Here is a 114,250-nt window from a genome sequence, read left to right on the forward strand (position 1 = left end):
GCTGAAAGAGGATTACTGCGCGGCAGGCTGGATATCGTGAATGCGGATGAAACCTAACTGATCCGGCGTAAGTCCGTTCAGCTGGATCGGAATGTCAACATCGCTCGGGGCCAGCACGCTGGCGGGAGCGGTGAACAGCTGGCTCTTCACGTTCACTTCCTGATAGTTCTCGGTGGTGCCCTGAATCTGCCCCCACTCGACGGTGCCGCTAAAGGCTGGCAGAGGATCGTTGGATTCCCCCTGAATGCGTAATGTTGCGCGAGTACCATCCGCATTGGCCGCCACGTTAACCAGTAACATTTTCAGCGTGCCAATCTGGCTGTTGAGGCGCGCCGGGGTGTTTGACCCGGGCAGCAGATAAACCCCGCTGCTGGATTTGGCATTCAGCGCGTTTTGCTGGGTGATCTTCACGGTTTCTTTGTTCAGTTTGTCCATCGCGGTATTGAGCGTATTCACGCTTTGTTTCATTTGACGGACTTCGGTTTGCTGTGCACAGGCGCTAAGGGTAAACAGACTCCCCACCAGCAATATTTTCAGGTAACGTCTTGTCATTGCGTTTATTTCCTTGAAATAACGGATCTCCGTAATGGTAGCCAGCATCGCATTAACAGGCATAGATCCTTTGTCTCAAAAAGCTCTTCCTTTGTTGTCAGGCCAGATCAGGGTAAAATGAAAATCAGTTAACCACATAACAGGGATACCGTATGCATTGCCCATTCTGCTCCGCTGTGGATACCAAAGTTATCGACTCTCGCCTTGTGGGCGAAGGGTCTTCCGTACGCCGCCGCCGGCAATGTCTGGTGTGCAACGAGCGTTTCACGACCTTTGAGGTTGCAGAGCTGGTAATGCCGCGCGTGGTAAAAAGTAACGACGTGCGTGAGCCGTTTAACGAAGAGAAACTGCGCAGCGGGATGCTCAAGGCGCTGGAAAAACGCCCTGTCAGTGCAGATGACGTCGAAATGGCGTTAAACCACATAAAATCTTACCTTCGTGGTTTGGGTGAGCGCGAGGTGCCAAGCAAGATGATTGGCAACCTGGTGATGGAGCAACTGAAAAAGCTCGATAAGGTCGCCTATATCCGCTTCGCCTCTGTGTACCGCAGTTTCGAAGATATCAAAGAGTTTGGCGAAGAGATCGCCCGCTTACAGGATTAAGCTCATGCAGGATGAGATTTACATGGCGCGAGCCATGAAGCTGGCGCAGCGCGGTCGTTTTACCACCCATCCCAACCCTAACGTCGGGTGCGTCATTGTCAACGATGGCGAGATCGTGGGCGAAGGGTTTCACTACCGTGCCGGTGAGCCCCATGCCGAAGTTCATGCCCTGCGCATGGCCGGCGAAAAGGCGCGCGGTGCAACGGCCTACGTGACGCTGGAACCCTGCAGCCACCACGGCCGTACCCCGCCGTGCTGTGAAGCACTGATTGCGGCGGGTGTCGCGCGCGTTGTCGCGGCGATGCAGGATCCCAATCCGCAGGTTGCCGGACGCGGCCTGTATCGACTGCAGCAGGAAGGAGTTGATGTCAGTCACGGTCTGATGATGCAGGATGCAGAAGCGATCAACAAAGGCTTCCTGAAGCGCATGCGCACCGGGTTCCCGTACATTCAGCTTAAGCTTGGGGCCTCACTGGATGGTCGTACGGCGATGGCGAACGGCGAGAGCCAGTGGATCACCTCTGCGCAGGCAAGGCGCGATGTGCAACGTCTGCGCGCGCAAAGCCATGCTATCCTCACCAGCAGTGAAACGGTTCTGGCTGATAATCCTGCCATGACCGTGCGCTGGGATGAACTGAATGCCGATACCCAGGCGTGCTACCCGCAGGAAAACCTGCGTCAGCCGCTGCGTATTGTCATCGATAGCCAGAATCGCATCACGCCTGCGCACCGCATCGTGCAACAGCCGGGCGAAACCTGGATTGCACGCACGCAGGACGATGCGCGTGAATGGCCGCAAGGCGTACGCAGCATCATGGTGCCAGAGCATAACGGGCACCTCGACTTAGTGGTGCTGATGATGCTGCTTGGTAAGCAACAGGTGAACAGTATCTGGGTAGAAGCGGGGCCGACGCTGGCCGGCGCGCTGCTGCAGGCCGGGCTGGTGGATGAGCTGATTGTCTACGTAGCACCTAAACTGTTGGGTAACGATGCGCGTGGTCTGTTTGTGCTGCCGGGTCTTGAAAAACTTGGCGATGCACCACAACTCAAATTTAGCGAGATTCGTCCGGTGGGCCCGGATGTCTGCCTCCATTTAACGCCAGCGTAATTGCTCCTGAAATAGGGAAGCAGTGCGCAAAGTATTATGATAAAATCCGCCCCCCTGCGGGGCCAAATGAACCCGTAAAGGAAGAGTATGAACATTATTGAAGCTGCTGTAGCTACCCCGGACGCTCGCGTCGCCATCACCATTGCGCGTTTCAACAACTTCATCAACGACAGCCTGCTGGAAGGTGCCATTGACGCCCTGAAACGTATCGGCCAGGTTAAAGATGACAACATTACCGTTGTTTGGGTTCCAGGTGCTTATGAACTGCCACTGGCAGCGGGCGCGCTGGCGAAAACCGGTAAATACGACGCGGTGATTGCGCTGGGTACCGTTATTCGTGGCGGCACTGCACACTTCGAGTACGTTGCAGGCGGTGCAAGCAATGGTCTGGCACACGTTGCGCAGGATGCAGAAATTCCTGTCGCGTTTGGCGTGCTGACTACCGAAAGTATTGAACAAGCCATTGAGCGCGCTGGTACCAAAGCCGGTAACAAAGGTGCAGAAGCTGCACTGACCGCGCTTGAAATGATCAATGTGTTGAAAGCCATTAAGGCCTGATTTTTTTGTAAGGGGAATTCCGTGAAACCTGCTGCTCGTCGCCGCGCCCGTGAATGTGCCGTCCAGGCACTTTACTCCTGGCAGTTGTCCCAGAACGACATCGCTGATGTTGAATACCAGTTCCTGTCAGAACAGGACGTGAAAGACGTTGACGTTCTGTACTTCCGTGAACTGCTGTCGGGAGTGGCGACTAATAGCGCGTATCTCGATGGTCTGATGAAGCCATACCTGTCCCGTCTGCTCGAAGAGCTGGGTCAGGTTGAGAAAGCAGTGTTGCGTATCGCGCTGTTTGAGTTGTCTAAACGTGATGATGTGCCGTACAAAGTGGCCATCAACGAAGCGATCGAACTGGCGAAAACCTTCGGCGCTGAAGACAGCCATAAATTTGTAAACGGCGTGCTGGATAAAGCCGCACCTGCGATCCGTCCCCACAAAAAGTGATCCGCAAACCGGAGTTTTGCATTGCCTGCCGGGCAGTGCGGCTCCGGTTTTTTTATTTAATTTGCTGAGGCATAACGTATGGCATGCGGCGAATTCTCCCTGATTGCCCGTTATTTCGACCGTGTCAGAACCTCTCGTCTTGATGTTGAAACCGGCATTGGCGATGACTGCGCACTTCTCAATATTCCCGAAAAACAGACGCTGGCAATCAGCACCGACACCTTAGTGTGCGGACGTCATTTTTTACCTGATATCGATCCCGCCGATCTGGCGTATAAAGCGCTGGCGGTCAACGTAAGCGATTTAGCGGCCATGGGCGCCGATCCCGCGTGGCTGACGCTGGCGTTGACGCTGCCCGAGGTGGATGAAGACTGGCTTGAAGCCTTTAGCGATGCGCTGTTTGATCAGCTCAACTACTACGATATGCAGCTGATCGGCGGTGACACCACTGCCGGGCCGCTGTCGATGACGCTTGCGATCCACGGCTATGTCCCGCTGGGCCGGGCGCTTAAACGCTCGGGCGCAAAGCCGGGTGACTGGATCTACGTGACCGGCACGCCGGGCGACAGCGCCGCAGGGCTGGCGATCCTCCAGGACCGCTTACGCGTCAAGGATACCGACGATGCGGCATATCTGGTGAAACGCCATCTGCGCCCAACGCCGCGTATTTTGCACGGCCAGGCGCTGCGCGAGCGGGCAAGCTCGGCTATCGATCTCTCTGACGGGCTTATCTCCGATCTCGGCCATATTCTGAAGGCCAGCGGTGTGGGCGCGCGCGTAGATCTGGATCTGTTCCCACTGTCAGAGCCATTGCTTCGCCATGTGGAACCTGAGCAGGCTCTGCGCTGGGCGCTCTCCGGCGGCGAAGATTATGAGCTGTGCTTTACCGTACCGGAGCTGAACCGGGGAACGCTGGACGTGGCGCTAGCTCACCTTGGGGCGAAGTTTACCTGTATCGGACAGATTATGCCGGAAAGCGAAGGGCTGAAATTTGTGCGTGATGGCGCGCCGGTTACGCTTGACTGGAAGGGTTACGACCACTTTGCGTGATTCGTCTGCCGGGTAGCGCTGCGCTTACCCGGCCGAGGGGTTTTGTTCCCTCTCCTTTTGGGAGACGGGCAGGGCGAGGGCTTACTTAAACCCTACCACCGGATGCTGCTGGTACGGCGTTTCCAGCTCGGCGACTTGCTCAGGCGTCAGCGTTAAATCAACGGCACTCAACAACTCATCCAGCTGTTCTTCCCGCGATGTACCGATAATCGGTGCCGCGACTCCGCGTTTGCTCAGCAACCACGCCAGCGCTACCTGCGCACGCGTGGCACCGGTATCATCGGCAATCCCCGCTAAACGCTCGGCGATCAACGCATCGCTGGCTTCCGTACCTTCGTATAAGGTTTTACCGAACGCATCCGACACCGAGCGGGCAGTGGTCTCTCCCCATGGTCGGGTGAGGCGTCCGCGCGCCAGGGGACTCCATGGGATCACCGCTACACCTTCCTGATAGCAGAGCGGCAGCATCTCGCGCTCTTCTTCGCGATAGATAAGGTTGTAGTGATCCTGCATGGTGACAAACCGTGCCCAGCCATGCTGCGCCTGAAGGTCAAGCGCTGAGGCAAACTGCGAAGCGTGCATAGACGATGCGCCGATGTAACGTGCCTTCCCGGCCTTAACCACATCGTTAAGGGCTTCCAGCGTCTCTTCAATCGGCGTGTTGTAATCCCAGCGGTGGATCTGCAGCAGGTCGACATAATCCATATTCAGGCGCCGGAGGCTGTCATCAATGGATCGCAGGATTTGCGCACGGGAAAGGCCTTCAGGCAAATCACCCACCTGGTGATATACCTTGGTGGCGACGACCACATCGTCACGGCGGGCAAAATCGCGCAGGGCGCGGCCGACAATCTCTTCGCTGCTGCCGTCGGAGTAACTGTTGGCAGTATCAAAAAAGTTAATCCCGCCGTCGAGTGCGCGTTTGATGATAAGGCGGCTGCTCTCTTCCGGCAGCGTCCAGGCGTGATTTCCCCGGTCTGGCTCGCCAAAGGTCATGCATCCCAGGCAAAGTCGGGAAACCTGAAGGTCTGTTGTTCCTAATGTCGTGTATTGCATGGTTCCGCTCCTGCTTTTTTAAACAATACGTTTAAGCATAGCAGGAGCGGAAAAGGGGAGGGATCAGGCAAGCCAGGAACGGATTTTCGACTCAATGCCGGCCGCATCCAGGCCAATCGCCGCACGGGCTTCGTCCTGGGTGCCTTGTGGAATGAAATGATCCGGCAGACCAAGGTTCAGTACCGGCACGGCTTTACGGTTAGCCATCAGCACTTCGTTTACGCCGCTGCCCGCACCGCCCATGATGGCGTTTTCTTCCAGCGTGACCAGCACGTCATGAGATTCCGCCATGCTCAGGATCAGGGTCTCGTCGAGCGGCTTCACAAAGCGCATATCCACGAGGGTCGCATTCAGCGCTTCAGCCACTTTCGCGGCCTCCGGCATCAGCGTACCAAAGTTCAGGATCGCCACTTTCTCACCGCGACGCTTCACCAGACCTTTACCTATCGGCAGTTTTTCCAGCGGCTGCAGTTCAACGCCGACGGCATTGCCGCGCGGGTAGCGCACCGCACTAGGGCCATCCTGATAGTGGTAGCCGGTAAACAGCATCTGACGACATTCGTTCTCATCGCTTGGCGTCATGATGACCATATCCGGGACGCAGCGCAGGAACGACAGATCAAATGCCCCCTGGTGCGTCTGGCCGTCAGCACCCACAATGCCTGCGCGGTCGATAGCAAACAGGACCGGCAGCTTCTGGATGGCAACGTCATGGATCACCTGGTCGTAGGCGCGTTGCAGGAAGGTGGAATAAATGGCGACAACCGGGTTATAACCGCCAATCGCCAGGCCTGCCGCAAAGGTCACCGCGTGCTGCTCGGCAATGGCAACGTCAAAATACTGGTCCGGGTATTTTTTGGAGAACTCCACCATGCCAGAACCTTCACGCATGGCCGGGGTGATCGCCATGAGCTTATTGTCTTTAGCGGCGGTTTCACACAGCCAGTCGCCAAAGATTTTTGAATAGCTCGGCATGCCGCCGCTGCTTTTGGGCAGGCAACCGCTGCTCGGGTCGAATTTCGGTACCGCGTGGAAGGTGATGGGATCTTTTTCCGCCGGTTCGTATCCACGGCCTTTTTTGGTCATGATATGCAGGAACTGCGGGCCTTTCAGGTCACGCATGTTTTTCAGCGTGGTGACAAGCCCCAGAACGTCATGCCCGTCCACCGGACCAATATAATTAAAGCCCAGCTCTTCAAACAGCGTACCCGGTACGACCATGCCTTTGATGTGTTCTTCGGTGCGTTTAAGCAGTTCTTTGATTGGCGGTACGCCGGAGAAGACTTTTTTGCCGCCTTCGCGCAGCGAGGAGTAAAGCTTGCCGGAGAGCAGCTGCGCCAGATGGTTGTTCAGCGCGCCCACGTTTTCGGAAATCGACATTTCGTTATCATTAAGGATAACCAGCATGTCTGGCTTGATATCGCCCGCATGGTTCATGGCCTCAAAGGCCATACCGGCAGTGATCGCCCCGTCGCCAATGACGCAGACGGTACGACGCTGTTTATTCTCTTTTTCGGCTGCCACCGCAATACCGATACCCGCAGAGATCGAGGTGGAGGAGTGCCCAACGCTTAATACGTCGTACTCGCTCTCGCCACGCCATGGGAACGGGTGCAGGCCGCCTTTCTGACGAATGGTGCCAATTTTATCGCGACGTCCGGTCAGAATTTTATGCGGATAGGCCTGGTGGCCGACATCCCAGATGAGCTGATCGAACGGCGTGTTATAGACATAGTGCAGCGCCACGGTCAGCTCTACCGTGCCAAGCCCGGAGGCGAAATGGCCGCTGGAGCGGCTTACGCTGTCGAGCAGGTAGCGACGCAGCTCATCGCACAGCTTCGGCAGGCTCTCTTTCGGCAACAGGCGTAACTCCTGGGTGGAGTCAACTAACGCCAGTGTCGGGTATTTGGCAATATCAAAACTCATCAAAGGCTCATCGAGATAGTGTGTTTATTTATCACGCTGGATTATATAGTCCGCTAGCGCTTCCAGTGCCGAAGTATCCAGTGATTGCGCGGCCAGTTGATTCAGCGACTGGCGGGCATCCTCTATCAGATCCCGGGCTTTACGTTGGGCTTGCTCAAGACCCAGCAGGGCGGGGTAGGTACTTTTGCCAAGCTGCTGATCCGCACCCTGACGTTTACCCAATGTTGCAGTATCGCCCACCACATCCAGAATGTCATCCTGAACCTGGAATGCCAGACCGATACTTTCTGCGTATCTGTCCAGTATCGGCAGGGCTTTGCGCCCCTGTTCACCCGCGCTCAGGGCGCCCAGACGAACGGCTGCACGAATCAATGCGCCCGTTTTATGGCGATGAATACGCTCCAGCTGTTCCAGATTAACCTGACGTCCTTCCGCTTCCAGATCCAGTGCCTGACCGCCACACATACCGGCGACGCCGCTGGCCATTGCCAGTTCAGAGATCATCGACAGACGGTCACGGTCGGCCACTTCGGCCATCGGCGCATCGCTCAGAATCGAGAACGCCAGGGTTTGCAGGGCATCCCCCGCCAGAATGGCATTCGCTTCGCCAAACTTGATGTGGCAGGTAGGCTGGCCACGACGCAGATCGTCGTCGTCCATGGCCGGCAAATCATCATGGATCAGCGAATAGGCATGGATGCACTCAACGGCGGCTGCCGGGGCATCCAGCGTGTTAGCGCTGATACCAAACATGTTGCCCGTGGCGTAGACCAGAAACGGACGCAGGCGCTTTCCACCCAAGAGTGCGCCATAGTGCATGGCTTCAACCAGTGGAGTGTTCTGAAAAGGCTGTGGCTCAATAAAACGGCGCAGCGCATCGTTGGCACGCGCGACGCATGCCTGAAGCTCGTTGGCGAAATCCATTTACTCGGCGTCCGGTGTGAATGGCGTAGTTTTAGCGTCTTCGCTGTCGGACAGCAGGATCTGCACGCGCTGCTCGGCCTGCTGCAGTTTGACCTGCCCCTGGCGCGCCAGCTGCACGCCGCGCTCGAATTCATTGAGCGCCTCTTCCAGCGGTAAATCGCCGCTCTCAAGGCGGGTGACAATCTGCTCCAGCTCACTCAGCGCAGTTTCAAAACTGGCCGGTGCGTCGTTCTTCTTCGGCATAGTGAATTGACTCTTATATTCTCAGCCCCGACATGGTAACGGACTCGGGGCAATTATCAAATAACGCGCAATGTGCACAGGAGCGGCGTGAAGATGATATACTTGCGCGCCTGGATGCAGCCACGGGTGTGGGCTGCTATACACGTCATCCTTCAGGTTGTCTCTGTTTGGGCTACGTTTGCGCCTTTCCGTTACTTACTCGCGTAAGCTTGCGGGGGGCTGTGACTCGCCGCGTTGATGCCACCTGAATGATTTTGTGTATATTTCATTTTCCATTACAAGCCTTAAGCTTGCCTAAGAAACATTGCCGCCATGAAGTTTATCATTAAATTGTTCCCTGAAATCACCATCAAAAGCCAATCTGTGCGTTTGCGCTTTATTAAAATTCTCACCGGGAACATTCGTAACGTATTAAAACACTACGACGAAACGCTCGCCGTGGTGCGTCACTGGGACCACGTTGAGGTTCGCGCGAAAGATGAAAACAAACGTCAGGATATTCGCGACGCGCTGACCCGTATTCCGGGCATTCACCATATTCTGGAAGTGGAAGACGTTCCTTACACCTCCCTGCATGACATTTTTGAAAAAGCGCTGGTGCAGTACCGCGATCAGATTGAAGGCAAAACCTTCTGCGTGCGCGTGAAGCGTCGTGGTAAGCATGAGTTTAGCTCCATTGAAGTGGAGCGCTATGTGGGTGGCGGCCTCAATCAGCACGTTGAGAGCGCCCGCGTGCGCCTGACTAACCCGGATGTGACCGTAAACCTGGAGATCGAAAACGATCGCCTGCTGCTGGTGAAAGGCCGTTATGAAGGTATCGGCGGTTTCCCAATCGGCACGCAGGAAGATGTCCTGTCGCTGATCTCCGGCGGTTTCGACTCCGGTGTTTCCAGCTATATGCTGATGCGCCGCGGCTGCCGCGTACACTACTGCTTCTTTAACCTGGGCGGTGCGGCGCATGAAATCGGCGTGCGTCAGGTCGCGCATTATCTGTGGAACCGCTTCGGCAGCTCCCACCGCGTGCGTTTTGTGGCGATCAACTTTGAGCCAGTGGTCGGCGAAATCCTTGAAAAAGTGGACGACGGTCAGATGGGCGTGGTGCTGAAGCGCATGATGGTGCGTGCAGCGTCCAAAGTGGCGGAGCGCTACGGCGTGCAGGCGCTGGTCACCGGTGAAGCGCTGGGCCAGGTCTCCAGCCAGACTCTGACCAACCTGCGTCTTATCGACAACGTATCGGATACCCTGATCCTGCGTCCGCTGATCTCCTACGATAAAGAGCACATCATCGATCTGGCGCGCAAAATCGGTACCGAAGATTTTGCCCGCACCATGCCGGAATACTGCGGTGTGATCTCAAAAAGCCCGACCGTCAAAGCGGTGAAGGCGAAAATCGAAGCCGAAGAAGAGAACTTCGATTTCGGCATTCTGGAGAAGGTGGTGGCGGAAGCGACCAACATCGATATCCGCGAGATCGCCCAGCAGACCGAGCAGGAAGTGGTTGAAGTTGAAACCGTCAGCGGTTTCGGTGCCAACGACGCGATTCTGGATATCCGTTCCATTGATGAACAGGATGACAAACCGCTGCAGGTTGAAGGCGTGGACGTGGTTTCCCTGCCGTTCTACAAGCTGAGCACCAAATTCGGCGATCTCGACCAGAGCAAAACGTATCTGCTGTGGTGCGAGCGCGGGGTGATGAGCCGTTTGCAGGCGCTGTATCTGCGCGAGCAGGGCTTTGCAAATGTGAAGGTCTATCGTCCTTAACCGTTTGCCGGGTGGCGGCTTCGCTTACCCGGCTTTCTTTACACGCTACGCTTCGTAAAAATTATAAATCCCCGCCGCCATCACTAACGACGACGCCACCTCGTAGGCTTTCTCACGCCCGACCAGCAGGTCGATAATCTTCAGTCCAAAATCGATCGCGGTACCCGGCCCCTGGCTGGTGAGCAGATTGATGCGCGGATCCCAGACCACACGTTTATCCACCCATTGTTCTTCAGGAATGGTCTCTTTCAGTCCCGGGAAACCGGTCATATTCCCGATCGGGAAAATGTTATGCGGCACCAGAACCGTGCCGGCTGCGGCACAAATTGCCGCAACGATGCGCCCCGACAGATGGAATTGCCTGACGGTTTCGACCAGGAGCGGGCTATCGCGAAAATACTCCGCGCCCTTCAGGCCGCCCGGCAGTACGATGATGTCGTAATCCCCGTCGGCCACCTGCACAAGCGGTGCATCGGCGAGGATTTTTACGCCGCGTGAACAGGTGATGGTCAGATTACCGTCGCTGGCGACGCTGGCGGTGGTCACGTTAATGCCGCCGCGCACCATCAAATCAATGGTGGTGACGGCTTCTGTCTCTTCGCTACCAGGGGCGAGGCAGATCAGTGCTGACGCGCTCATATTCACTCTCCTTACGTTTAACCAGGTCATACAGACGGGCATTTTCCGGCACGGCAATGCCGTGGGCGCGGGCGCGTTTAAGCAAATAGCCCGTGATGTAATCAATCTCTGTGTGGCGTAATGCCCGAATGTCCTGCAACATCGAGGAGATGTTTTCTGCAGTACTTTCAATTACCTGCTCAACATAATAGCGTAAATCCTCCGCCGAGGTATGCAGGCCTTCACGTTCGATAACCGAGGCGACCTCCGCGCACAGGGTGGCAATTTCCTGCGGATGATTTTTCAGTTCCCCGTTCGGGCAGTTCCACAGCGCCGTCAGCGGATTGATCACGCAGTTAACCGCCAGCTTGCGCCACAGCTGCGGGCGGATAGTGTCATGCCAGGCCACGTCCGGCAGGACCTTCTGCAGAACATCCGCCAGATAGCTGTAGTCGCCATCCTGCGTACGGGCGGGGCCCATGTGCGTTACGCCGCTGGCGACATGCACGATAATGTTGCCATCGCGGCGTGCAGCGTGCGTGGTGGTCGCCATCAACAAGGGATGCGGGATGCTTTTCAGCTCATCAATGGTTCCCATGCCGTTATGCAGCAGCAGGATGGGGGAGTCTGGGGGAAGTTGCGCGGCCAGCGTCTTTACCGCATCTGATACCTGCCATGCTTTGAGCGTGACCAGCAGCAGATCGCTTTGCGCCAGAAAATCCGGATCGTTCGCGGTGAGTGATTCGTTGAATATACTTCCGTCTTCGTCAATCAGGTTCACACTGCAATAGGGCTGGGGCACGCGCAGCCAGCCCTGTACCTCATGTCCGTGCTTGCAAAGCGCGGTCAGCCATAGCTGTCCAAGGGCTCCGCATCCGAGCACTGTAATTTTCATTGTTCCTCCTCACCTGCAACTGCGCCAGGTGTTACGGCCTAAGTATAGCGCCGTCAGCTAAGCTTCTGTTGAGTAAACCCTGTGACATCTGTGCGGTGTTTCCTCACGTGAGCGGCCAGGGATAGCTGCAACTCGAATTATTTGGGGTATCTGCCTTGTAGCGGGTATTATGCAACGCAACAAAAATGAAGGGAGAAGAAAAGATGCCATCTTTCGATATTGTTTCCGAAGTTGATATCCAGGAAGTCCGCAACGGCGTTGAAAACGCAAGCCGTGAAGTTGAGTCACGTTTCGACTTTCGTGGCGTTGAGGCCACTTTCGAGCTGAACGATGCGAATAAGACCATTAAGGTCCTGAGCGAATCTGATTTCCAGGTTAACCAACTGCTGGATATTCTGCGCGCCAAGCTGCTTAAACGCGGCATTGAAGGCACCTCACTGGATGTACCAGACGAGTTTGTACATAGCGGTAAAAACTGGTTTGTCGAAGCCAAACTGAAGCAGGGTATTGAGAGCGCGGTTCAGAAGAAGATCGTTAAGCTCATCAAGGACAGCAAGCTGAAGGTTCAGGCGCAAATCCAGGGTGAAGAAATTCGTGTGACCGGTAAATCCCGCGATGACCTGCAGGCCGTTATGGCGCTGGTTCGTGGCGGCGATCTGGGGCAGCCGTTCCAGTTCAAGAACTTCCGCGATTAAGACAAAAATGCCCGGTTTTACCGGGCATTTTTTCAGGCTTTGAGAGCCTGCTCGATTTCGAAGCGGTTAGTCACTTTACTGTCTATTTTGACGTAAGCGCTGCGCTCTTGTGGGGCAATAAGCACTTCACTTACCCCCTCTGTTGCTTCAAGACGCTGTTTTAGCGCGTCGGTAATCTCAACATCCTCAGGAATTTCGACCCGCAGACTGCTGACGTAGCGCGGCTCTTTCATGCTGCTGGCGACCAGCAGCCAGACCATCGCCAGCAGTGCGCCCGCGAGGAACACGGTTTGCGAATCAAACAGGCCGTCCACCCAGCCGCCGAGCGAGCCCCCGATAGCCACGCCGATAAACTGGCTGGTGGAGTAGATCCCCATTGCTGTGCCTTTATAGCCGGCCGGGGACTCCTTGCTAATCAGCGACGGCAGCAGGGCTTCCATCAGGTTAAAGGCCAGGAAGAAGAGCTGCACGCCGGCCACCAGTTCCCAGAAGTGCGGGCCGGATCCCCAGAGCACAATCTCGGCAATCAGCAGCACCGCCACGCAGCCAATGAAGACGCGCTTCATCTTGCGTTTCACTTCGGCGTAGATGATGAACGGCACGACCGAGACGAACGAAATCAGCATGGTCACCAGATAGATTTTCCAGTGCTCCGCGGCAGGGAAGCCCGCGGCGGCAAGCTGACCGGGAAGGGCGACAAAGGTCGACATCAGCAGGATGTGCAGACACATAATGCCGAAGTTAAGTTTAAGCATGCGCGGTTCCACCAGCACTTTGCTGAAGCAGCCTTTCACCATCCCGGATTCACGGTTAAGGACGTGGTTTTTGCTGTCCGGCACCACCCAAAGGGTCAGCGCAATACCGACGGTCGCCAGCACGGCAATCATCCAGAACAGGGCATGCAGACCGAGTTTATGGGTGATGATAGGCCCGAGCACCATCGCAATCGCGAAAGTGACGCCAAAGCTCACGCCGATAAACGCCATCGCTTTGGTGCGATTCTGCTCACGGGTTAAGTCTGACAGCAGCGCCATCACGGCGGCGGCAATCGCGCCAGAGCCCTGCAGGGCGCGACCAAGAATAATTCCCCAGATGGAGTGGGAGAGGGCGGCTATCACGCTGCCGAGCACAAAAATAAGCAGGCCGCCGACAATCAGCGGTTTACGACCAACCCGATCCGAGAGCAGGCCAAATGGGATCTGAAATACCGCCTGAGCCAGGCCGTAGATGCCAATCGCCAGGCCAATCAGCGCTTCGCTGGCACCCTGTAGCGCCATGCCGTACGTGGTCAGAACAGGCAGGACCATAAACATGCCAAGCATCCGTAGCGAGAAAACAGTCCCTAAACCCCAGGTCGCGCGCAATTCGCCTGGCGTCATTTTATAATCGTTCATTACCACCTCAATTCAAAAGCAGGCCATAGTGTAGTGCGGGGAAGGGGCGGGGTAAATAAAGGGTTATTTAACAAATATTACATGCGTTATTAATGGATTCGATGAATAAAAAAGGGTGCCGAAGCACCCTTTTATTCACCTGGTGTGACTTACCAGACGTAAGTCAGCAGGTTGTGTGAATCAGGCACCATGAAATCCACAGACATCATCACCGACAGCGAAGTGATAGCGACAATGGAGAACACGAACAGCTTACGTGCCCAGACCTTGTCATCTTCCACTTTGTAGCCGCGCAGGGCCATGCCGAGCCACCAGACGCTCACCGCAGCCGCTACCGCCAGGTATTTGTACCCGGCGTAACCGCCCAGAGAGAGCATCAGCGTTGCCACGGCAAAGGCGATGATGTACAGCGTGATGTGGTTTTTAGCCACGGAAATGCCCTTCACGACCGGCAGAACCGGGATGTTCGCTGCCTGATAATCCTTAAAGCGGAAAATCGCGATGGCATAGGAGTGCGGCATCTGCCACAGGCTAAAGATAGCCAGCAGGATCAGCGCACCGCTGTCGAACTCGTTCGTGACGGCGCAGTAGCCAATCACCGGCGGCGCAGCGCCGGAGAGAGAACCAATCAGCGTTCCGTAGACGGAGTGGCGTTTCATATACAGGCTGTAAACGCCCACATAGACGACGAACCCCATCACCCCCAGCCAACAGGCCAGAGGATTAGCGCCAAACCACAGCAGCATAAAGCCAGCAATACCCAGCAAGGTGGCGTACACCAGCGAGACGGAAGGGGCGATCAGGCCTTTAACCAGCACCCGATTTTTAGTCCTTTCCATCTTCTTGTCGATATCCATGTCGATGTAGTTGTTAAATACACAACCGGATGCAACAACCAGCGACACACCGACCAGCGTAGCGATAAAGAGGGTGTAATCGATGCTGCCTTTAGAGGCCAGCAGGAACCCCCCAATTACGGAGATCAGGTTGCCAAAGATGATGCCTGGTTTCGTGACTTGCAGGTATTGCTTAAACATACTCGCCGCTCTTAGTGAACCATCATGTTGTAGTTAAGGTTCCACATAATCCAGATGGAACCGACTACCAGGATAGCGATGATAATCACGGTAAAGATGAAAGCCGTCATGTTCCAGCCTTCATCGGACTTGGTGTTCATGTGCAGGAAGCAAACCAGATGCACCAGAATCTGTATCACCGCGGTTACCAGGATTGCACCCAGAATAACCGGCTTAGACGCAGAACCGCTCATCACCATCCAGAACGGGATCACCGTCAGAATGATCGACAGGATGAAACCTGTCATATAGGTTTTTACGCTACCGTGGGAAGCGCCATGATCGTTTGAATGACTCATTACATCGCCCCCATCAGATATACAACAGAGAACACACAGATCCACACAACGTCCAGGAAGTGCCAGAACAGGCTCAGGCACAGGATACGCGTGCGGTTAGTGCTGGTCAGGCCACGACGGGAGATCTGGAACATCAGTACTGCCATCCAGATCAGACCAGACGTTACGTGCAGACCGTGGGTCCCTACCAGTGCGAAGAACGCAGACAGGAAGCCACTACGATCCGGCCCGAAGCCTTCCATAATCAGGTGATGGAATTCATAGATTTCCATCCCGATAAAGCCAGCACCAAACAGCCAGGTCAACGCCAGCCAGGAGACAACCTGGCTCTTGTTGTTTTTGTACATGGCGATAGCCGCCATGCCGTAGGTGATGGAGCTGAACAGCAGCAGCGCGGTTTCTACCAGAACGAACGGCAGTTCAAAGATGTCCTTGCCAGCCGGGCCGCCCGCAGTGCCGTTCACCAGAACGGCATACGTTGCGAACAGACAGCAGAACAGAATGCAGTCGCTCATCAGGTAGATCCAGAAACCGAAGACTTTTGTCGGTCCTGTATCGTGGTGCGCATGTTCATGCGCGTGGGCAGTAGAGTGCGCCAAAGTATCAGTTGCCATTTTTCAGCCCCGCTTTAGAAATCTCATCGAAATGCTGGTTTTCCAGTTTTTCGACTTCACGGACTGGTACGTAGTAGTCTACGTCCTCGTCAAAGCTCTTCACAATCCAGCTGATTACGATGCCGGCGAAGCCAACAATCGCCATCCACCAGATGTGCCAGATCATTGCGAAGCCAAATACCGTTGCGAAGGCGGCAATAACAATGCCCGCACCGCTGTTTTTCGGCATGTGGATCTCTTCGTAATGAGCAGGTTGCTTGTACGCTTCACCTTTTTCTTTCATTTCCCAGAATGCGTCGCGTTCATGGACCTGCGGCACAATAGCGAAGTTATAGAACGGTGGTGGAGAAGAGGTTGCCCACTCCAGCGTACGGCCACCCCATGGGTCACCGGTCAGGTCACGGTTCTGATCGCGGTCGCGAATAGAAACGTAGAACTGAATCAGCTGAGACGCGATACCACAAGCAATCAGCACGGCACCGCCCGCTGCAACCATCAGCATTGGGTGGAACTGTGGATCAATCTGCTGGCTCAGACGACGGGTCATACCCATGAAGCCCAGCACGTACAGCGGCATAAATGCAACGAAGAAGCCGATGATCCAGAACCAGAATGCGCGTTTACCCCATTTTTCGTTCAGGGTGAAACCGAACGCTTTTGGCCACCAGTAGGTTACGCCAGCGAAGCAGCCGAAGACCACACCACCGATGATAACGTTATGGAAGTGCGCAATCAGGAACAGACTGTTGTGCAGAACGAAGTCAGCACCCGGTACCGCCAGCAGTACACCGGTCATCCCACCCACGGAGAAGGTGACGATGAAGCCGATAGTCCACAGCATTGCTGAGTGGAACACGATACGGCCCTGGTACATGGTGAACAGCCAGTTGAAGATCTTAACCCCGGTAGGGATTGCGATAATCATGGTTGTAATACCGAAGAAGGCGTTTACGTTCGCGCCAGCACCCATGGTGAAGAAGTGGTGCAGCCAAACGATGAACGACAGAACGGTAATACACACGGTTGCCCACACCAGAGAGGTGTAACCAAACAGACGTTTACGCGAGAAGGTTGCTGCGATTTCGGAGAACACACCGAAGACCGGCAGAACCAGGATGTACACTTCCGGGTGACCCCAGGCCCAAATCAGGTTGATGTACATCATCATGTTGCCACCCATATCGTTGGTAAAGAAATGGGTGCCCAGGTAGCGGTCCAGGGTCAGCAGCGCGATGGTGACGGTCAGAATTGGGAATGATGCAATAATCAGGATGTTGGCGCACAGAGATGCCCAGGTAAATACCGGCATCTTGAACATGGTCATGCCAGGGGCACGCATCTTGATAATGGTCACGAAGAAGTTGATACCGGTCAGGGTTGTACCGACACCGGAGAGCTGAAGTGCCCAAATCCAGTAATCGACGCCAACGCCCGGACTGTACTCAATTCCCGAAAGCGGCGGGTAAGCCAGCCAGCCGGTCTGAGCAAATTCGCCCACACCCAGTGACAGGTTAACCAGGATAATGCCGACAACCGTGAACCAGAAGCTCAGGTTGTTCAGGAACGGGAACGCTACGTCGCGCGCGCCGATTTGCAGCGGAACGACAACGTTCATCAGACCGATAACCAGCGGCATCGCCACGAAGAAGATCATGATAACGCCGTGGGCGGTAAAGATCTGGTCGTAGTGATGCGGTGGCAGGAAGCCGGCTTCACCCGCAGACGCGAGTGCCTGCTGGCTACGCATCATGATCGCATCCGCAAAGCCACGAATTAACATGACGATACCGACGATGCAGTACATGATACCCAGTTTTTTGTGGTCAACCGAAGTCAGCCACTCGTTCCACAGGTAGCTCCACTTACCGAAGTAAGTGATCAAGGCCAGTAAGGCTGCGCCACCGATGATAATTGCAGCAACCGTAACCACGATAATGGGTTCATGGTAGGGCACTGCATCCAGTGTCAATTTTCCGAACATTTTCTTCCTCGGCCCCTTAGTGAGCGGTTTCCGCGTGGCTCATGTCCATGCCTTCCATACCTTCGTGTGCGCTATGCTCACCTTCAGGCTGGGTCATGTCCATGCTCTTGCCGTGATCCATAAATTTGCCAATAACGTCTTTGAACAAATCTGGTTTCACGTTAGAGAAGTACTCCACCTTGTTATATTCGCTAGGTGCTGCCACTTTTTCGAACGCCGCCATGTCAGACATGGTGTTTGGAGACTGCTTCGCTTTTTCAACCCACTGGTCGAAAGCGGCACGGTCTGGCGTCGCGATAGCTTTGAACTTCATACCTGAGAAGCCCGGGCCGCTATAGCTGGCGGAGATACCATCGTAGGTGCCTGCTTCATTCGCGATCAGGTGCAGGTTAGTCTGCATACCGGCCATCGCGTAAATCTGGCTACCCAGACGTGGGATGAAGAAGGAGTTCATTACGGAGTTGGAGGTCACTTTGAACTGAACCGGAGTGTTCGCCGGGAAGGCGATTTCATTCACGGTGGCAATGCCCTGTTCCGGATAGATGAAGAACCATTTCCAGTCCATGGAGACCACTTCAATGGTAATCGGTTTTTCATCGTGAACCAGCGGCTTGCTTGGCTCAAGTGCGTGAGTGGTTTTCCATGTCAGTACGGCAAGGAACAGGATGATCAGGATAGGTACCGTCCAGACCACAGCTTCCACTTTATTGGAGTGTGACCAGTTAGGGCTATACTTCGCATCTTTATTGCTCGCACGATACTTCCAGGCGAAACCAACAGCCATCAAAATGGCTGGAATAACCACAATCAACATCAGGCCAAAAGCCGTCAATATCAGTGAACGTTGTTCCAGTCCAATCTGTCCTTTGGGGTCAAGTAGTGCAGAATCGCAGCCACTGAGTAATACAGTGCCTGCGAATAATGACAACCATCCCAAACTTTTATTGTATTTCCTGAGTCTCATTTAACGACCTCAATTCCACGGGAGTCTGGTGGCGTTTAAAGTGTGGGGGCATTTTACGGGAAGGTTACATTACTGTAAACATCATTAGACCTGTGTCAGGAAGGTGTTACCGGGTTCTGCCGCACATGTCACAAGTGTTGCAAATTATGTCGCTTTTTAAGACGTAAGCCGCATGGCATGGGCTTTATAACGAAAGGACCCCCAAGCATACCCTAAAAGGGGCAATTGGTATAACCATTGTGAAAAATAAACAAAAAATTAACAATTAATTATCAATAAAAAGACAACTAAAAAACGAAAAATCAAACTCTCTGATGCTGAATCGTTTAATGAAAAATAGCGTTCTGCAATTGACTCCAATAATTTCCGAATCCTATCCCGCACAAAACAACAAATATTTTTTTTAGCGGCTGGCGGCTATTTCACCGTTATAATTTCGGCTCGTGATTACAACGGGAAATAACCTTTCGGATTTTACTTCAGGTTAACTGCGTTTTACGCAGCGCCATGAAATCGAGCAGCCCGCCAGTCAGGATGCCGACAACCGCCAGCAGCGCGCCGGCATCCAGCAGAAGCGCTTCGAGAGGCAGTACCAGAGAGGTGGTGGCATTAATAATGAGCACCACGAGCCACAGCACCAGGGCAAAGCAACCCGCCATTAACAGTCGTAACGCAAAACGGTAAGCGCGATGATATTCCGTGCGTGGCATAAAGTGTTCTGTTCGCTGGGTATATTCCAGCGTCTGGCGACAGACCAGTAACAATAAGAGCCCGGGCACTGCCGCTACCACGGAGAAGAGGTAGAACGTTGGCCAGCCATGGGCTTCAACAAACCAGCCGGCAATCGGCCCGACATACACGCGACCAACGGCGGAAAGCGCCGAGAGCAGAGCGAACTGCGTCGCGGAAAACGATTTGTTGCACAGGGTCATCAGCAGGGCAACAAACGCCGCTGTCCCCATACCGCCGCACAGGTTTTCAAAAAACACCGCGGCGCCCATGCTGATCATATGCTTATCCGTCACCGACAGCAGCCAGTAACCGGCGTTCGATGCCCCCTGCAGGATGCCGAAGATCAGCAGTGCGCGAAAGAGCGTCAGACGCTGCATTAATACGCCGCCGTACAGGGCCCCGACAATAGTCGCAAACAACCCGAGCGTTTTGTTCACTACGCCGACTTCGCCGGCATCAAACCCGACCCCGCGAATAAGGAAGGTGGTGGTCAGGCTCATCGCGAAGGCATCGCCGAGCTTATAAAGGACGATTAACAGCAGGATAAGCCATGCGTTGTTGCGGCCAAAGAAGTCGCGAAGAGGTTCGGCAACGGCCTGCTCCAGAGAACGTGGAACCGGGATCACATCGCTCGGTTCGGGGGCGAGCAGGGTGGCAATAATACAGGGGATCAACAGGGCGGCCATCAGCCAGTACATGCCCTGCCAGCCGAGATAACGGTCGGCCACCCACAGCGCCAGACCACCGGATACCAGCATCCCCAGACGATAGCCCAGCACGCTAATGGCTGCGCCGGCTCCCCGCTCTTCTGCAGGCAACACGTCCGTCTTCCAGGCATCAAAAACGATATCCTGCGAGGCAGAACAGAAGGCGATTACCACCGCAAGGGCGGCCATCCAGCGAAGCTGCGTCGTGGGTTCAAGAAAGCCCATCGCCGCGATTGCGATCAGCAACAGGACCTGGGTCATCACTAACCAGCCGCGACGACGGCCCAGGAACGGCGGGGTATAACGGTCCATCACCGGCGACCACAGGAACTTAAAGACGTAAGCCTGGCCGACGAGGGAGAAGAAACCAATGGTTTTGAGATCGATATTCTCGACGGTCATCCAGGCCTGCAGCGTGCCGGAGGTGAGGGCGAGAGGTAAACCGGAGGCGAAACCAAGGATCAGCAGGATGGCTGATTTGGGTTGCTGGAAAATACGTAAGTAATGACTCGACATGTTCATATAAAGCTGACCCGGTGAAACACCGGGTCAGGAAGCGGGATTAACGCGCGTTTTGCTTGATGAAGTCGTGGATGCTGGTGTCCTGCGCCATATCGGAAATGGTGTCAGTCAACACGCTGTTAACCGCGTTAGCAATATTTTTGTTGGACGCCTGGAACGCGCCTTCAACAGAGTAGCTCGCACGGTAGTTTTTGGTCATCTTGTTGCCGTTCTTCGCGGTCGCGATGATGGCGATATCCGCTTTGGTGGAGATGTTGTAGCGAACGTTACCCTGGGACACGTCAGCGTACAGGTTGTTCACGATGATCTGCAGATCAACCGCACCGCTTGGGCCAATCATATAGCCGCGGGAAGTCATCTGTTTCTCGAGCACTTCCTGCAGCAGGAAGCGCAGGTCGCGTGAGGCGGTCAACGTCACCTGCTGGTTGTCGCGGGTCACTTTAGCCAGGGCTTGATCCTGACGCTGATCGGCACCGTTAATGCTTACGGTTACGCCCATCAGGCTAGGATCCTGCTGAGGCAGGGTAATCTTAGGGGAGACATCAATGGTTGTAGGCGGGGTAGCGCAGCCTGCCAGCATAAAAAGTGCTACCAACGGAAAGAAGAGTTTTTTTAACATTTTCAGGTTCTCAACGAATCGTAAGCATTACAGAGAAAAATTGCCGCCATCATAACATCGCTAACGGCCAGGGGAAGTGGTCAACGCATGTAAATTCATCGCCTTGTCCGAAAACTGACCAGCCCCGCCTTTTTCTCCACGCGCGAAGGTCAAAAGGTATGAGTCTCACAGTGAACTTCATTCGTCTGAATGAGAAAATAAGACGAAAGCTAAATATTTGTTGTCTTGTTGTAATGGAAACGGTAAAAGCGGCTAATATTTAAAGGGATGGGTGACATCCTGGCGTTGTCGGAGGAGTGATTTCATGATGATACGTGAACAGATAGAAGATAAATTAAGGGCAGCGTTCAACCCTGTGTTCCTCGAAGTCGTCGACGAAAGCTATCGTCATAACGTGCCGGCAGGTTCTGAAAGCCACTTTAAAGTGGTTCTGGTCAGCGATCGCTTCACGGGAGAACGTTTCCTGAACCGACATCGCTTGATCTACAGCACCTTGACGGAAGAACTCTCCACAACCGTACATGCGCTGGCATTGCACACCTATACCATTAAGGAATGGGAAGGCTTGCAGGATACGGTATTTGCATCGCCGCCGTGTCGCGGCGCAGGCACCATCGCCTGATAAATCGGATTTGCAACGGCTGGAGCTTTTCCAGTATGTTGCATACAGATTTCCTCAAAACGGCCTCCGGGCCGTTTTGTTTTGTCTGAGTTTTGAGCGGATGGTGCGTTTTTAAGGCTAAAAATAGCCTTAAAGTGTGAAAAAAGCCGCAGCAACATGCCCCAACCGTTCTCGACTCACCTAAGTGATGCCGCTATAATGCCGCGTCTTAATGAATGTCTTCGGGATGATTCTGGCGACAGGGAATGTGAATCTGCACTAAGAGAGCATCCCGGTATAACAGACAGATTCAGAGTTGACCGAGCACTGTGTTTTTTTTGAGGTAACAAGATGCAAGTTTCAGTTGAAACCACTCAAGGCCTTGGCCGCCGTGTAACGATTACTATCGCTGCTGACAGCATCGAAACTGCTGTGAAAAGCGAGCTGGTCAACGTAGCAAAAAAAGTACGTATTGACGGCTTCCGTAAGGGCAAAGTACCGATGAATGTTGTTGCTCAGCGTTATGGCGCTTCCGTGCGTCAGGATGTGCTGGGTGAACTGATGAGCCGCAACTTTATTGATGCGATCATCAAAGAAAAAATTAATCCGGCCGGTGCGCCGAATTACGTTCCAGGCGAATACAAACAGGGCGAAGACTTCACCTACTCCGTAGAGTTCGAAGTGTACCCGGAAGTTGAGCTGAAAGGTCTGGAATCTATCGAAGTTGAAAAACCTGTTGTTTCCGTGACTGACGAAGACGTTGACGGCATGCTGGACACTCTGCGTAAGCAGCAGGCGAACTGGAAAGAGAAAGAAGGTGCTGTTGACGCGGAAGACCGTGTGACCATCGACTTCACCGGTTCTGTAGACGGCGAAGAGTTCGAAGGCGGTAAAGCATCTGACTTCGTACTGGCAATGGGCCAGGGTCGTATGATCCCAGGCTTCGAAGACGGTATCAAAGGTCACAAAGCGGGCGAAGAGTTCACCATCGACGTGACCTTCCCGGAAGAGTACCACGCTGAAAACCTGAAAGGTAAAGCAGCGAAGTTCGTTATCAACCTGAAGAAAGTTGAAGAGCGCGAACTGCCTGAACTGACTGAAGAATTCATCAAGCGTTTCGGCGTGGAAGATGGTTCTGTAGCCGGTCTGCGTACCGAAGTGCGTAAAAACATGGAACGTGAGCTGAACGGCGCTGTACGTAACCGTGTGAAATCTCAGGCGATTGACGGTCTGGTAAAAGCGAACGAAATCGACGTTCCGGCTGCCCTGATTGACAGCGAAATCGACGTTCTGCGCCGTCAGGCTGCACAGCGTTTCGGTGGCAACCAGCAGCAAGCGATGGAACTGCCACGCGAGCTGTTCGAAGAGCAAGCTAAACGCCGCGTTGTTGTTGGCCTGCTGCTGGGCGAAGTGATTCGTACCCACGAGCTGAAAGCTGACGAAGAGCGTGTGAAAGGCCTGATCGAAGAGATGGCTTCTGCATACGAAGATCCATCAGAAGTGATCGAGTTCTACGGTAAGAACAAAGAGCTGATGGACAACATGCGCAATGTTGCCCTGGAAGAGCAGGCTGTTGAAGCGGTACTGGCGAAAGCGAAAGTGACCGAAAAAGCGACCTCTTTCAACGAACTGATGAACCAGCAGGCGTAATTTCGCCCCCAGGGTTTAAAGTTTGAACAAAAAACCCGTTGCCTTCCGGCGACGGGTTTTTTTTATCACGGCTTTACCCCAGGAAGAGTGCTAAAACGCCCTTTCAGTGTTAGCGTAACAACAAAAGGTTGTTATGCTTGAAATAGGGCAGTATGAACCCCATAAGTGTGTAATCACGATGATTGAGACTGGCTGATAATCCGTCCGTAAGGTTACAATCAGTACAGCAGGTGTTTTCAATTTTGATCCAGGAGACGGAAATGTCATACAGTGGCGAACGAGATAACTTTGCACCCCATATGGCTCTGGTGCCAATGGTTATTGAACAGACCTCACGTGGTGAGCGTTCTTTTGATATCTATTCCCGTCTGCTCAAGGAGCGCGTTATCTTTTTGACCGGCCAGGTGGAAGACCACATGGCTAACCTGATCGTGGCGCAGATGCTGTTTCTGGAAGCGGAAAACCCGGAAAAAGACATTTACCTGTACATTAACTCCCCGGGCGGCGTGATCACGGCAGGTATGTCCATTTATGACACCATGCAATTCATCAAGCCAGATGTCAGCACTATCTGTATGGGTCAGGCTGCATCTATGGGTGCGTTCCTGTTAACCGCAGGGGCTAAAGGTAAGCGTTTCTGCCTGCCAAATTCCCGCGTGATGATTCACCAGCCGCTGGGGGGTTATCAGGGGCAGGCGACGGATATTGAAATCCACGCCCGCGAAATTCTGAAAGTAAAAGCGCGCATGAATGAACTTATGGCGCAGCATACGGGTCAATCTCTTGAGCAGATCGAGCGCGATACCGAGCGCGATCGTTTCCTCTCTGCCTCTGAGGCTGTTGAGTACGGCTTAGTCGACTCCGTTTTGACCCATCGTAATTGATGCCCGTGACGCGAGTGTGCCGCTATACTCAGGTAGGGCGGCATGTTGCTAAAAGCAGCTTGCGTCTGAAAATGGCATTTGCGTCGTCATGTGCGGCACAAAGAACTTAAAAAGAGGTTTGGACTCATGACAGATAAACGCAAAGATGGTTCGGGCAAACTGCTGTACTGCTCTTTTTGCGGCAAAAGCCAGCATGAAGTGCGTAAACTGATTGCCGGGCCGTCCGTGTATATCTGCGACGAATGTGTTGACTTATGTAACGACATTATTCGCGAAGAGATTAAAGAAGTAGCACCTCACCGCGAGCGCAGCGCGCTGCCAACGCCGCATGAAATTCGTCATCATCTTGACGACTATGTCATCGGTCAGGAGCAGGCGAAAAAAGTGCTCGCCGTGGCGGTATACAACCACTACAAACGCCTGCGTAACGGTGATACCAGCAATGGCGTAGAACTGGGTAAAAGTAATATTCTGCTGATCGGTCCAACCGGTTCCGGTAAAACGCTGCTGGCTGAAACGCTGGCGCGTCTGCTGGATGTTCCGTTCACAATGGCCGATGCCACCACCCTGACCGAAGCCGGTTATGTGGGTGAGGACGTAGAAAACATCATCCAGAAACTGCTGCAGAAATGCGATTACGATGTACAGAAAGCGCAGCGCGGGATTGTTTACATCGATGAGATCGACAAGATCTCCCGTAAATCTGACAACCCGTCCATTACCCGTGACGTATCGGGTGAGGGCGTGCAGCAGGCGTTGCTGAAGCTGATCGAAGGTACGGTTGCAGCCGTTCCACCGCAGGGTGGCCGTAAACATCCTCAGCAGGAGTTCCTGCAGGTTGATACGTCCAAGATCCTGTTCATCTGTGGTGGTGCGTTTGCCGGTCTGGATAAAGTGATCTCTCACCGTGTTGAAACCGGCTCCGGCATTGGTTTTGGCGCGACGGTGAAAGCCTCGTCCGAAAAGCCGAACGAAGGCGAGCTGCTGTCACAGGTTGAGCCAGAAGACTTGATCAAGTTTGGTCTGATTCCTGAGTTCATTGGCCGTCTGCCTGTTGTGGCAACGCTGAACGAACTGAGTGAAGACGCGCTGATCCAGATCCTGAAAGAGCCGAAAAATGCGCTGACCAAGCAGTATCAGGCGCTGTTCAATCTGGAAGGCGTTGAGCTGGAATTCCGTGACGAAGCGCTGGACGCGATTGCCAAGAAAGCGATGATCCGTAAAACCGGTGCGCGTGGCCTGCGTTCTATCGTGGAAGCGGCGCTGCTTGACACCATGTACGATCTGCCGTCGATGGAAGATGTTGAGAAAGTGGTGATTGATGAGTCGGTCATTAGCGGCCAGACCAAGCCATTGCTGATTTATGGCAAGCCGGAAGCGCAACAGGCATCTGGCGAATAATTCACCAAATCATACAAGCAGTTAATCAAAAAGGGGGGATTTTATCTCCCCTTTTATTTTTCCGTATACGCGGCGTTGAATGTGTGGGAAACATCCCCATATACTGGATACATGTTAATGGTTATGTGAAGCACAGTGACATGACCAGTTTACCTGGCGGACACTAAACTAAGAGAGAGCTCTATGAATCCTGAGCGTTCTGAACGCATTGAAATCCCCGTATTGCCGTTGCGCGATGTGGTGGTTTATCCGCACATGGTCATACCCTTATTTGTAGGGCGGGAAAAATCTATCCGTTGCCTCGAAGCCGCCATGGATCATGATAAAAAAATCATGCTGGTGGCGCAGAAAGAAGCATCAACGGATGAGCCGGGTGTAAACGATCTTTTCACCGTCGGGACCGTGGCCTCTATTTTGCAGATGCTGAAGCTGCCTGACGGCACCGTTAAGGTGCTGGTAGAAGGCTTGCAGCGTGCGCGTATTACCACCCTGTCTGACGATGGCGAGCATTTCTCTGCCAAGGCAGAGTACCTTGAATCACCTCAGCTGGATGAGCGCGAGCAGGAAGTGCTGGTGCGCACCGCGATTAGCCAGTTCGAAGGCTATATCAAGCTGAACAAGAAAATCCCACCAGAAGTGCTGACGTCGCTGAACAGCATCGACGATCCTGCGCGTCTGGCGGACACCATCGCTGCACACATGCCGCTGAAGCTGGCTGACAAACAGTCCGTGCTGGAGATGTCCGACGTTAACGAACGTCTGGAATATCTGATGGCGATGATGGAGTCTGAAATCGATCTGCTGCAGGTTGAGAAGCGTATTCGTAACCGCGTTAAAAAGCAGATGGAGAAATCTCAGCGTGAGTACTATCTGAATGAGCAAATGAAAGCCATTCAGAAAGAGCTCGGCGAGATGGATGACGCGCCGGACGAAAACGAAGCGCTGAAGCGTAAGATCGACGCGGCGAAAATGCCGAAAGAGGCCAAAGAGAAAGCCGAAGCAGAACTGCAGAAGCTGAAAATGATGTCTCCAATGTCGGCTGAAGCGACCGTCGTGCGTGGCTATATCGAATGGATGGTTCAGGTTCCCTGGAATGCCCGCAGCAAGGTCAAAAAAGACCTGCGTCAGGCGCAGGAGATCCTGGATACCGACCACTACGGCCTTGAGCGCGTGAAAGACCGCATTCTTGAGTACCTCGCCGTCCAGAGCCGTGTGAACAAAATCAAAGGCCCGATTCTGTGCCTGGTGGGACCACCGGGGGTAGGGAAAACCTCTCTGGGTCAGTCCATCGCCAAAGCGACCGGACGTAAGTATATCCGTATGGCGCTGGGTGGCGTACGCGATGAAGCGGAGATCCGCGGTCACCGTCGTACCTACATCGGTTCTATGCCGGGTAAACTGATCCAGAAGATGGCGAAAGTGGGCGTTAAAAACCCGCTGTTCCTGCTCGATGAGATCGACAAAATGTCTTCGGACATGCGTGGCGATCCGGCGTCTGCTTTGCTGGAAGTTCTTGATCCAGAACAGAACGTGGCGTTCAGCGATCACTACCTCGAAGTGGATTACGACCTGAGCGATGTCATGTTTGTCGCGACCTCGAACTCCATGAACATTCCGGCGCCGCTGCTGGACCGTATGGAAGTGATTCGTCTCTCCGGTTATACCGAAGACGAAAAACTGAACATTGCGAAACGGCACCTGCTGCCGAAGCAGATTGAGCGTAACGCGCTGAAAGCCAACGAGCTGACCGTTGAGGACAGCGCGATTATTGGCATCATTCGCTACTACACCCGTGAAGCGGGCGTGCGTAGCCTTGAGCGCGAAATCTCGAAACTGTGCCGTAAGGCGGTTAAACAGCTGCTGCTGGATAAGAGCCTGAAACACATCGTGATCAATGGCGACAACCTGCATGCCTATCTGGGCGTTCAGCGCTTTGACTATGGTCGCGCGGACAATGAAAACCGCGTGGGCCAGGTCACCGGTCTGGCATGGACGGAAGTGGGTGGCGATCTGCTGACCATTGAAACCGCCTGTGTCCCGGGTAAAGGCAAGCTGACCTACACCGGCTCTCTGGGTGAAGTGATGCAGGAGTCGATTCAGGCCGCGCTGACCGTGGTACGCGCGCGTGCGGAGAAATTGGGCATTAACCCTGATTTCTACGAGAAACGCGATATCCACGTGCACGTGCCTGAAGGGGCAACGCCGAAAGATGGCCCAAGCGCAGGTATTGCCATGTGTACCGCACTGGTTTCCTGCCTTACCGGCAACCCGGTGCGTGCCGATGTGGCCATGACCGGTGAGATCACGTTGCGTGGCCAGGTGCTGCCAATCGGTGGGTTAAAAGAAAAACTGCTGGCGGCACACCGTGGTGGGATCAAAACCGTATTGATCCCTTACGAAAATAAACGCGATCTGGAAGAGATTCCGGACAACGTGATTGCCGATCTGCAGATTCATCCTGTGAAGCGAATTGAGGAAGTTCTGACTCTCGCCCTGCAGAATGAACCTTCCGGAATGCAGGTTGTAACCGCAAAATAGTGACCTCGCGCAAAGAGCGTCAATAAAAGTAAGGCTGGTAAGTCATTTCGCACTTGCCAGCCTTTTTTTGTATAGCTAATTTAGATTGCTGATTAGGCCAGCCATCAACAACGGGTGTTGTAAGGTCATGGCAGGCCTGATATAACTGCTGCGCGGTCGCGTTGTGAAGGATTCAGGCGCGATATAAATTATAAAGAGAGGAAGAGAACAGTGAATAAATCTCAACTGATTGACAAAATTGCTGCTGGTGCTGATATTTCTAAAGCTGCAGCTGGACGTGCGTTAGATGCATTAATTGCTTCTGTTACTGAATCTCTGCAGGCTGGGGACGACGTTGCACTGGTAGGCTTCGGTACTTTTGCTGTTAAAGAGCGTGCTGCCCGTACTGGCCGCAACCCTCAGACCGGTAAAGAGATCACCATTGCTGCCGCTAAAGTGCCGGGTTTCCGTGCAGGTAAAGCGCTGAAAGACGCAGTAAACTGATTGCTTTCCCATCTCAGGGAAGCCGAATAGTACAAGGGCGCATCATTTGATGTGCCTTTTTTGTTTGTCCAGGCCTGATTTGTGCGAGTTTATGCGAGTTGTGGGCTGACAATCGCACCGTTTTCTTGTCACAATACGCCTTTACGCGCGACGGGCAGGATTTTCCGTTAGCGTCAGGTAACCAGTCACCTACAGCGGAGTGTTGTTACACCATGATGGACAGCTTACGCACGGCTGCTAACAGTCTCGTGCTCAAGATTATTTTCGGTATCATTATCGTGTCGTTCATATTGACCGGCGTGAGCAGTTACCTTATCGGCGGTGGCGCGAACTATGCCGCAAAAGTGAATGGCCAGGAGATCAGCCGTGGTCAGTTCGAGAATGCTTTTGCCGGTGAACGTAACCGTATGCAGCAACAGCTGGGCGACCAATTCTCTGAACTCGCGGCAAACGAAGGGTATATGAAATCCCTGCGCCAACAGACCCTGAACCGTCTGATCGACGAAGCGCTGCTGGATCAATACGCGAAAAAACTGGGCCTGGGCATCAGCGATGAGCAGGTTAAAAAAGCCATCTTATCGACTCAGGCTTTCCAGTCTAACGGCAAATTCGACAATGCGCGTTACAACGGCATCATTAATCAGATGGGCATGACTGCCGATCAATACGCTCAGGCTCTGCGTAATCAACTGACAACCCAACAGCTCATCAATGCCGTCGTTGGCACTGATTTCATGCTCAAAGGTGAGACGGAAGAGCTGGCAGCCCTGGTTGCACAGCAGCGCGTGGTACGTGAAGCGACCATTGATGTGAATGCTCTGGCGGCGAAGCAGCAGGTTAGCGACGCGGACATTAACGCCTACTACGAGCAGAACAAGAGTAACTTCGTTGCTCCAGAACAGTTCCGTGTGAGCTACATCAAGCTGGATGCTGCCGCGCTGCAGGAAACAGCCTCTGACGCGGAAATTCAGTCTTATTACGATCAGCATCAGGATCAGTTCACTCAGCCGCAGCGTAACCGCTACAGCGTGATCCAGACCAAAACTGAGGCAGACGCCAAAGCCGTGCTGGATGAGCTGAACAAGGGCGCTGATTTCGCCTCCCTCGCGAAAGCAAAATCCACCGATATTATCTCTGCTAAAAACGGCGGTGATATGGGCTGGCTGGAAGAGAGCACCACGCCTGACGAACTGAAAAATGCCGGTCTGAAAGACAAAGGCCAGCTTTCGGGTGTCATTAAATCTTCCGTTGGTTTCCTGGTGGCGCGTCTGGATGACATCGAGGCCGCGAAAACCAAGCCGCTGGCTGACGTTCGCGATGATATTGCAGCGAAAGTGAAGCAGGAAAAAGCGCTGGATGCTTACTACGCGCTGCAACAGAAAGTCAGTGATGCTGCCAGCAACGACAACGAATCTCTGGCGGGTGCTGAGCAGGCTGCAGGGGTGAAAGCGGTTGAGACCGGCTGGTTCGGTCGTAACAACCTGCCGGAAGAGCTGAATTTCAAACCGGTTGCTGATGCCATCTTCAACGGTGGTCTGGTTGGCGAGAACGGCACGCCGGGCAGCAACTCTGACATCATTACCGTCGACGGCGATCGTGCGTTTGTTCTTCGCGTCAGCGAGCACAAACCAGAAGCGATTAAACCGCTGGCAGAAGTGAAAGATCAGGTGGTTGCTCAGGTTAAGCACAACAAAGCGGAACAGCAGGCAAAACTGGATGCTGAGAAGATTCTGGTTGACCTGAAAGCGGGTAAACAGGATGCGCTGAAAGCGGCAGGTCTGAGCTTCGGTGAGCCAAAAACGCTGAGCCGTACCGGTCAGGATCCTGTCAGTCAGGCAGCGTTCGGTCTGAGCCTGCCTGCGAAGGACAAACCAAGCTTCGGTACCACTACCGATATGCAGGGTAACGTCGTTCTGCTCGCGCTGGACGATGTGAAAGCAGGCACGATGCCTGAAGAGCAGAAGAAAGCGATGGTGCAGGGTATTACCCAGAACAATGCCCAGATTGCTTTCGAAGCGATGATGAGCAACCTGCGCACAGAAGCCGAAATCAAGCTCGGTGACGTGATGACTCAGCAGCAATAATTACGTATTTGCTCGCATATTTTCGTAACGCTCTGCAATAACTAAAGGCCGCTTTCGCGGCCTTTTCCATTTCTGCAATCTGCCGTTTGTGCCGGGTTATAACGCTGGATATTGTGGCCTGGCTGTCAACAAACAAGGAGATAACAGCATGAAATGTGGAATCAAGGCTCTGTTCATTACTCTGGCGATTGCCACCACCGGGATGAGCGCAGGTGCGCTGGCGACGACACCCGCGGCGAAAACACCGGCGGTGCAAAGCAGGTCTGACGCAGCGGCACCCGCAGCTGGGCAGACGAAAGCCACGGATGCCGGAAAAAGCGCGGATGATGACGGTACGCGAGTCAGTATCAATTCGGCATCGGCAGAGGATCTCGCCCGGGTGATGAATGGCGTAGGGCTAAAAAAAGCGCAGGCGATAGTCAGCTATCGCGAAGAGTACGGTCCTTTCAAAACGGTTGACGATCTTAAGCAAGTACCCGGTATGGGCGGAGCGCTGGTTGAGCGCAACCTCTCACACCTGACGTTGTAATCACATAATTACTTGCACGGCGGCAAAATTTTGCCAGGATAAAGAGGTCATACCAGTCATGACCTCTTATCCTATAACAACAGTAAAGGCTATTGCGCTATGCAGACAAAAATCAAAGTACGCGGGTACCACATCGATGTTTACCAGCACGTCAACAACGCCCGTTATCTTGAGTTTCTTGAAGAAGCGCGCTGGGACGGTCTGGAAAGCAGCGAAAGCTTTCAGTGGATGACCGCGCACAACATCGCGTTCGTGGTCGTCAACATCAATATCAACTACCGTCGTCCGGCCGTGCTGGGAGATGTGCTGACCATCACCAGCCAGCTTCAACAGTTAAACGGCAAGAGCGGCGTGTTAACCCAGGCGGTGACGCTGGATCCTGAAGGCCAGGCCGTTGCCGACGCGCTGATCACCTTTGTCTGTATCGATCTGAAAACCCAGAAAGCGTTGCCGCTGGAAGGGGAGTTGCGGGAAAAACTGCAGTTGATGATCGTCTAAGCGCGTTGTGTTCATGACCCGTGCTGTCGATATTCTGTTCGCCAGCACGGTCAAAGAGGCTTATTTGAGCCCGGTTTTTTTCTTCATCGCCGACATCACGCCCGCTTTATCAGCCAGATAGTGATTCAGTCCGTTTGCGCGCAGATTACAGGCCGCACACTGGCCACAACCATCACCTTTAATGCCGTTGTAGCAGGTAAGGGTTTCGCTGCGAACCATGTCCAGTTTGCCCCAGTAGTCTGCCAGTGCCCAGGTTTCCGCTTTATCAAGCCACATCAGTGGCGTTTCAAAGCGCGTCTCTTTTGCCATCCCCAGATTCACGGCGTGGTTGAGAGCCTTCACGAACTCGTCACGGCAGTCAGGGTACCCGGAGAAGTCGGTTTCACACACGCCCGTGATCACCGCTTCGGCTTTCACCTGGTAGGCGTAGATCGCCGTCAGCGTCAGGAAGAGAATGTTGCGGCCTGGCACAAAGGTGTTCGGAATGCCGCTGGCATCAGGTTCATAGTCAGGAACGGGAATACTGTCGCGGGTGAGGCTACTGACGGCCAGTTCATTTAACAGCGTAACGTCCAGCACCTTATGCGCGCGCGCGCCCAGTTTCAGCGCCAGTTCACGGGCGACGTCGATTTCAGCGCGATGTCGCTGACCATAATCGAAAGTGACACAGTGAACTTCATCGTACTGATGAAGCGCCTGAACCAGGCAGGTAGTGGAATCTTGTCCTCCGCTGAACACGACGACGGCACGTTTCATAAATCATCTCGACAGTTACGGTAAAAACATCATGTTACCGTCTGACTACGGCGACGACCAGCTTCTTCACGATTTGGTGGCCGGGAGCCAGGCTTCGGTGAAATCGAACCAGCCGCGGGTGTTAAGCCGTATGCCATTGACTCCCGGGGGCGCGCTGATTTGGTACTGGTAGTTAAACAACGGTGTCAGCACCGCGCTCTCCATGAGTTGGGTGAAAATAGCTTTCAGCCCGCGATGCCGGGCATGCTCGTCAGCCTGAGTCTGAACGGCATCCAGTGTCGCCTGCAGATGGGCATATTGCGGCGCGCTCAGCAGGTGCGGCCATAGCGCATCGCAGCGAAGCCACTGCTCAAGGGTGTATTCCGGTGCTTCGCCAATCAGCCTGTCTCCCATCATAAGGTCCGCGTCGGCAAGATGCTGACATCCGTCCCACGTTTTGGCATCGTGAAAGATGACCGTTAACGCGCAGCCCTGGCGGGAAAGATACGCTTTTAGCTGACTCGCCATGGTATGTAACTCGACGGGCAGATGGTAAATCAGGGTCAGCGTCTCAGGCAAAGGGACATCCGTGAGATCCGGCCACTCAGGAATACGCCAGCCCGGCAGCAACTCCTGCGTTGGGGTGATAAGCCCCTCATCCAGAGGAAGAGTATGCAGAAGCGTTGAGAGGTGAATGATGTTGATAAGGCGTCTTGCCTGCATTTCGCTAAGACGCGGGCTGCGCTTCAGCGTGAGGTAGCAAAACCCCAGGCTGATGCTGTTACTCACCAGCCGCAAACGGGTCAGTTCGTCAGGCTCTCCGATGGCGATTTGTACCGGATGCCGGCAGCTGGTTCCAAGCCCCTGATCAAATAGCTGAGGGGTGATCCAGAACTCGATGGCCTTCAGTAGCGGGTGGCTAAGGTGATACTGCTCATGGCTTTCCAGACGAACCAGGTCCGGCTTATACGCGGTGAGCCTGAAAGGTCCGCTGCCTGTCATCGGTTGTGCCGGGTGCGCCACACGGCTGCAATAGGTTGCCAGCCGATGCGCCAGCCAGTAGTCGGGCTTGTGTAAAATAAACGTCAGACACTGCGGATGGGTAACTTCAATGCGCAGCACGCTCTGAAAAAGCCTGTGCATGGCCGGGAGCGTCAACATCGCATTCAGACTCTCCTGTAACTGGGCCGTTTCGACTTTATCACCGTTATGCCAGTGAAGCGTGGAGCGAATATAAAAATGCCAGCGCAGTCCGTCCTCCGACACGTCCCAGTGATGGGCAAGATCGCCCGTCGGTTCGCTGCTGTTACCGTGAAAACGCGTCAGCCCGGAAAAGACCTGTCCTGCCAGATGCTGTTCCGCCCGACCGGGTAAAAAGCCGGGATGCAGTGGATCCAGCGAGCGGTAATAGGGAATGCGCAGCGTCGGCGTATCGTTTTGCCACTGGCCGCCTAAAAACGGATGAAGCAGTGACCGCAGCTCCTCCGGTGCCAGCTGGGCCAGCTCAAGCGCGTTATGCTGCTGCCCACGCTTCAGCGCCTCTTCCATCATCGCATTGCGCAGTGACTCCGGGGTGACGTGGAAAGTCAGCTCCCCACGCTTACCGCGGCCAGACTGCGCTCGCCAGCTAAGCCAGCCCGCCTCCTGTGCCTGACGCAGTAACGTACGGACATGCCGTTCGCTGCAAAAACAGCGGGCGGCCAGCTCGCTGATGGTGGCCTGCTGCGTCGCGCCAGCGGAAGGCTGCCACAAACGGTGGTACTGGTTGAGTCGGTTAAGCTGGCGCATGAGAAACCCTGAACAATAATTATCATCTATTCACTATTACTTCCGTATATCTCACGCAATACTGATGCACAAGTTAACCGCATCACATTTCAGGAGTAATCATGGCTCGTCTCGCTGCGTTTGATATGGACGGTACGTTGTTAATGCCGGATCACCGTCTGGGTGAGAAAACCCTGAGTACCCTGAAGCGCCTGCACGAACGTGATGTCACCCTGACGTTTGCCACCGGCCGTCATGTGCTGGAGATGCGCCATTTGCTGGGGGCGTTTTCCCTGGATGCTTTTCTTATTACCGGCAATGGGACGCGCATTCACTCTGTCGAAGGCGATGTTCTCCACCGTCAGGATCTCAACCCGGAAGTGGCAGATATCGTATTGCACAGCACCTGGGACACCCGGGCCAGCGTTCATGTCTTTAACGATAACGGCTGGTTTACCGGGCATGACATTCCGGCATTGCTGCACGCCCATGTCTACAGTGGTTTCCGCTATCAGCTTATCGATCTGCGCCGTATTCCGGCTCACGCGGTGACGAAGATCTGTTTCTGCGGCGATCATGACGATCTTTGTCGCTTACGCATTCAGCTGAATGACGCGTTAGGCGACCGGGCGCACCTGACCTTTTCAGCGGTGGACTGTCTCGAGGTTTTGCCGGTTGGGTGTAATAAAGGATCGGCGCTGGCGGTACTGAGCGATCACCTGGGCTTAACGATGCAGGAATGTATGGCGTTTGGCGACGCCATGAACGACCGCGAAATGCTGGGCAGCGTTGGTCGCGGTCTGATCATGGGAAATGCGATGCCGCAGCTGAAGGCAGAGCTTCCCCATCTACCGGTTATCGGACACTGCGGTAACGAAGCAGTGTCTCATTTTTTGACGCATTGGCTGGACAACAACAACCTCCCATATTCCCCCGAATAGTGAGACCCTTCCAGCAAGCCAGACCCCGGTCTGGCTTTTTTTTATTTCACCAGTTGCATAATCTGCGCTTTCCACGGCTCAATATCGCCGATGTTTGCCTGAACCCACTGCGCATTGTAATAGGTCTCAAGATAGCGCTCGCCGCTGTCGCAGAGCAGGGTGACGATAGAGCCGGTGCGCCCCTCTTCACGCATGCGAGCCGCAAGCTGCAGGGCTCCCCACATGTTGGTGCCGGTAGATGCACCGACTTTACGGCCAATCTGTGTCTCCAGCCAGTGCGCGGTTGCCACGCTGGCGGCATCCGGCACGCGGAGCATTTCATCCACCACGTCCGGAATGAATGAAGGCTCCACGCGCGGGCGGCCAATACCTTCAATCTTACTGCCCACCGGGCTGCGCAGATCCGCATTGCGGCTTTGCCAGTAGTCCAGGAACACCGAGTTCTGCGGATCCACCACCATCAGCTGCGTATCGTAGCCCTGACAGCGGATGTAACGCCCCAGGGTGGCTGAGGTGCCGCCAGTACCGGCGCTCATCACGATGTACGACGGAACAGGGTGAGGTTCGTGGGTCATCTGGCGGAAAATACTGTCGGCGATGTTGTTATTGCCGCGCCAGTCTGTAGCTCGCTCCGCAAAGGTGAACTGGTCCATATAGTGGCCATTCAGCTCACGGGCCAGCATTTCAGACGCGGCGTAAATTTCGCAGGCGCTTTCCACAAAGTGGCAGCGTCCACCGTAAAATTCGATCTGCTCAATTTTTCGTTTCGCGGTGCAGGAGGGCATCACGGCGATAAACGGCAGGCCCAGCAGGCGGGCAAAATAGGCTTCGGATACGGCGGTTGAACCGGAGGAGGATTCAATAATCGTGGTTCCCTCCTTAATCCAGCCGTTACACAAACCGTATAAAAAGAGCGAACGCGCCAGGCGATGCTTCAGGCTACCGGTGGGATGGGTGCTTTCATCTTTCAGGTACAGCTGGATGCCAGCAAAACCCGGCAGAGCCAGGCGAATGAGATGGGTGTCCGCCGAGCGCTGATAGTCGGCATTGATTTCGCTGATGGCATGTTTAACCCAGGCGCTATTCATCGTATTTATCCGTTTGTCATTTTGTGCCCAGCATAGCGAAAAGCACAGAAAAAATTGTTGCTATATGGCCTTTAAAATAGAATGAAGGGAGAAAATTTTTCTCTGTGAGGTGGGTATGCTAGATAAAATAGACCGTAAGCTGCTTTCTTTACTGCAAAGTGACTGTACCCTCTCTTTGCAGGCACTGGCAGATGCCGTTAATCTGACCACCACGCCGTGCTGGAAGCGCCTCAAGAAGCTTGAAGATGACGGCATCCTTCTGGGGCGAGTCGCGCTTTTAGATCCCGAAAAACTGGGGCTTGGGTTGACGGCATTTGTCCTGATAAAAACCCAACATCACAGCAGCGAGTGGTACAGCCGCTTCGTAACACAGGTCTCCGAGATGCCGGAGGTGCTCGGTTTCTGGCGCATGGCGGGAGAGTATGACTATCTGATGCGCGTCCAGGTGGCAGACATGAAGCGTTATGATGATTTTTACAAGCGGCTGGTGAACAGCGTACCGGGCTTGTCGGACGTCACCTCGAGCTTCGCCATGGAACAGATTAAATACACCACAGCTCTACCCATTGATTAATTGAATAACTTCCCGGCGTAGCCGGATCCATACCTTCAGGAACAAACCGCGTGCGATTATTTGCCCAATTAAGCTGGTACTTTCGTCGGGAGTGGCAACGCTACCTCGGCGCTGTGGCCCTGCTTATTATCATTGCTATCCTGCAGTTAATTCCACCGAAAGTGGTGGGATACGTGGTGGATGGCGTTACAGAACAGCATTACACCACCGCACGGGTGTTGATGTGGGTCGGCACGCTGGTGCTGACGGCCATCATTGTCTATCTGCTGCGCTACGTCTGGCGGGTACTGCTGTTTGGCGCGTCCTATCAGCTGGCCGTCGAACTGCGTGAAGATTTTTATCGTCAGCTGAGCCGCCAGCATCCCGAGTTCTACCTGCGTCATCGCACCGGGGATCTTATCGCTCGCGCCACCAATGACGTTGACCGCGTCGTGTTTGCCGCCGGGGAAGGGGTGTTAACGCTGGTGGACTCTCTGGTGATGGGCTGTGCGGTTCTGATTGTGATGTCCACCCAGATAAGCTGGCAGCTCACGCTGCTGGCGTTGCTGCCTATGCCGCTGATGGCGCTGGCGATCAACCGCTATGGCGAACAGCTTCATGAGCGCTTCAAGCTGGCGCAGGCGGCGTTTTCCTCGCTGAATGACCGTACGCAGGAGAGCATGACCAGCATCCGCATGATCAAAGCGTTTGGCCTGGAAGATCGACAATCCGCGCTGTTTGCAGCCGATGCCGCCGACACGGGTGCGAAGAACATGCGCGTTGCGCGTATCGATGCGCGGTTTGACCCGACAATCTATGTCGCGATTGGCATGGCAAACCTGCTGGCCATTGGTGGCGGGAGCTGGATGGTGGTGCAGGGCTCGCTAACCCTCGGGCAATTGACCAGCTTTGCCATGTACCTGGGGCTGATGATATGGCCGATGCTGGCACTGGCCTGGATGTTTAACATTGTAGAGCGCGGCAGCGCCGCCTACAGCCGTATTCGCGCGATGCTTGCCGAAGCGCCAGTGGTGAATGACGGTAGCGAATCGGTACCGGAAGGGCGCGGCGTGATGAATGTCGACGTCCGTAAGTTTGTGTATCCGCAAACGGAACATACGGTACTGGAGAACGTCAGCTTTACGCTCAAACCGGGTCAGATGCTCGGTATCTGCGGTCCGACAGGCGCCGGGAAAAGTACCGTACTCTCCCTGATTCAACGTCACTTTGACGTCACGCAGGGCGATATTCGCTTCCATGATATTCCGTTGACGAACCTGCTGCTCGATGACTGGCGCGGTCGTCTGGCGGTGGTCAGCCAGACGCCGTTTCTCTTTTCTGACACCGTGGCGAATAATATTGCCCTCGGACGCCCGGCGGCGACTCAGGAAGAGATTGAGCACGTCGCGCGCCTGGCCAGCGTCCATGACGATATTCTGCGTCTGCCACAGGGCTATGAAACGGAAGTGGGTGAGCGTGGCGTTATGCTTTCCGGCGGGCAAAAACAGCGTCTCTCGATTGCCCGCGCGCTGCTGCTGAATGCCGAAATCCTGATCCTTGATGATGCGCTCTCCGCCGTCGATGGCCGCACCGAGCACCAGATCCTGCATAACCTGCGACAGTGGGGGGATGGAAGGACGGTGATCATCAGTGCACACCGGTTGTCGGCGCTGACGGAAGCCAATGAAATTCTGGTATTACAGCACGGGCACATTGCCCAGCGCGGACAGCATGAACCGCTTGCGGAGCAACCGGGCTGGTATCGCGATATGTATCGTTATCAGCAGCTTGAAGCGGCGCTAGACGACGCCCCGGAACAGGATGAGGAGAACGCTAATGCGTAAGACCGTGACGCAGTGGCCGACGCTAAAACGCCTGCTGGCCTATGGTTCTCCGTGGCGAAAACCGCTTTCGCTTGCCGTACTGTTGCTGTGGATTGCCGCGATTGCAGAAGTGAGCGGTCCGCTGCTCATCAGCTACTTTATCGACAATATGGTGGCGAAAAGCTATTTGCCGCTGGGGCTCGTCGCGGGGTTAGGTGTGGCCTACGTTGGGCTACAGCTGACTGCGGCGTCACTGCATTACGCCCAGTCTCTGCTCTTTAACCGGGCGGCCGTGGGCGTGGTGCAGAAGTTACGTACGGATGTGATGGATGCGGCACTGCGCCAGCCGTTGAGTGAGTTTGATACCCAGCCGGTTGGGCAGGTGATATCACGGGTGACCAACGATACCGAGGTGATCCGCGATCTGTATGTCACCGTCGTGGCAACCGTGCTGCGCAGCGCAGCGCTGATTGGCGCCATGCTGGTGGCGATGTTCAGCCTCAACTGGCGTATGGCTCTGGTGGCGATCACCATCTTCCCGGCCGTATTGATTGTAATGGTCATCTATCAACGCTACAGCACGCCGATTGTGCGTCGGGTGCGCGCCTATCTGGCCGATATCAACGATGGCTTCAACGAAGTGATCAACGGCATGAGCGTCATTCAGCAGTTCCGCCAGCAGGCTCGCTTTGGTGAACGCATGGGGGAAGCGAGCCGGTCGCACTATATGGCGCGTATGCAGACGCTGCGACTGGACGGTTTCCTGCTACGTCCGCTGCTGAGCCTCTTCTCGGCGCTGGTTCTCTGTGGCCTGCTGATGCTTTTCGGGATGAGCGCGAATGGAACAATTGAAGTTGGGGTTCTGTACGCTTTTATCAGCTATCTGGGACGCCTTAATGAACCGTTGATAGAACTCACCACCCAGCAGTCTATGTTGCAACAGGCCGTGGTGGCGGGGGAGCGCGTGTTCGAACTGATGGACCGGCCACGTCAGACCTACGGCGATGATGAGCGTCCTTTGCAAAGCGGAGAGATTACGTTTGATAAGGTCTCGTTTGCTTATCGTGAAGACCGTCTGGTGTTGCAGGACATCTCTCTTGATGTGCCGTCGCGCGGCTTTGTGGCGCTGGTGGGGCATACCGGCAGCGGCAAAAGTACCCTCGCCAGCCTGTTGATGGGCTATTACCCGGTCAGTCAGGGGGAAATCCGCATTGATGGTCGTCCGCTCGCATCACTGAGCCACAATGTGTTGCGCAAAGGCGTTGCAATGGTGCAGCAAGACCCGGTGGTCATGGCCGATACCTTTTACGCCAACGTCACCCTGGGGCGGGATTATACCCAGCAACAGGTGTGGGATGTGCTGGAAACCGTGCAGCTGGCAGAGCTGGCGCGCGGTTTTAGCGATGGGATCAATACCCGGCTTGGTGAGCAGGGGAATAACCTCTCGGTGGGACAAAAGCAGCTTCTGGCCCTGGCGCGGGTGCTGATTGAAACGCCGCAGGTGCTGATACTCGACGAAGCAACCGCCAGCATCGACTCTGGTACTGAGCAGGCTATCCAGCTGGCGCTGGCCGCGGTGCGTGACCACACGACGCTGGTGGTTATCGCACACCGTCTTTCAACGATTGTCGACGCAGACACCATCCTGGTGCTGCATCGCGGTCAGGCCGTCGAACGCGGTACGCACCGGGAGCTGCTCGAAGCAAAAGGGCGCTACTGGCAGATGTATCAGCTGCAGCTGGCCGGTGAAGAGCTGGCCGCCAGCGTGCGTGAGGACGAGTCCCTCAGCGCCTGATGCACCAAAACAAGGCAGCGCGCTAACAGTCATTACTGTTGGTGCAAAACTGAAACGCACCGTGCACTGTCATGGTGCGTTTTTTTTCACCGGTTCGTTAAACACGCTCGTGTAAAGCTCATTGCACCGCGTTTCCCTCAGGTTTTCATTTCTGGCACACCCCTTGCAATGTCTTCTGCGTATTAGCGGCGGCCATTACCGAATTCTGACTGGAGGGGATCTATGAAGCTGGTTACGGTTGTAATCAAACCATTCAAACTCGAAGACGTGCGTGAAGCATTGTCTTCCATGGGTATTCAGGGACTGACTGTCACCGAAGTGAAAGGCTTTGGTCGTCAGAAGGGTCATGCCGAGCTTTACCGCGGGGCAGAATACAGCGTTAACTTCCTGCCAAAAGTAAAAATTGATGTCGCGATTGCTGATGACCAGCTTGATGAAGTTATTGATGTCATTAGCAAAGCGGCCTACACCGGCAAAATTGGCGACGGCAAAATTTTCGTTGCCGAATTGCAGCGCGTCATTCGCATCCGTACCGGCGAATCTGACGAAGCGGCACTGTAAGTAACTCCTGGCACACAGTGATAGGGATCGAGAAAATGAAGATAGCAACAATCAAAACGGGTCTGGGTTCGCTGGCACTGCTGCCGGGCCTGGCACTGGCTGCCCCTGCGGTGGCAGACAAAGCCGATAACGCCTTTATGATGATCAGCACCGCGCTGGTGCTGTTCATGTCCATTCCGGGCATTGCGCTGTTCTACGGCGGCCTGATCCGTGGCAAAAACGTTCTCTCCATGCTGACGCAGGTTGCCGTCACGTTCGCGCTGGTTTGCGTGTTGTGGGTGGTCTACGGTTACTCTCTGGCCTTCGGCACGGGCAATGCGTTCTTCGGAAACTTTGACTGGGTCATGCTGAAAAACATCGAACTGACCGCGCTGATGGGCAGTTTCTATCAATATATTCACGTTGCCTTCCAGGGCTCGTTCGCCTGTATCACCGTCGGGCTGATCGTCGGTGCGCTGGCTGAGCGTATTCGCTTCTCCGCCGTACTGATCTTCGTGGTGGTCTGGCTGACGCTCTCCTATGTGCCGATTGCGCACATGGTCTGGGGTGGCGGTCTGCTGGCGAGCCATGGCGCGCTGGACTTCGCAGGCGGTACTGTTGTACACATCAACGCCGCGGTGGCGGGCCTGGTAGGGGCATACCTGATTGGCAAACGCGTGGGCTTCGGTAAAGAAGCGTTCAAACCGCACAACCTGCCGATGGTCTTTACCGGTACAGCGATCCTTTACTTTGGCTGGTTCGGCTTCAACGCCGGTTCAGCAAGCGCAGCAAACGAAATCGCCGCGCTGGCCTTCGTGAACACGGTTGTGGCAACGGCGGGTGCGATCCTCTCATGGGTGTTTGGTGAGTGGGCGGTACGCGGTAAGCCTTCACTGTTGGGTGCCTGTTCAGGTGCAATTGCCGGTCTGGTTGGTATCACGCCAGCTTGTGGCTACGTCGGTGTTGGCGGCGCGCTGCTTGTCGGGCTGGTCGCCGGTCTGGCGGGTCTGTGGGGTGTGACGGCGCTGAAACGTGTTCTGCGCGTCGATGACCCATGCGATGTCTTCGGTGTACACGGCGTCTGCGGCATCGTCGGTTGTATCATGACCGGTATCTTCGCGGCGAAATCGCTGGGTGGCGTGGGGTACGCAGAAGGCGTCACGATGGTTCACCAGGTGCTGGTGCAGCTGGAAAGTATTGCCATCACCGTCGTGTGGTCTGCCGTTGTGGCCTTCATCGGCTATAAGCTGGCGGATATGACCGTCGGTCTGCGTGTTCCGGAAGAGCAGGAACGCGAAGGTCTGGACGTCAACAGCCACGGCGAGAATGCGTACAACGCCTGATAAGCAAAACGGCAACCCAGGGTTGCCGTTTTCGTTTTGTTCCCTCTCCCGTCGGGAGAGGGCCGCAGTACAACATCACCCGCGGTTACGCATTACCCCTTCCTGCACCGTCGACGCGACCAGCACGCCATCCTGAGTGTAAAACTCACCGCGCACAAAGCCGCGCGCGCTTGACGCCGAAGTACTCTCCACGCTGTAGAGCAGCCACTCGTTCATGTCGAACGGACGATGGAACCACATGGAGTGATCGATGGTGGCCACCTGCATCCCTTTTTCAAGGAAGCCCACGCCGTGCGGCTGCAGCGCCACCGGCAGGAAGTTGAAATCTGAGGCATAACCCAGCAGATACTGATGAACGCGGAAATCCGCGGGCACGGTACCGTTAGCGCGGATCCAGACCTGGCGCTTCGGCTCGGCCGTGTGGCCTTTCATCGGGTTATGGAATTCAACAGGACGGATCTCAAGCGGTTTATCGCAGAGAAACTTCTCCTTTACCTGCGGTGGAAGCAGATGCGCCAGCGCACGGGCGATATCGGTCTCGGATTTGAGATCGTCTGGCGACGGCGCGGGTGGCATCGTTTTCTGATGCTCATAACCCGGTTCCGGCGCCTGGAACGAGGCGGTCATATAAAAGATAGGCTTGCCATTCTGAACCGCCGCGACACGACGCGCGCTAAAGCTGTTGCCATCCCGCAATACCTCAACGTCATATACGATGGGTTTTGCGCTATCACCAGGGCGTAAGAAGTAGCTGTGAAATGAGTGCACCAGACGGTCTGCAGGGACGGTCTCCTTTGCTGCGTAGAGCGCTTGTCCTACGACTTGCCCGCCGAAGACCTGGCGTAAGCCGAGATCTTCGCTCTGTCCGCGAAAGAGTCCTTCCTCAATTTTTTCCAGATTCAGTAATGTCAGCAGATTGTTCAGTGCCTGACTCATAGTTGTCCTCAATAAACGCCGTAGCGAAAGATAGGCAGAGTATAACGCAGAAATGAAAGTGGTCCGATGGGTAGAATAATCTGAATATCTGGACGATTTTAGGCATAAATCAGTGATCTGTGCCAAACTTACCTGTGTTATGTGATTGAAACGACATCGGATGGGATCGATCCCGCTGGTGCATTGATGATAAGGAGACTTCAATGAAACTCGTGCCCATGCTAAGTGGTGTAGCAATTGCGGTGGCGTTGTCCGCCTGTGCAGGAAAGAGCGCCCAGGTGCCGGTGCCAGCAGCAGATCCAAACGGGATTAATACACTCTCACAGCAGTCCATTCAGCAGCCTAACGTTTCCGGGACTATCTGGATTAAACAGAAAGTCGCGTTACCGCCAGATGCGGTATTAACGGTAACCCTGTCTGATGCTTCCCTGGCAGACGCGCCGTCTAAAGTATTGGCCCAGCGTGCCGTGCGTACGGAAGGTAAGCAGGCACCGTTTAGCTTCGTGTTGCCGTATAACCCATCAGACGTGCAGCCTAATGCCCGTATCCTCCTGAGCGCAGCAGTAACGATCAACGATAAACTGGTGTTTATCACCGATACGGTGCAGGAAGCGATTAACCACGGCGGGACAAAAGTTGACCTGAACCTGGTTCCGGTACAGCAAACCGAAGTGCCGGTTGCGCCACAGACTAACCAACCGTCTCTGCCAACCCCTCCGACCCAGATGTAACGCTTTAAACCCTCTCCTTCGGGAGAGGGTTTAATACACCCAGCGGTACTTTTGCAAATCAATCTGTCCTGACCCCGACACCTGCACCCCTTCTGACAGTAACGCCTGACGCTGGCGCTGCAGATCCGGCCCGGTCAACGAGATCGCCCCATGACGATTTACCACCCGATGCCAGGGCAGGGTGCTTCCTTCGGGCAACCTTTTCAGTACGCCACCGACCTGCCGCGCCGCACGCGGAGAACCGGCCAGACGCGCTACGTCGCCATAGGTGGTAACATAACCTTCCGGCACAGAGGCCACAATTTGCCATACGCGTTGTGGAAAGGAGTCATGTTCGTCCATACGTCTACCTGTGGGGAATGTCTGGACAGTCATGTTAAACGAAGATAAACCCAATTGCTGCGCCAGTTTGCGCAAGAAACCAGCATCCAGTTGCGGGTCGCTTGCAATTGGCGGTAAGCACAGGGATAATGCGCCAGCGCGTTGGTTATCAACGCTCTCAATGGGGGCTCTGTTGGTTCTCCCGCAACGCTACTCTGTTCACCAGGTCAGGTCCGGAAGGAAGCAGCCAGGGCAGACGACGTGTGTGCCGGGATGTAGCTGGCAGGGCCCCCACCCATTTCTGCTCTCATCAACACTCTCCCTGTTTCTCTTCGCTTCGAATAGCCTTTAATCCACAACGTTATTAGGACTTTACTGACTGCATGTAATATATATTTCATTGCATTGAAATATTACTGTCATAAACCTGTAATAATAGACTGTCATTTTAATATCGGATGTCTTTTTTCTGTCATAACTTAAAAATATATATCTGGATAACATTGTTAAGTTCGTGTATTAAATAAAGTACTTATTCCGAAGGGAAGTGACAAACATGGCTACTGCGGTGTTAAACGTTAAGATTGATCAAGCGCTAAAAGAAAGACTTCGCCACTATGCTGAAGTTAATAACGAGAATTTAAGCGTGACGACAGAGAAACTGCTGCTGCTGGCATTCGAAGCGGTAGAAGAGGCGGGAGTATCGGAAGAGGATATTGATAACCAGCATACGGAAGAAGAGAGTGTTTCTCCATTTACTCCTAAAGAAATCAAGGCTCTACGTAAAATTCTTAAGAAGAGAAAATGAAACAACAACTGTCAACTGCCAGTGACTACAACGAGGCCTGCGATCTGTTGCGTTCAGGCTACGTGAAGCATGTACGTCTTGGCTGGAATGTAGGAAGTGATGAGTTCTTTCGTATTGCGTCTGACTGGTGTGATACCGGCGCAAAAATAAAGAAAGACGGTGAAAATTTCGTTATTTCACTGAAAGGTTTTCCTATTCCTCCTCAGCACTAAATCCTGAATGGTGAAAACTGCTGACTGTATCTGTGACAGTCAGCAGTTTTTATTTTATGATCCACTTCAAATTTTTTATATCAAACCAGACTTCTTTTTATTGATGGCACGTTTTTATTCAGGGCGAGCCACAAGGGTTTAATTCTCAGTAATGCCTGTTCAAGCTCAGCCGGATCGAGTGAAAAGGGCATACGTAAATACCGATCAAACGCACCCGATAAACCAAACCGCGTGCCGGTCCCCAGGTTGATTCCCAGTATCTCTGCGCGTGCAGCAAGCTGTGTTGCCAGCATCCCCGGCAGTTCAATCCAGTAGGAAAGCCCGCCTTCAGCTTCATGGAATGTCCATTCAGGGAAGTGCTCGCGCAACAGCGCGCCGCATTGGTCTCGTCGTTCCGCCAGCATCTTCCGGCGAGCAGGCAAAAACGTTTCGCTGTTATTGATAAGCCACAGCGTCGCCAGCTGTTCGAGCATGGGCGATCCTAAATCCAGGGTATCCCGCGTCTGGGCAAGCGTAGCGATGGTGCGCGAGGAGGCACGGATCCAGCCAAGACGAAGGCCGCCCCAGAAACTTTTTCCGGCAGAGCCTAACGTTATCACGGTGGCCTGCGGGTTAAATGACGCCAGCGGCGGCGGCGGGGGCGAGTCAAACCACAGATCCACCATCGTTTCATCTACTACCAGCGTCGTGCGGGTTTGCGCGGCAATCTCGGTGATTGCCTGACGGGTGGGAATATCCATGCATCGCCCGGTCGGGTTATGAAAATCGGGCATCAGGTATGCCAGGCGCGGCGCTGTCTGGGCAAGCGTTGCGGCAAACCCATGGGTATCCCAGCCCGTTTCCGGCAGCGACACGCCCACTGGACGGCACTGCGCTCCCTGAATGGCGGCGATCGCCAGCGGGTAAGTGGGATGATCGACCACGACGCGATCCCCCGGGCCGGTCATCATCCGCAGGACCAGCGCAAAACCGCTGACCGCACCATTGACTACCATTACCTCGTCTGTCCGGGTCGGAAGCCCCCGCGCGGTATAGCGTGCGGCGATGGCTTCCCGCAGCGCCGGCAACCCAAGCTGATCGTAACCCGTAAGCGAGAGATGTTGCGTAATGGCCGTGAGCGCATGGGTATAGGCCTGGTGGATCTCAGGCCCGGCATTGAGCGCCGCGGTGGAGAGATCCAGCGCGGCACTGGCTGCTGAAAGGGTTGGCACGGCGCGTGTGTCGGGCAGGATCACGCGTGAACCGCTGCCGTGGCGGCTTTCGAGATAACCTTCCTCACGCAGATGGGCGAGTGCGCTGCTGATGGTGGTCCGGCTCACATCCAGCGCAGTGGCCAGCTCCCGCTCGCCGGGTAGACGGGTGTTAAGTGCCAGTCGGCCATCAAGAATTAACAGGCGTAATGCATCCGCCAGCTGACGCCAGAGCGGGGTCCGGGACGAGGTTTGTTGCCAATGGCCTAACAGGCGTACCAATGACTGGCTTCCGAAGCGGCGAGATGACATGTGCAGTCCACTATTTGAAAACTGGACATTAATCATAATGCCATTTTCGCTCAAGATGAAAGCCTGGTTCACTGGAGAAGATAAAAATGGTACGTCGTCTGCTACAACTGTATGTCGGTTTAGGGCTGTATGGGCTTTCAACCACGATGTTTATTCGTTCGGATCTGGGGCTCGATCCGTGGGACGTCTTCCACCTGGGCGTGGCGATCCAGCTGGGGTTGAGCATAGGAATGGTGATTATTTTAACCGGTGCGGCGGTACTCCTGCTGTGGATCCCGCTGCGTCAGATGCCTGGTCTGGGAACCCTCAGTAACGTGATTATTATTGGCCTGGCGGCAGATGCCTCCATGGCCCTGATCCCCGAGGTGACCTCGCTGCCCCTGCGTATCGCGCTGCTGGTGGCTGGAATTGTCGTGAACGCGATAGCCACCGGTATGTATATCGGTGCCGGTTTCGGGGCGGGCCCGCGCGACGGTCTCATGACCGGGATCCATGCCCGTATGGGATGGTCCATCCGCAGCGTGCGTACCTCGATTGAAGTGTCCGTGCTGCTGATTGGGTGCATGCTGGGCGGAACGTTCGGGATAGGCACCGTCGCGTATGCGCTGACCATTGGCCCGCTTATCCAGATCTGCTTGCCTCTGTTCCGTTATAAGCCGCGCGTTGAGAAGACTCCCCAGCCGGAGCGGGTTGTTTAATTCTGCGAAGCGCTCACATGTTTTCATGGCGTCGCTGTGTCAGAATAGTGGCCTTCGAATGACGCGATGCCAGAATGCATGAAAGCAATCACTCTTTATGATGTTGCCCTCCTTGCGGGGGTTTCTTATCAGACCGTTTCCCGTGTGATTAACGACGCGGAGCATGTCTCTGCCCGCACGCGGGAAAAGGTGCAGCAGGCGATGGCGGAACTGCACTACGTCCCCAATCTCAGGGCACAACAGCTGGCGGGTAAACGTACCCGTACGCTTGGCCTTATTACTACCGATCTGGCGCTGCACGCACCTTCGCAAATTGTTTCGGCGGTAAAATCCCGGGCGGTTGAACAGGGGGCGAGCGTGCTTATCTCAATGGTGGAACATCCACAGCAGTGCCAGTCTGCCCTTCAGGCGTTGCTGGCGCAGCGTGTGGAAGCTCTGCTGGTGAATGTGCCGTTGGAGAATTCTCATGCTGAAGCGCTAAAAGCCCTCGCATCGCCCATTCCGGTGCTGTTTCTGGATGTCTCACCCTCGGCTCAGGTAAACAGTCTTGTGTTTAATGCAGAGCAGGGTGCTCGTCTCGGGATTGAGCATCTGCTTTCGCTGGGGCATGAGCGTATAGCGCTGCTGAGCGGACCGGAGAGCTCTGTCTCTGCCCGGGCACGTCTCGCAGGCTGGAACGCCACGCTGGCACAGGCCGGGCTTGAGGCTGTCGCGGTGGCGCACGGCGACTGGAGTGCGGCAAGCGGCTATGAGAAAGGACATTTGCTGTTATCTGCCGCGCAACTCCCGGATGCGATAGTGGTCGCGAACGACCAAATGGCGCTGGGGGTGATGCGCGCCTGTGCGGAAAAAGGGACTGCGATCCCGGGCCAGATGTCGGTTGTCGGGTTCGACGATACGGCAGACAGCGCCTGGTTTTCTCCCCCACTGACCACTATTCGCCAGGCTTTTCGCGAGGCCGGCGAGCGAAGCGTGGAGTGGCTGCTGGCGCCAGTTGAGGGTGACGCATGCTGGCAGGTTCAGCTTCCGGTGACTCTGGTGACCCGCCATTCTACCGCTCGCCACGATCCGCAGCAGATCGAACGCGAGGATCTGGCACAGCAGCTCAGGAGCCTGGCGCTAGCGGCTGAGCAACTTGCCCGCCGGTAAGACTTTTGTGATCTGACTCGCTACCCCGCGATCCGACGCTTTACCGCACCCGGTAGCCAGGGCATGTTAGCTAAAATTGTGAGCGCTTCGCAAAGAGGTTAATATGTCCAACACTCCATCGCTGACCCTCAGCGCACTTCTGGCTCGTCGGGACTGGGAAAACCCGGGGGTCACCCAGTGGAACCGCCTGGCAGCACATGCTCCCTTGCACAGCTGGCGTGACGAACATTCTGCCAGAGAAGACGGGGGAACCGTCAGCCGACGCCTCCTTAACGGGGAGTGGCGTTTTAGCTTCTTTCCTGCGCCAGAGCAGGTTCCTTCGGTATGGGTCAGTGAAGATTGCGCCGATGCCGTGCTGATGCCCGTGCCCTCTAACTGGCAGATGCAGGGGTTCGACATGCCCATCTACACCAACGTAACCTATCCGATCCCCGTAAACCCACCGTTTGTGCCGCAAGAAAACCCAACAGGTTGTTACTCGCTCACATTTGAGATGGATGATGCCTGGCTGCAGAGCGGCCAAACCCGCATTATCTTCGATGGCGTGAACTCGGCGTTTCATCTGTGGTGTAACGGTCAGTGGATCGGTTATTCACAGGACAGCCGACTGCCCGCCGAATTCGATCTCTCAGCGGTGCTGCGCCCTGGCCAGAACCGCATTGCGGTCATGGTGTTGCGCTGGTGCGACGGGAGCTATCTGGAAGATCAGGACATGTGGCGCATGAGCGGGATTTTCCGCGATGTGTCGCTGCTGCATAAGCCAGAGACGCACATTGCCGATTATCAGGTTGTGACTGACCTGAATGCGGAGCGGGATCGCGCGGTGCTGAAGGTGGATCTCGCGCTCGCAGGCGCACAGTTTGCGGAGTGTGAGGTGGCGTTTACCCTGTGGCGCAACGGCGGAAAATGCGCCAGTGCCACCGGGCGGCCGGGCACTGCCGTTGTCGATGAGCGCGGCGGCTGGGCCGAGCGGCTAACGGTGACGTTCCCCGTTGAGGCGCCTGCCTTGTGGAGTGCGGAAAGGCCGGAACTTTATCGCCTGACGATGACCCTTCTGAACGCGCAGGGTGAGGTGCTGGAAACGGAGGCCTGCGATGTGGGGTTCCGCCGCATAGAGATCAGCAATGGCCTGCTGAAGCTCAACGGTAAACCCCTGCTGATCCGCGGCGTTAACCGGCATGAGCATCACCCGGAAAACGGCCAGGTAATGGATGAAGCGACGATGCGCCGCGATATCGAACTCATGAAGCAGCATAACTTCAACGCCGTGCGCTGCTCGCACTATCCGAACCATCCGCTGTGGTACACGCTTTGCGACCGCTATGGTTTGTATGTCGTCGACGAAGCCAATATTGAAACCCACGGCATGGTGCCGATGAGTCGCCTTGCTGACGATCCGCGCTGGCTCCCTGCCATTAGCGAACGCGTCACCCGCATGGTGCAGCGCGACCGCAATCATCCTTCGATTATCATCTGGTCGCTGGGGAATGAGTCCGGCCATGGCGCGAACCATGACGCACTGTATCGCTGGCTGAAAACCACCGATCCGACGCGTCCGGTGCAGTACGAAGGCGGTGGGGCGAATACGGCAGCGACCGATATCGTGTGCCCGATGTATGCCCGGGTCGATGAGGATCAGCCCTTCCCGGCGGTACCGAAATGGTCTGTTAAAAAATGGATCGGCATGCCGGATGAAACGCGTCCGCTTATTCTCTGTGAATACGCCCACGCGATGGGGAACAGCTTCGGTGGTTTTGCCAAATACTGGCAGGCGTTTCGCCGCCATCCTCGCCTGCAGGGGGGATTTGTCTGGGACTGGGTTGACCAGGCGCTGACCAGAAAAGATGAAAATGGCACACCGTTCTGGGCCTACGGGGGAGATTTTGGCGACACGCCCAATGACCGCCAGTTCTGCCTTAACGGGCTGGTTTTTCCCGATCGCACACCGCATCCGGCGCTGTATGAAGCCCAGCGCGCTCAGCAGTTTTTCAGCTTTACGCGGGTAAGTACGTCTCCGCTGGTGATTGAAGTCCACAGCGATTACCTGTTCCGTCATACCGATAACGAGGTGCTGCGCTGGACCCTTGTCCGCGATGGCAATGTGCTGGCCAGAGGGGACGTGACGCTCTCCATTGCTCCCCAGGGCACACAGCGTCTGGACATCGACCTGCCAGCGCTGGCGCCTGAAGCGGGTGACGTCTGGCTGAACGTTGAAGTGCACCAGCCGCGGGCGACGCCGTGGTCACCGGCAAACCATCGCTGCGCGTGGGAGCAGTGGCCGGTTCCGACGCCCCTGTATATCGCCCCGCCAGTGCCAGAAGGTGTACCGCCGGTGTTAACGCAAACTGGCGACGTGCTTGAGCTGGTGCATCAGCAGCAACGCTGGCAGTTCAACCGCGCGTCAGGACACCTGACGCAATGGTGGCGCAATGGCGTTGAAACGCTGCTCTCGCCGCTGATGGATAACGTTAGCCGCGCACCGCTGGACAATGATATTGGTGTGAGCGAGGCCACGCGAATCGATCCGAATGCGTGGGTGGAGCGCTGGAAAGCGGCAGGCATGTACGAGCTCACCCCGCGATTACTGCACTGTGAAGGAGAGCAGCATGCAGCCGAGGCGGTGGTGAAAACCCTGCATGTCTGGGAGTATCGCGCTAAAGCGCTGTTCCTGAGCCGTAAAGTCTGGCGGGTGGACGATCGGGGCGTTTTGCATGGCGATATTCAGGTCGATATTGCGTCTGATATCCCGGAACCGGCACGCGTAGGCCTGAGTGTTCACCTTGCCGCAACGCCGGAAACGGTTCAGTGGCTGGGGCTTGGGCCACATGAAAATTACCCGGACAGAACGCTGGCGGCTCAGCAGGGGCGCTGGACATTACCGCTGGAAGCCATGCACACGCCTTACATCTTCCCGACAGAAAATGGTCTGCGCTGTGATACCCGTGAACTGCTGCTGGGCGCGCATCGGCTGAATGGCCTGTTTCATTTCTCCGTCAGCCGCTACAGCCAGCAGCAGTTGCATGAGACAACCCACCATCATCTGTTGCACGAGGAGCCGGGGTGTTGGCTTAACCTGGACGCGTTCCATATGGGCGTGGGCGGTGATGACTCGTGGAGCCCCAGCGTCTCGCCGGAATTTATTCTGCAGAAACGCCAGCTTCGCTATACCTTCAGCTGGCAGCAGAACCCTGACTGAGCAAAGAGGCGGCCACAGCAGTGGCCGCCTCGCTTACGCCAGGATACCGCTCAGGCCGTGCAGGCTCATGTAAATCCCGACCACAGTAATCAGGGCGGCGGAGATCCACGGTGCTTTTCGTGAAAACTCGCTGAAACCCGGCCAGCGTTTTGTCGCATGCTTAAGGCTCAGGGCGGCAATCGCACCGGAAGCGACCAGCGTTAACGCCAGACCAATACTGAAGCTGAATACCAGCGTTGCGCCGAGGGCAAAATGCTTCAGCTGCAGGCAGATGAGCAGGACCGTGATTGAGGCCGGGCAGGGGATAAGCCCTCCGGTCAGACCAAACAGTGCAATTTGTCCGGTGGTAACGTTCTGGCCGTTGAAGCGGCGGTTAATATCCTGCGCATGCGCGCGCTGGTGGGCGTCCTGCCACTCTTCTTCAACCAGTGGATGCCCATGGTCGTGATGATCATGATGGTGGTCATGGTCATGGTCATGGTCGTGATGATCATGATGATGGTCATGGTGATCGTGATGATGGTGGTGATCGTGTGGCCGACTCTCCTTCCAGGTTCGCCAGGCCATCCACAGGGCGATCAGCACGATCAGTATCCCCGAGACCAGCTGGAACCAGGGCTCAGACGTATGCGCATCCCAGCCCCGGCCAAACCATAATCCTGCCATGGCAATGATCCAGACCACCGCCGTATGGGAAAGCGTTGCCGCCAGACCAAGCAACACCGCCTGTTTCAGCGTACCACGAATAGCCACAATAAACGCGGCCATCATCGTTTTGGAGTGGCCCGGCTCCAGGCCATGCAGCGCGCCGAGGAGGATAGCGCTGGGTACAAACAGCCAGGCATTGCCCTGCTGCAGGAGTGAAGCAAAATTGTTCATGGAAAATTCCGGAGTGGAAAGCGTGTTCAGATACTACTCCCCCCCAGTAGACTAATACTACCCCCCAGTAGAAAAATACTCAGGGGGAGTAGAGCATGATATGCTTTAAAAGCCATACGATGAGGGAGACAGAGATGTCACATACGGTTCGCGACAAGAAGATGTTATTGACTCGCCTGAAGAAAATTCAGGGGCAAAGCGCTGCCCTGGAAAAAATGCTCAATAGCGACCACGAATGCGCCGACGTGTTACAACAGCTGGCGGCGATCCGCGGCGCGGTAAACGGCATGATGATGCAGGTGATCGAAGGTCATCTCACCGATCATGTGGTGAAAGAGCCTGAAGAAGCTCAGCGCGAAGCCGATCTTGGCGTCGTGTTACAGGTGATCAAATCCTATCTTAAGTAGGATGTGTTTTGAGGTTATCTTCCGCCCAAAGAATAAAGTCCGCTTTCGGCAACGCCTTGCTGTAGTACCAACCCTGCCCATACTGCACGCCGTGACGACGTAGCCAGGCGAGTTGCCCTTCGGTCTCCACGCCTTCCGCAACCATCGCCAGCTTCAGCGATTTTGCCATTTCAATAATGTGTGGCGTCACGTTTTTATATTCCAGTGCATCCACAAACGCTTTATCGATTTTTAGCGTGTCGACATCCAGATCCTGCAGGTAGCTCAGGCTGGAATAGCCCGTACCGAAATCATCAATATAGATTGCGTGGCCTGAATGACGAAAGGCGGCGATGGCCGGTGCGCTGATTTTAGGATCGGCAAAGCCGCGCTCGGTTAACTCAAGGGCGATCTGTTGCGGATGGACTTTCCACTTATTCATTAAGTGACTCAACAATGGCGGGAGTTTTCCCGAGGTCAAATCGGCCGGCGCGAGGTTAATGGAAATATGCTGACCGGCGTGAAGGTGCAGCCAGTAGCCCATATCCTCAAACACCTTTTCAATGACCAAATGCGTCAGCTGCGAGATGAGCCCCGTTTGCTCAGCAAGCGGCACAAAAATATCCGGTGAAAGGCTGCTCCCGTCAGGCTGGGGCCAGCGGGTTAGCGCCTCTGCGCCCACAATCTTCCCGCTAGAGAGTTCAATAATGGGCTGGTAATGCACCACAAATTCCCGGTTATTGATGGCGTCAAGCAGGCGGTTGCGTGGCGACTGGATGCGACGCAGCAGTCGCAAAACAAAGAGTGCGGCAAGCAGGCTTATCAGTATGCCGAACGGCAGCCAGATAAGAAGTTGCTTGTGCCAGGTTTCAGCCAGCGGTTTTAACGCCGCCCAGGCGACCACCGTAAACCCCAGTTCAGGAACAGGCTTCATAATGTATATCGAGCCGTTGTACTGAATGCGGGTGACGCCCTGATCCTTAACCAGATTGCGGATATGCGGATCGAGCTTGCTGCTGCTGGCAAAAATGAGATGTGATTTGCTGCCCACCAGGGCGGCATCTGTGGCGATCTCACCGAAAGGGATCACATCGACAAGCGAGGCAGGATCCACCAGCACCAGATAGTGGCCCCGACCCAGGACCGCCATGTAGCGGCTAAAACCGAGATCGTTTTGCGTGGTGAGCCATGTGCCATAACCATCTTCCGTGATTCGCATGGGCGGCGGGAAAGGGGCCGACTGACTGGTTTGTTCCAGGGACGAGCAAAGGGGTTCAAGATTGTTGATATAAATAACTTCCTGAACATAACGCCATGAAAAAGCGACCCGCCGCATCTCCCTTAAATGCATAACGCTACAGGGGATCCCTTTAAAGGTCTGCAGGCTGTTGAGCGCTTCTTTAGCATCATCCACCACCCTGGCGGTACGTATCAGCACGCGTGAGGCATAGCTATCCAGCGCATCGACAAACTTATCTTCCGCCTGGCGATGTGCCAGCCAGATGCTCAGGCTAATCGGAACCAGCACCGCAATGATAAGTACGCCGGTCACCAGACTGACCAGATGTCGGGTTTTCATGGTGCTGTTTCCTTCCTCTTATGCCCGCTCCTGGGCGCTGAAAAACCTGCCAGAGGAGAAAGATTTTACCGCTAAATGATAAAGTTATAGCACGCGCAGGTCATGATTTACGGCACAACAGAAAATATCGTCGGGGCAGAGGGGTTGTTTTTTCAGCAGGGGTTAGATATTATTTTGTTATGTTATAACAAAACATAAAGAGTTTACGATGAAACCAGATATCCACCCAGCCTATCGCACCGTGGTGTTCCACGACACCAGTGCTAATGAATACTTTAAAGTCGGCTCAACCATTAAGACCGACCGCGAAATTGAACTCGACGGTGAAACATATCCGTATATCACCATCGAGGTCTCTTCAAAATCGCACCCGTTCTACACCGGCAAGCAGAAAACGTTCTCGACGGATGGCAGTGCGGCGCGCTTCCGTAAGCGTTTCGGCGGCTTTCTTAATGCGAAGCGGGGATAACCATGCAGGTACTTAACTCATTGCGCAGTGCAAAACAGCGTCACCCGGATTGCCAGATAGTCAAACGCAAGGGACGCTTATACGTGATTTGCAAATCCAATCCGCGCTTTAAGGCGGTTCAGGGACGTAAGAAAAGACGCTAGACGCGTGCTTCGTGCCAGCTTTCCAGGGATCTTTTTTGGTTGCCATCGGCAGTAAAATTGTCGGTGGCAAGCCAGCCTTCAAAGGCACTCGCCAGCGCCGGCCACTCTTTGTCGAGAATCGAAAACCAGTCGGTATCCCGGTTATGACCTTTCGTGACCAGCGCCTGACGAAAACGCCCCTCAAACTGAAAGCCAAGACGCAGTGCCGCCTTGCGCGAAGGCGCATTCAGGCTGTTGCACTTCCACTCGTATCGACGATACCCAAGGGTGTCGAACACGTATCGCATCAGCAGATATTGCGCTTCCGTCGACATCGGCGTGCGGCTGAGCAGCGGGGAGAAATGAACATGTCCCACCTCCACGACGCCGTTGGTTGGATCGATCCGCATCAGAGCCAGCGTGCCGACCGGAGACTGGGTCTGGTTGTCGATAACGCTAAAGTGAATCGGATCGGATAAGTCACGCACGCTCTCTACCCACCCTGCAAACGCCTCTGCGCTGGCATCCGGCTCACGCAACAGCCACGTCCAGCTGCGGGTATCTTCGGCCAGAGAATACGCGCTGAACAACGCCTCAGCGTGCTCCACCCGCAGCGGCTCAAGGCGACAATAGTGGCCCTGAAGCACCACACGTGAAGGGTGCTGGCGGGGTTGCCAGTCGATAAGTGCTTCGCCTACTGGCTGTCCAAACTCATTGAATGTTTTCATTTTACTGTCCGTGACGTTGATAAGAACGCCAGACTAGTGAATTACTGGTTCCTTAAAAAGTGCCACTCAGCTATGTTTTGGTGGTACCACGGGAGGCGAAATGAACATACCGGGCGATGAATTTTATACTTTGCTGAATGCCGCGTTGAAAGCGCGGGGGGAAGAGACGCTACAGCGCGCGCTGTATCATGCATTGCGTGAGGCGATACTGTGCGGCCGGCTACACGCCGGGAGCCGGCTTCCCGGTTCGCGACTGTTGGCTCAGCAGCTCTCGCTTTCACGGAATACCGTCAATGCGGCGCTGGAACAGCTGACGCTCGAAGGGTATCTGCTGCGTAACCGCCAGGGGACGCGGGTGGCGCAGCTGGCGCAGCGTACGCTCGTTCAGGCATTGCCGGACTCTGCCGTCGCGCTCGGCAGCCGGGTCGCCTCGCTGCCTGCGCCGGTGCCGCGTGATACCCCGGTTCCGGCATTTACGCCGGGAACACCGGCCATCAACTACTTTCCCCTGCCGCTGTGGCGGCGCTTGTACGACCGGGTTCTGCGCGAAGAGGGCAGCGCGCTGTTAGGGTATGGCGATCCTGCCGGAGAGCCGTCGCTGCGGGCGGCCATTGCTCGCCACCTTGCCCTTTCGCGCGGCATTGACTGCGATGCCAGTCAGATAGTAATGACCGAAGGTGCGCTTGAGGGGGTAAACCTTTGCACGATGCTGCTGAGCGAACCCGGCAGCGTCGCGTGGGTGGAAGATCCTGGCTATGGTGGGGCTAAAAGCGCCTTTGCCAAAGCGGGCTTAGTCATGACGGGGATGCCGGTTGATGACGAAGGCATGTTCTGGGAAGGGCTGGATACGCCGTCCCCTGCGCTTATTTTCACCTCACCTTCGCACCAGTTTCCGTACGGAAGCGTGCTCAGTGCGCGGCGACGCCTGGCGCTGCTGGATCTGGCCCGGCAGCATAACGCCTGGATTATTGAAGATGATTACGACAGCGAGTTTCGTTATTCCGGTGAGCCCGTGCCTGCAATGCTGGGAATGGTCAACAATGCGCCGGTTGTCTATCTCGGTACCTTCAGCAAAACCCTCTTTCCGTCGCTGAGAATGGGGTTCATGGTGTTACCCCCGGCGCTGGCAAAAGCGGCCCGTCCGGCCATTGGCGCGCTGCTGCGTGGCGGGCATCGCGCCGAACAGCGAACCCTGGCGCTGTTTATTGAGGAAGGACATTATGCCCGCCACCTTGCCGCCATGCGCCGGCTCTACCGTAAGCGCTACCGGCAGCTGCGTGAGGTGCTGAGTGCTGAGCTTCATATTCCGCATCGCATTCTGGCGGGTGAAGGGGGGATGCATCTGACGCTGTCAATAGACGGCATCGACGACCAAAAAGTGGTCGAGCAGGCGAGGGCGTTTCAGCTGGCACCCGCTGCACTGAGCGGGTATTACCTGGAGCCGAAGCAGGGGCAAACCGGTCTGGTGTTAGGTTACGGCAATACCTCTGCTTCTCAGTTTGTGTCGGGTATTCGACGCATACAGGCTTTAATCACGCAGCAGCAGGACGGGAAAGGGTAAAGACATCATAAAAAGAGAGCTGACCTTTGGTGGATACCATCTTCTGCAGCTTCTCTTTTTGCACCGTTTCAACCGCGGGGGAGTGCATGATGCTTTCGATCAGCTCCGGCGGCACGTAACGCGTGTTATACCATTCACCGTTATAGCAAACCCGGAAATCAAGGACGTCGATATCTTCGTAGCGGTAGCGGGGATTAACGTCAAAAAAGAAAAAGGCGTTAAACACCACAAAGAGAATGACAAGCAGCCAGACGGAGTCCACCAGAGTTTCGGACTTCAGCATCACAATCAGTGTCGCCAGCCAGGCGGCATACATTGCGACAAACAGTCCAGGGTGTTTGCGAATAAAGCTGATGCTAAAGCGCGGGCGATTGTCGCGCTTTTCGCGGTGATTAAGATCGTCGATGGTGGCAGTAAGCAGGCGCTGTATCTCGGTCATTTTTTGCCTTTATGAGAATTGACAATACAGGATGTCTGCCAATTTTAGGGGAGCCATTTGGCTGAAAAAAGTAACAGTCAGGCGCTAAAAGACCATAACAGTTGACTCCCCGCCACTTTACAGCCGTTTAATGATTGTTGCCGGATTGCCGCCGACGACGACATTCGCCGGGACGTCTTTCGTTACGATAGCGCCGGAGGCCACCACCACATTATCACCCAACGTAACGCCCGGGTTAATAACCGCACGTCCGCCAATCCAGACGTTGTTGCCGATGGTCACCGGCTTGCCAAACTCCACGCCGCTATTACGCGCGTCGGCGTCCAGCGGATGGGTTGCCGTGTAAATATGCACCCCTGGCGCGAGCATGCAGTTGTCGCCAATATGTATCGGGCAGACATCCAGCATCACGCAATCGAAATTGGCGTAAAATTCTTTGCCCAGATAAATGTTATATCCATAGTCACAGCGGAAGCTCGGCTCAATATAGGCCCCTTCGCTTTGCCCGAGGAGTTCCGCCAGAATGTTCTGGCGTTCGAGTTTCTCATCAGGTGCAGTATGGTTATAACGGTGAACCAGGTGTCGGGCGCGTAATCGGTCGACCCGTAATGTTTCATCACCAGGGCGGTAATGTTCACCTGCAATCATCTTCTGCTTTTCTATGCTCATTGGGAACCTCACTGGTCGTCTTTACCGTAGGGTAATCGGAACCGGATAACAGGGGAACGTTCCCGGAAAACCACTGTGACTATAATCACAATAATATTGCGGATGAGCACGTTTTACACGAAGACCTGCACTGGGGCAGGAGGGTATAACCAGAAAGTTGAATACAGCTGAAAAAGTGGCGTAGAACCTCTACAGACACACTTCAAAGATTAACGGACAAATCTCCACACGGACGTTGGGATTTTGTCATACAGCTTATTCATGGTCAGTTCTGCAAGACGGTGGTCAGCCGCTGAATAAAATACCGCCAGTTCATTATCAGAAAGCTCGTATTTATTCTTTTCAATTACACGTTCAAGCGTGTCTATTGACTGACAGCGTCGCAAACGCATCAAATAATCGATTTTTGTGAGTGGTTTTTCAGACATAAATTTACCTTACTAATTGTAATAATTTTAACAGGAAAGACTAACGGGGTTAGCTCTGCTCACGTTGATGAAGCAACGAAATAGTCGGTTGCCCGATTTACGCCATTTCTGCAAATCTTGCGCATTAATGCCGTAGCTGCTGAACAACATAAAGGTGTCATCCAGGTATTCATCAATTTGCTCAATCAGCTTATTATCTTCATTGTACTTAATTTTATAATTAAGTGCGAAGGTTGCAATATGCTCGATCAACTCGTTTAACTGTAAATTGATGGCAGACGTTGGGTCGTTTACCCAGCCATGGTTACTTTCATCAAGATTGGCAAGGCAGTCATGGTACAAGGATTCGCAGAGAAATTTCAACTGCGCGATATCATGCCTTTTTGGCGAGTACTCGTCCATAGCGCATCCCCTTCTGAGTGATTTCTTACTCACCGAACATCATGTCGGGATGGATACAACATACTTAGCCGCACGGGTGCTGTGTTCCTGATAACTCTAACTATAATCCACTCTGATCAAGATTTCACCGCGCTATTACGAAAAATTACAAATAAAAGCACTGACTGCGAGCCTTTACGCAAATGTGCCTTCAGAACTAAACATTTTTATCCAGATTAACGCGGAACTTTTTTCGCTCCCTTACGTTTCATTGGCTTAGCGTAAACAATCCTAAGATGTCCAAATCCGGAGTTATCTTTGTCTGAAGATATGGTTAGGAATATTCCTAATCACTTAAGCAGGGAAATGAAATTAAAAAAATCCTGAATTCACCGATTACGTTATCACTTAATTATGATATGTCATTTTAGGCGGCAGGAAATAAATAGAAGCACAATAAGCCTATTTTATGATTTTTTTCTGAAAAAGAAAAAGGCCGCTAATGCGGCCTTTTTATCATGTGAAACCGGTATCAGTGCGGTTCTACCGAATGACTGTGCTCAATATCTTCATTCTTGCGGCTAAAGCGGCGGCGAACCACCACGAAGAATACCGGAACGAAGAAGATAGCAAGTACGGTTGCGGTAACCATACCCCCCATAACGCCTGTACCGACGGCGTTCTGTGCACCGGAACCCGCACCGGTACTGATAACCAGCGGCATTACCCCGAGGATAAATGCAAGCGATGTCATCAGGATTGGGCGCAGACGCATACGCACCGCGTCAAGGGTCGCCTCAATCAGGCCTTTACCTTCTTTCTCCATCAGATCTTTGGCGAATTCAACGATAAGTATCGCGTTCTTCGCCGACAAGCCAATGGTTGTCAGCAGGCCCACCTGGAAGTACACGTCGTTGGTTAATCCACGGAACGTTGCCGCAAGCAGTGCACCAATAACCCCCAGTGGCACCACCAGCATAACGGAGAACGGAATCGACCAGCTCTCATACAGTGCCGCCAGACACAGGAAGACCACAATCAGTGAAATGGCGTACAGGGCAGGGGCCTGGTTACCGGACAGACGTTCCTGGTAGGACATACCGGTCCAGTCATAGCCGATACCCGCAGGCAGTTTACCTGCCAGCTCTTCCATCAGGTTCATGGCTTCACCGGTGCTTCGGCCTGGTGCGGCCTGACCCAGGATCTCCATGGATGGCAGCCCGTTATAACGTTCCAGACGCGGCGAACCGTATTCCCAGTGTGACGTAGAGAAGGATGAGAACGGCACCATCTGACCGTTGTTGCCGCGAACGTACCAGTTGTTGATATCGTTCGGTAACATACGGTATTGCGCTTCTGACATCACGTACACTTTCTTCACACGACCACGGTCGATGAAGTCGTTGACGTAGCTACCGCCCCAGGCCGCGCCCAGCGTGGTATTGATGTCACTGATGGAAACGCCCAGTGCCTGCGCTTTCTCCTGATCGATGTCGATTTTGTACTGAGGCGTATCTTCCAGACCGTTAGGACGCACGCCGACCAGAAGGTCAGGGTGTTTCGCCACTTCACCGAACAGCTGGTTACGTGCCTGCGTCAGTTTTTCATGACCCAGACCGCCCTGGTCAATCAGCTGGAAGTCGAAACCTGTCGCTGTCCCCAGTTCAACAATCGCTGGCAGGTTAAAGGCGAAGACCATCGCATCTTTAATCTGTGAGAACGTGCCCATTGCACGGCCAGTAATCGCCTCAACTTTGTTCTCTTCGCCCGGACGTTCTGACCAGTCTTTCAGAGAAACGAAGGCAATACCGGTGTTCTGACCACGACCCGCAAAGCCAAAGCCGTTAACCGCAAACACGGATTCAACGTTAGCTTTCTCTTTGGTGAGGTAGTAATCCGTTACTTCATCCAGCACCTTCTGGGTACGTTCTTGCGAGGCACCCGCCGGCAGCTGTGCCATCGTCAGGAACACGCCCTGGTCTTCATCTGGCAGGAACGAGCTTGGCAGACGAACGAACAGATAGGCCATCCCCACCACGATGATGATATAGAGCAGCAGGTAACGACCGGTGCTGCGCAGGATGTTACCCACGCTGTCGGTGTAGTGATGCGTGCTCTTATCAAACATGCGGTTAAACCAGCCGAAGAACCCTTTATGCTCGCCGTGACCGCCTTTCTGAACAGGTTTCAGCATGGTGGCACACAGTGCAGGCGTCAGGATCAATGCAACCAGTACCGACAGCGCCATCGCCGAGACAATGGTGATGGAGAACTGACGATAAATTGCACCGGTAGAGCCGCCAAAGAAGGCCATTGGGATAAATACCGCAGACAGTACCATCGCGATACCGACCAGCGCGCCCTGGATCTGGCCCATGGATTTACGGGTTGCTTCCTTCGGCGGTAGACCTTCTTCCGCCATGACACGCTCGACGTTTTCTACCACCACGATGGCGTCATCCACAAGCAAGCCGATGGCGAGCACCATCCCGAACATCGTCAGGGTATTTATCGAGTAGCCAAAGATGGCCAGTATGGCGAAGGTCCCGAGCAATACGACCGGTACGGCGATGGTTGGGATCAGCGTCGCGCGGAAGTTTTGCAGGAACAGATACATGACCAGGAATACCAGGATGATCGCTTCTGCCAGGGTTTTAACCACTTCGTGAATCGAGATTTTGACGAACGGCGTGGTGTCATACGGATAAACGATCTTCAGGCCTGACGGGAAGAACGGTTCCATCTTCTTCAGTTCCGCACGGATAGCCGTTGCGGTGTCCAGGGCGTTAGCACCTGTCGCCAGTTTGATCCCGAGACCGGAAGCCGGCTTACCGTTAAACTTCGCAATGATGTCGTAGTTTTCGCCACCCAGTTCCACTTTCGCCACGTCGCGCAGACGAACCTGTGAACCGTCCTGATTCACCTTCAGCAGAATTTTGCTGAACTCATCGGCGGAGGTCAGACGGGTCTGTGCGATGATCGAGGCGTTAAGCTGCTGGCCTTTCACCGGCGGGGTACCGCCTAACTGACCGGCGGCAACCTGGGCGTTCTGCGCTTTGATAGCGTTGATCACGTCCACCGGCGTCAGCTGGAAGTTGTTCAGTTTGTTCGGATCCATCCAGATACGCATCGCGTACTGAGAACCGAACAGCTGAACGTCACCCACACCAGACGTACGGCTGATGGCGTCCTTCATGTTGGCGCCCACGTAGTCGGAAATATCCTCCTGCGTCATGGTGCCGTTGGTGTTGATAACGCCAACAACCATCAGGAAGCTACTGGACGATTTCTCGACGCTCACACCCTGCTGTTGTACTTCTTGTGGCAGCAACGGCATGGCGAGCTGCAGTTTGTTCTGGACCTGAACCTGCGCGATGTCAGCATCAGTACCTGACTGGAAGGTCAGGGTGATCTGTACCGTACCGGTTGAGTCACTGTTTGAGGACATGTACATCAGGTTATCGATACCGTTCATGTTCTGTTCGATAACCTGTGTCACGGTGTCCTGCACCGTTTTTGCATCAGCCCCGGGGTAGGTTGCGGAAATTGTTACCGCCGGTGGCGCAATCGTTGGATATTGCGCGACAGGCAGCTTCAGGATCGCAAGTCCCCCAGCCAGCATGATGATGATGGCGATCACCCATGCAAATATGGGGCGATCGATAAAGAAATTAGGCATGTCTTAACGGCTCCTGTTTAAGTTAAGACTTGGTTTGTTCTGACTGGCCAGCGGCCGAAGCTTGTTGTTTATCGTCAGATTTCACTTCCTGTGCTTTGACCTGCGCGCCAGGACGAACTTTTTGCAAACCAGTAATAATCACGCGATCGCCATCTTTCAGACCTTCCGTCACCAGCCATTTATCGCCAATCGCCTGCGTGGCAGTGATGTTGCGCGTTTCGACTTTGTCATCAGCCCCGACAACCAGTGCACTCGCGTCGCCACGTGGGGTACGGGTGACACCCTGCTGAGGCACCAGAAGTGCGGTTGGGTTGGTGCCTTCTTCCAGACGCGCGCGAACGAACATACCAGGTAAGAGTGTCTTATCCGGGTTCGGGAAAATCGCACGTAAGGTGATGGAACCGGTGGTTTGGTCGACCGTCACATCGGAGAATTCCAGTGTGCCTGCCTGCGGGAACTTGATACCGTCATTGGTCACGAGCTCCACTTTGGCTTTACCGTTTTCCTGCTTCAGCGTGCCGTTTGCCAGCTCTTGTTTCAGGCGCAGGAAATCGTTGCTGGACTGGGTCACGTCAACGTAAATCGGATCAAGCTGCTGCACGGTGGCCAACGCGTTGGTCTGACCGTTCTGCACCAGCGCCCCTTCCGTGACGGAAGATTTACCGATGCGACCGCTGATTGGGGAGGTCACTTTGGTATAGGCGAGGTTGATACGCGCTGTTTCCACTGCAGCTTTCGCGGCAATCACGGCGGCGTTAGTCTGCTGTGCATCAGACAGGGCAGTGTCATAATCCTGTTGACTGATGTACTGGGTACCGAGCAGTTTTTTGTAACGGTTCAGCGTCAGTTGGGAGATTTTGGCTGCAGCTTCTGCTTTCGCCAGATCGCCTTTCGCGCTCTCATAGGAGGCCTGGTAGGTTGCCGGATCAATCTGATACAGAGACTCGCCAGCTTTCACTTCACCACCCTCGGTGAAGTTACGTTTCAGGATGATACCACTCACCTGAGGACGCACTTCTGCGATGCGGTATGCGCTGGTACGGCCCGGTAATTCTGTCGTTATCTGGAGAGGTTCGGACTTGAGCGTCACCACGCCAACTTCTGGCACCTGCTGAGCTCCTTGTTGAGCCTGTTTGTCGTCACATCCTGTTAGCGCTAAGCTGCCTGAGAGCATCAGAACGACCGCCAGAGGCGTTAACCCTCTGTTTTTGTTCATATGTAAACCTCGAGTGTCCGATTTCAAATTGATCAATGGTCCTGAGTCCAAAAACCCATTGCTGCGTTTATATTATCGTCATGCTATGGTACATACATTCACAAATGTATGTAAATCTGACTCCTGTAAATTCACTAACGTATGGCACGAAAAACCAAACAACAAGCGCTTGAAACCCGACAACACATTCTGGATGTGGCTATGCGTTTGTTTTCTCAGCAGGGTGTTTCGTCAACCTCGCTGGCGCAGATTGCTCAGGCCGCGGGCGTCACGCGGGGAGCGATTTACTGGCATTTTAAAGACAAGACAGATCTGTTCAGTGAAATCTGGCAACTCTCAGAGTCCAGCATTAGCGATCTTGAGACTGAGTATCGGGCAAAATTCCCCGAGGATCCACTCTCAGTATTAAGAGAAATATTAGTATATATCCTTGAAGCAACGGTAGTTGAAGAACGTCGCAGGTTAATGATGGAAATCATCTACCATAAATGCGAGTTGGTCGGAGAGATGGCGGTCGTCCAGCAGGCGCAGCGCAGCCTGTGTCTGGAAAGCTACGATCGCATTGAACAGGTCCTCACCCAGTGCATGCAGGCGAACCAGCTGCCGGCGACGTTAATGACCCGACGGGCGGCAGTCCTGATGCGCAGTTATATTTCCGGCCTGATGGAAAACTGGCTTTTCGCCCCGGACTCCTTTGACCTGAAGAACGAAGCCCGCAGCTATGTCGCTATTTTCCTGGAGATGTGCCAGCTCTCCCCGACGCTGCATGGCAAGTCAGGCTCGCTAACAGCCTGACGCGATTCCAGGATTTCTCTTAGAGGCTCACGTTCGCGCTATTCTGCTTCAGGCGAGCGTGATATCCTGCACGCCGGACTATTTTCGGTCATCTTCTGACATCATTCACAACTATGCTGCACACCAATCGCTCGCAACATCCTGTTCTTGTATTTTTATTGGCGACGCTGTTTTTCTTCGCAACGGCACCGCTTTCCTGGGCCCGCGCCGATAACAACAATGACATCCCTTCACGCAGTGATGTTCAGTCGCAACTCGACACCCTGAATAAACAAAAAGACCTCTCTGCTCTGGATAAGCTCGTTCAGCAGGATCTGACGGAGACGCTGGAAACGCTTGATAAAATTGAGCGTGTTAAAGCGGAAACCACACAGCTTCGGCAGAAAGTGGCGCAGGCGCCTGAAAACATGCGTAAGGCCACGGAATCGCTGAATGCCCTGAGCGATGTGGATAATGACGACGAAACCCGTAAAACGCTCGCGACCCTGTCATTGCGTCAGCTGGAATCGCGCGTCGCACAGCTGCTCGACGATCTGCAAACGGCGCAGTCCGATCTCGGCACGTACAACAGCCAGCTTGTCTCCCTGCAAACCCAGCCCGAACGCGTGCAAAATGCGATGTACGCCGCCTCTCAGCAGCTGCAGCAGATCCGCAACCGTCTGAACGGTACGTCGGTTGGCGAAGGCACCCTGCGCCCAACGCAGCAAACGCTGCTGCTGGTGCAGCAGGCCTTACTGAATGCACAAATCGAACAGCAGCGTAAAAGCCTGGAAGGGAATACGGTGCTGCAGGATACGCTCCAGAAGCAGCGCGACTACGTAACGGCGAACATTAATCGTCTGGAACATCAGCTTCAGCTGTTGCAGGAGGCGGTTAACAGTAAGCGCCTTACGCTGACGGAGAAAACGGCTCAGGAAGCCGTCTCACCGGACGAAACTGCCCGCATTCAGGCGAACCCGCTGGTGAAACAGGAGCTCGAGGCTAACCATCAGCTGAGCCAGCGCCTGATAGTGGCAACAGAAAGCGGGAACTCGCTGGTTCAGCAAAATATCAGAGTGAAAAACTGGCTGGACCGCGCGCTGCAGGCTGAACGCAACATTAAAGAGCAGATTGCGGTTCTGAAAGGCAGCCTGCTGCTGTCGCGTATTCTCTACCAGCAACAGCAGACGCTGCCGTCCGCCGATGAGCTCGAGGACATGACCAACCGCATTGCGGATTTGCGTCTGGAACAATTCGATGTGAACCAGCAGCGCGACGCCCTTTTCCAGAGCGATACGTTTGTCGCCAAATTGGAAGAGGGCCATTCCAGTGAAGTGAACCCGGAAGTTCACGATGCACTGCTGCAGGTTGTGGATATGCGCCGCGAGCTGCTCGACCAGCTCAACAAACAGCTCGGCAACCAGCTGATGATGGCGATTAACCTGCAGATCAACCAGCAACAGCTGGTGAGCGTGTCGAAAAGTCTGCAGGAGATCCTGACCCAGCAGATTTTCTGGGTTAACAGCAACAAGCCGATGGACTGGGACTGGATCAAATCCTTCCCTGAAACGCTGAAGGCGCAGATTAAGAGCATGAAAATCACCGTAAACTGGGAGAAAGCCTGGCCTGCGGTGATGATTGCCTTCCTGGCGGGGCTCCCGCTGCTGCTGATTGCCGGCCTGATCCGCTGGCGTCTGGGCTGGCTGAAGAAATACCAGGATAAGCTGGCGTCTGAAGTGGGGCAACTGCGTAATGACAGTCAGCTGCACACGCCAAAAGCGATTCTGATCGATCTGATCCGCGCGCTGCCGGTCTGCCTGATTATTCTGGCGGTGGGGCTTATCCTGCTGACGATGCAGCTCAACATCAGCGACCTGCTGTGGGCGTTCAGTAAAAAACTGGCCCTGTTCTGGCTGGTGTTTGGCGTGTGCTGGAAAGTGCTGGAAAAAGACGGCGTTGCGGTGCGTCATTTCAACATGCCTGCGCAACTGACCAGCCACTGGCGTCGTCAGATTGTACGCGTCAGCCTGGCGCTGTTGCCGCTGCACTTCTGGTCCGTCGTCGCTGAGCTGTCTCCGCTGCACCTGATGGACGATGTCATGGGCCAGCTGGTTATTTTGCTGAACCTGCTGCTCATTGCCATCCTGATGTGGCCGATGTGCCGCGACAGCTGGCGGGATAAAGAGTCTCACAACATTCGTCTGGCCACCGTGACGGTACTGGCGATTATTCCGCTGGCACTGATGGTGCTCACGGCGACGGGGTACTTCTATACCACGTTGCGCCTGTCCGGACGCTGGATTGAAACCGTCTATCTGGTGATCGTCTGGAACCTGCTTTATCAGACCGTACTGCGCGGCCTGAGCGTGGCGGCTCGCCGCATCGCTTATCGTCGTGCCATCGCGCGTCGCCAGCATCAGGTGAAGGAGGGGGCCGAAGGCGCGGAGCCACAGGAAGAGCCAACCATCGCGCTGGAGCAGGTTAACCAGCAGACACTGCGTATCACCATGCTGGTGATGATCGCGCTGTTTGCGGTGATGTTCTGGGCGATCTGGTCTGATTTAATCACCGTCTTCGCCTACCTCGACAGTATCACCCTCTGGCAATACAACGGCACCGAAGCGGGCGCTGCGGTAATGAAAAGCGTGACCATGGGCAGCCTGCTCTTTGCCCTGGTGTCGTCAGTGGTTGCCTGGGCGTTGATTCGAAACCTGCCAGGCCTGCTTGAAGTGCTGGTGCTGTCGCGTCTGAACCTGCGTCAGGGGGCGTCGTATGCCATCACCACCATCCTCAACTACGTCATTATTATTGTCGGGGCGATGACGGTCTTTGGATCGCTTGGCGTCTCGTGGGATAAGCTGCAGTGGCTGGCGGCCGCGCTCTCTGTCGGTCTCGGTTTTGGCTTGCAGGAGATCTTCGGTAACTTTGTTTCCGGCCTGATCATTCTGTTCGAACGTCCGGTACGTATCGGTGATACCGTCACCATCGGCACCTTCTCGGGAACGGTCAGCAAGATCCGTATTCGTGCCACCACCATCACAGACTTCGATCGCAAAGAGGTGATCATCCCGAACAAAGCGTTCGTCACCGAGCGGCTGATCAACTGGTCGCTCTCCGACACCACAACGCGCGTCGTCATTCGACTGGGTGTGGCCTACGGCTCCGATCTGGATAAAGTGAAAGAGGTGTTGTTAAAAGCCGCGAAATCGCATCCTAAGGTGATGCACGAGCCCGCCCCAGATGTGTTCTTCACCACCTTTGGGCCGAGCACGCTGGATCACGAGCTGCGGTTATACGTGCGTGAGCTGCGCGATCGCAGCTACACCGTGGATGAGCTGAACCGCACTATCGATCGTCTGTGCCGTGAAAATAACATTAACATCGCCTTCAACCAGCTTGAAGTTCACCTGCGTAACGAGAAAGGTGATGAGCATACGGAAGTGAAGCGCGAGATTCAGGGTGACGATCCTACCCCGGCGTAATTCAGGTTCCCTCTCCCGGTGGGAGAGGGGCAGGGTGAAGGCGACTGGCCTTCACCTTGCCTTCAAAATCCGTCTTCACTATCTCAAGTGCTTTCAGCACCGTCTGGGCAGGGATGTCATGATTCTCCAGCAGCATAATCAAATCGACGGCCAGCTTGACCTCATCCGGTGCATTTTCCAGTGACATTTACGGCTCCTGTTAACGGGTCAGACGTTCAATGACGCGTTCAATTTCATCCAGTGCCTGACGGCAACGAACGATGCGGCCCTCGAGGGCGCTAATCTCTCGCATTAATAACTGCTGCTCTTCCAGCGTCTCGCTTGCGTTCAGGCGCGTTTCCCGCTCCTGCTTCATCTCAAACAGACGGCGCGCAAACTCCTGGTTCTCCAGCCGCTTGCGCTGCCATTTACCGAGACCCGGCGACGCGCTGTCCCAGACGCGTAGCGGCCAGGCGGTCATTTCACGGTGCAGGGCGGTGATCTGCTCGGTGAGATGTTCCGCAAGCCAGGCGACCTGTTGCTGTTGATTGTTCTCAACCGCATGGCGCAACTCATCAAGATTCGTCTGCGCCTCAGCAACATAATCCTGGATGCGCGTGCTGCGGGTACGAAAAAGCTGCCGGTCAAAGCGCGGCTTCAGCGTAGCATGCCCCATTAACGGCGTAGCCTGCGCGCGCAGGGTGGACAGCTGATTTTGCAGCGTCTCCAGAAGCAGGGCTGTTTTCAATACGCTCTCCAGTGGTAAAGTAGCCGTTCAGTTTGATAACGATTCGCATTATGCAGCGTACTATTTTAATCATCATTGGCTGGCTCGCGGTAGTGTTAGGCACGCTGGGCGTGGTTTTGCCCTTATTGCCCACTACGCCTTTTATCCTGCTGGCAGCCTGGTGCTTCGCCCGTTCATCGCCGCGCTTTCACCACTGGCTGCTGTACCGCTCCTGGTTTGGCGGCTATTTGCGCCACTGGCAAAAACATCGGGCAATGCCGCCCGGTGCGAAGCCGCGTGCGATCGCGGTGATCCTGATTACCTTTGCCATTTCATTATGGCTGGTGAAAATGATGTGGGTGCGTATTCTGTTGCTGACGATCCTCGCCTGTCTGCTTTTCTTTATGTGGCGGATCCCCGTGGTTGATGAAAAGCAACAAAAGCACTGAAGCCTTATAATGGCTGTTGCAATTATTGCGCGCAGCCAGTAAATTCGACCGTTTTCGAGCACAGCTGCGCCTGGTCAAAGGTTAAACAATTGTTACCCTGGCCGACTCGTTGCGCGCTGTGAGTAACACTGTTTCATTTAGGCACAAACCGATGACCGCAACTGCACAGCAGCTTGAATATCTGAAAAACAGCATCAAAAGTATCCAGGACTATCCAAAGCCTGGCATTCTTTTCCGTGATGTCACCAGCTTGCTGGAAGACCCGAAAGCGTACGCGCTCAGCATTGAACTGCTGGTCGAGCGTTATAAAAACGCCGGGATCACCAAAGTAGTGGGTACCGAAGCCCGTGGATTCCTGTTTGGCGCGCCGGTCGCGCTGGCAATGGGTGTTGGCTTTGTGCCGGTGCGTAAACCGCGCAAACTGCCGCGTGAAACCATCGCAGAGAGCTACGAACTGGAGTACGGCACCGATCAGCTGGAAATCCACGTTGATGCGATCAAGCCTGGCGATAAAGTGCTGGTGGTTGACGATCTGCTGGCGACCGGCGGCACGATTGAAGCGACCGTGAAGCTGATCCGTCGTCTGGGTGGTGAAGTGACCGACGCGGCATTCATCATTAACCTGTTTGACCTGGGTGGCGAACAGCGCCTGGAAAAACAGGGCATTACCAGCTACAGCCTGGTGCCTTTCCCGGGTCATTAATCCCGGTTTTCACAACCTCGCTCAATGGGTGAGGTTGTGATAGCATTCCCCTCCATAAATTCACCTTCCAGCGTTGCAGAGCCTGCCCATGAGTTATCAGGTGTTAGCCCGTAAATGGCGACCACAAACCTTTGCTGACGTTGTCGGTCAGGAGCATGTGCTGACGGCCCTGGCGAACGGCTTGTCGCTAGGTCGCATCCATCACGCTTATCTTTTCTCCGGCACCCGCGGCGTCGGTAAGACCTCTATTGCCCGTTTGCTGGCAAAAGGTCTGAACTGCGAAACCGGGATCACCGCCACGCCGTGCGGCGTGTGTGACAACTGCCGTGAAATTGAGCAGGGGCGCTTTGTCGATCTGATTGAGATCGACGCCGCCTCGCGCACGAAAGTGGAAGATACCCGCGATCTGCTCGACAACGTGCAGTACGCGCCGGCGCGTGGCCGCTTCAAGGTCTACCTGATCGATGAAGTGCACATGCTGTCACGCCACAGTTTCAACGCCCTGCTGAAAACGCTGGAAGAGCCGCCCGCGCATGTGAAATTCCTGCTGGCGACCACCGATCCGCAAAAGCTGCCGGTCACTATTTTGTCGCGTTGCCTGCAGTTCCATCTGAAGGCGCTGGACGTCGAGCAGATTCGCGCTCAGCTTGAACATATTCTTGATGAAGAGAAGATTGTCCACGAACCGCGCGCCCTGCAGCTGCTGGCCCGCGCAGCAGACGGCAGCCTTCGTGATGCCTTAAGTCTCACCGACCAGGCGATTGCCAGCGGTGACGGTAAACTCTCGACCGATGCGGTCAGCACCATGCTCGGCACGCTGGATGACGATCAGGCGCTTTCTCTCATCGAAGCGATGATTGCCGCCAACGGTGAACGCGTCATGTCGCTGGTGAACGCCGCGGCTGCCCGGGGCATTGAATGGGAAGCGCTGCTGGTTGAGATGCTGAGTCTGCTGCACCGCGTGGCGATGCTGCAGCTTTCTCCGTCAGCCATCGGTGCCGATATGGCGGTTATTGAACACCGGATGCGTGAACTTGCGCGCACCGTCCCACCGGCTGACGTGCAGCTTTATTACCAGACGCTGCTGATTGGCCGCAAAGAGCTGCCGTTTGCGCCGGATCCCCGGATGGGCGTTGAAATGACCCTGCTGCGTGCGCTGGCGTTCCATCCGCGCATGCCTCTGCCGGAGCCGGAAGTGCCCCGACAGTCTTTTGCTCCGGTCGCCCCCACTGCGGTGATGTCGCCTCAGCAGGTGCCACCGCAGCCGACGGCTCCCCCGCAGCAGAACGTACCGCTGCCGGAGGCCACCAGTTCGGTGCTTGCCGCACGAAGCCAGTTGCAACGTGCTCAGGGAGCAACCAAACCAAAAAAGAGTGAACCGGCAGCGCCAGGAAGAGCGCGGCCGGTGAACAACGCCGCGCTTGAACGACTGGCTTCGGTTACGGAGCGCGTTCAGTCGCGCCCTGCACCGTCCGCGCTCGAGCAAAAAGCCCCGGTGAAAGAAGAGGCTTACCGCTGGAAGGCAACGACCCTCGTTGAAGAGGTGAAAGAAGAAGTTGCCACACCGAAAGCGCTAAAAAAGGCGCTGGAGCATGAAAAAACACCTGAGCTTTCCGCGAAACTTGCCGAAGAGTCTATTGAGCGTGACGCGTGGGCCGCAGAGGTCAGTAAACTGCAGTTGCCGAAACTGGTTGAGCAGGTCGCGCTGAATGCCTGGAAAGAGCAGGACGGTCATCAGGTACGTTTACACCTGCGACCGGGTCAGCGGCACCTGAATTCCCCTGGCGCGCAAAAAGCGCTGGCCGAGGCGCTCACCGCATTACACGGTGCACCGGTTGAATTGACTATCATTGAAGATGATAATCCGGCGGTGCGAACGCCACTGGAATGGCGTCAGGCGATTTATGAAGAGAAGCTCGCGCAAGCGCGCGAGTCGATTATCGCGGATAACAATATCCAGACTCTGCGCCGGTTCTTCGACGCCGATCTGGATGAAGAGAGTATTCGCCCCATTTGATCGTGAGTCTGACTTACGGTTGTAATCCTTAAACGTGAAAGAAGAGAGAAGCCTATGTTTGGTGGAAAAGGCGGTCTGGGTGGCCTGATGAAGCAGGCTCAGCAGATGCAGGAAAAAATGCAGAAGATGCAGGAAGAGATCGCTCAGCTGGAAGTCACGGGTGAATCCGGTGCCGGTCTGGTCAAGGTGACCATCAACGGTGCGCATAACTGCCGTCGCGTTGAAATCGACCCAAGCCTGCTTGAAGACGACAAAGACATGCTGGAAGATCTGGTTGCAGCCGCGTTTAACGATGCTGCGCGCCGTATCGATGAAACTCAGAAAGAGAAAATGGCCTCTGTTTCCAGCGGTATGCAACTGCCGCCTGGCTTCAAGATGCCATTCTGATGCAAACCAGTCCGCTGCTCACGCAGTTAATGGAAGCACTGCGCTGTCTGCCGGGTGTCGGCCCGAAGTCGGCGCAGCGCATGGCGTTTACGCTATTGCAGCGCGACCGCAGCGGCGGGATGCGCCTGGCGCAGGCTTTGACCCGTGCCATGTCAGAAATTGGTCACTGTGCGGATTGCCGTACCTTTACCGAGCAGGACGTGTGTAACATCTGCACTAATCCGCGTCGTCAGGAAAACGGTCAGATTTGCGTGGTGGAGAGTCCGGCGGACATCTATGCCATCGAACAGACCGGGCAGTTTTCTGGCCGCTATTTTGTGCTGATGGGGCATCTCTCCCCGCTGGACGGTATTGGCCCGGACGATATCGGTCTCGATCGCCTTGAACAGCGTCTTGAGTCCGAAACGATCAAAGAGGTGATCCTCGCCACCAACCCAACGGTGGAAGGGGAAGCTACGGCCAACTACATCGCCGAATTGTGCGCACAGTATGGCGTTGACGCCAGCCGCATCGCTCACGGCGTGCCAGTGGGCGGTGAGCTGGAGATGGTGGACGGCACCACGCTGTCCCACTCTCTGGCTGGACGTCACAAGATTATTTTCTGACCAAACGGAGGCTGCAATCGCGGCCTCCGCTTGAAATTCTCCCCTCGTATCCCCATCTCTCCCTCAACGTTTTAAAACCCCATTAAATGGCATTGTTGAGGTCGACATAGATGAAAGGACAAGAAACCCGTGGTTTCCAGTCAGAAGTAAAACAGCTTCTGCACCTGATGATCCATTCCCTGTATTCCAACAAAGAAATCTTCCTGCGTGAGCTGATTTCCAACGCCTCCGATGCGGCGGACAAGCTGCGCTTCCGCGCCCTGTCTAACCCGGATCTGTACGAAGGCGACGGAGAGCTGCGCGTGCGCGTCTCTTTTGATAAAGAGAACCGTACCCTGACTATCGCCGATAACGGCATTGGTATGAACCGCGACGAGGTCATCGACCATCTCGGGACCATTGCTAAATCCGGTACCAAAGCGTTTCTCGAATCAATGGGCTCCGATCAGGCGAAAGACAGCCAGCTGATCGGCCAGTTCGGTGTGGGCTTCTACTCGGCGTTCATCGTTGCGGACAAAGTCACCGTGCGTACTCGCGCAGCAGGCGACAGTGCGGATCACGGCGTCTTCTGGGAATCTAAAGGCGAAGGCGAATACACCGTTGATGACATCACCAAAGCGGACCGCGGTACCGAAATCACCCTTCACCTGCGTGAAGGCGAAGATGATTTCCTGAATGACTGGCGCGTGCGCTCCATCATCAGCAAATACTCCGACCATATTGCCCTGCCGGTTGAGATTGAAAAACAGGAAGAGAAAGACGGTGAAACCGTGGTGTCCTGGGAGAAAATCAACAAGGCGCAGGCGCTGTGGACGCGCAATAAGTCTGAAATTAAAGACGACGAATACAACGAATTCTACAAACACATCGCCCACGACTTTACCGATCCACTCACCTGGAGCCACAACCGTGTGGAAGGTAAGCAGGAGTACACCAGCCTGCTGTATATCCCGTCTCAGGCGCCGTGGGATATGTGGAACCGCGATCACAAGCACGGTCTGAAGCTGTACGTCCAGCGCGTGTTTATCATGGATGACGCCGAGCAGTTCATGCCGAACTACCTGCGCTTTGTGCGTGGTCTCATTGACTCCAACGATCTGCCGCTGAACGTCTCCCGTGAAATTCTGCAGGACAGCACCGTCACCCGCAACCTGCGTAATGCACTGACCAAACGTGCGCTGCAGATGCTGGAAAAACTGGCGAAAGACGATGCAGAAAAATACCAGACCTTCTGGAAACAGTTCGGTCTGGTGCTGAAAGAGGGCCCTGCGGAAGATACATCCAACGTAGAAGCCATTGCTAAACTGCTGCGTTTCGCTTCCACTCACACCGACTCCTCTGCGCAGACCGTGTCGCTGGAAGAGTACGTCTCCCGCATGAAAGAAGGGCAGGAGAAGATCTACTACATCACCGCCGACAGCTACGCCGCGGCGAAGAGCAGCCCACACCTCGAGCTGCTGCGTAAGAAAGGCATCGAAGTACTGCTGCTGTCTGACCGCATCGACGAGTGGATGATGAACTACCTGACCGAGTTCGACGGTAAGGCGTTCCAGTCCGTCGCCAAAGCCGATGAGTCGATCGATAAGCTGGCCGATGAAGTGGACGAAAGCGCGAAAGAAGCGGAGAAGGCGCTGGAGCCTTTCGTTGAGCGCGTGAAAACGCTGCTGGGCGATCGCGTGAAAGAGGTGCGTTTCACTCACCGTCTGACTGATACCCCGGCCATTGTCACCACGGATGCGGATGAAATGAGCACCCAGATGGCGAAACTGTTCGCCGCGGCGGGCCAGGCGATGCCAGAAGTGAAATATATCTTCGAGCTGAACCCGGATCATCCGCTGGTGAAACGCGCGGCCGATACGCAGGACGAAGCACGCTTTGCCGAGTGGGTTGAGCTTCTGCTGGATCAGTCTCTGCTGGCCGAGCGCGGCACGCTGGAAGATCCTAACCTGTTCATTAAACGTGTGAATGCGCTGCTGCTGGCGTAATTGACCCGCCTCACCCTGGTCTTCTCCCTCTCCTGTGGGAGAGGACCGGGGGAGGGCACCAGACCGCTCCTTCCCGTTAATCTCCCTTCATTAACCGTTTCAGCCCGCCTGCCTTCCTTGAGCCATATCCGTTCTGGTGGTATTGTTTAGCGCTTTTGAAAAATTGAATCGACTTTTGAGGGGATTTTCGCAATGCGTATTATTCTGCTTGGCGCTCCGGGCGCGGGTAAAGGAACTCAGGCTCAGTTCATCATGGAGAAATACGGTATTCCGCAAATCTCCACCGGTGATATGCTGCGCGCCGCTGTTAAATCTGGCTCCGAGCTGGGTAAACAAGCGAAAGACATCATGGACGCAGGCAAGCTGGTGACCGACGAGCTGGTTATCGCTCTGGTCAAAGAGCGCATTGCTCAGGAAGACTGCCGTAACGGTTTCCTGCTGGACGGCTTCCCACGCACCATTCCTCAGGCTGATGCCATGAAAGAAGCGGGCATCAACGTGGACTACGTGCTCGAGTTCGACGTGCCGGACGAGCTGATCGTTGACCGTATTGTTGGTCGTCGCGTACATGCTGCCTCTGGCCGCGTTTACCACATCAAATTCAACCCGCCTAAGGTTGAAGGTAAAGATGACGTTACCGGTGAAGAGCTGACCACCCGTAAAGACGATCAGGAAGAGACCGTGCGTAAACGTCTGGTGGAATACCATCAGATGACCGCTCCGCTGATCGGTTATTACACCAAAGAAGCGCAGGCGGGTAACACCAAATACGCGAAAGTTGACGGCACCAAAGCCGTTGCTGACGTTCGTGCAGAGCTGGAAAAAATCCTCGGCTAATTGCACCTCTCTCACCCGGGCTCTCCGGGTGAGAAAAATTCTCATCTTACCTATTGCAGCAATGGGTTTCGTTTAAACGCTTTTCCGCTACAATTGAAAACCATTCAAATGGTTAAGAGGCGTGAATGAGTCAGGCGAAAACCGGCATCCTGCTTGCCAATCTGGGTACACCAGATGCACCGACATCAGAAGCGGTAAAACGCTACCTGCGACAATTTTTAAGCGACACGCGCGTCGTGGATACCCCAAGACTGTTGTGGTGGCCGCTGCTGCGTGGCGTCATTCTGCCGATTCGTGCCCCACGTGTAGCAAAGCTTTATCAGTCCGTCTGGATGGAAGAGGGCTCACCGCTGATGGTGTATAGCCGTCGGCAGGAAAAAGCGCTGGCCGCCCGCCTGCCGGATATGCCCGTCGCGCTGGGTATGAGCTACGGTAAACCGTCACTGGAAAGCGCGGTCGACTCGCTGCTGGCGCAGGGCGTCGACCACATTGTGGTACTCGCCCTTTATCCGCAGTATTCCTGCTCGACGGTTGCCGCCGTCTGGGATGAGCTGGCTCGTATTCTGGCGACCCGCCGCCGTATTCCTGGCGTGACCTTTATTCGCGATTACGCCGATAACGAACGCTATATTAAAGCGCTTGCCAGTAGCGCGCGCGCGTCGTTTGAAAAACATGGCGAGCCGGATCTGCTGTTGCTCTCCTATCACGGGATCCCGCAGCGCTTCGCCAATGAAGGGGATGATTACCCGCAGCGCTGCCGCGATACTACCCGTGAGCTGGTCTCAGCCCTCGGCCTGCCGCCAGAGAAAGTGATGATGACCTTCCAGTCGCGTTTTGGTCGCGAGCCGTGGTTAACGCCTTACACCGACGAAACCCTCAAAATGCTCGGTGAGAAGGGCGTGAAACATATTCAGGTGATGTCACCCGGTTTCTCCGCCGACTGTCTGGAAACGCTGGAAGAGATTGCCGTGCAGAACAGAGAGTTCTTCCTCGAGGCGGGCGGGACGAAATACGAATACATTCCGGCCCTTAACGACTCGCCTGAGCATATCGAGATGATGGTGTCGCTGGTGACAAACAGCCGCTGATCGCACTATGGGCCGGGTTTGTGCTACCATTCCCGGCCCATAATCCTTGCACAGTTCAGACCCATGAAATTTCCCGGTAAACGCAAATCTAAACACTACTTTCCCGTTGATGCCCGCGATCCGCTCCTGCAGCAAATCCAGCCGGAAAATGAAACCAGCGCCGCATGGGTCGTCGGTATCGATCAGACGCTGGTGGACATTGAAGCTAAAGTGGATGATGCGTTTGTCGCTCGTTACGGTCTGAGCGCCGGTCACTCGCTGGTGATTGAGGACGATGTTGCCGAAGCCCTGTATCAGGAGCTGACGCGTGAAAACCTGATCACCCATCAGTTTGCCGGTGGCACTATCGGCAACACCATGCACAACTACTCGGTGCTTGCCGACGACCGCTCTGTGTTATTGGGCGTCATGTGCAGCAACATCGAAATTGGTGGCTACGCCTACCGTTACCTGTGCAATACCTCCAGCCGCACCGATCTGAACTACCTTCAGGGCGTTGACGGGCCGATTGGCCGCTGCTTCACGCTGATCAGCGATTCCGGCGAACGTACCTTTGCCATCAGCCCCGGCCACATGAATAAGCTGCGTGCAGAGAGCATTCCGGAAGCGGTGATAGCGGGCGCGTCTGCACTGGTGCTGACGTCGTATCTGGTGCGCTGTAAGCCTGGCGAGCCGATGCCGGAAGCCACCATGAAAGCGATTGAGTACGCGAAGAAATACAATGTGCCGGTCGTTCTGACGCTGGGTACCAAATTCGTGATAGCCGACAACCCCGAGTGGTGGCAGGCCTTCCTGAAGGAACACGTCTCGATTCTGGCGATGAACGAAGAAGAGGCTGAAGCGTTGACCGGCGAGAGCGATCCGCTGCTGGCCTCCGATAAAGCGCTCGACTGGGTCGATCTGGTGCTCTGCACTGCCGGACCGGTAGGGCTGTATATGGCAGGCTTCACGGAAGAAGAGAGCAAACGCAAAACGCAGCATCCACTGCTGCCAGGCGCCATTGCCGAGTTTAACCAGTACGAGTTCAGCCGCGCGATTCGCCATAAAGATTGCGAAAACCCGCTGCGTATTTACTCCCACATCGCGCCGTATATGGGCGGGCCAGAAAAGATCATGAACACCAATGGCGCGGGAGATGGCGCACTGGCGGCGCTGCTGCATGACATCACTGCGAATGCCTACCATAAAACCAACGTCCCGAATTCCAGCAAGCACAAATTCAACTGGCTGACCTATTCGTCGCTGGCGCAGGTGTGTAAGTACGCGAACCGCGTGAGTTATCAGGTGCTGAATCAGCACTCGCCGCGCTTAACCCGCGGTCTGCCGGAGAGGGAAGATAGCCTCGAAGAAGCCTACTGGGACCGATAAAGGCAAAACGGCAACCTTGCGGTTGCCGTATTCGTGTTTGTACCCTCTCCCCGTGGGAGAGGGATATGGAAAATCAAAAAAATTAACCTTTTAAATTAAAAGGTTACATTGGTTTTGTTAAGGTCAATTTTTTTAAAGTTCAACTTTGGTTCAACTAACAAATGACCCAAAAATCACCTCATCCCGTTTATGCATTGATTATGCATAAGCGTACTGAGGAAGTGTAACAGCAAAGAGGCTAATGTTGGGAGGGTACATCCCTGTACTCAATGTTCCTTTTTCCTGGACACTCCCCCCTTATAAGGTGCGTGGGATTCATCTTTCTTTTTAATCCATTCTTCAAAATCACTCTCCAGCCAACCTAAGAAAGTTCCACGACTTTTACGTGGAGCAGGTCAACATACGGCTGGATTGTTGATCAGATATACGGGCCTTTGAAGTAAAATAAAAAAGGGACTCATTAGAGTCCCTTTTTTTCATGCTACCGCTCTTTCATTCCAGGTATCTTTAAAAATTATGTTCCCATCACAATATTTCCATTCGATAGATTCATAGCGGATTTCAACTTCCTCCATATGTTTACTTGCAACGCCAAGAGGAAATAAAACTGGAGAGATTCTTGTTATTTTCACATTTTGCAATGTTATATTAAAATATTCTATCTCTATTCCTGCATCATTAATTCTATACATTTTTATTAAAGCTTCTTTAAACATTCTACCAGTACATACACCTCTGAATAAAAATGGGGTGATGCGATCAATTTCTTTTTCAAATGTGATAGGAACATGTAGGCGCGTTCCAGTTAGCTTTCCTGTATTATGATCTGCAGGAATCCATACAGAATGATTGAAAGATTTAAGCTCAGTCGAACCCAATCGTGTTGGCATTACACATTCACCCATTAAAGGTGAGTTATTTTCATCAGTAAGCCAAATATGTGCTGGTATTGTCATTTTTTTAATCCTTTGTCTTTGAAACGGAAAGCAATTACGAATGTGATTATAAGGATGCCAAGGATTATTTCCCCTGCTATTTTTAAATCATCTATATTGGATGCTACTATGCCAGCAAAGAAAGCAGCAAATATAAATACGCCGTACCAATAAATATCATTCAAACAATCCTGTTTAAAACTATTGAAGAATTGTTTTAAAAATCTCTTGATTGGTTCTAACATAATCACATCATTCTCTTTAAAGCATTAGTAATTTCATTATCAGTCACCGTGCTTATATTTAAATACCCAGCCTTCATAATGATTGGCTCAATAAAGAAATACATCATTTCAAGTGTTTCTACATAAAGTGCATGATAAAATTGTGGCATAAAACTTTTTAATCTATTTGCACTTTCAGAAGATTTGTAAACAATCCCATATAAATTTAATGCTGTAATGGGAATGCCAACCCGTCCACCTAATTTCTTCACAAAAGCAGCCTCTACTGATACGCTCATTTTATTCCCATAACAGATGTAAGATACAACAGAATAAATTAAGGCGCTTTTTGAGGTGTTTTTTATGGCAAGGTTTTTTGTTACTGGAACTAATTTTTCAAGAAGTGTTTTTTTCTGTGTTTCATTTTTGTTTTTGAGGATGGTTTCTATATAAAGCATCATCATCCTGAAAATCAAGTCCCGGTGCTTTATTAGTTGGCCTAAACCCAAAACAAATCTAACATCTTCATCCCTTAATCTTAAGCATACATCATGATAATTTTCAGTTAAACATGATGAGTAATATAAAAGGCGCGTGGCTGCATCACCAAGATTATCCACATAATCAACAAAGCCATCTTTGACACCAGCCATGGCCTTATCTAATCTCACGGCTAATTCTTTGTCGGTTCCTAGTTCTTTAATAATATTTTCACTGTAATACATAATATGTCCCTGTGATTTGATTCGTTGATCATCTTATACGTTTAGCTTTGCTCCAAGTGATCATGCTCTCAGTTCTTGTAAATAGTAAAAAAAAAGCCACCTTCATATTATCTAGATAGATAGGTGGCTTTAAATGATTAAGCTAGTGAATGCAATGTGTAATTAATTGTTGTTCATTATTTCTTTCAGCTTATTTTCCCATTTCAAAAGGGCTTCCAGCTTTTCATCATTGTAATCATATCTGTCATAATGCATGCTCGAAACATCATTCATTGCATGATTCTGGATTCTGTCACGAATATCTTTGCTGATCTTCAATTGTCCAGCAAGGGTCTTAAATGTTCTTCTGAAGTCACGCACGGAGAAGCTCTCAATACAATGGTTTTCGAAAAAGCGTTCAATATTACCTGCAAGTGTCCTGGCATTCATAAATGCTGTTGGCGTTTTCGAGAATTTACCATTTGAGTTTGTTTTGTTTTTTTCTTCCCACTTTCTTAACTTCGTTTCATAATCCTGATTTGGAAAAAGATATTCGTTATCGGGATAACGTGAAATCATCAAATCAATCAAATGGACCGCACTATCGCAAAGAGGCAGGTAATACCATTTTTTAGTTTTTTGAAATTGAGGGTGGAATCGAAAGAGTTCGGCTTTTCTTATCATAGTTATTTTTTGCTAAAGACATTATCTCATAAGGTCGTTGGCCCCCGCAGAAAAATACTAACTGAATGAGAACTGCAACATCGGGATTAAAAAATTCCTTTTCTGTTGTTTTAAGGAGCAAAGCAAGTTCATCAAAATCAAGAAATCTTTCCCCAACATATCCCTCATGCTCTAAAGCAGGAATAGGAGTAACCGGGTTAAAAGGCACGTCGAACATGATGTCGGGCTTATCAAGAAGAAGGGATTTGTCACACTTAACTGCCCATGAAAAAGTGGTTATGCAAGGGTTTACGGATCTCATTAACCCAACCACGCTTTGAGTACGCTGATATACTTTGTTAAGAAATGCTCGGATATCGTTAGTAGTGATTTTTTTACGATGGTACTTTCAGGAAGCAAGCCAGTTTCTAACAGTGTTGATCTGAGGGCTATGTAATGAAGATATGCACGCTTACCGGATGCGATGAAGTCAGCTTTATGTGCTTCTAACAGATCAGCAAGTGTGCCGTTTTTCCTGGCTACCTTTATCACATCCGGGCAAGCAGCTAATGACTCAAATTTCTCCAGAGCGCTACTGATAGTCATATCAGGATAGACACCCAACTTCTCGAATTTTGTACTTTTTCCTACGAAGTGACGATACATAAAGGTTTTGCGTCCAGATGGATAAACGAGAATTCCCACGCGTCCAGTGCCTCGTTCACTGCTGGCATGATACGCTATGTAGGACTTATCTTTTGGAGCAAGATTTTCAATTGCCTTGTTAGTAAAGTTGATTTGCATTATTCATTTCCTTTGCATAATGAGTGTATTTTTATTCACGGTTCAAGCTCAAAAACGGGTTCAAAAAAATGTTTCTTGAACCAGGGCCTGGTGGCGAAAACTCACTCAGGAAATGCAATAAAACTTAATTAAATCAACGTGTTTTAACTTAGATTACTCCGTTGTTTGTTCAATTATTTTGAAATCTCCCCCACTCAGAGTGGGGGAGGGTCAGTCAGGGGCTGCAGGAGGCACACTTACCCCGTCACCACCTCGTCAACCGGCGGTTTCGTTAACAGCGTCAGCATCGCTTTTGCAATTTCGCGTTCACCCATCACCACCTGATCCGCACCACGTTCGGTAATGTACTCCACCTCATCGTCATAATGGGCGCGGGCAATGATCTCAATATTCGGGCATTTTTCACGTGCGGACGCCACAATTTCACCCGCTTCATAGCCGTTTGGAATGGTCAGCAGCAACCAGCGTGCGCAGTCCAGATGCGCGAGATTCATGATCTCTTCGTTTGCCGCATTGCCCAACACCGCGCGAACGCCGCGCTCGCGCAGCTCGTCGACACGGGTACGTGATGTTTCAATCACCACCAGCGGGATCCCCTGCGCCATCAGCTTCTCACCGAGCAGGCTTCCTACGCGGCCAAAGCCGACCAGTAGGGCATGATTGCAAATATCCACCGGGATCTGCTTCTCTTCTTCGATAGCTTCTTCCAGCGTCTGCTCTTCCAGCGTTTCGGTTTTATCGAGGTATTTTTCCAGCAACGCAAACAGGACCGGGTTCAGCATGATGGAGAGGATCGCTCCGGCGAGGACCAGATTTTGCCCGGCCTGCGGCAGCAGATTCAGCGCCATACCCAGGCCCGCCAGAATAAAGGCGAACTCACCAATCTGCGCCAGGCTGGCGGCGATGGTCAGAGCGGTACGCGGCGAGTGGCCAAACATCCGTACCAGGAAGAAGGCGGCAACCGACTTACCAAAGATAATAATCGCCAGGGTGCCCATCACGGCCAGCGGCTGCTGAACCAGAACCATCGGATCAAACAGCATCCCGACGGAGACAAAGAACAGGACGGCGAAGGCGTCGCGCAGCGGCAGCGTATCGTGCGCCGCACGGTGGCTCAGCTCGGATTCGTTCAGCACCATCCCGGCGAAGAACGCGCCCAGTGCAAAGGAGACGTCGAACAGTTCAACGGCACCAAAGGCAATCCCCAGCGCCAGGGCAAGGACAGACAGAGTAAACAACTCACGGGAGCCGGTGGCCGCGCTGCGGGACAGGATCCACGGCACCAGACGGCGGCCCACCAGCATCATAATGGTGATAAACGCCACCACTTTCCCGATGGTGATGCTCATGTCCAGCGCCAGCGTCGCAAAGCCGACGCTCTCTTTTTCCATCATACCGGCGACGGCAGGCAGCAACACCAGCGTCAGCACCATCACCAGGTCTTCCACAATCAGCCAGCCTATCGCGATTTGTCCGCGCTGGCTGTCGATAAGCTGCCTCTCCTCAAGCGCGCGCAGCAGTACGACGGTACTGGCGGTTGAAAGACACAGCCCAAAAACGATACCGGTCATCAGCGACCAGCCAAGCACTGTCGAAAGCGCCATTCCCAGCAGCGTCGCTACGGCTATCTGTGCGATCGCTCCCGGTATGGCGATCGACTTTACCGCCATCAGATCCTTCAGTGAGAAATGCAGACCCACGCCAAACATCAGCAGAATCACGCCTAATTCCGCCAGTTCGGGCGCCAGTTTGGTATCCGCCACGAAACCTGGCGTAAAGGGACCCGCCAGCACACCCGCTAACAAATAGCCCACCAGAGGCGAAATACGCAGTTTATTGGCAATCATGCCGAGGATAAAAGCGAGCACAAGTCCACCAACAATGGTGGTGATAAGCGGTGTGGCGTGATGCATTCCGTCTCCTTTCGTTGTGGGTGTTCCATTTGGTTAAAAAACCAAAAACCGAGTAATAGTTTATGACAATTTTTGCCGTTATGTTTATGAATAATTGTTGAAGTTTGAATAAAACAGCAATATGCGTGTAAAAAAGCGCATTTTGATAAATTAGGCGGGGGGATGCAGAAGAAACCCTTATGGCATCAGGGGGTCAGGCCGCCAAAGTAAAACTTTAGCGACCGTTATATTACGCTTTATGGCGGTTATCAGGCAGGAATATGGTCAACATTCCTAGAAGCGGCAGGAAAGCACAGATTTTATAGACCAGGAAGATGCTGGTGTGGTCGGCAATCATGCCCAGCACTGCTGCACCAAGGCCGCCCATGCCGAAAGCAAAACCGAAAAAGAGCCCGGAAACCATACCGATACGGCCTGGCAGCAGCTCCTGCGCGTAAACAAGGATGGCGGAAAACGCCGAGGCGAGGATAAACCCAATAATCACGGTCAAAATCCCCGTCCACTCCAGGCTTGCATACGGCAAAATAAGGGTAAACGGGGCCACGCCGAGGATAGAGCCCCAAATGACGTATTTGCGCCCGATTTTATCGCCCACAGGCCCGCCGATAACCGTCCCTGCAGCCACCGCAAACAGGAAGGCAAACAGGTGAAGCTGGGCGTTTTGGACCGATAATCCGAATTTTTGCATCAGGTAAAAGGTGTAATAGCTGCTGATGCTCGCCATATAGAAGTATTTTGAGAAAATCAGCACCAGAAGCACGGAGACGGCCAGAATGACCTTATCACGAGGAAGGGGATTGATAACCTTCGCTTTAGGTTTACCTTTGTTCACGCGATGCTGCGCGGCATACCAGCGGCTGATCTGAATCAGTACGATAATCGCCAGCAAGGCTGCCAGCACAAACCACGCTACGTTACCCTTGCCGTACGGAGCGATGATCACCGCTGCCAGCAGTGGGCCGAGGGAGCTGCCAAAGTTACCGCCCACCTGAAAGAGCGATTGCGCCAGCCCGTGACGGCCCCCGGAGGCCATGCGCGCCACGCGTGAGGACTCCGGGTGAAAGACCGACGACCCCGTGCCCACCAGCGCGGCGGCAATCAGCACAGCTTCAAAGCTGCCTGCCATTGCCAGCAGCACCAGCCCGCTCAAGGTAAAACACATGCCAATCGGTAGCGACCACGGCATGGGATATTTATCCGTCCAGTAGCCCACGACCGGTTGCAGAAGTGAGGAGGCCAGCTGGAAGGTCAGGGTGATCATCCCGATCTGCACGAACGTTAACGAAAACTCGGACTGCAGCAGCGGGTAGATCGCGAGAATCAACGACTGGATCATGTCGTTGAGCAGATGTGAAAGACTGATTGCGCCTAACACTTTAAACGAGGTGCGCGACGCCGGAGCGCCAGACACGGGCTGGGTTGATTCACTGATTGCCATAGAGATGAATACCACGTCTTTTGTTATTAGAAATGCAGGGTGTAATTATTATCCAACTAACATACCCGGCAGTGACATTTGAATAAAGTCGCAATTCTGAAAACTTATTTGTCTATTCTTATTAGTCACTGTAATTTTTGCCTTTGTCTATTGGTCAGGGAGAGAGAAGATGAAGTTAATGAAGCGGAGCGTCGCGCTGGCGCTGATCGCCGCCTGGGGTCTGGTTAGCCTGCCCGTGCAGGCCTATGAAAAAGATAAAACCTATAAAATCACCATTCTGCATACCAACGATCACCACGGCCATTTCTGGCGCAGTGAATACGGCGAATACGGTCTGTCGGCACAAAAAACGCTGGTGGATGGCATTCGTAAAGAGGTGGCAGCCCAGGGAGGCAGCGTACTGCTGCTGTCGGGGGGCGATATCAATACCGGTGTGCCGGAATCTGATTTACAGGATGCGGAGCCTGATTTCCGCGGCATGAATCTTATTGGCTACGATGCGATGGCCGTCGGTAACCATGAATTCGATAACCCGCTGACGGTGCTGCGTCAGCAGGAAAAATGGGCCAAATTCCCGTTCCTCTCTGCCAACATCTACCAGAAAAGCACCGGCGAGCGACTGTTCAAACCCTGGGCGCTGTTTAAGCGTCAGGATCTGAAAATTGCGGTCATCGGGTTAACCACCGACGATACGGCGAAAATCGGCAACCCTGAGTTCTTTACCGATATCGAATTCCGTAAACCGGCAGACGAAGCGAAACTGGTCATTCAGGAATTGCAGCAGAACGAAAAGCCGGATGTCATTATTGCCACCACCCATATGGGCCACTACGACAACGGTGAGCACGGCTCGAATGCGCCGGGTGACGTGGAGATGGCTCGCAGCCTGCCTGCAGGCTCGCTGGCGATGATTGTGGGCGGTCATTCACAAGACCCGGTCTGCATGGCGTCAGAGAATAAAAAGCAGGTCGACTACGTGCCAGGCACGCCGTGTGCTCCGGACCGTCAGAACGGTATCTGGATTGTGCAGGCGCATGAATGGGGTAAATACGTGGGGCGTGCGGACTTTGAGTTCCGTAACGGCGAGATGAAGCTGGTGCACTATCAGCTCATTCCGGTCAACCTGAAGAAGAAAGTGACTTACCCTGACGGGAAAAGTGAGCGCGTACTCTACACCCCGGAAATTGCCGAGAACGCACAGATGCTCTCCCTGCTGACGCCCTTCCAGAATAAAGGCAAGGCGCAGCTGGACGTGAAGATTGGTACGCTGAATGGTCGTCTGGAAGGGGACCGCAGCAAAGTTCGCTTTGTGCAGACCAATATGGGGCATCTGGTGCTGGCGGCACAAATGGCGCGCACAAATGCCGATTTTGGCGTGATGAGCGGCGGCGGTATCCGCGACTCCATCGAAGGCGGAAACATCACCTATAAAGATGTGCTGAAGGTTCAGCCGTTCGGTAACATCGTGGTGTATGTCGACATGAGCGGTAAAGAGGTGATTGACTATCTCACCGCCGTGGCGCAGATGAAGCCGGACTCCGGCGCTTATCCGCAGTTTGCCAACGTCAGCTTTGTGGCGAAGGACGGCAAGCTCAACGACCTCAAAATCAAAGGCGAGCCGGTCGACCCTGCCAAAACCTACCGCATGGCAACATTAAGCTTTAACGCCACCGGTGGTGACGGTTATCCGCATATCGACAATAAACCGGGCTATGTGAATACCGGGTTTATCGATGCGGAAGTGCTGAAGCAGTTCATCGAGCAGAATTCACCGATCGACGTGAATACCTACGAGCCGAAAGGCGAGGTGAGCTGGCAGTAGTGCGGTTTTGTGCCGGGGGGCGGCTACGCCTGACCCGGCCTGTATGAGAATCGTCGGCCCGGTAAGCACAGTGCCTCCGGGTCAATTCCTCAATCCCGTCGCGCAATATCCGCAAATGTCGCGTCCAGTATTTTCGCCAGATCGCCTGCGGACAGTTCAATATCCAGCCCGCGTTTGCCGCCGGAAATATAAATAGTGTCGAAGGTCTGCGAAGGGGCATCAATCAGCGTCGGCAGGCGTTTTTTCTGCCCGAGCGGGCTAATACCGCCGACAAGGTAGCCGGTAGTGCGTTGCGCAACCATCGGATCGGCCATATCCACCTTCTTTGCCCCCAGCGCTTTGGCCACTTTCTTGAGATCCAGTTGCCCGGCAACGGGCGTTACCGCAACGGCGAGGTGTTTCATATCACCGTTCACCGCCACCAGCAGCGTCTTATAAACCCGATCGGCGTTCAGCCCCAGTTTGCGCACTACTTCATCACCAAAATTCGTTTCGCTGGGATCGTGATCGTAGGTGTGGATCCGAAAGGGAATGTTGTTTTTTTCGAGTAAGTTAACGGCGGGAGTCATAGCTATCCTTCTTACGACAGACAATTCATGCTGACAGCATACGCCTGACGTTTGTCTAAAAAATAGCACCATCTTGCGCAATAGTATTGGCAGTGATGGTCACTTTGAGCGACAATCGGCTCAACCGAAGGTCTCCTTCGGCATAATAAAAACGATGAAATTCCTCTTTGACGGGCCAATAGAAATATTGGCCATTTTTTTATTTCAGCAGTGACGGCAAATTCCCTTCTCCGTACAAATGTAACGCCCCGACTGCGACCACGTAACGCCCCGCAGGCAACGCATGCAGCGTTTGCTGCCAGGCTTTGTTGCGCTCGTTCATCAGCACATCATACAACGATTCACTGAACGTCGACGGCAGCGCCAGTTTACCGTCCGTGGGCGGCGCATTCAGCCACCAGCCGATCATCGTTTGCAACAGACGCGCGTTGGTGTGCCAGTGGGTCAGGGTATCATCCAGCAGCATCAACCCATCATCAGGAAGCTGGCGCAGCAGGGCTATCTGGCTGTCCGTGCCTTCGAGCTCAATGACTGACAAATGGCGTGCTCTCGCGGCATTCAACAGCTGGTAATCAATACCGTAATCCCCGCGTAGCCCCAGACGCTGCGCCTGGGTCGCCTGCAGGACCATCGCGATTTGCCACAGCGGCAGTGTGTCCAGCATGGAGAGCGACACGCCCGTCTCATCTGCGACGCGCGTCAGTTCAGCAAACTGCGTGTCGTTCAGACGTTCAGCCAGGGGGAGATCGCTTTCGAGGCCGGCAAACGGCGACGTCTGGCCCGAAATATCCGCTTCAACGACCAGCGCATCGGCGCTCTTCAGCAGTTTCATCAGACCGGCTGGCAGCGGGGACATATCCTGCGTGCCCATATGGATGCTGCCCACCAGGTGAAGGTGCTGCCCGCCGGGAAGCGAGATATCCATGCCGGGCCAGGCATAACGGCGGGGGAAGAGGGCGCGAAACGATGTTTTTATACGATTAAACAGACTCATACGCGCTCCATAAACGGAAAGGTTCATGCTAGCGCGTAGGAGAAGAAGGTTCAATCTTTCGGTTTAAACCGCAACAACCGGTTTGCGTTGCTCACCACGGTAATGGACGAGAGCGCCATCGCCGCACCCGCGACAACCGGGTTCAGCAGCGTGCCGGTCAGCGGCCACAAAATACCGGCGGCAATCGGGATACCGAGCGAGTTGTAGACGAAGGCACCCAGCAGGTTCTGCTTCATGTTGCGCAAGGTGGCTTTTGAAATCGCCAGCGCGTCCGCAACGCCCATCAGGCTGTGACGCATCAGGGTGATGGCGGCCGTCTCAATGGCGACATCGCTACCGCCCCCCATCGCAATACCCACTTCCGCCTGTGCCAGCGCCGGCGCATCGTTAATCCCGTCACCGACCATCGCCACCTGGCGACCCTGGCTTTGCAGCGTCTTGATGGCGTCTGCTTTGCCGTCAGGTAACACCCCGGCAATGACCTCGTCAATCCCAGCTTCCCGGGCGATGGCGTTCGCCGTCACAGGATTATCCCCGGTCAACATCACCAGGCGATAGCCCGCGCGATGCAGGCGTTGCAACGCCTGCACGCTGTCCTGGCGTAGCGGATCGCGAATTGCCAGCAGCGCCGCGGCCTTGCCATCAACGGCAAGCAGAACCGGGGTTGCGCCCTGAGAGGCTTGATCTTTCAGGTCTTGTTCCAGGGCAGAGGTCTCAACGCCATGCTCCTTCAGCAGTGCCTGATTCCCCAGCAGCAGCGTGTGCCCTTCGGCGGTACCGCTGACGCCTAAACCGCGCAGGGTGCGGAAATTGCTCACCTGTGGCAGGCTGGCATTCCCGGCTTTCTCAATAATAGCGTGGGCCAGCGGGTGGCTGGAGCCTTGTTCAAGCGCCGCGGCGAGACGCAGCGCGTCATCCTGCGTGATGCCTGCGGTTATCACGGCCACTACCTGCGGTTTCCCTTCCGTCAGCGTGCCGGTTTTATCAAACACCAGCGTGTCCAGCGTGCTCGCCCGCTGCAACGCATCGGCATCCCGTACCAGCACGCCAAATTCAGCGGCACGGCCTACGCCTGAGATGATCGACATTGGCGTGGCAAGACCGAGCGCGCAAGGACAGGCAATGATCAGCACCGTGGTGGCAATCACCAGGGTATAAACAATTTGCGGTGCCGGACCGAAGACATACCAGATAGCCGCGCTCAGCAGCGCGATACCGACCACGACCGGCACAAAAATGGCGGAGATTTTATCGGCCAGCTGACCAATTTCCGGCTTACTGCTCTGTGCCTGACGCACCATGCGAATAATGCGTGACAGCGTAGTATGGCTGCCGACCGCACTGGCGGTGAAAAGCACGCTACCGTCCTGCACCACCGTACCGGCATGAATGGCATCGCCCTGGGCTTTCTGTTGCGGGACGGGTTCTCCGGTCAGCATCGCTTCGTCAAACCAGGCTTCGCCCTGAGTGATTTCACCGTCGACGGGAACGCGGTCGCCGGTGGTCAGGCGCAGCGTCATGCCGGGTTGAACTTCAGCCAATGGGACATTTTTTTCACCCGCATCCGTCACGACGCGCGCGGTCGGTGGGGTTAAATCCAGCAGGCGCTCCAGCGCTTTGGAGGAGCGCTGACGGGCGCGCGCTTCAAGCATATGGCCGAGGTTAATCAGGCCGATAATCATCGCGCTCGCTTCATAATAGAGATGACGCGCTTCCATCGGGAACCACTGGGGCCAGACGTTGACGCTCATGGAGTACAGCCACGCCGCACCCGTGCCGAGTGCGACAAGGGTGTCCATCGTCGCGGTGCGATTTTTCAGGCTTTTCCAGGCGCTGGAGTAGAAGTGACCGCCTGCGAAGACCATCACGGCAAGCGTAATCAACCCAATGACCAGCCACAGCGTGCGGTTATCGTCGGTGACCATCATATTGTCACCGATCATACCCCACACCATGACCGGGACCCCAACCAGCAGCGCGACGATGGCCTGCCAGCGGAAGCGTTTCATGGTGGCGACGGCCGTTTCCTGCTGGCGTTCACGACGTTTGAGGTCATCTTCGATGGCCTCTGCGCCGTAGCCCGCTTTTTCAACGGCCTGCACTAAATCTGCGGCGGAGGCACTGCCCATCACCAGCGCAGTACGCTCCGCAAGATTGACCCGTGCCTGCGCGACACCCGGTACAGCCTGCAAGGCATTTTGTACCCGGGAGACGCAGCTGGCGCAGCTCATGCCGTTGATCAGCAGCTGTTGGCTGTCATCAATATCATCAGCTACCGGAAGCTCAGGAGTGGCCGCTGTCAGTGCTTCCGACGGGGATGATGACTCTGCCAGCGGTTTAGCCTTTGGGTGGCTCAGCTCCGCCCCATAACCAGCCTGTTTGATCGTATCAATCAGCGCATCCGCACTGGCGCTACCGGTGACGGCGGCGTGATCAAGGGTCACTTCAGCGCTGTCTACATCAGGACGCTGTTCCAGACTTTCTTTAACGCGTTTGACACAGTGGCCGCAGGAGAGGCCGTCCAGTGTCAGGTCAATAGTGTGAGACATAACAAAACTCCCGTATAATGATCTGGTCAGATGTTGACCGGCATAACGCTTTTCGCTAACTGTTATGAAGGTTAAACCTTCCATCAAGGGGAAGGTCAAGGGGGAAATGTGAATATCAGTGATGTTGCGAAAAAAACCGGATTGACCAGCAAAGCGATCCGTTTTTATGAAGAGAAGGGGCTGGTGACACCGCCGCTGCGCAGTGAAAATGGCTACCGCAGTTATACGCAACTGCATCTTGATGAACTGACGCTACTGCGCCAGGCGCGGCAGGTGGGATTTAACCTTGAAGAGTGCGGCGAGCTGGTCACCTTATTTAACGATCCGGCGCGCCATAGCGCAGACGTGAAAAAACGTACGCTGGAGAAAGTGGCTGAGATCGAACGCCACATTACCGAGTTACAGGCGATGCGTCAGCAGCTTCTGGCGCTGGCGGAATCCTGTCCGGGGGATGACAGCGCCGACTGCCCGATTATCGATAATCTGTCCGGCTGCTGTCATCGTAAGGCTCATGCCTGACAGGCTTTAACCCGCAGGGTTATCCCTTCCACCGCAATGACCTCAACCTGCGTGCCGGCGCTGAGGTCATCGTCGGCCACCACGGGCCATGAACTGTCGCCCACGCGCATATGTCCGCGCCCGTTAACCAGCGCCGTGTCGAGCGTAAAACGTTTGCCGACAATCTGCTGCCCGCGCTGATTGAGGTGGGCGTCGAGCGGTTTCTGCTCTGTCACCTGGCGGTTAAGCCAGCGCCACCACAGCCAGGCGGCCAACAGCGTCAGCACGGCAAATAACGCCCCCTGCCACGCCCAGTCCAGGGGCAGTAGCCAGACCACTAACCCGGTAATGACAGCAGCAACACCGCTCCAGAGCAGGTAACCGTTGCCGCCAAGCATCTCCGCGGCCAGCAATAAGCCACCGAGGCTTAGCCAGAATGCATGAGGATGTGCGACGATTAGCTCAATCATTTTTTGCGCTCGTTTCCGCTGTCTTTGATAAGTTCAGTGATCCCGGCGATGGAGCCCATCAGGCTGCTGGCATCCAGCGGCATCATCACCACTTTGCTGTTGTTCGCGGAGCCAATCTCTTTCAGCGCGTCAGTGTATTTTTGCGCAACGAAGTAGTTCACCGCCTGGATATCACCCGCCGCAATTGCTTCAGAGACCATCTGGGTGGCGCGGGCTTCCGCTTCTGCAGAACGTTCACGGGCTTCCGCCTGTAAGAAGGCAGACTGGCGTTCACCTTCCGCTTTCAGGATCTGCGACTGTTTTTCCCCTTCGGCTTTCAGGATCTCTGCCTGACGTACCCCTTCAGCTTCCAGAATGTAGGCGCGTTTGGTCCGTTCCGCTTTCATCTGCGCGTTCATGGAGGCGATCAGCTCTGCCGGTGGGCGCACGTCACGGATCTCAATACGGGTAACTTTGATCCCCCACGGGTTGGTGGCCTCGTCGACAATGTGCAGCAGGCGGGTGTTAATGCTGTCGCGCTGAGAGAGCATCTCGTCCAGCTCCATTGAACCGAGCACGGTACGAATGTTGGTCATCGTCAGATTTACGATAGCCAGCTCCAGATTGCTGACTTCATAGGCCGCTTTTGGCGCATCAATAACCTGAATAAAACAGACCGCATCAATGGTGACGTTGGCGTTATCCTTGGAGATCACTTCCTGGGAAGGAATATCCAGCACCTGTTCCATCATATTGATTTTACGTCCAATCCTGTCCATGAAAGGGACAATCAGGCTTAAACCCGGCTGGAGCGTGTTGGTGTAGCGGCCAAAGCGTTCAACGGTCCACTGATACCCCTGTGGGACAATTTTGACGCCAGCGCCGACAATAACCAGCGCAACGAAAATAAGGACAGGTATAACGATAAGCATAAAAACCTCCTGTTTTGCATGCTTTGACGAAGGGAACTGCGTGTGTGTTATGAGTCAGTATATCGGCTATCGGGCTGAAATTCGCCCCTGTAAAGAAGGGGGCGCGACGAATACCGGTAAAACCTTTACTCCAGCCATCGACACACCCTATTCGCGCTGCGTTCGTGAAAGGATTATTCTACGCATGGTTGCAATAAAGGTGGTTACAGGATGCATGATGAACAATAAAAATACGCTCTTGCAGGTCAGGGATGTCGGTTTTCGTGTGGCAAATACCACGATCCTTCAGCATGTCGATTTTTGTCTTTCCCCGGGTGAGTTCAAACTGATAACAGGGCCGTCAGGCTGTGGTAAAAGCACGTTATTAAAGATTGTCGCTTCACTGCTCAGCCCCACTGAGGGCGCTATTCTGTTTGAAGGGCAGGATATCGCGACACTGTCGCCAGAAAGCTATCGCCAGCAGGTCTCTTACTGCGTGCAAACCCCTTCGCTGTTTGGGGACACGGTTTATGACAACCTGGTCTTTCCGTGGCAAATCCGTCATAAAACGCCGGAGCCAGAAAAATTTATCGCCGATCTGGCCCGCTTTGGCCTGTCGAAAGAGACGCTGACTAAATCCATCAATGAATTATCGGGCGGCGAAAAGCAGCGTGTTTCGCTGATTCGCAATCTGCAGTTTTTGCCGAAGATATTGTTACTGGACGAGATCACCAGCGCGCTGGATGAGGTGAACAAACGCAACGTTAACGAGATTATTCATCGTTACGCAAGCGAGCAGAATATTGCCGTGCTGTGGGTTACGCACGATTCAAACGAAATTACCCATGCGGATGACGTCATTACGCTTGAGCCGCAGGGCGGGAAAATGCAGGAGGCAAACCGTGGGTGAGCATAATATTACGAATACGTCGCTGGCGTTTTCGATGGTGCTGGTACTGATCGCTATTGTGGTGAGCTACCGGGAAAAGCTGGGTCTGGAGAAAGATATTATCTGGAGTATCTGCCGCGCGGTTATCCAGCTCATTATTGTCGGCTATGTGCTGAAGTATATTTTTAACGTCAACCACGCGGTGCTGACGCTCCTGATGGTGCTGTTTATCTGCTTTAACGCGGCGTGGAACGCGCAGAAACGCAGTAAGTATATCGATAAGGCGTTTGTCTCATCGTTTATCGCCATTACAACCGGGACGGCGCTGACGCTGGCGGTGCTGGTGGTGTCCGGCTCAATCGAGTTTACGCCGATGCAGGTTATCCCTATTTCCGGGATGATTGCGGGGAACGCTATGGTGGCTGTAGGACTGTGTTACAACAACCTCGGCCAGCGATTTAGCAGTGAACAACAGAAGCTGCAGGAGAAATTAAGCCTGGGGGCGACACCGAAAATGGCCTCGGCGGTACTGATCCGCGACAGCATCCGCTCGTCGCTGATCCCAACGGTGGATTCCGCAAAAACGGTTGGGCTGGTTAGCCTGCCGGGAATGATGTCGGGGCTGATTTTTGCCGGTATCGATCCGGTCAAAGCCATTAAATATCAGATCATGGTGACCTTTATGCTGCTCTCTACGGCCAGCCTGTCGACCATCATTGCCTGCTATTTAACCTATCGGAAGTTCTACAACGCGCGCCATCAGCTGGTGGTGACGCAGTTGAAAAAGGCGGGGTGACCGCCTCTTGTGCAGGCCCGGTGAGCGCTAGCGGCACCGGGCCTGTTCATCAGTAGAGCAGGGCGTACAGCTGACGGCGGTACGTCGACGCCAGCGCATCGCCGGTGCCCAGCGCGGCCAGGATCTCCTGGAACATTTTCCGCGCCTGACCGTCGGCGGCACCCAGATCGTTTTGCAGATGGCTGAACAGCAGTGCCAGCGCTTCTTCGTTACGTCCCACCTGATGCAGCTGCAGCGCCAGCTGGCTTGCCAGCGCGGCATCGGTCGGGTTATCGGCAACCTGCTGTTGAAGCTGCTGGATCTCCGGCGTATCCGCCGCCTGTTTCAGCAGATCGATCTGCGCGACCAGACCCTGATAACGGGTATCCTGATCCTGCAGTGGAATGGTCTTCAGCACAGCTTCTGCATCGTCGGAACGGTGCAGGGCAATCTGCGTTTCCGCAAGGAGCAGGCCAATCTGGCTGTCCTGTTTCGACAGCTGCCACGCCTCTTTGAGCAGCGGCAGCGCTTCGTCGTATTTGCCTTCCTGCATCAGTCCCATGGCTTCCTGCGCCTTCAGCTCTTCCTCGCGTGGCAGGACTTTATCCAGCAGGGCGCGGATTGCTTCTTCAGGCTGTGGCCCCTGGAAGCCATCAACAGGTTGCCCATTCTGGAACAGATAGACGGTAGGAATCGCGCGCAGGCCAAACTGAGACGCCACCATAGGCTCAGCGTCACAATCCAGTTTGGCGAGAATGAACTGGCCATTGTATTGCGCGGCAAGGCTTTCGAGTACCGGCGTCAGCTGCAGACAGTGTTGACTACGCTCAGACCAGAAGTAGAACAGCACCGGTTTGGTCATGGACTGTTCGAGGGTCTGTTGCAGGTTTGCTTCAGTAATATTGACGATATTCTGTACGGACATGCGGCCTTCTCTTTTATCGGTTTGTTATTTACATGGGGGTTAGCGACGACGCTTCAACTCAACCGTGTAAAATTTTGTCCATCATCCGGCCCGGCAGCAGGCGTTTTAACCAGCCTACCGCATGGGTTACCAGCGTCACCGGATAGCGCATTTTTGGGTTTTCGCTCTCAAAAGCATGGCGCACTTTAGCGACGACTGCTTCCGGCCCGAGCGTAAAGCGTGCGGCGATACCGGGGTTTTCGACCGGTTTATCCGCCTGGGTCTGGTTAACGTTTTCCGTAAAGCGGGTGCGGATAGGGCCCGGCTCGATCAGGCTGACCTTAATGCCGCTGTGACGCAACTCCATGCGCAGGGCATCGGACCAGGCCTCCAGCGCATACTTGCTGGCGGCATAGGCCCCGCGGCCCGGGGTTGAAATCAGCCCCATCACGGAGGAGGTCATCACAATGCGTCCTTCACCGTGCGGCAGCATGGCGGGAAGCAGGCGCATGGTGAGCTGATGGACGCCAAAGAAATTGGTGGAAAACTGTTTTTCCAGCTGCTCGCGGGTGAGCGTGTCCAGGGGACCATACACGCCGTAACCCGCATTGTTAAAAAGGCCGTACAGACGGTTGTCGGTCAGGGCCAGTACCTCATCGGCTGCGCGTTCCACGCTTTCCGGTGAGTCTAAATCCAGTAACACACCGGTAAAGCCCAGCCCGTTCATGCGTTCGACGTCGTCGGGTTTACGGCAGGCCGCCAGTACCCAATATCCCTGACGCTTCAACTCGAGTGCACTTTCAAGACCGATTCCGCTGGAACATCCTGTAATTAAGACCGATTTTTGCATAACTTTACCTGTCAGGATCTCCGCTGAATTAGGAGTCATGTTTAACTAAAGGGGCCAGCCGTGTTGCCATCCAGTCGGCAATAAACGGCTGCGCATCGCGATTGGGGTGGATCCCATCGTCTTGCATCCACTGGGGTTTGAGATAGACCTCTTCCATAAAAAATGGCAGCAGCGGAATATCAAACTCGTTGGCAAGCTTTGGGTAGATCGCGCTAAAGGCTTCATTATACCGACGTCCATAGTTGGCGGGCAGGCGAATTTGCATCAGCAGCGGTTGCGCGTTCGCGGCCTTAATATCCTTAAGGATCGTGCGCAGGGTCTGTTCCGTTTGCTGAGGCTGGAAACCACGCAAGCCATCATTACCGCCCAGCTCAACCAGCACCCATCGCGGTTGATGCTGTTTGAGCAAGGCTGGCAGGCGCGACAAGCCTTGCTGCGAGGTATCACCGCTGATGCTGCCATTAATAACCGTTGTCTTACTCTGCCATTTGTCATTGAGCAGAGCTGGCCAGGCCGCGTTGGCCGCCATGCGATAGCCTGCACTCAGGCTGTCACCGAGAACCAGTAACGTGTCCGCTGCCGCCGCGCGGAAGGTCATCAGGATTAAAAACAGGAAGGGCAAATGCCAGCGGAAAACATTGTTGAAGTTCATCGTCTTAAGAAGTCCGTCGGTCAGGGGGAACACGAGCTTTCCATCCTCACCGGAGTTGAACTCGTTGTCAAACGCGCCGAAACCATTGCGCTGATTGGCGAGTCCGGTTCCGGGAAGTCCACGCTGCTGGCCATTTTAGCCGGTCTGGACGACGGCAGCAGTGGAGAGGTCAACCTGGTCGGGCAACCGCTGCATCAGCTTGATGAAGAGGCGCGTGCCGCGCTCCGCGCTCGTCATATCGGGTTTGTCTTTCAGTCCTTCATGCTGATCCCGACGCTCAATGCGCTGGAAAACGTTGAACTGCCGGCACTGCTGCGCGGCGGTAACAGCCGTGAAAGCCGCGCCCACGCGAAGGCATTGCTGGAGCAGCTTGGGCTTGGCAAACGCCTCGACCATCTTCCGGCGCAGCTTTCCGGCGGGGAGCAACAGCGTGTGGCCCTGGCCCGGGCGTTTAACGGCCGCCCGGATGTGCTGTTTGCGGATGAGCCTACCGGAAACCTCGACCGAAAGACCGGGGATAAAATTGCCGACCTGCTGTTTTCGCTCAACCGTGAACACGGTACCACGCTGATTCTGGTGACCCACGATCCGCAACTGGCTGCCCGCTGCGACCGTCGCCTGCGGCTGGTTAACGGTGAACTTCAGGAGGAAGCATGATTGCCCGCTGGTTCTGGCGCGAATGGCGCTCGCCCACGCTGTTGATTGTCTGGATGGCGTTAAGCCTGGCGGTAGCCTGCGTGCTGGCGCTGGGCAGCGTCAGCGATCGCATGGAGAAAGGGTTAAGCCAGCAAAGCCGCGAGTTTATGGCCGGAGACAGGGCGCTGCAAAGCTCGCGTCCCGTCCCGCCGGGCTGGCTTGAGGAGGCGCGTAAGCGTGGACTGAAGGTGGGGGAACAGCTGAACTTTCAGACCATGACCTTTGCCGGCGATACGCCGCAGCTGGCGAGCGTCAAAGCCGTCGACGACCTTTACCCGCTGTACGGTGAACTGCAAACCAGCCCGCCTGGGTTAAAGCCGAAACCGGGCACGGTGCTGCTGGCGCCACGTTTAATGGCGCTGCTGAACCTGAAAACGGGTGACAGCATCGACGTGGGTGACGCCACGCTCCGCATCGCCGGGGAGGTGGTTCAGGAACCTGACTCCGGCTTTAACCCGTTCCAGCTTGCCCCGCGCTTGCTGATGAATGCCGCTGATGTGGCGAATACCCATGCCGTGCAGCCGGGAAGCCGCGTCACCTGGCGCTATAAGTTTGCGGGAACGCCCGCCCAGCTTGACGCGTATGAAAAATGGCTGCTGCCGCAGTTAAAACCGGAGCACCGCTGGTACGGACTGGAGCAGGACGAAGGGGCGCTTGGTAAATCTCTCGAACGGTCTCAGCAGTTCCTGCTGCTTTCAGCGCTGTTAACCCTGCTGCTGGCCGTGGCGGCGGTGGCGGTGGCCATGGGGCACTACTGCCGCAGCCGATACGATCTGGTGGCGATCCTCAAAACCCTCGGCGCGGGCAGCGCCCAGCTGCGTAAGCTGATTGTCGGCCAGTGGCTGATGCTGCTGGTGTTGTCAGCACTCACCGGTGGGGTGATGGGGCTGCTGTTTGAAAAGCTGCTGATGGTCATGCTGAAACCGGTACTGCCTGCCGCACTTCCACCGGCCAGCCTCTGGCCGTGGCTGTGGGCGATTGGCGCGATGATGGTGATCTCGGTGCTGGTGGGGCTTCGCCCGTACCGGCTGTTGCTCGCGACGCAGCCGCTGCGCGTGCTGCGCCGTGACGTGGTGGCCAACGTCTGGCCGCTGAAGTTCTATCTTCCTGTCATTGTTGCGGTTTCGGTTGGGTTGTTGGCCTGGCTGATGGGCGGCAGCACGCTGCTGTGGGCCGTACTGGCCGGGGCGGTGGTGCTGGCGCTGCTGTGTGGTGTGGTCGGCTGGGTGCTCCTTAATGTGCTTAAAAAGCTGACGGTGAAGTCGCTTCCCGTGCGGCTGGCGGTGAACCGTCTGCTGCACCAGCCCTGGTCTACGCTGAGTCAGCTGTCTGCCTTTTCGCTGTCGTTTATGCTGCTGGCACTGCTGCTGGTGCTGCGCGGCGATCTGCTGGATCGCTGGCAACAGCAGCTTCCGCCGGAAAGCCCGAACTATTTCCTGATCAATATCGCCCCTGAGCAGGTGACACCGCTGAAGACGTTCCTGGCGGAACACCAGATTGTGCCGGAGTCGTTCTACCCCATCGTCCGTGCGCGTCTGACGCAGATCAACGGCCAGTCCACGGAGGGAAACAAGGATGAATCGCTTAACCGCGAACTGAACCTGACCTGGCAGGAGAAACGTCCAGATCACAACCCGATTACCGCCGGCAGCTGGCCGCCGAAAGCGGGTGAAGTGTCGATGGAAGAGGGGCTGGCGACGCGCCTGAACGTCAGGCTGGGCGACAGCGTGACCTTTACCGGCGATACCCAGGACTTTAGCGCTAAGGTCACCAGCCTGCGTAAGGTGGACTGGGAAAGCCTGCGGCCGAACTTCTTCTTTATTTTCCCCGCAGGCGCACTGGACGGGCAGCCGCAAAGCTGGCTCACCAGTTTCCGCTGGGAAAACGGCAACGGTATGCTGACCCGGCTGAACCGCGAATTTCCGACGGTCAGCCTGCTGGATATTGGCGCGATCCTTAAACAGGTCGGGCAGGTGCTGGAGCAGGTCAGCCGGGCACTGGAGGTTATGGTGGTGCTGGTGACGATCTGCGGCGTACTGTTGCTGCTGGCCCAGGTGCAGGTCGGGATGCGGCAGCGTCATCAGGAGCTGGTGGTCTATCGCACGCTCGGGGCGAGCAAGCGACTGCTGCGCACCACGCTGTGGAGCGAGTTCGCCCTGCTGGGGCTGGTCTCGGGTCTGGTGGCGGCGATGGGGGCTGAGACGGCGTTAGCCGTGCTGCAGACCCGGGTCTTCGATTTCCCGTGGGAGCCTGACTGGCGGCTGTGGTTCACGCTGCCGGTCTGCGGTGCGGTGCTGCTGTCGCTGTGCGGCGGCTGGCTCGGCACGCGATTGCTAAAAGGGAAAGCGCTGTTCCGTCAGTTTGCCAGTTAGTTCAAATCCGTGATAATTACGCACCGGGTTATCTGCTGGTGCGTAATAATTTAGCAGCACAAATCGGTAATACCCATGCGTTTAGTAGCACAAAACATTAAAAACCCGCGCACACAGCAAGATTATTTCCAGTTAATATTCACCTGCTAAATATTTAGCAGCGTGTCTATAAAGGAAAAATAATGACTATAAAAAAATCAGCGCTGGCAGTAACAATTGGCGCAGCAGTGGCATTGACCTCCTTCGCATCTCAGGCGGAAATCACGGTTCTTAAACAAGACCCTCAGGCAGGTAACCCGCTGAGCCGTCTTAACTTTACCGTTGGCGGCAGTATTCGTCCTCAGTTCAACATGATGTCGGGCGACGGCGATAAAGGCTCCTACAAACGTAATGGCTTCGACGGCGGCACCCGCTTCCGTTTCGCAGCAGATTACTATCTGTTTGATGACATCAGCTGGATCAGCTACTACGAGCTGGGTGTGAACATTCCGGCGCTGTTCAACTGGGATAATCACTACGCTGAAGGTGCTAACGACACCTCTCGCCGTATGCTGTACACCGGTCTGAAGAGCGACACCTGGGGTACGCTGACCTTCGGTCAACAGAACAGCGTTTACTATGATGTGGTTGGCGTGAAAACCGATATCTGGGATTACGACATGATTGGTCAGGCTCCAGGTAACGGGATCAACGGTGACTACGATGGTTCTTATCGTTCACGCAAAATGCTGAAATATAAGAAAACCGTAGGCGATGCGGATATCTATGCATCCTACCTGTTTGAAGACAGCGAATACCTGCCGGGCAATGGCCTGCGTTACAAACGTAAAGGCGGCGGTTCACTGGGTCTGGATTACCACCTGACCACCGATCTGACCTGGGGCGCAGCGTGGAACTACACCCGCGCGGACATGCGTAACCCGGACAACGGCGACAGCAAATCTTACGACCAGAATATCCTCGGTACCGCGCTGAGCTGGACGCCGGATAACTGGACCTTCTCGGCTGGCGGCGGCTGGTACCAGAACTTCCTGACCACCAAAAAAGTGTCTACTGACAACTACTTTGCCGGTGATGCATGGGGTATTGAATACTTCGCAGGGTACAAATTCCCAATCGATCAGTATGCGGTGAAATCTATCCAGCCTTACTTCATGGGTGACCGTATTGAGTACGTGAATGGTCGTAACTACCAGCGTATCGATAACGGCGTGGGTGTTAGCGTCCAGCTGGACTACGGTTTCCGTGTTGATTACGAACACGTGTTCACCTCCAGCACGGATAACCTGGGCGACATGAACCTGGTGCGTCTGCGTTACGACTTCTAAGTTCAGTCCGCAGGGGAGTCACCCCGATATGAAAACGGCAACCCTGGGTTGCCGTTTTTTTTGCGCGTGATTCAGCGATTGAGCCAGTCAGCCACGTCCTCAAACGTTCCGCGAAACACAATCTTCTCCGCTTTTTTTGCCAGCTGCCAGGTGTACATCGGGTCGTAATAGTCGTTCAGCAGCGGGGCAAGCCAGCGCAAATGCGCGTCGGTGCTGCCAGAACGTTGTTGCTCCTGCAGGGCGGCATCCAGCAGCGCCGTAAAGTCTGCAAAGCGCTGCAGCCCCAGACGGCGGCGAATGGCAAACAGGCCGTGGTGCAGGTATTCGCTGTACGCGTTCCAGCCCGCCTCTTCGCCAAAGGCAGCAGAAAAATCCGCCCACATATGGTCGAAATACTCTTCACGCAGGCGTTCAAGACGGACATCAAACGGGTCTTCTACTACCACAACAGGCGCCTGAACCATGCGGTCTCGCAGGCATTCCGGCAGGTGGTTGGAGCCAATCATCCGCCCTTCATCCTCCAGCACCCAGCGTGCGGCCTCTTTTTTCAACAGCACGACGGCGAGCTGGTTTTCGAAGCTCGCCTGCGAAAGCTGTGGTGTGAGCGTGCGGCCAAACGACGAGCCGCGATGGTGTGCCAGCCCTTCCAGATCCACGCCCTGCGCGTGCTGTTTCACCAGCAACGTTTTGCCGCTCCCGGTACAGCCGCCGATCAGCACCATCGGTTTTTGCACCTGCTCAGCGGTTACCTCAATCGCGGTCTGACGCAGCGCTTTATAGCCGCCTGCGATCAGCGGGTAATCCACGCCGCGCGCTTTCAACCAGGCCTGAGTGATATGCGAGCGTTGACCGCCACGCGCGCAGCAGAGGTAGCCGGTGGGGTGGGAGAGACAGGCTTCGCGCCAGGCGTTAATGCGCATCTCACGGGTGCTGCCTGCGACCAGGCTATGGCCGAGAGCAAGCGCAGCGTCCGGCCCCTGGCGTTTATAGCAGGTACCGACGGCGGCGCGTTCATCATCGTTCATCAGAGGCAGGTTGATTGCCGCAGGCATCGCGCCCTGGGCGAATTCGATCGGCGCGCGAACGTCGATTAAAGGGGTATCGGATGCGAGGATCGCGCGATAGTCCGTTCCATCGTTCATGGTTTTTCCAGAAGAAAACTAAGCTGCAATGGGCGGGGATTGTACGCCGGGGAGGGGGAAGGTCAACTCCCCGGCAGAGGAGTATTACTTAAGCTTTGATTGCGCCCAGATAATTCCGCTCGCGTATTCCGGCGGCAGGAGAGGAATAATCGCTTCCAGCGTGGCGCCCAGACGATCGGTGTCGGTATCGTTCAGGTTCAGGTGACCGACCTTACGACCCGGACGCACCTCTTTGTCATACCAGTGCAGATGCACCAGCGGCAGCTTGAGCCAGTCGTAGTTCAGATCGGTACCGATCAGGTTGATCATCACCGACGGGCTGTTCACCACCGGCTGCGGCAGCGGCAGGTCAGTGATGGCGCGCAGGTGCAGCTCGAACTGGCTGATGGACGCCCCGTTTTGGGTCCAGTGACCGCTGTTGTGAACGCGCGGTGCCAGTTCGTTAATCAGCAGACCGGACGGCGTGACAAAACACTCCATCGCCATGACGCCCACGTAACCGAGTTCGTGCATGATGGCAGAGAGCATCTCTTCTGCCTGCGCCTGCTGTTCAGCACTGGCCTGCGGGAATGCAACGCTGGTACGCAGGATCCCGTCCTGATGCAGGTTATGCGTCAGCGGATAAAAAACGGTATGGCCGTCCTGCCCGCGAGCGCCTACCAGCGAGACTTCACCGCTGAAGTTAATGCCCTGCTCAACGATGCACTCCCCGTAGCAATCGTCCGGCAGCTCGTGAGTGTCATCGGCGCGCAGACGCCACTGTCCACGACCGTCGTACCCGCCGACGCGACGCTTCACAATTGCCAGCTCGCCCAGCATTGCAAAAACATCCTTCCACTCGCTTTTATCGGACAACAGCTGCCACGGCGCAGTCGGCAGCCCGAGCTTATCGAACAGCTGCTTTTGCGTCAGACGGTCAGCAATAATGGGAAAGACGTCGCGGTTAACGAAGGCATTATGACGTGCCAGCTCGCGCGTCAGGGCCGTTTGTGGCCAGCGTTCAATCTCCGCGGTGATCACACTCTGGTGAAACGGCACGGCTTCCGGTTCGTCATCCAGCCCGACGGGCCAGACGGCAATACCCAGCGGCTCGCCGGCCTGACGCAGCATACGGCCTAACTGACCATTACCGAGGACGCATACCTGCTTCATGCCGCACCCCGCGGGTCCGGATTGTCCAGCACCTCGTCGGTCTGGGCTTTACGCCAGTCCGCCAGACGCTGATGTAACGCTTTATCGTGAGTCGCCAGGATCTGCGCGGCGAGCAGGGCAGCGTTGGCAGCGCCCGCTTTACCAATGGCCAGCGTGCCGACCGGAATGCCACGCGGCATCTGAACGATGGAATAGAGGCTATCGACACCACTTAACGCAGCGCTTTGCACCGGAACACCCAGAACCGGTACCAGCGTTTTGGCGGCAATCATGCCTGGCAGATGTGCTGCGCCGCCCGCACCGGCAATGATCACCTCATAACCCTTCTCTTCGGCGCTTTCGGCGAAGCTGAACAGTTTGTCCGGTGTACGGTGTGCGGAGACCACTTCAACGTGGTGCGGAACATTCAGGATTTCAAAGATTTCGGCGGTGAACTGCATGGTAGCCCAGTCGCTTTTGGACCCCATCACGATGGCGACACGCGCCGGATTATTGCGGGAAGACATGCGTCTTAAAACTCCTGTGGTGCGAAACACACTGCTTTCGAGGGCACAGAGAATAGCATGTAATAGGGGCAAGGAAAACGGTTGCGCGGTTAAAAACTGAGCCGTTGTGGCTCTCAGGAGATAACAAAACAGACCGCGTTCTGGCGGTCTGTTTTATCAGGCATCGATGTGCTTTGATGTGCTTTTGACGGGCGGCACGGTCAGCAGACGTCTTATTTGGTCAGTTCTGCCGTCATGTGAACGCGGTTGTTAAACTGAGCGCTGGTGATTTTGTAAGACGCGCCCTGTTCAGCAGCCTGAGCGGCAATTTTCGCTTCTGCGCGGTCAAGGGTAGAGGCAGTGGCGCTGACGCTCTGAGCAAAAGAACCGAAAGAGATCAGAGAGAGTGCGGCAACAGCAACGAAAGTTTTGATGGATTTCATGGTCGTATTCCTTAAATGTTTTATCTGGGATAGGGCGTGTTGCCCTGATGTGATAAATAATAGGCCGACCATGGGCTGATTAAAATCGAAACAATTTGCCGATATTGTTCAAAAAAATAGAATGATTTTTTGGCGAGTTAAAACGGGAAAGCGATCAGTTCCACACCGTCAGGCGTGACGCTGACCATTGAACCTTCGCTGTGCCAGGCCCCCAGGACGACGCGGTGGGCCGCTTCGCCGTTGGCGGTAAGGGTATGCACATCGGGACGATGAGTATGACCGTGGATCAACCACTGAACGCGGTGTTTTTCCATGACCCTGACTACCGCCTGGGGATTAACGTCCATAATGGCCATGGATTTGCCGCTGTTGGCGGCCTTACTGTCTGCACGCATTCTGGCTGCGATCCGCTTGCGGATAAACAGCGGCAGAGCCAGGAATAGTTTTTGGATCCACGGGGTATGAACCTTAGCGCGAAACGCCTGATAGCCGGTGTCGTCAGTGCAAAGTGTGTCACCGTGCAGGATTAACACCTTTCGGCCATAAAGGTCGAGTACCTGCTCTTCCGGCAGCAGCGTCATGCCGCTTTCGCGGGCGTAGCGCTTGCCGAGCAGGAAATCACGATTGCCGTGGATAAAGAAGCAGGGGACGCCGGAATCGACCAGCGCGTTAATGGCAGCCGCCATCTCACGGTGCAGCGGGTTGGGATCGTCGTCGCCAATCCAGGCTTCAAACAGGTCACCCAGAATGTAAAGTGCATCGGCACTTTTCGCTTCACCGCGTAAAAAACGCAGAAAACCGGCGGTGATCGCCGGTTCTTCTGTTTGCAGGTGCAAATCTGCAATAAAGAGTGTCGCCACGAATTACTCGCTGACGGTCACGCTGTTAATCACGACGTCTTCTTTTGGAACGTCCTGATGCATGCCGCTGCGGCCGGTCGCCACGGCTTTGATTTTGTCGACTACGTCCATACCTTCAACCACTTCTGCGAAGACGCAGTAGCCCCAACCCTGCAGGCTTTCGCCGGAGAAGTTCAGGAAGTCGTTGTCAGCAACGTTGATGAAGAACTGGGCTGTTGCAGAGTGAGGAGCCTGCGTACGCGCCATCGCCAGCGTACCACGGGTGTTTTTCAGACCGTTGTTCGCTTCGTTTTTGATCGCTTCTTTCGTCGCTTTCTGGTTCATGCCAGGTTCGAAACCGCCGCCCTGGATCATAAAGCCGTTGATCACGCGGTGGAAAATAGTGTTGTTGTAGAAACCTTCGCGGCAGTAGTCCAGGAAGTTTTTAACTGTTTCAGGCGCTTTGTCATCAAAGGTTTTGATTACGATATCGCCATGATTAGTGTGGAAAGTAACCATTTTTGCATCCTGTTCCGTTATTGTGGTACGTCGACCCGCGTTTGGGTCATCTATAGGGGCTTGTTATAGCATAACCACAGGATGCGATCACCTTGCATTGTGTGCTGCTTCAGGTTTGAATTACAGGTAGAATAACCGGTTTTCAACCACACACGTGTTTACATGGAATCTTCGATGTTAAAAATCTTTAATACAATGACGCGCCAAAAAGAGGAATTTAAACCTATCCATGCCGGGGAAGTCGGCATGTACGTGTGTGGTATTACGGTTTACGATCTCTGTCATATCGGCCATGGCCGTACCTTTGTGGCATTCGACGTTGTCTCGCGCTACCTGCGTTTTCTGGGCTACAACCTGAAATACGTGCGTAACATCACCGACATCGACGACAAAATCATCAAGCGCGCGAACGAAAATGGCGAAAGCTTTGTTGCGCTGGTGGATCGTATGATCGCGGAAATGCACAAAGATTTCGACGCCCTGAATATTCAGCGTCCGGACAGCGAGCCGCGTGCCACCCACCATATCCACGAAATTATCGACATCACCGAGAAGCTGATCGAACGTGGTCACGCCTATGTGGCCGATAACGGTGACGTGATGTTCTCTGTGCCGACTGACCCTACCTACGGTCAGCTTTCCCGTCAGGATCTGGATCAGCTGCAGGCCGGTGCACGCGTTGATGTGGTGGACGTGAAGCGTAACCCGATGGACTTCGTGCTGTGGAAGATGTCCAAAGAGGGCGAACCAAGTTGGCCTTCCCCGTGGGGCGAAGGGCGTCCTGGCTGGCACATTGAGTGCTCGGCGATGAACTGCAAACAGCTGGGCAAACATTTCGATATTCACGGTGGCGGTTCGGATCTGATGTTCCCGCACCATGAAAACGAAATTGCACAGTCAACCTGTGCGCATGGCGGCGAGTACGTGAACTACTGGATGCACTCCGGGATGGTGATGGTTGACCGTGAGAAGATGTCTAAATCTCTGGGCAATTTCTTCACCGTGCGCGACGTGCTGAAATATTACGATGCGGAAACCGTGCGCTACTTCCTGATGTCTGGTCACTATCGCAGCCAGCTGAACTACAGCGAAGAGAACCTGAAACAGGCGCGTGCGGCGCTGGAGCGTCTGTACACTGCCCTGCGCGGTACCGATAAATCTGTACCCGCGGCAGGTGGTGAGGCGTTTGAAGCGCGCTTTATTGACGTGATGAACGATGACTTCAACACGCCGGAAGCCTACTCCGTGCTGTTTGATATGGCGCGTGAAGTTAACCGTCTGAAGTCAGAAGATATGGCGGCGGCGAATGCATTGGCCTCCCATCTGCGTAAGCTCTCTTCGGTACTGGGTCTGCTGGAGCAGGAACCGGATCTGTTCCTGCAAAGCGGTGCGCAGGCGGACGATAGCGAAGTGGCGGAGATTGAGCAACTTATCAACGCGCGTCTGGAAGCGCGTCAGGCGAAAGACTGGGCGGCAGCAGATGCCGCGCGTAACCGTCTGACGGAAATGGGCATCATTCTGGAAGATGGCCCGCAGGGAACCACCTGGCGTCGAAAATAATTCTGGTGCGCGCTGATGCCCTCTCCCACCGGGAGAGGGTGCAAACACTAAAACGGCAACTGGGTTGCCGTTTTGCTTTTACCTCCGCTTCCACCACAACAGCCCCATCAGCACAACCCCTGGCAGCCACACCCACAGCAGTTCCGACATAATCACCTGATGCCCGTAGGGCGTGGTATAGCGTGACAGCGCAAACGGCGCGACCTTAATGACCTGCCACGGTGCAAAAAACCGTTCATCTGACCACGGCCACAGCCAGCCGACGCCTTTCCCTCCGGTGGTGATGGAATCCAGCAAGCTGTGCGACAGCAGAGACACGGTTAAGAACAGCCAGCAGCGGGTCAGACTTGCCCGAAACCATCGTCGGCCCATCAGTACGCAAAGTATCGGCACCACAAAGGCAAACAGCAGGGAGTGGGTAAAGCCGCGGTGGCCGAACACATTGCCGTAGGCAACGCCGAACTTAAACGCCAGCACGTCGGCGTCCGGCAGCATGGCGAGGACGATGCCGACAAACAGCAGGCGGGGAGGGATGATTTTACGTCCCAGGCCTAAGCCCAGACACAAAGGCACTACAGCGTGGGTGATAACGGTAGGCATTGCAATTATCCATGGCAAAGCAGGGAAATATAGCAGCGAATGGGCGCAATGAGGATGGTGTTAGCGTCTTATTTACGCCGATTCCCGGGCAATAAGCTGCCCGGAAAGGGTGATACGCTGTGTTTGCAGATCCGGCTCTTTTAGCTTGCGGATGATCAACCCCGCCGCCTGACGCCCCGTCTCCTCACTGGCGGAGGAAACGTAGGTAAACGAGGGAGACGTCAGGTTCACGTGCAGCATATCTTCAAAACCGACCAGCGCGACCTGCTGGGTGAGAAACACATCTTTCCCCACGGTGCGCCCCACCTGATGAATGCCGGAGATGGAGCCGATCATCGCATCCGGCGAGTGGCAGAGCAGGGCGGTGATGGTGTTGTTTTTATCCAGCAGCTGGCGGGTGGCGAAACCTGCGGCCAGCGTGTCATCGCTACACGCAGGCGAGTATTCCTCACGCCAGACCAGGCCGTTCTGGGTCATCGCGCTGCGAAAGCCGAGCAGACGCTGCTCGCGGATAAGGCAGCCTTCACGACCCCCAATGTAGGCAATGTTGCGGTGTCCGCGCTCGATAAGATAACGCGCGGCAAGGTTCGCCGCCTGGCGGTTGTCGCGCATCACCAGATTGCATTTTTCATCCAGCAGGGACTGAGAGACCACCACCAGCGGCAGCGGGCACTGGCGGATGTGTTCCGGCAGCGAGGATGCCCGGGTATCAGAGGCCAGATAGATAACGCCGGCGACCCCCTGCTGTTTAAACGACAGCAGGCAGCGCTCAAGATGTTCATGGTCGTTCAGCGGCTGGCCGAGGAAAACCATATACCCCTGTCTCTCCAGCTCCTGGACGATGCTCGCCATCACCTTGATGGAAAAGCTGTCGCTAAAGTCGCGCAGGATCAGGCCGATCAGGTTGGAGGTGTTGGCGCGGAGGTTGGCAGCGGCGACGTTGTGAACATAGCCCAGCGTAGTGATGGCAGCATTGACCTTCGCGATCGTTGCGTCTGAAATCTTCCCTTTCTGGCGCAGCACCAGCGACACGGTGGAGACCGAAACGCCCGCATGCTTTGCGACATCAATGATGCTGACTTTCTTCAAAACCGCTCCCTGAAATTTACCGATTATCAGCCAGATAAGACAACGTCCCCCAGCGTACAGGAGACGTGTCGTTCAGGCATCTTATTATTTGCCAATCATGGTGGACATGGTCTGGGCGATAAACTGTGCTCTGGCACCGAAAATCACCTGAATACCGTTATCACCGACGAACACTACGCCGCGGGCGCCAAGGCCGTTCAGACCGTCCTTATCAACTGCTTCACTTTTTGCCACTTCCAGGCGCAGACGGGTGATGCAGGAGCCGACGGAGTCGATGTTGTGCGCGCCGCCCAGCAGGTTGATGATCTCTGTGGCGAGTTCTGAATCTGACTTATCGTCCGCACTGGCGGTCACTTCTGTACGGCCCGGCGTTTTCACGTCGAAACGACGGATCACAAAGCGGAACGTGAAGTAGTAAATCAGGCCCATCGGAATGCCGATAATAATGGCGTTCAGGAAGTTAGTTTTGTAGCCGTTAAATGACGGCAGGATCCCGAACGACAGGTAGTCGATAAAGCCCGCAGAGAACGACTTGGCGATATGCGCATGCAGCAGATACATGGTCATGTACGCCAGACCGGCCATGATGGCGTTAAAGACGTACAGAATAGGGGCGACGAAGATAAAGGTAAATTCAACCGGCTCGGTGATCCCCGTCAGGAAGCAGGTGAGTGCCGCAGAGAACAAAATACCGGCCGCGATTTTTTTATTTTTGGTGTGTGCTTCGTGGTACATCGCCAGACACGCCGCAGGCAGCGCGAACAGCATCAGCGGGAATTCACCCTGCATGAACTTACCGGCGTTCTGGTAGCTGTCACTGCTGAAGGATTTGACCCCTTCTTCCAGCATCTTGAACCAGATGGTCTGGTCGCCGTGAATCACCTGACCGGCCTGGGTGGTGTAATCCCCAAACGAATACCAGAAAGAGGGATACCAGATGTGGTGCAGGCCGAGCGGGATCAGCGCGCGTTCCACCAGACCGAAGATAAAGGTCGAGGCTGCCTGATTATCGCCATTAACCACCACGGAGAGCGCGTCGATGCCCGCCTGGATATGCTGCCAGACATACGGCAACAGCAGGCCGAGCAGGAAAGAGAGAAACGCTGTCGCAATCGCCACAAAGCGTTTCCCGGAGAAGAACCCGAGGAACTCTGGCAGCTGCAGGGTGTGGAAACGGTTATAGCACCAGGCGGCGAGAATCCCGCAGATCAGGCCGCCGAAGACGCCCATCTGCAACGTCGGGATGCCGACCACCATCGCGTATTTGCCGCCCTGAGACGCCATTTCCGGCGTGATGCTCAAGACGGTGCTGATGGTGATGTTGGTGACAAACACCGAGACCGCCGCCGAGAGCGCGGCAATGCCGGACTCGGATGCCAGCCCCACGGCGGAACCAATGGCAAACAGCATCGGCAGGTTATCAAAGATAACCCCGCCCGCGTTCATCATCAGCGGCAGGTGAAACTTATCGCCAAAGGCCAGCAGCAGGCCCGCAGCGGGAAGCAGTGAAATTGGCAGCATTAACGCGCGACCAATCATCGATAATTTAGAGAGCGATTTAACAAACCCTGATATCAGACTCATGCTGATTTCCCCCGAGTAGCGCTTTTTTTGGCGCTGTTATTGTAAGTAGAACGTTTTAGTAGAACGTTCTACTTATCGTGGGGAAAGAGTGAAAAACGCGCAACAGAATTTTCACTTTTCAACAGATGAAATAGTGATTATTTGAAGTCGATCGATAATTAACCGTGATGGGTGTGGGGGAATGTGGGTTCCCTCTCCCGACGGGAGAGGGGGAGTGCATCAGGCGGTCACCGTCACGGTTTGCCCTTCAAAGCTCACGGTCTGACCCGCGACAATTTTGCAGCGCTTGCGGGTTTCCACTGCGCCGTCCACCTTAACAAGCCCGTCGGCAATGGCGATTTTGGCCTGTGCGCCGCTTTCGGTCCAGCCTTCCAGCTTCAGCAGATCGCACAGCTCAACGTGCGGGTGTTTACCTAATGAAAATGTGGCCATCTTACGCGTCCTCTACGTCGTGGTACTCTTCGCATGCCTGCAAAGTATTCTGAATCAGTGTGGCTACGGTCATCGGGCCTACGCCGCCCGGAACTGGGGTAATGTAAGAGGCGCGAGCCGCAGCATCTTCGTAAACCACGTCACCGACCACTTTCCCGTTTTCCAGACGGTTAATACCGACGTCCACAACGATCGCGCCTTCTTTAATCCATTCACCCGGAATAAAGCCCGGCTTCCCGACCGCCACGATCAGCAGATCGGCGTTTTCTACGTGATGACGCAGATTTTTGGTGAAGCGGTGGGTCACGGTGGTGGTGCAGCCAGCGAGCAGCAGCTCCATGCTCATCGGACGGCCAACAATGTTTGATGCGCCAATGACCACGGCGTTCAGACCGTAGGTATCGATGTTATAACGCTCCAGCAGCGTAACGATACCGCGCGGCGTGCACGGACGCAGACGCGGGGCGCGCTGGCACAGACGGCCCACGTTGTACGGGTGGAAACCATCAACGTCTTTGTCGGGGGCGATACGTTCCAGCACCTTCACGTTGTCGATGCCGGCTGGCAGCGGCAGCTGAACCAGAATACCGTCGATCGCGTTGTCGGCATTCAGGGTATCAATAAGTTCCAGCAGCTCTGCTTCGCTGGTGGTTTCCGGCAAATCGTAAGAGCGGGAGACGAACCCCACCTCTTCACACGCTTTGCGTTTGCTGCCGACATAAATCTGCGATGCCGGGTTGCTGCCGACCAGCACAACGGCCAGCCCGGGGGCGCGTTTTCCGGCAGCTTTACGCGCCTTCACTTTTTCCGCGACCTCAGAGCGCACCTGCTGCGCAATCGTTTTACCGTCAATAATCTTTGCTGCCATCAGAGAGAAGATTCCGTCTGTAACGTTTGAAAGGGGGGATTGCCTGTATTTTGTCAGAAGCGAGCGCCGCTGTCAGTCACCCTTTGCGAGTTTTCATCAGGAGGCCGTAAAAACCCTTCTGAGGGGATGGTCAATTTCTTAGGCAGGATTAGGATGTGACCTGGCGAAATGACAGCGTTTTGACATATTTTAAAATACATTCATGAGCTACTTTGTCTCCTCCGAAATAAGCTTTCAATTAATCAATTGAACGTATTTCTTATTCCCGATTATTCGCGGGAAGGGTTATTTATATTTTAAAGGAATAGACATGAAACTCAGCAACATTGCTTCTACTGTTATTGCTACTCTGGCCCTGGTTGCGGGTGCCGCAAATGCAGAAGATACAGCCACTCCGGTTACCGTAAATGGCGGTACCGTACACTTTAAAGGTGAACTGGTTAATGCTGCATGTTCAGTAAATACTGATTCTTCCGAGCAGACGGTTAACCTGGGCCAATACCGTACCGCGAAGTTCACGAAAGTGGGTGACACCACCTCTAATATTCCGTTCACCATTGAACTGAATGATTGTGACCCGCTGGTTGCGAAAACGGCCGCAGTTGCGTTCACCGGTCAGATCGACGCAACCGACAAAACCCTGCTGGCGGTAACCTCTGGTAACAACGACAACTCCGCGAAGGGCGTGGGCATCGAGATCCTCGACAGCAAATCCACCACCCTGACTCCAGATGGTTCAACCTTCTCTGCCGCGCAGAACCTGATCGAAGGGACTAACACCCTGAACTTCACCGCGCGTTACAAATCAACGGCTGCGACCACCGAGCCAGGCCAGGCAAACGCTGACGCCACTTTCGTAATGAAATACGAGTAATTCCTCCGCACAGGGATGTTCAGGCCTCAGGGAAGAGGCCGTCATACGCTAAGGCCAGGAACGAAGGATGACAAGGACCGGAACACTACTGCTGTTAACCCTTGCGATGGCCTGCCAGGCCTCAGCACATACCGTGGTGATCGACGGCGGCAAAGTTCATCTCAGAGGTGAGCTGGTGAACGGCGGCTGCGCCGTGGCACCCGACAGCCAGAACATGCGCATCGAAATGGGGCAGTACCGAACCAATTCATTTTCCGGTGTGGGCAGTTTTTCCACGGTCAATGTGCCCTTCACCGTGCGGCTGCTGGATTGCAGCGTGGATGTCTCGCGCACCGTGGGGATCCAGTTTCAGGGCGTTACGCCAGCAGAAGATCCGCAGGTTTTTCTGGCGACATCGCGGCCAGGTGAAACACCGATAAGCAGCGGCGTCGGGCTGGCTCTTTTTGACGAACAACAACGTCAGATTATCCCGAACGCAACGGCCGTCAGCTGGTTGCCGGTGAATACCAGTGAGCTTGCGTTTCATTTTAGCGCCCGCTATCGGGCTATTTCCGAACACCTCGTGCCAGGCAATATTCAGTCGGATGTCTGGTTTACGTTGATTTATCCATAACACCTGCGAACACATTATTAAAGGTACGGTT

111 protein-coding genes, 1 other RNA gene and 1 other annotated feature are annotated in these 114,250 nt (G+C 54.6%); of the genes, 54 read left to right on the top strand and 58 right to left on the bottom strand.

What is annotated here, in order from left to right:
• Nucleotides 1–12: 12 nt before the first annotated feature.
• Nucleotides 13–552, bottom strand: a complete 540-nt coding sequence (locus L462_RS22715; RefSeq protein WP_032679649.1) for a SadB/YajI family lipoprotein — start codon at nt 550–552, stop codon at nt 13–15.
• 152 nt (nt 553–704) lie between these two features.
• On the opposite strand from L462_RS22715, the gene nrdR reads away from it, so the two are divergent.
• The 5 genes from nrdR (at nt 705) to thiL (ending at nt 4,311) form a co-directional block, all read left to right on the top strand.
• On the top strand, nt 705–1,154 hold the full coding sequence (gene nrdR / locus L462_RS22710) for a transcriptional regulator NrdR (RefSeq protein WP_008503337.1): 450 nt from the start codon (nt 705–707) through the stop codon (nt 1,152–1,154).
• A gap of 4 nt (nt 1,155–1,158) precedes the next feature.
• Nucleotides 1,159–2,262 carry a bifunctional diaminohydroxyphosphoribosylaminopyrimidine deaminase/5-amino-6-(5-phosphoribosylamino)uracil reductase RibD gene (gene ribD / locus L462_RS22705; protein ID WP_020885222.1) on the top strand — a complete coding sequence of 368 codons (1,104 nt, stop codon included), beginning with the start codon at nt 1,159–1,161 and terminating at the stop codon, nt 2,260–2,262.
• Between the two features lie 87 nt (nt 2,263–2,349).
• On the top strand, nt 2,350–2,820 hold the full coding sequence (ribE, locus tag L462_RS22700; protein ID WP_006176874.1) for a 6,7-dimethyl-8-ribityllumazine synthase: 471 nt from the start codon (nt 2,350–2,352) through the stop codon (nt 2,818–2,820).
• 21 nt (nt 2,821–2,841) lie between these two features.
• Nucleotides 2,842–3,261 (top strand): transcription antitermination factor NusB, encoded by a 420-nt coding sequence (gene nusB, locus L462_RS22695; RefSeq protein WP_006809908.1) that lies wholly within the window; start codon nt 2,842–2,844, stop codon nt 3,259–3,261.
• A gap of 78 nt (nt 3,262–3,339) precedes the next feature.
• Nucleotides 3,340–4,311 carry a thiamine-phosphate kinase gene (gene thiL / locus L462_RS22690; protein ID WP_032677510.1) on the top strand — a complete coding sequence of 324 codons (972 nt, stop codon included), beginning with the start codon at nt 3,340–3,342 and terminating at the stop codon, nt 4,309–4,311.
• An 81-nt stretch (nt 4,312–4,392) separates the two neighbouring features.
• Here the strand turns inward: thiL and L462_RS22685 are convergent, their stop codons facing one another.
• From L462_RS22685 to xseB, 4 genes are all read right to left on the bottom strand, one after another.
• Entirely contained in the window at nt 4,393–5,367 is a 975-nt protein-coding gene (locus L462_RS22685; protein ID WP_032677512.1) for an aldo/keto reductase, read from the bottom strand.
• Between the two features lie 63 nt (nt 5,368–5,430).
• Complete coding sequence (gene dxs, locus L462_RS22680) at nt 5,431–7,293, bottom strand: 1-deoxy-D-xylulose-5-phosphate synthase (protein ID WP_032677513.1); 1,863 nt, start codon at nt 7,291–7,293, stop codon at nt 5,431–5,433.
• A gap of 24 nt (nt 7,294–7,317) precedes the next feature.
• Nucleotides 7,318–8,217, bottom strand: a complete 900-nt coding sequence (gene ispA, locus L462_RS22675; RefSeq protein ID WP_014168855.1) for a (2E,6E)-farnesyl diphosphate synthase — start codon at nt 8,215–8,217, stop codon at nt 7,318–7,320.
• On the bottom strand, nt 8,218–8,460 hold the full coding sequence (gene xseB / locus L462_RS22670) for an exodeoxyribonuclease VII small subunit (RefSeq protein ID WP_008503331.1): 243 nt from the start codon (nt 8,458–8,460) through the stop codon (nt 8,218–8,220). It abuts the gene before it with no gap.
• Nucleotides 8,461–8,772: 312 nt separating this feature from the next.
• Between xseB and thiI the strand changes: the two genes are divergently transcribed.
• Entirely contained in the window at nt 8,773–10,221 is a 1,449-nt protein-coding gene (gene thiI, locus L462_RS22665) for a tRNA uracil 4-sulfurtransferase ThiI (RefSeq protein ID WP_014168857.1), read from the top strand.
• Nucleotides 10,222–10,266: 45 nt separating this feature from the next.
• Here thiI and yajL read toward each other — a convergent pair whose 3' ends face one another.
• Together yajL and panE are read right to left on the bottom strand one after the other, a co-directional pair.
• A complete protein-coding gene (gene yajL / locus L462_RS22660) occupies nt 10,267–10,860 on the bottom strand; it encodes a protein deglycase YajL (protein WP_032677515.1) in 594 nt (197 codons plus the stop codon).
• Nucleotides 10,823–11,734 (bottom strand): 2-dehydropantoate 2-reductase, encoded by a 912-nt coding sequence (gene panE / locus L462_RS22655; RefSeq protein ID WP_014168859.1) that lies wholly within the window; start codon nt 11,732–11,734, stop codon nt 10,823–10,825. The genes yajL and panE overlap by 38 nt, the downstream gene beginning before the upstream one ends.
• Nucleotides 11,735–11,937: 203 nt before the next feature.
• On the opposite strand from panE, the gene L462_RS22650 reads away from it, so the two are divergent.
• Complete coding sequence (locus tag L462_RS22650; RefSeq protein ID WP_020885215.1) at nt 11,938–12,429, top strand: YajQ family cyclic di-GMP-binding protein; 492 nt, start codon at nt 11,938–11,940, stop codon at nt 12,427–12,429.
• Between the two features lie 32 nt (nt 12,430–12,461).
• Here the strand turns inward: L462_RS22650 and L462_RS22645 are convergent, their stop codons facing one another.
• The 8 genes from L462_RS22645 to L462_RS22610 form a co-directional block, all read right to left on the bottom strand.
• Complete coding sequence (locus tag L462_RS22645; RefSeq protein WP_032677517.1) at nt 12,462–13,823, bottom strand: MFS transporter; 1,362 nt, start codon at nt 13,821–13,823, stop codon at nt 12,462–12,464.
• Between the two features lie 149 nt (nt 13,824–13,972).
• Nucleotides 13,973–14,860, bottom strand: coding sequence for a heme o synthase (gene cyoE, locus L462_RS22640; protein WP_014168862.1), 888 nt, complete (start codon nt 14,858–14,860; stop codon nt 13,973–13,975).
• An 11-nt stretch (nt 14,861–14,871) separates the two neighbouring features.
• Complete coding sequence (locus L462_RS22635; RefSeq protein ID WP_006176899.1) at nt 14,872–15,198, bottom strand: cytochrome o ubiquinol oxidase subunit IV; 327 nt, start codon at nt 15,196–15,198, stop codon at nt 14,872–14,874.
• Nucleotides 15,198–15,812 carry a cytochrome o ubiquinol oxidase subunit III gene (locus tag L462_RS22630; RefSeq protein WP_014168863.1) on the bottom strand — a complete coding sequence of 205 codons (615 nt, stop codon included), beginning with the start codon at nt 15,810–15,812 and terminating at the stop codon, nt 15,198–15,200. Before L462_RS22630 ends, L462_RS22635 begins: the two co-directional genes overlap by 1 nt.
• Nucleotides 15,802–17,793 (bottom strand): cytochrome o ubiquinol oxidase subunit I, encoded by a 1,992-nt coding sequence (gene cyoB / locus L462_RS22625; protein ID WP_032677518.1) that lies wholly within the window; start codon nt 17,791–17,793, stop codon nt 15,802–15,804. The genes L462_RS22630 and cyoB overlap by 11 nt, the downstream gene beginning before the upstream one ends.
• Nucleotides 17,794–17,809: 16 nt before the next feature.
• Nucleotides 17,810–18,757 carry a cytochrome o ubiquinol oxidase subunit II gene (gene cyoA, locus L462_RS22620; protein ID WP_008503322.1) on the bottom strand — a complete coding sequence of 316 codons (948 nt, stop codon included), beginning with the start codon at nt 18,755–18,757 and terminating at the stop codon, nt 17,810–17,812.
• 479 nt (nt 18,758–19,236) lie between these two features.
• Nucleotides 19,237–20,712: a muropeptide MFS transporter AmpG gene (gene ampG, locus L462_RS22615; RefSeq protein ID WP_032679650.1), complete on the bottom strand. Its 1,476-nt coding sequence runs from the start codon at nt 20,710–20,712 to the stop codon at nt 19,237–19,239.
• Between the two features lie 46 nt (nt 20,713–20,758).
• Nucleotides 20,759–21,337, bottom strand: a complete 579-nt coding sequence (locus L462_RS22610; protein WP_014168866.1) for a lipoprotein — start codon at nt 21,335–21,337, stop codon at nt 20,759–20,761.
• A gap of 304 nt (nt 21,338–21,641) precedes the next feature.
• Here L462_RS22610 and bolA point away from each other — a divergent pair, with 304 nt between their 5' ends.
• The 9 genes from bolA to L462_RS22565 all read left to right on the top strand — a co-directional run bounded on the left by bolA (nt 21,642) and on the right by L462_RS22565 (nt 32,005).
• Nucleotides 21,642–21,959 carry a transcriptional regulator BolA gene (gene bolA, locus L462_RS22605; protein WP_013095855.1) on the top strand — a complete coding sequence of 106 codons (318 nt, stop codon included), beginning with the start codon at nt 21,642–21,644 and terminating at the stop codon, nt 21,957–21,959.
• 330 nt (nt 21,960–22,289) lie between these two features.
• Nucleotides 22,290–23,588 (top strand): trigger factor, encoded by a 1,299-nt coding sequence (tig, locus tag L462_RS22600; RefSeq protein ID WP_014168868.1) that lies wholly within the window; start codon nt 22,290–22,292, stop codon nt 23,586–23,588.
• A 260-nt stretch (nt 23,589–23,848) separates the two neighbouring features.
• The gene (clpP, locus tag L462_RS22595; protein WP_020885210.1) at nt 23,849–24,472 is read left to right on the top strand and encodes an ATP-dependent Clp endopeptidase proteolytic subunit ClpP; all 624 of its coding nucleotides are present in this window, start codon (nt 23,849–23,851) and stop codon (nt 24,470–24,472) included.
• A gap of 126 nt (nt 24,473–24,598) precedes the next feature.
• Nucleotides 24,599–25,873: an ATP-dependent protease ATP-binding subunit ClpX gene (clpX, locus tag L462_RS22590; RefSeq protein WP_020885209.1), complete on the top strand. Its 1,275-nt coding sequence runs from the start codon at nt 24,599–24,601 to the stop codon at nt 25,871–25,873.
• A gap of 183 nt (nt 25,874–26,056) precedes the next feature.
• Nucleotides 26,057–28,411 carry an endopeptidase La gene (lon, locus tag L462_RS22585; protein WP_014168872.1) on the top strand — a complete coding sequence of 785 codons (2,355 nt, stop codon included), beginning with the start codon at nt 26,057–26,059 and terminating at the stop codon, nt 28,409–28,411.
• Between the two features lie 210 nt (nt 28,412–28,621).
• Nucleotides 28,622–28,894, top strand: a complete 273-nt coding sequence (gene hupB, locus L462_RS22580) for a nucleoid-associated protein HU-beta (RefSeq protein ID WP_002444653.1) — start codon at nt 28,622–28,624, stop codon at nt 28,892–28,894.
• 212 nt (nt 28,895–29,106) lie between these two features.
• Nucleotides 29,107–30,978, top strand: a complete 1,872-nt coding sequence (gene ppiD, locus L462_RS22575; RefSeq protein WP_032677519.1) for a peptidylprolyl isomerase — start codon at nt 29,107–29,109, stop codon at nt 30,976–30,978.
• 148 nt (nt 30,979–31,126) lie between these two features.
• Complete coding sequence (locus tag L462_RS22570; protein ID WP_032677520.1) at nt 31,127–31,507, top strand: helix-hairpin-helix domain-containing protein; 381 nt, start codon at nt 31,127–31,129, stop codon at nt 31,505–31,507.
• Nucleotides 31,508–31,606: 99 nt separating this feature from the next.
• Complete coding sequence (locus L462_RS22565; protein WP_014168875.1) at nt 31,607–32,005, top strand: YbgC/FadM family acyl-CoA thioesterase; 399 nt, start codon at nt 31,607–31,609, stop codon at nt 32,003–32,005.
• A 60-nt stretch (nt 32,006–32,065) separates the two neighbouring features.
• Here the strand turns inward: L462_RS22565 and queC are convergent, their stop codons facing one another.
• Together queC and L462_RS22555 are read right to left on the bottom strand one after the other, a co-directional pair.
• The gene (queC, locus tag L462_RS22560) at nt 32,066–32,761 is read right to left on the bottom strand and encodes a 7-cyano-7-deazaguanine synthase QueC (protein ID WP_014168876.1); all 696 of its coding nucleotides are present in this window, start codon (nt 32,759–32,761) and stop codon (nt 32,066–32,068) included.
• Between the two features lie 66 nt (nt 32,762–32,827).
• A complete protein-coding gene (locus L462_RS22555; RefSeq protein ID WP_032677521.1) occupies nt 32,828–34,528 on the bottom strand; it encodes an SgrR family transcriptional regulator in 1,701 nt (566 codons plus the stop codon).
• Between the two features lie 101 nt (nt 34,529–34,629).
• On the opposite strand from L462_RS22555, the gene cof reads away from it, so the two are divergent.
• Nucleotides 34,630–35,448, top strand: a complete 819-nt coding sequence (gene cof, locus L462_RS22550) for an HMP-PP phosphatase (RefSeq protein WP_014168878.1) — start codon at nt 34,630–34,632, stop codon at nt 35,446–35,448.
• A gap of 41 nt (nt 35,449–35,489) precedes the next feature.
• Here cof and L462_RS22545 read toward each other — a convergent pair whose 3' ends face one another.
• The gene (locus L462_RS22545) at nt 35,490–36,536 is read right to left on the bottom strand and encodes a PLP-dependent cysteine synthase family protein (protein WP_032677522.1); all 1,047 of its coding nucleotides are present in this window, start codon (nt 36,534–36,536) and stop codon (nt 35,490–35,492) included.
• Nucleotides 36,537–36,651: 115 nt separating this feature from the next.
• Here L462_RS22545 and L462_RS22540 point away from each other — a divergent pair, with 115 nt between their 5' ends.
• The 5 genes from L462_RS22540 to amtB all read left to right on the top strand — a co-directional run bounded on the left by L462_RS22540 (nt 36,652) and on the right by amtB (nt 42,590).
• Nucleotides 36,652–37,110 carry an Lrp/AsnC family transcriptional regulator gene (locus L462_RS22540; protein ID WP_020885204.1) on the top strand — a complete coding sequence of 153 codons (459 nt, stop codon included), beginning with the start codon at nt 36,652–36,654 and terminating at the stop codon, nt 37,108–37,110.
• A 50-nt stretch (nt 37,111–37,160) separates the two neighbouring features.
• On the top strand, nt 37,161–38,933 hold the full coding sequence (locus tag L462_RS22535; RefSeq protein WP_032677523.1) for a SmdA family multidrug ABC transporter permease/ATP-binding protein: 1,773 nt from the start codon (nt 37,161–37,163) through the stop codon (nt 38,931–38,933).
• On the top strand, nt 38,926–40,707 hold the full coding sequence (locus L462_RS22530) for a SmdB family multidrug efflux ABC transporter permease/ATP-binding protein (RefSeq protein ID WP_020885202.1): 1,782 nt from the start codon (nt 38,926–38,928) through the stop codon (nt 40,705–40,707). The genes L462_RS22535 and L462_RS22530 overlap by 8 nt, the downstream gene beginning before the upstream one ends.
• A gap of 222 nt (nt 40,708–40,929) precedes the next feature.
• Nucleotides 40,930–41,268, top strand: coding sequence for a P-II family nitrogen regulator (gene glnK / locus L462_RS22525; protein WP_008503304.1), 339 nt, complete (start codon nt 40,930–40,932; stop codon nt 41,266–41,268).
• A 35-nt stretch (nt 41,269–41,303) separates the two neighbouring features.
• Entirely contained in the window at nt 41,304–42,590 is a 1,287-nt protein-coding gene (gene amtB, locus L462_RS22520; protein ID WP_020885201.1) for an ammonium transporter AmtB, read from the top strand.
• A 75-nt stretch (nt 42,591–42,665) separates the two neighbouring features.
• On the opposite strand, the gene tesB is transcribed toward amtB, so the two are convergent.
• Nucleotides 42,666–43,526, bottom strand: a complete 861-nt coding sequence (tesB, locus tag L462_RS22515; RefSeq protein ID WP_020885200.1) for an acyl-CoA thioesterase II — start codon at nt 43,524–43,526, stop codon at nt 42,666–42,668.
• A gap of 203 nt (nt 43,527–43,729) precedes the next feature.
• Here tesB and L462_RS22510 point away from each other — a divergent pair, with 203 nt between their 5' ends.
• Entirely contained in the window at nt 43,730–44,257 is a 528-nt protein-coding gene (locus L462_RS22510) for a YbaY family lipoprotein (RefSeq protein ID WP_014168885.1), read from the top strand.
• A gap of 30 nt (nt 44,258–44,287) precedes the next feature.
• Here L462_RS22510 and L462_RS22505 read toward each other — a convergent pair whose 3' ends face one another.
• Nucleotides 44,288–44,599 carry an MGMT family protein gene (locus tag L462_RS22505; RefSeq protein ID WP_025204849.1) on the bottom strand — a complete coding sequence of 104 codons (312 nt, stop codon included), beginning with the start codon at nt 44,597–44,599 and terminating at the stop codon, nt 44,288–44,290.
• A 170-nt stretch (nt 44,600–44,769) separates the two neighbouring features.
• Here L462_RS22505 and ffs point away from each other — a divergent pair.
• The 3 genes from ffs to L462_RS22495 all read left to right on the top strand — a co-directional run bounded on the left by ffs (nt 44,770) and on the right by L462_RS22495 (nt 45,598).
• Nucleotides 44,770–44,866, top strand: an RNA gene (ffs, locus tag L462_RS24080) — signal recognition particle sRNA small type.
• Nucleotides 44,867–45,134: 268 nt separating this feature from the next.
• Nucleotides 45,135–45,386: a hypothetical protein gene (locus tag L462_RS22500; protein WP_020885198.1), complete on the top strand. Its 252-nt coding sequence runs from the start codon at nt 45,135–45,137 to the stop codon at nt 45,384–45,386.
• Nucleotides 45,383–45,598, top strand: coding sequence for a hypothetical protein (locus tag L462_RS22495; protein ID WP_014168888.1), 216 nt, complete (start codon nt 45,383–45,385; stop codon nt 45,596–45,598). The genes L462_RS22500 and L462_RS22495 overlap by 4 nt, the downstream gene beginning before the upstream one ends.
• Before the next feature lie 80 nt (nt 45,599–45,678).
• On the opposite strand, the gene L462_RS22490 is transcribed toward L462_RS22495, so the two are convergent.
• Nucleotides 45,679–47,100 carry a MocR-like transcription factor YczR gene (locus tag L462_RS22490; protein WP_025204848.1) on the bottom strand — a complete coding sequence of 474 codons (1,422 nt, stop codon included), beginning with the start codon at nt 47,098–47,100 and terminating at the stop codon, nt 45,679–45,681.
• 86 nt (nt 47,101–47,186) lie between these two features.
• Between L462_RS22490 and L462_RS22485 the strand changes: the two genes are divergently transcribed.
• From L462_RS22485 to L462_RS22475, 3 genes are all read left to right on the top strand, one after another.
• Nucleotides 47,187–47,798 (top strand): membrane protein YczE, encoded by a 612-nt coding sequence (locus L462_RS22485; protein ID WP_032677524.1) that lies wholly within the window; start codon nt 47,187–47,189, stop codon nt 47,796–47,798.
• Nucleotides 47,799–47,876: 78 nt separating this feature from the next.
• The gene (locus L462_RS22480) at nt 47,877–48,947 is read left to right on the top strand and encodes a LacI family DNA-binding transcriptional regulator (protein WP_032677525.1); all 1,071 of its coding nucleotides are present in this window, start codon (nt 47,877–47,879) and stop codon (nt 48,945–48,947) included.
• Nucleotides 48,948–49,050: 103 nt separating this feature from the next.
• Nucleotides 49,051–52,143 carry a beta-galactosidase gene (locus tag L462_RS22475; protein WP_032677527.1) on the top strand — a complete coding sequence of 1,031 codons (3,093 nt, stop codon included), beginning with the start codon at nt 49,051–49,053 and terminating at the stop codon, nt 52,141–52,143.
• Nucleotides 52,144–52,176: 33 nt separating this feature from the next.
• Here L462_RS22475 and L462_RS22470 read toward each other — a convergent pair whose 3' ends face one another.
• The gene (locus L462_RS22470; protein WP_032677529.1) at nt 52,177–53,022 is read right to left on the bottom strand and encodes a nickel/cobalt efflux protein RcnA; all 846 of its coding nucleotides are present in this window, start codon (nt 53,020–53,022) and stop codon (nt 52,177–52,179) included.
• Between the two features lie 134 nt (nt 53,023–53,156).
• On the opposite strand from L462_RS22470, the gene L462_RS22465 reads away from it, so the two are divergent.
• A complete protein-coding gene (locus L462_RS22465; RefSeq protein ID WP_020885193.1) occupies nt 53,157–53,429 on the top strand; it encodes a metal/formaldehyde-sensitive transcriptional repressor in 273 nt (90 codons plus the stop codon).
• Here the strand turns inward: L462_RS22465 and L462_RS22460 are convergent.
• Complete coding sequence (locus L462_RS22460) at nt 53,422–54,987, bottom strand: EAL domain-containing protein (RefSeq protein ID WP_032677530.1); 1,566 nt, start codon at nt 54,985–54,987, stop codon at nt 53,422–53,424. The two genes, L462_RS22465 and L462_RS22460, sit on opposite strands and share 8 nt — an antisense overlap.
• Nucleotides 54,988–55,195: 208 nt before the next feature.
• Between L462_RS22460 and L462_RS22455 the strand changes: the two genes are divergently transcribed.
• Together L462_RS22455 and ykgO are read left to right on the top strand one after the other, a co-directional pair.
• Entirely contained in the window at nt 55,196–55,456 is a 261-nt protein-coding gene (locus tag L462_RS22455) for a type B 50S ribosomal protein L31 (RefSeq protein ID WP_010428154.1), read from the top strand.
• A 2-nt stretch (nt 55,457–55,458) separates the two neighbouring features.
• Nucleotides 55,459–55,599 (top strand): type B 50S ribosomal protein L36, encoded by a 141-nt coding sequence (ykgO, locus tag L462_RS22450; protein WP_003859006.1) that lies wholly within the window; start codon nt 55,459–55,461, stop codon nt 55,597–55,599.
• Here the strand turns inward: ykgO and L462_RS22445 are convergent.
• Nucleotides 55,596–56,306: a GNAT family N-acetyltransferase gene (locus L462_RS22445; protein ID WP_032677531.1), complete on the bottom strand. Its 711-nt coding sequence runs from the start codon at nt 56,304–56,306 to the stop codon at nt 55,596–55,598. The genes ykgO and L462_RS22445 overlap by 4 nt on opposite strands.
• A 100-nt stretch (nt 56,307–56,406) precedes the next feature.
• Between L462_RS22445 and L462_RS22440 the strand changes: the two genes are divergently transcribed.
• Nucleotides 56,407–57,867: a MocR-like pyridoxine biosynthesis transcription factor PdxR gene (locus L462_RS22440; RefSeq protein ID WP_032677532.1), complete on the top strand. Its 1,461-nt coding sequence runs from the start codon at nt 56,407–56,409 to the stop codon at nt 57,865–57,867.
• Here the strand turns inward: L462_RS22440 and L462_RS22435 are convergent.
• The 6 genes from L462_RS22435 to acrA form a co-directional block, all read right to left on the bottom strand.
• Nucleotides 57,839–58,306 (bottom strand): YlaC family protein, encoded by a 468-nt coding sequence (locus L462_RS22435; protein ID WP_032677533.1) that lies wholly within the window; start codon nt 58,304–58,306, stop codon nt 57,839–57,841. The genes L462_RS22440 and L462_RS22435 overlap by 29 nt on opposite strands.
• 117 nt (nt 58,307–58,423) lie before the next feature.
• A complete protein-coding gene (gene maa / locus L462_RS22430; protein WP_032677535.1) occupies nt 58,424–58,975 on the bottom strand; it encodes a maltose O-acetyltransferase in 552 nt (183 codons plus the stop codon).
• A gap of 209 nt (nt 58,976–59,184) precedes the next feature.
• A complete protein-coding gene (locus tag L462_RS22425; protein WP_014168902.1) occupies nt 59,185–59,403 on the bottom strand; it encodes an HHA domain-containing protein in 219 nt (72 codons plus the stop codon).
• A gap of 27 nt (nt 59,404–59,430) precedes the next feature.
• Nucleotides 59,431–59,805: an Hha toxicity modulator TomB gene (gene tomB, locus L462_RS22420; protein WP_020885187.1), complete on the bottom strand. Its 375-nt coding sequence runs from the start codon at nt 59,803–59,805 to the stop codon at nt 59,431–59,433.
• A 511-nt stretch (nt 59,806–60,316) separates the two neighbouring features.
• Nucleotides 60,317–63,463, bottom strand: a complete 3,147-nt coding sequence (acrB, locus tag L462_RS22415) for a multidrug efflux RND transporter permease subunit AcrB (RefSeq protein ID WP_014168904.1) — start codon at nt 63,461–63,463, stop codon at nt 60,317–60,319.
• A gap of 22 nt (nt 63,464–63,485) precedes the next feature.
• Nucleotides 63,486–64,679 (bottom strand): multidrug efflux RND transporter periplasmic adaptor subunit AcrA, encoded by a 1,194-nt coding sequence (gene acrA, locus L462_RS22410; protein ID WP_032677536.1) that lies wholly within the window; start codon nt 64,677–64,679, stop codon nt 63,486–63,488.
• Between the two features lie 141 nt (nt 64,680–64,820).
• Between acrA and acrR the strand changes: the two genes are divergently transcribed.
• Both acrR and mscK read left to right on the top strand, forming a co-directional pair.
• The gene (gene acrR, locus L462_RS22405; RefSeq protein ID WP_014168906.1) at nt 64,821–65,474 is read left to right on the top strand and encodes a multidrug efflux transporter transcriptional repressor AcrR; all 654 of its coding nucleotides are present in this window, start codon (nt 64,821–64,823) and stop codon (nt 65,472–65,474) included.
• Nucleotides 65,475–65,587: 113 nt separating this feature from the next.
• A complete protein-coding gene (gene mscK / locus L462_RS22400) occupies nt 65,588–68,935 on the top strand; it encodes a mechanosensitive channel MscK (protein ID WP_032677539.1) in 3,348 nt (1,115 codons plus the stop codon).
• Between the two features lies 1 nt (nt 68,936).
• Here the strand turns inward: mscK and rsmS are convergent, their stop codons facing one another.
• A complete protein-coding gene (rsmS, locus tag L462_RS22395) occupies nt 68,937–69,122 on the bottom strand; it encodes a pleiotropic regulatory protein RsmS (RefSeq protein WP_020885184.1) in 186 nt (61 codons plus the stop codon).
• Nucleotides 69,123–69,134: 12 nt separating this feature from the next.
• Nucleotides 69,135–69,662, bottom strand: coding sequence for a primosomal replication protein N'' (priC, locus tag L462_RS22390; RefSeq protein WP_032677540.1), 528 nt, complete (start codon nt 69,660–69,662; stop codon nt 69,135–69,137).
• 50 nt (nt 69,663–69,712) lie between these two features.
• Here priC and L462_RS22385 point away from each other — a divergent pair, with 50 nt between their 5' ends.
• The 9 genes from L462_RS22385 (at nt 69,713) to L462_RS22345 (ending at nt 79,080) form a co-directional block, all read left to right on the top strand.
• Entirely contained in the window at nt 69,713–70,090 is a 378-nt protein-coding gene (locus L462_RS22385) for a DUF454 family protein (protein WP_020885182.1), read from the top strand.
• Nucleotides 70,091–70,241: 151 nt separating this feature from the next.
• The gene (apt, locus tag L462_RS22380) at nt 70,242–70,793 is read left to right on the top strand and encodes an adenine phosphoribosyltransferase (protein ID WP_000127359.1); all 552 of its coding nucleotides are present in this window, start codon (nt 70,242–70,244) and stop codon (nt 70,791–70,793) included.
• 88 nt (nt 70,794–70,881) lie between these two features.
• Nucleotides 70,882–72,810, top strand: a complete 1,929-nt coding sequence (dnaX, locus tag L462_RS22375) for a DNA polymerase III subunit gamma/tau (RefSeq protein ID WP_020885181.1) — start codon at nt 70,882–70,884, stop codon at nt 72,808–72,810.
• Nucleotides 72,140–72,204 (top strand) — a sequence feature (DnaX frameshifting element). Its footprint overlaps the gene before it by 65 nt.
• 54 nt (nt 72,811–72,864) lie before the next feature.
• The gene (locus L462_RS22370) at nt 72,865–73,197 is read left to right on the top strand and encodes a YbaB/EbfC family nucleoid-associated protein (RefSeq protein ID WP_010428194.1); all 333 of its coding nucleotides are present in this window, start codon (nt 72,865–72,867) and stop codon (nt 73,195–73,197) included.
• Nucleotides 73,197–73,802 (top strand): recombination mediator RecR, encoded by a 606-nt coding sequence (recR, locus tag L462_RS22365; protein WP_006809843.1) that lies wholly within the window; start codon nt 73,197–73,199, stop codon nt 73,800–73,802. The genes L462_RS22370 and recR overlap by 1 nt, the downstream gene beginning before the upstream one ends.
• Nucleotides 73,803–73,912: 110 nt before the next feature.
• A complete protein-coding gene (gene htpG, locus L462_RS22360; protein ID WP_014168914.1) occupies nt 73,913–75,787 on the top strand; it encodes a molecular chaperone HtpG in 1,875 nt (624 codons plus the stop codon).
• 192 nt (nt 75,788–75,979) lie between these two features.
• Nucleotides 75,980–76,624 carry an adenylate kinase gene (gene adk / locus L462_RS22355; RefSeq protein WP_006809841.1) on the top strand — a complete coding sequence of 215 codons (645 nt, stop codon included), beginning with the start codon at nt 75,980–75,982 and terminating at the stop codon, nt 76,622–76,624.
• 125 nt (nt 76,625–76,749) lie between these two features.
• Nucleotides 76,750–77,712, top strand: coding sequence for a ferrochelatase (hemH, locus tag L462_RS22350; protein ID WP_025204839.1), 963 nt, complete (start codon nt 76,750–76,752; stop codon nt 77,710–77,712).
• Nucleotides 77,713–77,775: 63 nt separating this feature from the next.
• A complete protein-coding gene (locus L462_RS22345) occupies nt 77,776–79,080 on the top strand; it encodes an inosine/guanosine kinase (protein WP_020885178.1) in 1,305 nt (434 codons plus the stop codon).
• A 476-nt stretch (nt 79,081–79,556) separates the two neighbouring features.
• On the opposite strand, the gene L462_RS22340 is transcribed toward L462_RS22345, so the two are convergent.
• From L462_RS22340 to L462_RS22310, 7 genes are all read right to left on the bottom strand, one after another.
• Nucleotides 79,557–80,036 carry an Hcp family type VI secretion system effector gene (locus L462_RS22340; RefSeq protein ID WP_032677542.1) on the bottom strand — a complete coding sequence of 160 codons (480 nt, stop codon included), beginning with the start codon at nt 80,034–80,036 and terminating at the stop codon, nt 79,557–79,559.
• Complete coding sequence (locus L462_RS22335) at nt 80,033–80,260, bottom strand: hypothetical protein (protein WP_032677543.1); 228 nt, start codon at nt 80,258–80,260, stop codon at nt 80,033–80,035. Before L462_RS22335 ends, L462_RS22340 begins: the two co-directional genes overlap by 4 nt.
• Nucleotides 80,261–80,262: 2 nt before the next feature.
• Nucleotides 80,263–80,964 (bottom strand): hypothetical protein, encoded by a 702-nt coding sequence (locus tag L462_RS22330; protein ID WP_032677545.1) that lies wholly within the window; start codon nt 80,962–80,964, stop codon nt 80,263–80,265.
• Between the two features lie 162 nt (nt 80,965–81,126).
• A complete protein-coding gene (locus L462_RS25295) occupies nt 81,127–81,627 on the bottom strand; it encodes a site-specific integrase (protein ID WP_032677546.1) in 501 nt (166 codons plus the stop codon).
• 300 nt (nt 81,628–81,927) lie between these two features.
• Entirely contained in the window at nt 81,928–82,410 is a 483-nt protein-coding gene (locus L462_RS22320; protein WP_032677548.1) for an Arm DNA-binding domain-containing protein, read from the bottom strand.
• Nucleotides 82,411–82,646: 236 nt separating this feature from the next.
• Nucleotides 82,647–84,323: a YbaL family putative K(+) efflux transporter gene (gene ybaL, locus L462_RS22315; protein ID WP_014168917.1), complete on the bottom strand. Its 1,677-nt coding sequence runs from the start codon at nt 84,321–84,323 to the stop codon at nt 82,647–82,649.
• Nucleotides 84,324–84,552: 229 nt separating this feature from the next.
• Nucleotides 84,553–85,761, bottom strand: coding sequence for an MFS transporter (locus L462_RS22310; protein WP_032677549.1), 1,209 nt, complete (start codon nt 85,759–85,761; stop codon nt 84,553–84,555).
• A 169-nt stretch (nt 85,762–85,930) separates the two neighbouring features.
• Here L462_RS22310 and ushA point away from each other — a divergent pair, with 169 nt between their 5' ends.
• Nucleotides 85,931–87,583 (top strand): bifunctional UDP-sugar hydrolase/5'-nucleotidase UshA, encoded by a 1,653-nt coding sequence (ushA, locus tag L462_RS22305; RefSeq protein WP_014168919.1) that lies wholly within the window; start codon nt 85,931–85,933, stop codon nt 87,581–87,583.
• Nucleotides 87,584–87,672: 89 nt separating this feature from the next.
• Here ushA and ybaK read toward each other — a convergent pair whose 3' ends face one another.
• From ybaK to copA, 3 genes are all read right to left on the bottom strand, one after another.
• Nucleotides 87,673–88,152: a Cys-tRNA(Pro)/Cys-tRNA(Cys) deacylase YbaK gene (gene ybaK, locus L462_RS22300; RefSeq protein WP_032677550.1), complete on the bottom strand. Its 480-nt coding sequence runs from the start codon at nt 88,150–88,152 to the stop codon at nt 87,673–87,675.
• A 199-nt stretch (nt 88,153–88,351) separates the two neighbouring features.
• The gene (locus L462_RS22295; protein ID WP_025204835.1) at nt 88,352–89,146 is read right to left on the bottom strand and encodes a TraB/GumN family protein; all 795 of its coding nucleotides are present in this window, start codon (nt 89,144–89,146) and stop codon (nt 88,352–88,354) included.
• Nucleotides 89,147–89,196: 50 nt separating this feature from the next.
• Nucleotides 89,197–91,695, bottom strand: a complete 2,499-nt coding sequence (gene copA / locus L462_RS22290; RefSeq protein WP_032677552.1) for a copper-exporting P-type ATPase CopA — start codon at nt 91,693–91,695, stop codon at nt 89,197–89,199.
• Between the two features lie 108 nt (nt 91,696–91,803).
• Between copA and cueR the strand changes: the two genes are divergently transcribed.
• Nucleotides 91,804–92,214 carry a Cu(I)-responsive transcriptional regulator gene (cueR, locus tag L462_RS22285; RefSeq protein ID WP_014168923.1) on the top strand — a complete coding sequence of 137 codons (411 nt, stop codon included), beginning with the start codon at nt 91,804–91,806 and terminating at the stop codon, nt 92,212–92,214.
• Here the strand turns inward: cueR and L462_RS22280 are convergent.
• On the bottom strand, nt 92,205–92,663 hold the full coding sequence (locus tag L462_RS22280; protein ID WP_014168924.1) for an NfeD family protein: 459 nt from the start codon (nt 92,661–92,663) through the stop codon (nt 92,205–92,207). The genes cueR and L462_RS22280 overlap by 10 nt on opposite strands.
• Complete coding sequence (locus tag L462_RS22275; protein WP_014168925.1) at nt 92,660–93,574, bottom strand: SPFH domain-containing protein; 915 nt, start codon at nt 93,572–93,574, stop codon at nt 92,660–92,662. The genes L462_RS22280 and L462_RS22275 overlap by 4 nt, the downstream gene beginning before the upstream one ends.
• Nucleotides 93,575–93,791: 217 nt before the next feature.
• Here L462_RS22275 and fetA point away from each other — a divergent pair, with 217 nt between their 5' ends.
• Nucleotides 93,792–94,463 (top strand): iron efflux ABC transporter ATP-binding subunit FetA, encoded by a 672-nt coding sequence (gene fetA / locus L462_RS22270; protein ID WP_032677558.1) that lies wholly within the window; start codon nt 93,792–93,794, stop codon nt 94,461–94,463.
• Nucleotides 94,456–95,238, top strand: coding sequence for an iron efflux ABC transporter permease subunit FetB (gene fetB / locus L462_RS22265; protein WP_020885171.1), 783 nt, complete (start codon nt 94,456–94,458; stop codon nt 95,236–95,238). Before fetA ends, fetB begins: the two co-directional genes overlap by 8 nt.
• A gap of 49 nt (nt 95,239–95,287) precedes the next feature.
• On the opposite strand, the gene L462_RS22260 is transcribed toward fetB, so the two are convergent.
• The 3 genes from L462_RS22260 to tesA are packed head-to-tail and all read right to left on the bottom strand — an operon-like array spanning nt 95,288 to nt 97,623.
• Entirely contained in the window at nt 95,288–96,142 is an 855-nt protein-coding gene (locus L462_RS22260; RefSeq protein ID WP_025204830.1) for a co-chaperone YbbN, read from the bottom strand.
• A 58-nt stretch (nt 96,143–96,200) separates the two neighbouring features.
• Complete coding sequence (locus L462_RS22255) at nt 96,201–97,010, bottom strand: SDR family oxidoreductase (protein WP_014168929.1); 810 nt, start codon at nt 97,008–97,010, stop codon at nt 96,201–96,203.
• Complete coding sequence (gene tesA, locus L462_RS22250) at nt 97,000–97,623, bottom strand: multifunctional acyl-CoA thioesterase I/protease I/lysophospholipase L1 (RefSeq protein WP_025206538.1); 624 nt, start codon at nt 97,621–97,623, stop codon at nt 97,000–97,002. The genes L462_RS22255 and tesA overlap by 11 nt, the downstream gene beginning before the upstream one ends.
• Between tesA and ybbA the strand changes: the two genes are divergently transcribed.
• The 3 genes from ybbA to L462_RS22235 all read left to right on the top strand — a co-directional run bounded on the left by ybbA (nt 97,594) and on the right by L462_RS22235 (nt 102,019).
• Nucleotides 97,594–98,280, top strand: coding sequence for a putative ABC transporter ATP-binding protein YbbA (ybbA, locus tag L462_RS22245; RefSeq protein ID WP_014168931.1), 687 nt, complete (start codon nt 97,594–97,596; stop codon nt 98,278–98,280). The genes tesA and ybbA overlap by 30 nt on opposite strands.
• Nucleotides 98,277–100,691, top strand: a complete 2,415-nt coding sequence (gene ybbP, locus L462_RS22240) for a putative ABC transporter permease subunit YbbP (protein ID WP_032677563.1) — start codon at nt 98,277–98,279, stop codon at nt 100,689–100,691. The genes ybbA and ybbP overlap by 4 nt, the downstream gene beginning before the upstream one ends.
• Before the next feature lie 182 nt (nt 100,692–100,873).
• Entirely contained in the window at nt 100,874–102,019 is a 1,146-nt protein-coding gene (locus tag L462_RS22235; RefSeq protein ID WP_032677564.1) for a porin, read from the top strand.
• A 71-nt stretch (nt 102,020–102,090) separates the two neighbouring features.
• Here L462_RS22235 and mnmH read toward each other — a convergent pair whose 3' ends face one another.
• The 6 genes from mnmH to ppiB form a co-directional block, all read right to left on the bottom strand.
• Nucleotides 102,091–103,161, bottom strand: a complete 1,071-nt coding sequence (gene mnmH / locus L462_RS22230) for a tRNA 2-selenouridine(34) synthase MnmH (RefSeq protein WP_032677565.1) — start codon at nt 103,159–103,161, stop codon at nt 102,091–102,093.
• A gap of 84 nt (nt 103,162–103,245) precedes the next feature.
• Complete coding sequence (purK, locus tag L462_RS22225) at nt 103,246–104,313, bottom strand: 5-(carboxyamino)imidazole ribonucleotide synthase (protein ID WP_025204827.1); 1,068 nt, start codon at nt 104,311–104,313, stop codon at nt 103,246–103,248.
• Nucleotides 104,310–104,819: a 5-(carboxyamino)imidazole ribonucleotide mutase gene (gene purE, locus L462_RS22220; RefSeq protein WP_020885164.1), complete on the bottom strand. Its 510-nt coding sequence runs from the start codon at nt 104,817–104,819 to the stop codon at nt 104,310–104,312. The genes purK and purE overlap by 4 nt, the downstream gene beginning before the upstream one ends.
• Before the next feature lie 212 nt (nt 104,820–105,031).
• Nucleotides 105,032–105,241 carry a YdgH/BhsA/McbA-like domain containing protein gene (locus L462_RS22215; protein WP_013095921.1) on the bottom strand — a complete coding sequence of 70 codons (210 nt, stop codon included), beginning with the start codon at nt 105,239–105,241 and terminating at the stop codon, nt 105,032–105,034.
• Nucleotides 105,242–105,378: 137 nt separating this feature from the next.
• Complete coding sequence (gene lpxH, locus L462_RS22210) at nt 105,379–106,101, bottom strand: UDP-2,3-diacylglucosamine diphosphatase (protein WP_032677566.1); 723 nt, start codon at nt 106,099–106,101, stop codon at nt 105,379–105,381.
• 3 nt (nt 106,102–106,104) lie between these two features.
• Entirely contained in the window at nt 106,105–106,599 is a 495-nt protein-coding gene (gene ppiB / locus L462_RS22205; protein ID WP_014168939.1) for a peptidylprolyl isomerase B, read from the bottom strand.
• Nucleotides 106,600–106,773: 174 nt separating this feature from the next.
• On the opposite strand from ppiB, the gene cysS reads away from it, so the two are divergent.
• The gene (cysS, locus tag L462_RS22200) at nt 106,774–108,159 is read left to right on the top strand and encodes a cysteine--tRNA ligase (RefSeq protein WP_020885161.1); all 1,386 of its coding nucleotides are present in this window, start codon (nt 106,774–106,776) and stop codon (nt 108,157–108,159) included.
• 78 nt (nt 108,160–108,237) lie between these two features.
• Here the strand turns inward: cysS and L462_RS22195 are convergent, their stop codons facing one another.
• The 5 genes from L462_RS22195 to folD form a co-directional block, all read right to left on the bottom strand.
• The gene (locus L462_RS22195; RefSeq protein ID WP_032677567.1) at nt 108,238–108,759 is read right to left on the bottom strand and encodes a metal-dependent hydrolase; all 522 of its coding nucleotides are present in this window, start codon (nt 108,757–108,759) and stop codon (nt 108,238–108,240) included.
• Between the two features lie 72 nt (nt 108,760–108,831).
• The gene (malI, locus tag L462_RS22190; RefSeq protein ID WP_032677568.1) at nt 108,832–109,848 is read right to left on the bottom strand and encodes a Mal regulon transcriptional regulator MalI; all 1,017 of its coding nucleotides are present in this window, start codon (nt 109,846–109,848) and stop codon (nt 108,832–108,834) included.
• A gap of 84 nt (nt 109,849–109,932) precedes the next feature.
• Nucleotides 109,933–111,432 carry a PTS transporter subunit EIIC gene (locus L462_RS22185; RefSeq protein WP_014168943.1) on the bottom strand — a complete coding sequence of 500 codons (1,500 nt, stop codon included), beginning with the start codon at nt 111,430–111,432 and terminating at the stop codon, nt 109,933–109,935.
• Between the two features lie 219 nt (nt 111,433–111,651).
• On the bottom strand, nt 111,652–111,864 hold the full coding sequence (ybcJ, locus tag L462_RS22180) for a ribosome-associated protein YbcJ (protein ID WP_014168944.1): 213 nt from the start codon (nt 111,862–111,864) through the stop codon (nt 111,652–111,654).
• A 1-nt stretch (nt 111,865) separates the two neighbouring features.
• Complete coding sequence (gene folD / locus L462_RS22175) at nt 111,866–112,732, bottom strand: bifunctional methylenetetrahydrofolate dehydrogenase/methenyltetrahydrofolate cyclohydrolase FolD (RefSeq protein ID WP_014168945.1); 867 nt, start codon at nt 112,730–112,732, stop codon at nt 111,866–111,868.
• A gap of 310 nt (nt 112,733–113,042) precedes the next feature.
• On the opposite strand from folD, the gene fimA reads away from it, so the two are divergent.
• Both fimA and fimI read left to right on the top strand, forming a co-directional pair.
• The gene (gene fimA, locus L462_RS22170; RefSeq protein WP_020885158.1) at nt 113,043–113,606 is read left to right on the top strand and encodes a type 1 fimbrial major subunit FimA; all 564 of its coding nucleotides are present in this window, start codon (nt 113,043–113,045) and stop codon (nt 113,604–113,606) included.
• Between the two features lie 67 nt (nt 113,607–113,673).
• Nucleotides 113,674–114,219 (top strand): type 1 fimbrial protein subunit FimI, encoded by a 546-nt coding sequence (gene fimI / locus L462_RS22165; RefSeq protein WP_014168947.1) that lies wholly within the window; start codon nt 113,674–113,676, stop codon nt 114,217–114,219.
• Nucleotides 114,220–114,250 lie beyond the last annotated feature (31 nt).

This window comes from Enterobacter sp. BIDMC 26 (assembly GCF_000534435.1).
GTDB lineage: Bacteria > Pseudomonadota > Gammaproteobacteria > Enterobacterales > Enterobacteriaceae > Enterobacter > Enterobacter ludwigii.

Coding starts and splice junctions, on each gene's coding strand:
- L462_RS22565 (WP_014168875.1), top strand. CDS start 31,607: ATGCAGACAAAAATCAAAGTACGCGGGTACCACATCGATGTTTACCAG.
- L462_RS22635 (WP_006176899.1), bottom strand. CDS start 15,198: ATGAGTCATTCAAACGATCATGGCGCTTCCCACGGTAGCGTAAAAACC.
- folD (WP_014168945.1), bottom strand. CDS start 112,732: ATGGCAGCAAAGATTATTGACGGTAAAACGATTGCGCAGCAGGTGCGC.
- L462_RS22495 (WP_014168888.1), top strand. CDS start 45,383: ATGAAACAACAACTGTCAACTGCCAGTGACTACAACGAGGCCTGCGAT.
- glnK (WP_008503304.1), top strand. CDS start 40,930: ATGAAGCTGGTTACGGTTGTAATCAAACCATTCAAACTCGAAGACGTG.
- acrB (WP_014168904.1), bottom strand. CDS start 63,463: ATGCCTAATTTCTTTATCGATCGCCCCATATTTGCATGGGTGATCGCC.
- fetA (WP_032677558.1), top strand. CDS start 93,792: ATGAACAATAAAAATACGCTCTTGCAGGTCAGGGATGTCGGTTTTCGT.
- L462_RS22185 (WP_014168943.1), bottom strand. CDS start 111,432: ATGAGTCTGATATCAGGGTTTGTTAAATCGCTCTCTAAATTATCGATG.
- L462_RS22460 (WP_032677530.1), bottom strand. CDS start 54,987: ATGAAAACCCGACATCTGGTCAGTCTGGTGACCGGCGTACTTATCATT.
- cof (WP_014168878.1), top strand. CDS start 34,630: ATGGCTCGTCTCGCTGCGTTTGATATGGACGGTACGTTGTTAATGCCG.
- fimI (WP_014168947.1), top strand. CDS start 113,674: ATGACAAGGACCGGAACACTACTGCTGTTAACCCTTGCGATGGCCTGC.
- recR (WP_006809843.1), top strand. CDS start 73,197: ATGCAAACCAGTCCGCTGCTCACGCAGTTAATGGAAGCACTGCGCTGT.
- ribD (WP_020885222.1), top strand. CDS start 1,159: ATGCAGGATGAGATTTACATGGCGCGAGCCATGAAGCTGGCGCAGCGC.
- L462_RS22335 (WP_032677543.1), bottom strand. CDS start 80,260: ATGTTAGAACCAATCAAGAGATTTTTAAAACAATTCTTCAATAGTTTT.
- L462_RS22610 (WP_014168866.1), bottom strand. CDS start 21,337: ATGTTAAAAAAACTCTTCTTTCCGTTGGTAGCACTTTTTATGCTGGCA.
- L462_RS22235 (WP_032677564.1), top strand. CDS start 100,874: ATGACTATAAAAAAATCAGCGCTGGCAGTAACAATTGGCGCAGCAGTG.
- L462_RS22475 (WP_032677527.1), top strand. CDS start 49,051: ATGTCCAACACTCCATCGCTGACCCTCAGCGCACTTCTGGCTCGTCGG.
- L462_RS22685 (WP_032677512.1), bottom strand. CDS start 5,367: ATGCAATACACGACATTAGGAACAACAGACCTTCAGGTTTCCCGACTT.
- amtB (WP_020885201.1), top strand. CDS start 41,304: ATGAAGATAGCAACAATCAAAACGGGTCTGGGTTCGCTGGCACTGCTG.
- L462_RS22630 (WP_014168863.1), bottom strand. CDS start 15,812: ATGGCAACTGATACTTTGGCGCACTCTACTGCCCACGCGCATGAACAT.
- rsmS (WP_020885184.1), bottom strand. CDS start 69,122: ATGTCACTGGAAAATGCACCGGATGAGGTCAAGCTGGCCGTCGATTTG.
- L462_RS22195 (WP_032677567.1), bottom strand. CDS start 108,759: ATGCCTACCGTTATCACCCACGCTGTAGTGCCTTTGTGTCTGGGCTTA.
- tesB (WP_020885200.1), bottom strand. CDS start 43,526: ATGAGTCAGGCACTGAACAATCTGCTGACATTACTGAATCTGGAAAAA.
- ampG (WP_032679650.1), bottom strand. CDS start 20,712: ATGTCGAGTCATTACTTACGTATTTTCCAGCAACCCAAATCAGCCATC.
- L462_RS22500 (WP_020885198.1), top strand. CDS start 45,135: ATGGCTACTGCGGTGTTAAACGTTAAGATTGATCAAGCGCTAAAAGAA.
- maa (WP_032677535.1), bottom strand. CDS start 58,975: ATGAGCATAGAAAAGCAGAAGATGATTGCAGGTGAACATTACCGCCCT.
- L462_RS22650 (WP_020885215.1), top strand. CDS start 11,938: ATGCCATCTTTCGATATTGTTTCCGAAGTTGATATCCAGGAAGTCCGC.
- dxs (WP_032677513.1), bottom strand. CDS start 7,293: ATGAGTTTTGATATTGCCAAATACCCGACACTGGCGTTAGTTGACTCC.
- ribE (WP_006176874.1), top strand. CDS start 2,350: ATGAACATTATTGAAGCTGCTGTAGCTACCCCGGACGCTCGCGTCGCC.
- xseB (WP_008503331.1), bottom strand. CDS start 8,460: ATGCCGAAGAAGAACGACGCACCGGCCAGTTTTGAAACTGCGCTGAGT.
- L462_RS22215 (WP_013095921.1), bottom strand. CDS start 105,241: ATGAAATCCATCAAAACTTTCGTTGCTGTTGCCGCACTCTCTCTGATC.
- L462_RS22465 (WP_020885193.1), top strand. CDS start 53,157: ATGTCACATACGGTTCGCGACAAGAAGATGTTATTGACTCGCCTGAAG.
- ybbP (WP_032677563.1), top strand. CDS start 98,277: ATGATTGCCCGCTGGTTCTGGCGCGAATGGCGCTCGCCCACGCTGTTG.
- purE (WP_020885164.1), bottom strand. CDS start 104,819: ATGTCTTCCCGCAATAATCCGGCGCGTGTCGCCATCGTGATGGGGTCC.
- ppiB (WP_014168939.1), bottom strand. CDS start 106,599: ATGGTTACTTTCCACACTAATCATGGCGATATCGTAATCAAAACCTTT.
- tomB (WP_020885187.1), bottom strand. CDS start 59,805: ATGGACGAGTACTCGCCAAAAAGGCATGATATCGCGCAGTTGAAATTT.
- queC (WP_014168876.1), bottom strand. CDS start 32,761: ATGAAACGTGCCGTCGTCGTGTTCAGCGGAGGACAAGATTCCACTACC.
- L462_RS22330 (WP_032677545.1), bottom strand. CDS start 80,964: ATGTATTACAGTGAAAATATTATTAAAGAACTAGGAACCGACAAAGAA.
- L462_RS22480 (WP_032677525.1), top strand. CDS start 47,877: ATGAAAGCAATCACTCTTTATGATGTTGCCCTCCTTGCGGGGGTTTCT.
- L462_RS22440 (WP_032677532.1), top strand. CDS start 56,407: ATGAACATACCGGGCGATGAATTTTATACTTTGCTGAATGCCGCGTTG.
- L462_RS22485 (WP_032677524.1), top strand. CDS start 47,187: ATGGTACGTCGTCTGCTACAACTGTATGTCGGTTTAGGGCTGTATGGG.
- thiL (WP_032677510.1), top strand. CDS start 3,340: ATGGCATGCGGCGAATTCTCCCTGATTGCCCGTTATTTCGACCGTGTC.
- tesA (WP_025206538.1), bottom strand. CDS start 97,623: ATGAACTTCAACAATGTTTTCCGCTGGCATTTGCCCTTCCTGTTTTTA.
- panE (WP_014168859.1), bottom strand. CDS start 11,734: ATGAAAATTACAGTGCTCGGATGCGGAGCCCTTGGACAGCTATGGCTG.
- L462_RS22505 (WP_025204849.1), bottom strand. CDS start 44,599: ATGGACGAACATGACTCCTTTCCACAACGCGTATGGCAAATTGTGGCC.
- nrdR (WP_008503337.1), top strand. CDS start 705: ATGCATTGCCCATTCTGCTCCGCTGTGGATACCAAAGTTATCGACTCT.
- L462_RS22260 (WP_025204830.1), bottom strand. CDS start 96,142: ATGTCCGTACAGAATATCGTCAATATTACTGAAGCAAACCTGCAACAG.
- L462_RS22255 (WP_014168929.1), bottom strand. CDS start 97,010: ATGACTCCTAATTCAGCGGAGATCCTGACAGGTAAAGTTATGCAAAAA.
- ispA (WP_014168855.1), bottom strand. CDS start 8,217: ATGGATTTCGCCAACGAGCTTCAGGCATGCGTCGCGCGTGCCAACGAT.
- ybbA (WP_014168931.1), top strand. CDS start 97,594: ATGCCAGCGGAAAACATTGTTGAAGTTCATCGTCTTAAGAAGTCCGTC.
- acrR (WP_014168906.1), top strand. CDS start 64,821: ATGGCACGAAAAACCAAACAACAAGCGCTTGAAACCCGACAACACATT.
- L462_RS22490 (WP_025204848.1), bottom strand. CDS start 47,100: ATGTCATCTCGCCGCTTCGGAAGCCAGTCATTGGTACGCCTGTTAGGC.
- cyoA (WP_008503322.1), bottom strand. CDS start 18,757: ATGAGACTCAGGAAATACAATAAAAGTTTGGGATGGTTGTCATTATTC.
- clpP (WP_020885210.1), top strand. CDS start 23,849: ATGTCATACAGTGGCGAACGAGATAACTTTGCACCCCATATGGCTCTG.
- L462_RS22275 (WP_014168925.1), bottom strand. CDS start 93,574: ATGCTTATCGTTATACCTGTCCTTATTTTCGTTGCGCTGGTTATTGTC.
- tig (WP_014168868.1), top strand. CDS start 22,290: ATGCAAGTTTCAGTTGAAACCACTCAAGGCCTTGGCCGCCGTGTAACG.
- clpX (WP_020885209.1), top strand. CDS start 24,599: ATGACAGATAAACGCAAAGATGGTTCGGGCAAACTGCTGTACTGCTCT.
- yajL (WP_032677515.1), bottom strand. CDS start 10,860: ATGAGCGCGTCAGCACTGATCTGCCTCGCCCCTGGTAGCGAAGAGACA.
- copA (WP_032677552.1), bottom strand. CDS start 91,695: ATGTCTCACACTATTGACCTGACACTGGACGGCCTCTCCTGCGGCCAC.
- mnmH (WP_032677565.1), bottom strand. CDS start 103,161: ATGAACGATGGAACGGACTATCGCGCGATCCTCGCATCCGATACCCCT.
- hemH (WP_025204839.1), top strand. CDS start 76,750: ATGAGTCAGGCGAAAACCGGCATCCTGCTTGCCAATCTGGGTACACCA.
- mscK (WP_032677539.1), top strand. CDS start 65,588: ATGCTGCACACCAATCGCTCGCAACATCCTGTTCTTGTATTTTTATTG.
- ushA (WP_014168919.1), top strand. CDS start 85,931: ATGAAGTTAATGAAGCGGAGCGTCGCGCTGGCGCTGATCGCCGCCTGG.
- L462_RS22445 (WP_032677531.1), bottom strand. CDS start 56,306: ATGAAAACATTCAATGAGTTTGGACAGCCAGTAGGCGAAGCACTTATC.
- L462_RS25295 (WP_032677546.1), bottom strand. CDS start 81,627: ATGATAAGAAAAGCCGAACTCTTTCGATTCCACCCTCAATTTCAAAAA.
- L462_RS22570 (WP_032677520.1), top strand. CDS start 31,127: ATGAAATGTGGAATCAAGGCTCTGTTCATTACTCTGGCGATTGCCACC.
- cysS (WP_020885161.1), top strand. CDS start 106,774: ATGTTAAAAATCTTTAATACAATGACGCGCCAAAAAGAGGAATTTAAA.
- dnaX (WP_020885181.1), top strand. CDS start 70,882: ATGAGTTATCAGGTGTTAGCCCGTAAATGGCGACCACAAACCTTTGCT.
- L462_RS22455 (WP_010428154.1), top strand. CDS start 55,196: ATGAAACCAGATATCCACCCAGCCTATCGCACCGTGGTGTTCCACGAC.
- acrA (WP_032677536.1), bottom strand. CDS start 64,679: ATGAACAAAAACAGAGGGTTAACGCCTCTGGCGGTCGTTCTGATGCTC.
- L462_RS22385 (WP_020885182.1), top strand. CDS start 69,713: ATGCAGCGTACTATTTTAATCATCATTGGCTGGCTCGCGGTAGTGTTA.
- apt (WP_000127359.1), top strand. CDS start 70,242: ATGACCGCAACTGCACAGCAGCTTGAATATCTGAAAAACAGCATCAAA.
- L462_RS22425 (WP_014168902.1), bottom strand. CDS start 59,403: ATGTCTGAAAAACCACTCACAAAAATCGATTATTTGATGCGTTTGCGA.
- L462_RS22545 (WP_032677522.1), bottom strand. CDS start 36,536: ATGAATAGCGCCTGGGTTAAACATGCCATCAGCGAAATCAATGCCGAC.
- L462_RS22540 (WP_020885204.1), top strand. CDS start 36,652: ATGCTAGATAAAATAGACCGTAAGCTGCTTTCTTTACTGCAAAGTGAC.
- L462_RS22310 (WP_032677549.1), bottom strand. CDS start 85,761: ATGGCAATCAGTGAATCAACCCAGCCCGTGTCTGGCGCTCCGGCGTCG.
- L462_RS22345 (WP_020885178.1), top strand. CDS start 77,776: ATGAAATTTCCCGGTAAACGCAAATCTAAACACTACTTTCCCGTTGAT.
- ppiD (WP_032677519.1), top strand. CDS start 29,107: ATGATGGACAGCTTACGCACGGCTGCTAACAGTCTCGTGCTCAAGATT.
- cyoB (WP_032677518.1), bottom strand. CDS start 17,793: ATGTTCGGAAAATTGACACTGGATGCAGTGCCCTACCATGAACCCATT.
- purK (WP_025204827.1), bottom strand. CDS start 104,313: ATGAAGCAGGTATGCGTCCTCGGTAATGGTCAGTTAGGCCGTATGCTG.
- ykgO (WP_003859006.1), top strand. CDS start 55,459: ATGCAGGTACTTAACTCATTGCGCAGTGCAAAACAGCGTCACCCGGAT.
- L462_RS22530 (WP_020885202.1), top strand. CDS start 38,926: ATGCGTAAGACCGTGACGCAGTGGCCGACGCTAAAACGCCTGCTGGCC.
- L462_RS22295 (WP_025204835.1), bottom strand. CDS start 89,146: ATGAGTCTGTTTAATCGTATAAAAACATCGTTTCGCGCCCTCTTCCCC.
- L462_RS22320 (WP_032677548.1), bottom strand. CDS start 82,410: ATGCAAATCAACTTTACTAACAAGGCAATTGAAAATCTTGCTCCAAAA.
- cyoE (WP_014168862.1), bottom strand. CDS start 14,860: ATGTTTAAGCAATACCTGCAAGTCACGAAACCAGGCATCATCTTTGGC.
- thiI (WP_014168857.1), top strand. CDS start 8,773: ATGAAGTTTATCATTAAATTGTTCCCTGAAATCACCATCAAAAGCCAA.
- ybaK (WP_032677550.1), bottom strand. CDS start 88,152: ATGACTCCCGCCGTTAACTTACTCGAAAAAAACAACATTCCCTTTCGG.
- L462_RS22645 (WP_032677517.1), bottom strand. CDS start 13,823: ATGAACGATTATAAAATGACGCCAGGCGAATTGCGCGCGACCTGGGGT.
- L462_RS22340 (WP_032677542.1), bottom strand. CDS start 80,036: ATGACAATACCAGCACATATTTGGCTTACTGATGAAAATAACTCACCT.
- fimA (WP_020885158.1), top strand. CDS start 113,043: ATGAAACTCAGCAACATTGCTTCTACTGTTATTGCTACTCTGGCCCTG.
- adk (WP_006809841.1), top strand. CDS start 75,980: ATGCGTATTATTCTGCTTGGCGCTCCGGGCGCGGGTAAAGGAACTCAG.
- L462_RS22280 (WP_014168924.1), bottom strand. CDS start 92,663: ATGATTGAGCTAATCGTCGCACATCCTCATGCATTCTGGCTAAGCCTC.
- L462_RS22370 (WP_010428194.1), top strand. CDS start 72,865: ATGTTTGGTGGAAAAGGCGGTCTGGGTGGCCTGATGAAGCAGGCTCAG.
- L462_RS22435 (WP_032677533.1), bottom strand. CDS start 58,306: ATGACCGAGATACAGCGCCTGCTTACTGCCACCATCGACGATCTTAAT.
- bolA (WP_013095855.1), top strand. CDS start 21,642: ATGATGATACGTGAACAGATAGAAGATAAATTAAGGGCAGCGTTCAAC.
- L462_RS22470 (WP_032677529.1), bottom strand. CDS start 53,022: ATGAACAATTTTGCTTCACTCCTGCAGCAGGGCAATGCCTGGCTGTTT.
- htpG (WP_014168914.1), top strand. CDS start 73,913: ATGAAAGGACAAGAAACCCGTGGTTTCCAGTCAGAAGTAAAACAGCTT.
- lon (WP_014168872.1), top strand. CDS start 26,057: ATGAATCCTGAGCGTTCTGAACGCATTGAAATCCCCGTATTGCCGTTG.
- L462_RS22510 (WP_014168885.1), top strand. CDS start 43,730: ATGAAACTCGTGCCCATGCTAAGTGGTGTAGCAATTGCGGTGGCGTTG.
- ybaL (WP_014168917.1), bottom strand. CDS start 84,323: ATGCATCACGCCACACCGCTTATCACCACCATTGTTGGTGGACTTGTG.
- L462_RS22715 (WP_032679649.1), bottom strand. CDS start 552: ATGACAAGACGTTACCTGAAAATATTGCTGGTGGGGAGTCTGTTTACC.
- L462_RS22555 (WP_032677521.1), bottom strand. CDS start 34,528: ATGCGCCAGCTTAACCGACTCAACCAGTACCACCGTTTGTGGCAGCCT.
- ybcJ (WP_014168944.1), bottom strand. CDS start 111,864: ATGGCCACATTTTCATTAGGTAAACACCCGCACGTTGAGCTGTGCGAT.